The following is a 110,145-nucleotide window of genomic DNA, read 5'->3' on the forward strand; positions in this document are numbered from 1 at the left end:
CGTAAGGCCGTCTGCGCGGTTCATCCGCGCCCCATAAGCAAGCCGGGCGGCACGCATAAGCCCTTGATGCAAAATGCGCGCGCCCTGCGGCTTTCGGGTTACGGTGGACGGGCGGCGTTACGAACTGGCCGCAGACGCCGGCGCGGGCCCGCGGGTTAGGTCGATCCGCCGCAACTTGGGCGGGCCGGCGGCATCCGGGATGTGTGATCCGGTCGCCTGCGCTGCATCGACGACGATCATGATCCGCTCGCGACGCCACAGACCCGCGGCATCGTTCGGCACCGCCAGCGGCAGGTAGCGGCGGTTCTCGATCGCGCGCCGGACAGCGTCCACCCAGGGGCCCCGTGCCTTCGGCCCCTGGCGCATTTCGACGTCGGCAACTTTCCCTTCGGGCGTGATCCGATAGCCGACGTCGATCCATTGACTTTGCGCGATCGAAGGCGTCACCGTGTCGGGCAAAAGCTTCCGCATGTCGATCGTCGGCTCCACCACCAGCATCGGCTCGACCGTGCGGATGCCGCGCATCTTCTTCAGCACCGCATCGACGTTGCTGTTCTTGTCGTTCAGCAGCCGCAGCCGCGCCTCCAGCAGGTACGTCGCGTCGCGGGTCGGCTGCAGCACCGGCTGTGTCGTTCCGCGAAGCGCGGCGTACCGGCGTCGGGCCTGTCCCTTGTATCCGGAGTTGTGCTGGGCGAGCGTGGCATAGACCATCAGCGACCGGAACATCGCCATGCCCTGGATCTCTGCCCAGCCGGCTTCCTCCGCCCGTTCCGCCACCGCATCGTACATCCGCACCGCAGTGGCGACCCGCCCCTCGCGCAGGAACACGTCGGCGACGCGCAGCCGCTGCGCCGCGATCCGCGGATCGTCGGCCGGGAGGCCCTTCTTAAGTGCAGAAACCGAATCGATGGTGCCGATGCGGGCCGGGTCAGGCAGCCCCAGCAGCGATGCGACATCCGCGTTGAAGGCGTGGAGCGTGCTGACCGGCACCGGCAGGGCCGCGGCATGGCGGCTGTTACGGCCGCGCGCCTTCAGCAGCACCGAGCGCGCATCCTGAAGCTCGCCGGCGATCACCAGATTTTCGGCATGGGCAAGGGAGGCCGCAATGTCTTCCTGCGGCGGGCAGGCACGGGCAAGGCAGTGTTCGAGTGCGTCGCCGGTCGCCTTCAGGCTGGGTGCGGTGACCGTCACCAGCTCGGCGGACTGCTCCTCAAGCGTCTGGCTGAGCACATCTTTCTGGGGAGCGGGCGTCGTCCCCGCCTGGGCCAGCAGCAACAGCGACAAGAAGATCACCGACACCTCCCCTGCTCAATATCTGACCTCCGGTGGGTCTGCGCCCCTGGAAGTCCGGTGATGATACGGATCGGCGCGCACCCGGCAAGGGTCGGTGCGTTGCGCGGCGTACAGAAGGCGGGGCGGACCCATCCGCCAGGCAGAGCCCGGGCGGCGGTGTCGGGTCCGATCCCCGCCAGCGCTTAGTGCGCCGCGCCCCAGCTTGGGCCGACGCCGATCTCGACCGCGAGCGGCACGGTGAGGATGACCGCCGGCTCGGCGGCCGTGGCCATCACCCGCTCGATCACGGCGCGCGCCGCCTCCGCATCGGCTTCGGGCAGTTCGAACACCAGTTCGTCGTGCACCTGCATCAGCATGCGGACGTTCGGCAGCCCGGCGTCGGCGAGCGCTGGCTCCATCCGCGCCATCGCCCGCTTGATGATGTCGGCGCTCGTCCCCTGGATCGGCGCGTTAATCGCCGCCCGCTCCGAACCCGCACGCTCGGCCTGGTTCTTGGACTTGATGCGCGGGAAATGCGTCTTGCGCCCGAACAGCGTGGTGGTGAAGCCGCGTTCCTTCACCCCCTCCAGCGTCTCGGCGATGTAGCGGTTGATGCCGGGGAAGCGCTCGAAATAGCGGTCGATCATCGCCTGCGCCTCGTCCGCCGACACGTCGAGCCGCCCGGCCAGGCCCCAGCGCGAGATGCCATAGAGGATCGCGAAGTTGATCGTCTTGGCGCGCGCGCGGGTGTCGCGGTTGACCTCGCCGAACAGCTCGGTCGCGGTCAGCGAGTGGATGTCGTCGCCGCGTTCGAACGCCTCGCGCAGCTGCGGCACGTCCGCGATGTGCGCCGCCAGCCGCAGTTCGATCTGCGAATAGTCGGCCGCCAGGATGACGTTGCCCGGCTCCGCCACGAACGCGTCGCGGATCTGGCGTCCGGTTTCGGTGCGGATCGGGATGTTCTGGAGGTTCGGGTCGGTCGAGGACAGTCGCCCCGTCTGCGCACCCGTCAGCGAGTAGCTGGTGTGGACGCGCCCCGTCGCGGGGTTGATCTGCGCCTGCAACGCATCGGTATAGGTGTTCTTGAGCTTGGTGAGCTGCCGCCACTCGAGCACCTTGCCCGCGATCTCGGCACCCTGCGGCTGGTCCTTGTCGGCGGCCAGCCGCTCCATCTCGTTGACGTCGGTCGAATAGACCCCCGACTTGCCCTTGCGCCCGCCCTTCAGGCCGAGGCGATCGAACAGCACGTCGCCGAGTTGCTTGGGACTGCCGATGGTGAAGGGTCCGCCGGCCAGCGCGTGGATCTCGGTCTCCAGCCCCGCGATCTGGCCGGAGAACTCCTCCGACAGCTTGGCCAGCGCCCCCGCGTCGACCTTGACCCCGCGACACTCCATGTCGGCGAGCACCTGCACCAGCGGCCGATCCACCATCTCGTACACGCGCGTCGCCGACTCATACGGCAGCCGCGGCTTGAACCGCCGCCACAGCCGCAGCGTCACGTCGGCGTCCTCCGCCGCGTAGCGGGTCGCGGTCTTCAGATCGATCTCGTGGAAACCGCGCTGGTTCTTGCCGGTACCGACCACCTCCTTGTACGCGATGCAGCTGTGCGACAGGTGCGTCGCCGCCAGCTCGTCCATGCCGTGGCCGTGGCGGCCCGCATCCAGGTCGAAGCTCATGACGATGGTGTCATCGTAGGGCGCGACGCGGATGCCGCCCTCGCCGCAGCGGGCGAGCACGATCATGTCGTACTTCAGGTTATGGCCGATCTTGAGGACCGTCGAATCCTCCAGCAGCGGCTTGAGCTTGGCGAGCGCCACCGCGCGGTCGAGTTGCTGCGGCACCTCGGCGAGCAGATCCTGCCCGCCGTGGCCCAGCGGAATGTAGCACGCGAGGTTCGGGTGCAGCGCCAGGCTGATGCCCACCAGCTCGGCGCGGGTCGCGTCCAGCCCGGTCGTCTCGGTGTCGATCGCGACCCAGCCCTGGTGGCGCGCCACCTGGATCCAGCGGTCGAGCGCGTCCTCGTCCACCACCGTCTCGTACGCGTCGTGATCGCACGGCGCGTCCGCATCGTCGTCGACCGGCGCGACCGGTGCTTCCGCGGGCGGATCGGCTACCGCCGACAGGCGGTTGAGCAGCGTGCGAAACCCGTGATGCTCCAAAAACGCGCGCAGCGGCGCGTCCGGGATGCCCTGCAGCTCCAGCCCGTCGAGCGGCTCCGGCAGCGGCACGTCGCACGCCAGCGTCACCAGCTTGCGCGACAGGCGCGCCGCCTCGGCATGCTCGACCAGATTGTCGCGCATCTTCGACTTCTTCATCGAATCGGTCGCGGCGAGCACCGATTCGACGTCGCCATATTCGGTGATGAGCTCGGCCGCGCGCTTGGGGCCGATGCCCGGCACGCCGGGCACGTTGTCGACGCTGTCGCCCATCAGCGCCAGCACCTCGCCCAGCTGCGAAGGCGGCACGCCGAACTTCTCCACCACATGGCTGGCGTCCAGGCGGCGGTTGTTCATGGTGTCGAGCATGTCGAGGCCCGGCTCGATCAGCTGCATCAGGTCCTTGTCGGAACTGACGATCGTCACCTGCCACCCTTGCGCCAGCGCCGCCTTGGCATAGCTGGCGATCAGGTCGTCGGCCTCCCAGCCCTCCTCCTCGATGCACGGCAGCGAAAAGGCCCGCGTCGCGTCGCGGATCATCGGGAACTGCGGCTTCAAATCCTCCGGCGGCGGCGGACGATGGGCCTTGTACTGGTCGTACATCGCGTTGCGGAAGGTGCTCGATGACTTGTCGAGGATCACCGCCATGTGGGTCGGCCCCTCCGCCTTGTGGAGCTCGTCCGCCAGCTTCCACAGCATGGTGGTATAGCCATAGACGGCCCCCACCGGCTCGCCATGCTTGTTGGTGAGCGGCGGCAGCCGGTGATAGGCGCGGAAGATGTAGCCGGAGCCGTCGACGAGGTAGAGATGGGGCATGGCCGCCGAGATAGCAGCGCGGCCGGCCGGTTACGAGGGGGGCATGGCGGCCGGCGGGGCGCACCCCGGGCACGGCACGTCGGGCTGGATCAGCTGCGGTTGGCGACCAGCGCGTGGACGACCTGCTGGATCAGCTGCTGGCGGTCGCGCATCGGCGCCCGCGTGTCGCCGATCAGTACTGCCACCGCATAGCTGCGGCCGTCGGGTGCCGTCAGGATGCCGACGTCGTTGAAGCCGGCGTTGCGCGACATCAGGTCCTGGCCGGTGCCAGTCTTGTGCGCCAGCGTCCAGCCGGGGGGCAGTGCCGCGTGCAGGCGCGCGCGCCCGGTCCGCGACGCCGCCATGGTGTCGAGCAGATAGCGGGTGGAGTTGGCCGAGAGCAGCTTGCCCTGCTTCAGCCGCATCAGCGCCTCGGCGATCGCGGTCGCGCCGGCACCATCGGGCGGATTGGCGACATAGGCGTTGAAGGCGGCGATCCGGACGCTCTGCGGCAAGGCGCTGCGCGCCTGGTTGAAGCCGCCGCCGAGCGAATATTCCTGCCGCCAGGTGAGCCCGGCGGTCTTGCTCTGCAGCAGCCGCTCGCCCGGGCCGAAGCGGATGTTCTGGATGCCGCGCCGCGCCAGGAACGCGCGCACCGCATTCGGCCCGCCGACATAGGTCAGCAGCCGGTCGTTGGCGGTGTTGTCGCTCATGGTGAGCGCGCGGCGCATCAGCTCGCGGACGGTGGTATGATAGCCGTCGCCCTTCACCAGCGACGCGATCGGCTGGTGGAACAGGGTCAGGTCCTCGCGCCGGACGACCACCGGGTCGTCGAGCGTCAGCTTGCCCTGGTCGAGCAGGTCGAGCGCGGTCATCGCGACCCACAGCTTGCTCACGCTCTGCTGCGGCATCGGGCGGTTGCCGTTGTAGGCGACCGTCCAGCCCTGATCGATGCTGGTGACGGCGGCGGCCGCGGTGCCGTTGAAATTGGCGAGCAGCGTCGTGATCGCGCGCGTCAGGTCGGCCGGCGCCTGCGGAAGCGGCGGCGGCGGCGGCGGGACGGGCACTGCGACCCGGTAGCTGGAGGTGGCGGAGCCCGGTGGGAGCAGCAGCGATACCGGCTGCTGCCGGGCTTCATGAACGGCGCAGCCCATCAGCACGAACGGCGCCGATCCCAGCAGGATCAGGGCCCGTTGCGTAGCGGTGAACTGCTGTCCGGACGTCACGTTTCTCTGGGCCCCTCGCACCCTTCTACCATGCTGTCACAACCCACGGGGTCGCAAGCGCTGCCGCGGAGGCCTTGCGGCGAACGACCCCTCAGCAGCGATGAATGGTGAAGATTTGCGAAAGGGCGCCGGATTCCAAGAGCTTCGGTAGCGCCGGGGTTCAGGGCACCAGCACCGTGTCGACGGCCTCCGGCAGCGTCTCGGGATAGTCGAGCGTATAGTGCAGCCCACGGCTCTCCTTGCGATGGAGCGCACAGCGCACGATCAGCTCGGCCGACTGAAGCAGGTTGCGAAGCTCGATCAGGTCCGGTGTCACCCGGAAATGGCCGTAATAGTCGTTCACTTCCTCGGTCAGCATCGCGATGCGGTGCTGCGCGCGCTCCAGCCGCTTGGTGGTCCGCACGATGCCGACGTAGTTCCACATGAACCGGCGGATCTCGGTCCAGTTCTGCTTGATGACGACTTCCTCGTCCGAATCCGCGACCCGGCTTTCGTCCCAGGGGCGGATCGGCGGCGGCGGCGCGAGTTCGTCCCAATGGGTCGCGATGTGCTGCGCCGCCGCCTCGCCGAACACGAAGCATTCGAGCAGCGAGTTCGACGCCAGCCGGTTGGCGCCGTGCAGCCCGCTCTCGGTGCATTCGCCCGCCGCATAGAGGCCCGGCAGGTCGGTACGCCCGTCCAGGTCCACGACGATCCCGCCGCAGGTATAATGCTGCGCCGGCACCACCGGGATCGGCTGGCGCGTCATGTCGATGCCCAGCCCCAGCAGCTTGTCGTGGATGTTGGGGAAGTGCCCGCGCACGAAGTCCGCCGGCATGTGGCTGATGTCGAGATGGACGTAGTCGAGCCCGAAGCGCTTGATCTCCGCATCGATCGCCCGCGCCACCACGTCGCGCGGGGCGAGTTCCGCACGCGGGTCGATGTCGGGCATGAAGCGGTGGCCGGTGCGCGGGTTGAGCAGCCGCCCGCCCTCGCCGCGCACGGCTTCCGTAATCAGGAAGTTCTTGACCTCCAGATTGTAGAGGCAGGTCGGGTGGAACTGCATCATCTCCATGTTGGAGACGCGGCATCCCGCGCGCCACGCCATGGCGATGCCATCGCCGGTGGCCCCGCCGGGCGCGGTGGAGAAGAGATAGGTCCGCCCCGCACCGCCGGTCGCCAGGACCGTCGCACGGGCGGTGAACAGCGCCACGCGCCCCGTGCCCCGGTCGAGCGCATAGGCGCCCCACACCCGGCCCGCGCCCGAATAGCGCAGCTCATGGCGGCTCGTGGCGAGGTCGACGGCGACCATGTCGGGCACCAGCGTGATGTTGGGGTGCGCCTGGGCGGCGGCGATCAGCGCCTCCTGCACCGCCCGGCCGGTGGCGTCGTCGACATGGACGATGCGGCGGTGCGAATGGCCGCCCTCGCGCGTCAGGTGCCAGCGTTCGTCGCCGTCGCCGACGTTGAACGGCACGCCGAGTTCGGCCAGCCGCTCGATCGCCGCCGGTGCGTTCTCGACAACAAACTCCACCGTGGCGCGGTCGTTGAGCCCCGCGCCCGCCACCATCGTATCCTCTATGTGGTTCTCGAAGGTATCGCCCGGCTCCAGCACCGCGGCGATCCCGCCCTGCGCCCAGGCGGTCGAGCCTTCGTCCAGCCGCCCCTTGGCAAGCACCGTCACCTGGAACCGCTCCGCCAGGTTGAGCGCGGCGGTCAGCCCGGCCGCGCCCGACCCGACGATCAGGACGTCGCTTTGGCGGGGATCGCTCACCCGTGGGCGCGCGTCAGGTTGAGGAACACGTCCTCCAGGTCGGCTTCCTTGGTGGAGACGTCGACGATGCCATAGCCGTCGCGCGTCACCGCGGCGAGCACTTCGCCCGCATTGGCCACGTCCTTGCGATAGGTGATCGCCAGCACCCGGTCGCTCTTGCGCTCGATCTTGCTGAAGCAGCTCGCCTCCGGCAGCGCGGCGAGATCACGGTCGACCGTCACCTCGACCAGCTTCTCCTGCGCCATCCCCACCAGCGCGCGGGTCGGCTCGTTGGCGATGAGGCGGCCGTGGTTGATGATCGCGATGCGATCGCACAGCTCCTCGGCCTCCTCGAGATAGTGGGTGGTCAGCACCACCGTCACCCCGGCGTCGTTGAGCTGCCGGACATAGGCCCACAGCTGCTGGCGAAGCTCGATGTCGACGCCCGCGGTCGGCTCGTCGAGCACCAGCACGGGCGGCGAGTGCACCATCGCCTTGGCGACCATCAGCCGCCGCTTCATGCCGCCCGAAAGGCTGCGGGCATAGGCGTCGGCCTTGTCCTCCAGGTGCACCGCGCGCAGCAGCTCCATCGTCCGGCGCTTCGTCTTGGGAATGCCGTAGAGGCCCGCCTGGTTTTCCAGTGTTTCGGAGGGCGTGAAAAAGGGATCGAAGGTGATCTCCTGGTTCACGATGCCGATCGATGCCTTCGCGTTGCGCGGGTGCCGGTCGATGTCGAAACCCCAGATCTCCGCCGTGCCGCTGGTCTTGCGCACGAGCCCGGCCAGCGTGTTGATCAGCGTCGACTTGCCCGCGCCATTCGGCCCCAGCAGCCCGAAGATCTCCCCGCGCGGCACGTCGAAGGTGACGCCGTCGAGCGCGCGCTTGCCGCCCGCATAGGTTTTGCAAAGGTCTCGGATGCTGATCGCGGCCTGGGTCATGGCGCAAGCGGATAGGCCCCGCGGCACGAATCGCCAATCCCCGGCGTTGCGAAACGCTGCGATCGGTCACGCTCCAGCATTGTCGAGCGCCGGGCGCCTTGCTATCGCCTCTTCCATGATTCCGCCGTCCGAAGTCCTCCGCGTCACCACCCCCCGCGTCGCTTGCGATGGTGCCGGGGAGATCGCCCCTGCGCTCGGCCACCCGCGCGTGTGGCTGCAGATCGACGAGCATGGCTATGTCGACTGCGGCTATTGCGACCGCCGCTTCGTGCTGGTCGGTGGCCCCGCGGACGGCGTCGACCAGTCGACGTTGCCCGACATCGCGTCTGGCGCCAGCCTCTAGGTCTCCTATATCGGAGGGCATGACCGCCTCCGATCCCCGCGCTTTCCTCTACCGCGACGGCTTCGACCCCGCCGCTGCCACCCGTCTCGCCGCGCGCACGCTCGCGCAGGCCGATGATGGGGAGCTCTACCTGCAATATCGCCGGGCAGAGGCATTCGGCTTCGACGACGGCCGGCTGAAGACGGCGAGCTACGACACCGCCTCCGGCTTCGGCCTGCGCGGCGTGTCGGGCGAAACCACCGCCTTCGCCCACGCCAACGAGATCAGCGAGGCCGCGATCCTGCGCGCTGGCGAGACCATGGCGCTGATCGATCCGAGCAAGGGTGCCAAGGCGCCGCCGCCGCGCGGCAACAACCGCCACCTCTATACCGAGGCAGACCCGCTCGATCTGGTGCCGTTCGCCGACAAGGTGAACCTGTGCCAGACGATCGACGCCGCCGCGCGCGCCCGCGATCCGCGGGTCGTCCAGGCGAGCGTCAGCCTCAGCGGCTCGTGGAGCGTGGTCGAAATCGTCCGCCCGGACGGCTTCGTCGCCACCGACGTGCGTCCGCTGGTACGCCTCAACGTCTCGCTGGTGGTCGAGCAGAACGGCCGGCGCGAGACCGGCAGCTTCGGCATCGGCGGCCGCTATCTCTACGACGACCTGTTCCTGCCCGAGACGTGGAACCGCGCGATCGACACCGCGCTCGCCCAGGCGCTGGTCAACCTCGACGCGGTCGATGCACCGGCCGGCGAGATGACCGTGCTGCTCGGGCCGGGCTGGCCCGGCGTGCTGCTGCACGAGGCGATCGGCCACGGCCTGGAAGGCGACTTCAACCGCAAGGGCACCAGCGCCTTTTCCGGCCGCATCGGCGAGCGCGTGGCAGCCCCCGGCGTGACGGTGGTCGACGACGGCTCGATCGCCAGCCGCCGCGGCTCGCTGTCGATCGACGACGAGGGCACGCCGACCCAGGAGAACATCCTGATCGAGGACGGCATCCTCAAGGGCTATATCCACGATCGCCTGAATGCCCGGCTGATGGGCGTCGCCCCGACCGGCAACGGGCGGCGCGAGAGCTTCGCCCATGCCCCCATGCCCCGCATGACCAACACGTTCATGCGCGGCGGGCGCGACGATCCGGCCGAGCTGCTGTCGCGGGTGAAGAAGGGGATCTTCGCCAAGTCGTTCGGCGGCGGCCAGGTCGACATCGTCTCGGGCAAGTTCGTCTTCTCCTGCACCGAGGCCTACCGGATCGAAAACGGCAAGCTCGGCGCCCCGATCAAGGGCGCGACGCTGATCGGCGACGGCCCGACCGTGCTCACCAAAGTGACCGGCATCGGCAACGACTTCGCGCTCGACGAGGGCGTCGGCATGTGCGGCAAGGGCGGACAGAGCGTGCCCGCCGGCGTCGGCCAGCCCACCCTGCTGGTCGAGGGGCTGACGGTCGGCGGCACCGCCGCCTGATGGCTCTTGTCGAACTCGGCCGCTTCGCCCGGATCGAGGCGCAGATCCTGGTCGGGCGGCTGGAGAGCGAAGGCATTCCCGCCGTCGCCTTCGACGGCGAGGCGAGCATCGCCGACGGCAGCTGGCTGCTGATCCCGACGCGGGTGATGGTCGACGACGAAGATCTCGCCGAAGCCCGCGCGATCGTCGAACGTCCGGAATGACGCGCCCCACTGCCTGATTTTTGGGCAGCTGCCTAAAGCTGCGTCGCACTTGCCTCGCATCTCAGCCCGGCGTGGGCCACATCCCCCCCGAGGCCTAATCCCGCTTCCCACCCCGTTTGTCTCGAGTAGGGATCGAGCTTGTCGAGAGCCCGTATCGAGAGAGCCACCGCAACCGCCTCTCGATACGCCGTCTCGACAAGCTCTACGGCTACTCGAGGCAAACGGGGAGGAGTGAGATGTCGATCCGCTCCTGACCGCTCGCGCCCCCTGCCCCAACCACAACTGGCACGCTGCTTGCTACGTCTCCCCTCGGGACCATAGCGAGGGGGCGCGATATGAAACTCGTCATCGCCATCATCAAGCCGTTCAAGCTCGATGACGTGCGGGAGGCGCTGACCGAAGTCGGAGTGGCGGGCATGACCGTCACCGAGGTCAAGGGCTTCGGCCGCCAGAAAGGCCAGACCGAAATCTACCGGGGCGCCGAGTACAGCACCAACATGGTGCCCAAGATCAAGATCGAGATCGTGTGCGCGTCCGACGTCGCGCCGCGGGTCGTCGAGGCGGTGCAGGCCTCGGCCAACACCGGCGCGATCGGCGACGGCAAGATCTTCGTACTCGACGTCGGCCAGGCGGTCCGCATCCGCACCGGCGAGACCGACGAGACTGCGCTGTGATGAAGGGGGACATCATGAAGCTTCCGACTGGCCTGGCGATCGCCGCGGGCACGACTCTGTTTGCCGCGCTGCCCGCCTGGGCGCAGGACGCGGCCCTGCAGGCACCGGCGGCCGCCGCGCCTGCCGCCACCGTCGACAAGGGCGACACCGCCTGGATGATGATCTCGACCGTGCTGGTGCTGGCGATGATCCTGCCCGGCCTGGCGCTGTTCTACGGCGGCCTCGCCCGCGCCAAGAACATGCTGTCGGTGATGACGCAGATCGGCGCCGTCGCCTGCCTGGCGATGCTGATCTGGGTGATCTACGGCTACAGCCTCGCCTTCGGGCCGGAGAGCGCGCTGCCGAGCAAGTTCATCGCCGGCTTCGGCAAGGCCTTCCTGGCCGGGGTCACGCCCGCGTCGCAGGCGGCGACCTTCACGGCCGGCGTCGAGATCCCCGAATATGTGTTCATCTGCTTCCAGATGACCTTTGCCGCGATCACCATCGCGCTGGTGCTGGGTTCGGTGGTCGAGCGGATCAAGTTCTCCGCCGTCATGCTGTTCGCGCTGGTGTGGCTCACCATCGTCTATCTGCCGATCGCGCACATGGTGTGGGCGGCAGGCGGCTGGTTCTTCGACATGGGCGCGCTGGACTTCGCGGGCGGCACTGTGGTGCACATCAACGCCGGCGTCTCGGCGCTGGTGCTGGCGATCCTGCTCGGCAAGCGCATCGGCTATCCGACCGAGCGCATGGCCCCGCATAGCCTGACGCTGACGATGGTCGGCACCGGCCTCCTCTGGGTGGGCTGGTTCGGCTTCAACGCCGGCTCGGCGCTGGAGGCAAATGGCTCGGCGGCTCTTGCGATGATCAACACCTTCGTCGCCACCGCCTCGGCCGGCCTGTTCTGGATGCTGGCGGAGCGCTTCTCGGGGCACAAGGGATCGGCGCTGGGCTTCTGCTCGGGCATCATCGCCGGCCTGGTCGCGGTGACGCCGGCGGCGGGCAACTCGGGCCCGTTCGGCGCCATCGTGCTGGGCGCGGTCGCCTCGATCGTCTGCTACTTCGCGGTGACCTTCCTGAAGCCCAAGCTCGGCTACGACGACTCGCTAGACGCCTTCGGCATTCACGGGGTGGGCGGCATGGTCGGCGCGATCGGCACCGCCATCGTCTACGCGCCGTCGCTCGGCGGCCCGGGTGCTGCCGACTATGACATGGGCGCCAAGCTCGGCGTGCAGCTGCTCGCGGTGGTCGTCACCATCGCCTGGGCCGCGATCGGCACCACCATCGCCTTCTTCATCGCCAAGGCAGTGACCGGCGGCCGCGTCAGCCCCGAAGTCGAGATCGAGGGCCTCGACCTCGGCGAGCATGGCGAGCGCGCCTACAACTACTGAGATCGGCGGCGGGCACGGCCCCGCCGCCCCCGACGTTCCTCCTGCGGACGACCTCGGGCCGGTACGGAAACGTACCGGCCTTTTTTTGCGCGCGGTGGGCGCAGGGAGAACGCGTGCTCCTGCGCAGGCAGGAGCCCAGGGTGACGGGCGCTGCCCCTCCTGGCTCTAGGCTCCTGCCTGCGCAGGAGCACATGCCGCAGGAGCTGCGGGAGGACGCACCCCTCTTCCGCGCAAAAAGAAAGGGCGGCCCCAGCGGAGCCGCCCTTCTTCAGGCCTTCGACGTGGAGGGATCAGCCCTCGTAGTCGCCGCCGACGTTCTGGTTGCGCGGCGGAGCGGCCGCGGTGAGACGCAGCGCCTCGGCCGATGCCGACAGCGAACCGATCTCGTCGGGCGCTTCCTCGTCGTCGATCTGCACCTTCTGCATGCTGGTGATGACCGCTTCCTTGAGGTGGTCCGGCCGAACCGTCTCCTCGGCGATCTCGCGCAGGGCGACCACCGGGTTCTTGTCGCGGTCGCGCTCGAGCGTCAGCTCGGCACCGCCGGAAATCTGGCGCGCACGCTGGGCTGCCATCAGCACCAGGTCGAACCGGTTGGGGATCTTGTCGACGCAATCCTCGACGGTGACGCGCGCCATGGTCGCTTCCTCAAATAATGCACGGAGCAGGAAAGGCGTGGCGCCTATCCCAAACCCGCGCAATTGTCAATTTTTTTCAGGCGCTCCGCCGGGGGAGCGCCCCCCGGCGTACCCGCCCTACTCCACCGCCCCGACATTGTCGTCGCTGTTGCGGTCGATGTACTTGTTGTACGGGTCGACCCCGGCGAACGCCGGTCGCTTCGCCGTCACCAGCCGCAGCTGCTGCACGCCGCTGCGGACCGGCCGCCGCTCCATCACCAGCACGTCGCCGCGATCGAACGATCCCAGCCCCGGACGCGCGGTGAACAGCCCCACGTCGATCTGGTCGTCCAGCGCCGCCTGCGTCTCCTTGCCTCGGCCATCGGCATAGGCCTTGCCGCCCTCGATCGTCAGCACCGTCTCATAGCGTCCATCGGGCAGCTTGCGGGTCTTGGCCTCCTTGAGCTTGAGGTCATAGAGGGTGATGCGGTCGAACAGGTCGTCCACCAGCTGCCGCTCGCCCGCATTGCGCGCCAGTCCGCGGAAGCCGTCGACCAGCTCCATCGAGTTGGCATAGGGCGCACCCTTGAACCGGTGGCGGTCGAGCAGCGTGCGCAGCATCGCGTTCACCCGCTCCTCGCCCAGCCGGTCCTGCAACAGGTACAGCACCACCGCGCCCTTGCGGTAATGGATGTACCCCTGGTTCTCGACCCGATCGAGCGGCAGTTCCTCGATCGCCTCGCTGCCGCGCGAGCGCAGATAATTGTCGAGCTCGTACTTCAGGAAGCGGCGGATCTTATCCTCGCCGTACAGGTGCTTCATCACCATCAGGGCCGAATATTGCGCCATGGTCTCCACCAGCACGGTGCCGCCCTGCTGGTCCGCGCTGATCAGCTGGTGCGCCCAATATTGGTGGCCCAGCTCGTGCGCGGTGACATAGGTGACATAGTCGATCTCGTCCGGATCACGAGTATCGGCGATGAAGCCGATCTTCTCCGAATAAGGCACCGTCCCCGCGAACGCCTGGGCGAAGCTGTCATAGCCCGGGAACTCGATGATGCGGGCATAGGTGAACTGATAGGGCCCGAACGCCTTGTCGTAATAGCCGAGCGACAGCTTCATCGCCTGGAGCATCCGGTCGACGTTGAAGCCGTGGTTCGGCTGGTAATAGACCTCCAGCTGCACCGGCCCCTGCCGGTCCCGCCGCACCGCATAGTCGGCGGACTGGACCGAGAAGAAGGCCAGGATCGGCGCCGTCGAGACGAAGTGCGCGGTCCGCCGCCCGCCCTTTGTCACGTCGGATACCCGCCGGCCGGGTGCGATCGGCACCTGGGGCGCATCGGTGGTGACGGTGATGTCCGAATTCACCCAATCGGCATTGGCCAGATAGTTGCGCTGGCGGGCGGACACGTCCTCCAGCTTGGCCATGCGCAGCTCCGACGGCAGGCCGTAGCGGCGGCGGGTCACCCGATCGGTCAACAGCCCTGCCCGGTTCATCCCCAGCTGCGGCGCGAAGTCGAAGTTGTTGAGGAAGCTGCCATTGGCCACCAGCCGCGTATCCTCGCCGGTGGCGCGGAAGCCCCGCTGCGATCGTTCCGTGCGGAACTGCAGCGTGCCGGTGGCGCCCGGCGCGAGTGGCCGGTCGAAGTGGTAGAGCCGGTACTGGAACTCCGCGTCGTTGCTGGCGAGTTTGGCGCCTGGAACCGTTACTGAGGCAAGCTTGGTGTCCGCGTCGGGCAGCCGCACGTGCAGCGTATCCAGCGGGAGGCCGGTGTCGTTGACGAAGCGATAGACGCCGTCGACCGTCATCCGCCGCTCGGACGGGTGCAGGTCGATCGCCAGCCGAACGTCGGTAAGCGAAGGCTGCACGACGTTCTCGTAGCGCAGGTACTTCTTCTCATACTCCGCCATCCGCTGCTCGTTGGCATCGCGGGTGCGGTATGGGTTGAGGACGTTGGTGTTGTAGAAGATGAAGGCACCGACCCCCACGAACGCCACCAGCGCAACGCCGATGATGACTCCCGGCACGCCGCGCAGGCGCGCAGGCACCCGCCGCAACCGCGGCAGCAGCCGGGTTTCGGTCCCGCGCCGCCACAGCAGATGGGCAAGCGTCGCCAGGATCACCGCCGCGGCCCCCCAATAGAGGCGCACCCACCATGCGGCGGCACCGCCGATCTGGTCGCCATTCATGTCGGACAGCTGCGGCGTCGGCCCGCCGCCATAGAGATAGAGCGGATGCTCGTAGCCCAGATTGCTGAGCGTCAGCGTGGCCACGATGTAGACGACCATGATCGCCCAGCCGACGTATTTGTTCGGGCTGAGCGCCTGGACGAACACCGACAGGATCGCCAGCAGCACCATGTCCACCGTCTGCGGCAGCAGGTACCAGCGCCAATATTCGCCGAGCGACACCTCGCCGCCGCCGCGGATCAGCTGCACCAGGATCGCCGCCACCGCCGCCGCCAGCAGGGTGGTGAACAGCACCCCCGTCACCGCCAGCGCCTTGGGCACCATATAGGCCCAGTTGGGCAGCGGGGTCGCGTCGATGATCTCGTGGATCTTGCGGTCGCGGTCGCGCCAGACCAGCTCGCCCGCATAATAGATGGCGATGATGATCGGGATCAGCCCGAAGCCGCCGGTCAGCGTCTCGATCAGCGCGAAGGTGAGCGGTCGCGCCGGCGTGCCGTAGATCTCGCCCGCGAACAGCAGCGCGCCGACCGTGTTGAAAAGGCCGACGACCAGCAGCACCAGGAATGCGGGGCTGCGGAACACCTGCGCCATCTCGAAGCGACAACGGGTGAGGAGGCGCGCCCAGGTCGCCCCGTCCGGCTGGGGCGCGGGCAGCCGATCGACCAGCCGCGGCGCAGTCTGGCCCAGCTTCGCCTCGCGGCGTGCCTGCTTGCGCAGGCGGCGCTTGGAGATGCCGCGCTCGGCAAAGCGGAACCGCCCCACGGCGAAGCCCAGCGCCGCCAGCGCGACGCCGATCCAGATCAGCCGGTTGGCAAGCAGCGCACCGTCCAGCGGCGGCAGGATCGCATTCCGCTCCGCCGCGGTGAAATAGCGGGTCGCGTTGCTGATCGCGGCGACGCCGAAGGGCTCGACATAGGCCGCGACCTGCCGCCACTCGGGCTGCTGCCCGATCATGGTGCTCATCACGGCATAGAGCACCAGGAAGACGATCACGCCGACATAGCTGCCCATCATCGATCGCGTGACCGTCGCCACCGCAAAGAAGATCGCCGCGGTGAGGAACAGGTTCGGCAGCGCCACCACGAAATAAGCCCAGGCGAAGGCGCCGGGGATCGTCGGCCCCAGTCGCTCCGGATCGATCCAGGGCATCAGCGATCCGACCCAGATCGCCAGCGGAATCGCCAGGAACGCCACCGCTGCGGCCAGGAAGGCGCCGGTGAAGCGCCCCATCAGATACTGGAACCGGGTGACGCGCGTCGTGCGCACCATCGGGCCGAAGCCCGACTCATCGTCGCGCACCACCACGTTCGCGACGAACGCGGTCGTCACGAACATGAAGAACAGCGAAAAGATCGCGTGGACCTGGACGATGGCAAAGGGGCTGTTGGCGTGGACGTTGCCGCCCGCGCCGATCTGGATGTTCTCGCTCGCGACCGACCCGAAGGTCAGCAGAAAGAAGAGTGCCGCGACGACCCAGAACACCGGGCTGCCGAACTGGTAGCGGAGTTCGAACCCCGCGATCTTCCGAAACATGGGCGCCCTCCCCTCAGGCCGCGACAGCGGCGGCGGTGTCGACGGGACGGCGGGTGCGCGCCAGGGTCGCGAAATACACGTCCTCCAGTCCGCCGCGCACCGGCTCGAAGCCGTTGCCGGGATCGACCTCGGACAGGATGTGGACGATGGTCCGCCCGGCGAACAGGCGGGTGGAGATGAGTTCGTAGCGCTCCCGAACCTCTGCCAGCTCCTCGCGCCGGATCGCCTTGGCCCAGACGGTGCCACGCGCCTGCTCGATCAATTCGAGGGGCGCGCCTTCCAGCCGGATCTTGCCGCCCGCCAGCACCGCCATGCGCGGGCAGAGATCCGCCACGTCCTCGACGATGTGGGTGGAGAGGATCACCACGACGTTCTCGCCGATCTCGGCAAGCAGGTTGAGGAAGCGGTTGCGCTCCTCCGGGTCGAGGCCGGCGGTCGGCTCGTCGACGATGATGAGGCGGGGGTTGCCGATCAGCGCCTGGGCGATGCCGAAGCGCTGGCGCATGCCGCCCGAAAAGCCCGCAATCGCCTTCTTGCGGACGTTCCAGAGATTCACCTGGTTGAGCAGCGTCTCGACCGTCGCCTTCCGGTCCGCGGCCGACGCAATGCCCTTCAGCACCGCCATATGGTCGAGCATGTCGTAAGCCGACACGCGCGGATAGACGCCGAAGTCCTGCGGCAGATAGCCCAGCGTCTCGCGCAGCCGCTCCGGCTCGGCGATCACGTCGATGTCGCCAAAGGTGATGCTGCCGCTGGTCGGCGTCTGGAGCGTGGCGACGGTCCGCATCAGCGTCGACTTGCCAGCACCATTCGGCCCCAGCAGCCCGAACATGCCGGTCGGTACCGACAGGCTCACGTCATCCAGCGCGCGCGTCCCGTTGCCATAGACGTGGCTGACGTTGCGTAGCTCCAGCATTCTCATTCCCCTCACCCCGAGGAGAGGATGCTAGCGCGGTGTCCTACTTCACTAAAGCAGTTTTTTGAGCAGCCGTGTCAGGCAAAGACGGACTTCGGGATATGCGTGATTCGACACGCCAGATCCGCCTCTCCGGACGCGACCACATAGACGTCGCCGTGCTCCGCGATGCCGGTGGTGAACACCACATCGCGCACGTACATCTGGTCCTCCAGCGGCCGGGTGAGCGCCGGGTTCGCCTCCAGCAGCGGCGGGTGCTGGGTGGCGACGGTGCGGCTCGGATCGTCGGCGTCCAGGATCGTCCAATAGGTGCGATAGATGCCGACGATCTCGTGCGGCTCCACCCCGTGCCACAGGCTCAGCCAGCCGCGCTCGGTGCGGATCGGCGGGGTGCCGCCGCCCATGCGCGCGGTGGCGACCGTCGCGGCATGCGGGCGGATTCCCGGTTTGCGGCACGGCTTCCAGTGCAGCAGGTCGGGCGAGGTGGCGAGATTGATCGACGGCCCAGCGCGCCACTCGCTATCCGGCGGATAGGCGAAATACAGATCGCCCAGCGGCCGGGTCTGCGCCCAGTAGCGGCCGCCGACCTGCCCTTCGAAGATCAGCATGTCCTTGTTCTGGTGGTCGAGCACCATGTCCTCGAACCGCCAGTCGAGCCCGTTGTCCGAGCTGTACAGCGTGGTCGAATGCCGCTCCGGGCTGACCGAGCAGGTCGTCATCCAGTAGCGATCATCGACGCGGCTGATCCGCGCATCCTCCACGCCATAGCATTGCCAGCTGCCCTGCGGCGCCACCGCCCGGTCGTAATGCACGGCGACCACCTCCAGCCCGTCGGGCGAGAGTTCGACCGGCAACAGCCACGACAGCGAGGTCAGCGCCATCACCCGCCACTTGTTGCCCTGGAGCAGGAACTTGCGCGGATCGGCGGTGTCCGCATGCTCGAGCGGCCAGCCGTCGAGCACATAGCGGCCGGCGCTCCCCTCCTCGCCTTCCCAGCGGATCGCATGGACCTTGCCCCCGCGGATCGGCTTGCGCAGCGCCTCGGCCACCCGAACCATCATCAGCAGGTTGCCGCCCGGCAGCCGGGTCAGCCCCGGATTGAACGCACCCAGCACATAGGTTTCGGCGTCGAGATGCCCCGCGAGCGGCGACCGCGAAAGGTCGACGTCGTCGGGGGTGAAGACCAGCCGGTCGACGTCGAAGTTCATTCGGCCGCCTGCGCCCGCGGTGTGATCACCACCTGCTGCACCACGGTGCGGCGCGGCTGGGTGAGCATATAGTGGACGCCCACCGCGATGTCCTCCGCCCGCAGCATCGTCTCCTCGCGGATCTGCTCGCGCTGCTTTTCGACCGGCACGTCGGGCAGCTGCATGTCGGACCCGGTCTTACCCGGCTCCACCAGCCCGACCCGGATCCCCTTCGGTCCCAGCTCGCGCCGCAGCGCCTCGGAAAAGCCGGCGATGCCCGCCTTGATCCCGGCGTAGATGGTCGAGCCCGGGCCGAGCACATGCGCGCTCATCGACCCTACCAGTACCAGGTCGCCCTCGCCTTCCAGGAGTTCGGCCGCGGCGTGAGAGCCCAGCAGATAGGCGGTGAAGTTGAGCGCGATCGCGTGCCGCAGCTCCGCCTCGCTCGTCTCCGATATGCCGGACGCGGCGACGGCGGCGTTCAGCACCACGGCGTCCAGCCCGCCCAGCCGCTCGCGCGCGATCTCCAGGAAGCCGCGGGCATGGTCCGGCTCCGCCAAGTCGAGCACCGCGCCGTCGCCCTCGCCCACCTCGCGGATGCGGGCGAGCGCATCGGCCAGATGGTCCGAATCATGCCCGCACACGAACACCTGCGCGCCTTCCGAGGCGAGCAGCACCGCGATCGCACGGCCGATGCCGGTGGTGCCACCGGTGATCGCCACCCGCCTGCCGGCAAGCGATAGGACCTCGGTGTGGGCGTCTCGAATGTCGGTCATGCGGGGCTCCTTGGCGCGTTGCCCGCAAACAAAGGATCGCGCCGCGCGAAGTTCCCGCGGCCGCGTCAGCCGATCCGGCGCACCGTCTCCGGATCGCGCTGGCCCGAGAAGAAGGCGTCCAGCACCGCCGCGAACACCAGCTCCTCCGGCGCCACCGCTGCGAACAGCGTCATCGACGACCGCAGCTTCACGGCATCGATCCCGCCCAGCATCGCCTCGGCCGATCGCCCGCGATGCGCGAGCAGCGCCGCCGCCGCTTCGCGCAGCCGGGCTCCCAGCAGCGGATGCGCGAGATAGGCTCGCACCTCGGTCACATCCGAAATCGCATAGAAGCGCGCAGTCTCGCTGCGGCCGAGCCCGGCGATCTGCGGGAACACGAACCACATCCAGTGGCTGGTCTTGCGCCCCGCCTTCAGCTCGGCGAGCGCCTGCGCCCACACGCCCCCCTGCGCGTCGACGAAGCGGTCGAGCGCCGCCACCGCCTCAGCCCCTCCAGGCTGTCACGAGATAATCGAGCCGCGTGTCGTCGGAGATGGTGAACCCGCGCGACGCCGAGAAGGAAAGCCCGCGCACCTCGCCCACCGTCAGCCCTTCGGCCCGGAGCAGCGCGGTGAGCTCGTCCGGGGTCAGGAACTTGTCCCAGTCGTGCGTCCCGCGCGGGATCGCGCCGACGCCCTCGGCCAAAGTGATCATCGCCAGCCGCGACAACGGCGTGCGGTTAGGGGTGGAGACCACCATCAGGCCGCCCGGCGCCAGTGCCCTCGCGAGGCCAGCCACAAAGGCAGCGGGATCGGCGACGTGCTCGATCACCTCCAGCGAGGTGACCAAGTCGAACTGCCGCCCGGCCACCGCTTCCACGCCGCCCGCGACATAGTCGATGGCGAGCCCCTGCGCCTCGGCATGCGCCCGCGCCGCGCCGATGTTCTCCGGCGCCGCATCGACGCCGGTCACCGCCGCGCCCAGCCGCGCGAGCGGCTCGGCGAGCAGCCCCGCGCCGCACCCCACGTCCAACGCGGTGCGGCCAGCGAGCGGCGTGAAGCCCTGCCCGTCGCCATCCCAATGCGCGTCGATCGCCTGGCGCAGGAAGCCCAGTCGCGCGGGGTTCAGCCGGTGGAGCATCGCCGAGGATCCGTGCGGGTTCCACCAGTCCGCAGCCAGCTTGCCGAAATGCGCGGCCTCCGCCGCCACCACGCTGCCGTTCGCTGCCCGCGCTTCGGGCGCCGCGTCGCTTGCCATAACCATGACGCCTCCCTATCAGCGCAACCCGACGTTCCCAAGGGGGTGAGGCGCTCGGTACATGGCACGCATCGTGATGAAGTTCGGCGGCACCTCCATGGCCGGGATCGAGCGCATCCGCAGCGTCGCCCAGCGCGTGAAACGCGAGTGGGAAGCCGGCAACCAGGTCGCCGTCGTCGTCTCCGCCATGGCCGGCGAGACCGACCGGCTCGTCAATTTCTGCCGCGAAGCCTCGTCGCTCTACGACCCGCGCGAGTATGACGTGGTGGTCGCCTCGGGCGAGCAGGTGACGAGCGGGCTGCTCGCCATCGCCCTCCAGGCGATCGGCGTGCCGGCGCGCAGCTGGCTCGGCTGGCAGCTGCCGATCCACACCTCAGACGCCCATGCCTCCGCCCGCATCGGCGAGATCGACACCCAGGCGCTGCTCGCCGCCACGGCCGGTGGCGAGGTCGCGGTGATCCCGGGCTTCCAGGGGCTGGCCGACAATGGCCGCGTGACGACGCTCGGCCGGGGCGGATCGGACACCTCGGCGGTCGCGGTGGCGGCCGCGATGAAGGCGGACCGCTGCGACATCTACACCGACGTCGACGGCGTCTACACCACCGATCCGCGCATCGTGCCCCGGGCACGCAAATTGAAGCGGGTGACGTACGAAGAAATGCTGGAGCTCGCCAGCGTCGGCGCCAAGGTGCTGCAGACGCGCTCGGTCGGGCTCGCGATGAAGGAAGGGGTCCGCGTCCAGGTGCTGTCGTCCTTCGCCGATGCGGATGCGGCGGCGGAACCGGGCACGATGATCGTGGGCGAAGAGGAAGTGGACGAGATGGAACGCCAACTCATTACCGGCATCGCGCACGACAAGAACGAGGCCAAGATCACGCTCACCGAGGTGCCCGATCGCCCGGGCGCGGTGGCGGCCATCTTCGGCCCGCTCGCCGACACCGGCATCAACGTCGACATGATCGTGCAGAACGTGGCGCATTCGACGGGCTCGACCGACGTCACCTTCACGATTAACCAGGCCGAGCTTCCCCGCGTGCTCGATGTACTGGACCGCGAAAAGGGCAAGATCGGCTACGACCGGCTGGTCCACGACACCCGCGTTGCCAAGATCTCGGTCGTCGGCGTCGGCATGCGCAGCCATGCAGGCGTTGCCTCCACCATGTTCAAGACGCTGGGCGACCGCGGCATCAACGTGCAGGCGATCACCACCTCGGAGATCAAGGTCAGCGTGCTGATCGAGGAAGACTATACCGAGCTGGCGGTGCGCGTGCTCCACACCGCCTATGGCCTCGACGCGGAGGATACCGCCGCCTGATCGGGCGGCGGCGCTACTCCCCCAGCAGGTGCAGCGCGATCCGCCGCCGGTGGGGCGCGCGGCGGTGCTCGAACAGATAGATCCCCTGCCAGGTGCCGAGCACCGGACGGCCATTCGCCACGGGAATCGACAGCTGCACTCCCGTCAGCGCCGTCCGCAGATGCGCGGGCATGTCGTCCGGCCCCTCGTCGTCGTGCACATAGGCGGTGCGATCCTCCGGCGCGATGCGGCTGAAATAGGCCAGGAGATCGTCGCGTACCTCCGGCGCCGCATTCTCCTGCACCAGCAGCGACGCCGAGGTGTGGCGACAGAACAGCGTCAAGAGCCCGGTCGTGATCGCGTGTTCGGTCACCCAGGCGCATACGTCGCGCGTCACCTCCACCAGCCCCGGCCCCCGCGTGGGCACCTCTATCTCGCCGATCGCCTGCCGCATCGTCTCGTCTCCTTTGCTCAACCTCGCGCGCTACGCTAGGGGCGCGAAATGACTACCACTTCCTCCGTCGGCGCCGAGCGCCTTGCCCGCCGCATGGCCCGCGGCGCCGCCTTCCTCGGCACCGAGACCGCGATCCTGTGCGGCGCCATGTCCTGGGTGTCCGAGCGCAACCTCGTTGCCGCCATCTCCAACGCCGGCGGCTTCGGCGTGATCGCGTGCGGCGCGATGACCCCCGAGCTGCTCGACGCCGAGATCGCCGCCACCAAGGCGCTGACGGCCAAGCCGTTCGGCGTCAACCTCATCACCATGCACCCGCAGCTGATGGAGCTGATCGCGGTGTGCGCAAAGCACCAGGTCGGCCATGTCGTGCTCGCGGGCGGGCTTCCGCCGGCTGGCAGCCTCGACGCGATCAGGGCGTCGGGCGCCAAGGTGATCTGCTTTGCGCCCGCACTCGCGCTTGCGAAAAAGCTGATCCGCTCCGGCGTCGACGCGCTGGTGATCGAGGGGATGGAGGCCGGCGGCCACATCGGCCCGGTCTCCACCAGCGTGCTCGCGCAGGAAATGCTACCCGAGATCGCCGAACAGGTCCCGGTATTCGTCGCCGGCGGCATCGGCCGCGGCGAGGCGATCGCCGGCTATCTCGACATGGGCGCCGCCGGCGTCCAGCTTGGCACGCGCTTCGCCTGCGCGACCGAGTCGATCGCGCACCCCAATTTCAAGAAGGCGTTCTTCCGCGCCTCGGCCCGTGACGCGGTCGCCAGCGTCCAGATCGACCCGCGCCTGCCGGTGATCCCGGTGCGCGCGCTCAAGAACGCCGGCTCGGAGCTGTTCACAGCCAAGCAGCGCGAAGTCGCCCAGTCGCTCGACGAGGGCGCGTTGGCAATGGCCGAGGCGCAGCTCCAGATCGAGCATTACTGGGCGGGCGCGCTGCGTCGTGCGGTGATCGACGGCGACGTCGAGCATGGCAGCGTGATGGCCGGCCAGTCGGTCGGCATGGTCAAGACCGAGGAACCGGTCGCCGAGATCATCGCCACGCTGATGGAAGAAGCCGCGGCGGCGCTGGAGAAGCGGGCGGCGTAAGGGCCGCTTCCTCCCCCCTCCGAACCGTACCCCGGCGGAGGCCGGGTTCCGGTTGAGAAGGCTCGGCGGATGAAGCGCCTGCATCGGCCGCTATCCCACCTGGGCCCCGGCCTCCGCCGGGGTACAAGTTAGTACGCCCGGGCGACCGCAAACTCGACGGCCTCGACCATCGTGTCCTTGGCAGCACCGTCGGCGAACGGCGCCAGCGACTCGATCGCCCGCTGCCCATAGTGCCGCGCCCGCGCCATGGTGTCCTCCACCGCCCGGCTGCTGCGCACCAGCTCCACCGCATGGGCGAAGTCGGCGTCGGTCGCGCGCCTGCCCGACACCGCATCCCGCCAGAAGCCGCGCGCCGCCTCGTCCCCGCGCGCATAGGCCAGGATCACCGGCAGCGTCATCTTGCCCTCGCGGAAGTCGTCCCCCGCGTCCTTGCCCATGGTCGACGCGTCCGAGACATAGTCGATCGCATCATCCACCAGCTGGAAGGCGATGCCCAGGTTGCGGCCATAGGCGTCGAGCGCCAGTTCCTCCGCCTGCGGCCGGTCCGCGACCACGCCCGCGATGCGGCAAGCCGCGGCAAACAGCGCGGCGGTCTTCGCGCCGATGATGTCGAGGTAGCGGTCCTCGTGCAGGTCGACGCGGCGCACGGCGGTCAGCTGGTTGACCTCGCCCTCCGCGATCACCGCCGAGGCGTTCGACAGGATCTTGAGCGCGGCGAGGCTGTCCGCCTCGACCATCAGCTCGAACGAGCGGCTGAACAGGAAGTCGCCAACCAGCACGCTCGCCGGATTACCCCAGATGATGTTGGCGGTGCGCTTGCCCCGACGCAGGTCCGATCCGTCGACCACGTCGTCGTGGAGCAGCGTCGCGGTGTGGATGAACTCCACCGCCGCTGCGAGCAGGTGGTGGCGCGTGCCGTGATAGCCCAGCAGCTGCGCGCTCGCGAGCGTCAGCATCGGGCGCATCCGCTTGCCGCCGCCCGAGATCAGGTGGCCGGCCAGTTCCGGGATCAGCGGAATCTTGGAATGCATGCGATCGACGATCACCGCGTTGACGGCCGCCATGTCCTCGGCGACGAGCGTCATCATCGGATCGAGCGACGGGTCCTTCACGCGACCGGTCGGGGTGAGGCGGTGTACGGTGGCACTCATGCCACGCCGATGTGGCTGCAACGCGGGGCGAACGCAAGGCCGGCGGGCTTGCGTAACCCGGAAAGCGACGCGAAAAGCGCCCGCACGCGCCCGAGGGAAGGACTGGGATGACCGACGACACGCTGGCCCGCTATCGCCAGAGCATCGACAACATCGACGCCGCCCTGGTGTTCATGCTGGCGGAGCGCTTCAAGGTCACCCAGGCGGTCGGCCGCTACAAGGCGGAAAAGGACCTTCCCCCCGCCGATCCCGGCCGCGAGGAACGCCAGATCGCCCGGCTGCGCGCGCTTGCCCGCGATGCCGACCTCGATCCCGAATTCTCCGAGAAGTTCCTGCGCTTCATCATCGAGGAAGTGATCCGCCACCACACCCGGTTCCAGGCGAGCTGAACCATGGCGGACGACCGGATCGTCTTCGCCCCCGACGACGTCGACCTTTCCCGCTCGCCCCTTCGCCGCGGCATCGCCGAGCCGACGTTCGTGCTCGGCGCCTTCAACCCCGGCCTCACCCGCCTCGCCAACGGCAATCTGCTGCTGATGGTGCGGGTGGCCGAGGCGCTGGCCGAGCCGATCCGCGACGGCCACGTCCGCTCGATCCGCTGGACGCCCGCCGGCTACCGGCTCGACGCCTTTGACGCCGCGGGTGCCGACGTGGCCGACCCGCGCTTCTTCGTGCTGTCGGGCGGTGCCTATCCCTTCCTGGGGCTGACATCGCTGTCGTGGCTGCTGCCCGTCGAGCTCGACCCGGAAGGAGAGCGCATCGTCGCCGTCCACTACGACCGCGCGATCGAGCCCGACGCGCGCCACGGCGAATATGGCATCGAGGACCCGCGCATCGTCCGCATCGGGGACCGCTGGTGGATGACGGTGTGTGCGGTGTCGGGCGGGCGGCTCTGCACCGCCATGTATGATTCCGCCGACGGGCTCGACTGGCGCTCCTGCGGAATGGTGCTCGACCACGGCAACAAGGACATGATCCCGTTCGAGGGGACGGTCGGCGATCGCCACCTCGCCCTCACCCGCCCGCTGTCGGACGCCTGGTTCGCGATGCCGCCCGACGACGCCGATGCCGGCGGCCCGTCGATCAACCTCGCCACCTCGCCCGACATGCTGCACTGGCGCCCGGTCGCCGACTTTGCGATCCGGCCGCTGAAGGCCGCCGCGGCCTCCAAGCTCGGCGGCGGCACCCCGCCGGTGCGCACGGCCCGCGGCTGGATGCTGCTCTACCACGGCGTCGAGAAGCAGGGCGCAGTCGGCGTCTACCGTACCTATCGCGCGCTGCTCGACGGCGACGATCCCACCCGCATCCTGGAGCGCGACGAAGCAGTGCCGGTGCTGGAAGCCGCGCCCGACCTCATCGCCCCCTTCGCGCACCAGGCCTATCTGCCCCAGCCGGTGGTGTTCACGACCGGCATCGTCGACGCCGGGGACGCCTGGCTCGTCGCGTCGGGCGAAGCCGACCTCGCCTGCCGCATGACACGGATAGCCAAGGCGCGGCTGGACTGATCCTCTTGGAGTGCCGTGCTCCTGCGCACGCAGGAGCGCATAAACCGTAGCGACTTCTGATTAAGCCGTTCGTCCTGAGTAGCCATTGAGCGCAGTCGAAATGGCGTATCGAAGGACCGCCACCGGTGCTTCGATACCGGCCTACGCCAAGCTCAGCCCCTACTCAGCACGAACGGATCGGCTGCGGGCCGCCCAACCCTACACCCCCGCCTTCCGATACGCCCCGCGCAGATTCTCCGTCGGCACCAGCGCGCCGTCCTTCTCGATCCGCAGTTGCATCCGCGCAAAGATCGACTCCATCCCGTCCTCCGCCAGCATGCCCGGGTCGGCCACCAACGTCAGCGTATCGCCCGACCGCGTCCAGCTGCCCTCCACCGCCAGGTCGAGCGCGCCATAGGCCATGAACCACCGGTAGCGGCCGTCGCCGCGCAGCAGCAGCTCCGATCCGACCTCCGTCATCCCCGAAAGATAATAATGCCCGGGCAGCCCCTGCGGTGCGGCCACGACCGCGGCCGGGACCATCAGCAATCCAGGGAACGCCCAGCGTGTCATGCCGCTACTCCGCCGCCAGCAACGTCTCGGCCCCGCGCAGGTCGACCGACACCAGCCGGCTCACACCCTGCTCGACCATGGTCACCCCGAACAGCCGGTGCATCCGGCTCATCGTCGCGGCGTTGTGGGTGACGATCAGGTAGCGCGTCTCGGTCTCTTGCGTCATCCGCTCGAGCAGGTCGCAGAACCGGTCGATGTTCGCATCGTCCAGCGGTGCGTCGACCTCGTCCAGCACGCAAATCGGCGCCGGGCTCGTCAGGAACAGTCCGAAGATCAGCGCCACCGCCGTCAACGCCTGCTCGCCGCCCGACAGCAGCGTCAGCGACTGGAGCCGCTTGCCCGGCGGCTGCGCGAGGATCTCCAGCCCCGCCTCCAGCGGATCGTCCGAATCGACCAGCGCGAGATGCGCCTGGCCGCCGTTGAACAGTGTGCCGAACAGCCGCTGGAAATGCTCGTTGACCGCATGAAAGGCCGCGAGCAGCCGCTGCCGCCCCTCGCGATTGAGGATGCCGATCGACCCGCGCAGGCGATTCACCGCCAGCTCCAGCTCGGCCCGCTCGCGGTCGCCGCTCGCCCGCGCCGCGTCCAGCTCCGCCAGCTCGCGATCCGCGACCAGGTTCACCGGCCCGATGCGCTCGCGCTCCGCGGTCAGCCGGTCGTGCGCCGCCGCTTCGGCCTCGGGCGTTGCCACGTCGGCGCTCTCGAACTCCAGTCGCTCCGGTAGCAACGGCGGCGGGCATTCGAAGCGTTCGCCCGACAGCCGTGCCGTCTCCACCCGCCGCTGGTCGTAATTCTCCGCGCGCGCCGCCGCCCCGGCGCGTGCCTCGCGCGCCGCAGCCAAGGCCTCGCCGATCGCCCGCAGCGCCGTCTCCGCCGCGCGCAGCGCCTGTTCGGCGGCGTGTTCCTCGCGCTGGGCGGCATCCACCGCCTCGCGCGCGCCCAGCAAGGCCGCCGTTACGGCATCGATCTCGACCGACAGCGCATCCGGCCGCCCGGCAATCGCGTCGCGCTCGCGCGCGCTGTCGGCGGCGCGCTTGTCGAGGTCGGCGATGCGTCGCACCGCCTCGCCTGCGCGCTGCTTCCAGCCCTTGGCCTCGACCGCCGCCGCCGTGATCCGCGCCCGTGCCGCCGTGGCCGCCCGCTCGCGTTCCGCGGCCGCGGCGCGCGCATCGACCACCGCTCCGCGCCGCCCCTCCGCCTCGGCCGACAGGCGAGCGACCTCCGTCTGGGTTCCGCTGCCGTCCGGCAGCGCCGCCACCGCCGCTTCCGCCCGCGTCGCTTCGCCCGCCGCCTCTTCCAGGTCGAGCGCCGCCCGGCGCTGGCGCGCGGCAAGGTCGGCGCGCTGCGACTCGGCGCGCTCGATCGCTGCGGCCGCCCGGTCCTCCGCGCGCGCCGCCTCGCGCGCCGCCGCTTCGTGCGACTCGACGCTGCGCCGGGCGTCGGCCGCCTGCGCCTTCGCCGCGCGTATCGCTGCTTCCGCGTCGGTGAGCGCCGCCGCCGCCTCTTCCACCGCCGCTGCAGCCTGCGGACGCGCCGCCGCGATCACCCGCAGGCGGTTCGCGCGCTCCAGCCGCTCCGCCGCAGCCGCGCCGCCGCCCGCCACCGCACGGAATCCGTCCCAGCGCCGGAGCGCCCCGTCGAGCGTCACCAGTCGCTGGCCCACCGCCAGTGCGGTGCCGGTGTCGGCCTCGCACACGAACACTTGGCCGAGCCTCCGCGCCAGCACGTCAGGCGCCCCGACCTGCCCCGACAGCCGGGACACGCCCGGCGGCGGCGGCGGGTCGTCCCGTGTCGCCTCGGCCCCGCCCCAATAGCGCTCGTCCGCCGCATCGAGCCCAGCCTCGACATCGTCGCCCAGCGCCGCCGCCAGCGCGCGCTCATAGCCCGGTGCCACCTCCAGCCGGTCGAGCAGCCGCTCGCGCCCGCCGCGCCGCTGCGCGCGCTCCAGCGCCGCCGCTTCGCCATCGAGCGCCGCCAGCTCTGCCGACGCCGTCGCGCGCGCCGCCTGTGCGGCCTCGCGCCGGCCGGCCTGCGCCCGCTCTTCCGCGTCCGCCGCCGCCAGCGCCGCCCGCGCCTGCTCGATCCCGCCTAGCGCCTTGTCCCGCGCCTCGGCTGCCGCCGCGCGCGCGGCATGGAGCGGCGCCGCATCGGCAAGCACCGCCAGTTCGGCCGCGATGCGCCGCTCGTCGCGAGTCGCGCGCTCCAGCCGCGCCTGCGCCGCCTGCAGCGCCGCGCGCGCGACGCGTACGTCGGCCAGCTCGCTCGCCTGCCGCGCCAGCGCCTGGGCAAGCGCCACCTCGGCATCGCGACTCGCCTGCTCCGCGCCCGCCAGTGCCACGGCCAGCTCCGGCAGCGCCGCATCGGCTGCCGCGGCCTCGGCCTCCAGCGCCTTGCTCTCGGCCGCAAGTCGCGCCAGCGCCTCGGCCGCATCGCTGGCCAGCGCACCCTCGCGCCCGCGATCCTCGGCGATGCGCGCGATCGCCGCCTCCAGTTCACCCAACCGGCGTTCGGCAGCCCCGCGCTGCGCCACCAGCGCCTCGCGCCGGTGCGTCGCCTCCGACAGCGCGTCGCGCGCCGCCTGGGCACTGCTGCGGTGGGTGGCGAGCGCCGCCACGGCCGCGGCCTGCGCAGCCTCTGCCGCCGCCTGTTCGGCCGTACGGCTCACCACCAGCGCGTCCGCGTCTTTCGACTCGGCCCGCGCCGCATCCGCGGCCGCCGCCGCATCGCGCCAGCGCGCAAAGATCAGCCGCGCCTCCGCCACCCGGATCCGGCCCGACAATTCGCGATAGCGTTCCGCCTGCCGCGCCTGCCGCCTGAGCTGCGCGATTCGCCCGTCCTGGTCGGCCAGCACCTCGGCCAGCCGCGTCAGGTTCGTCTCGGTCGCGCGCAGGCGGTTCTCGGCATCGCGTCGGCGCACATGCAGCCCGGCGATCCCCGCCGCTTCTTCCAGCATCGCCCGCCGCTCGGCGGGCTTGGCGGAGATGACGGCGCTGATCCGGTTCTGGCTGACCAGTGCGGGCGAATGCGCGCCGGTCGCGGCGTCCGCGAACAGCAGCGCCACATCCTTGGCGCGCACGTCGCGCCCGTTGATACGATAGGCGGAGCCGGCGCCGCGCTCGATCCGGCGCACCACCTCCACCTCTTCGCCCTCGGGCCCGACCTCGTCGGCGAGGATCGACACTTCGGCGAAGTCGCGCGGCGGGCGGGTGGCGGTGCCGGCGAAGATCACGTCCTCCATCGCCGCACCGCGCATCGACCGGGCGCTATTCTCGCCCATGGTCCAGCGCAGTGCTTCCAGGAGGTTCGATTTGCCGCAGCCGTTGGGGCCGACCACGCCGGTCAGCCCCGCCTCGATCACCAGGTCGGACGCGTCGACGAAGCTCTTGAAGCCGGACAGGCGCAGCCGCCGGATCCGCATCGCCGCACGCGCCCGGTCAGACGGGGATTAGGCGCCAGCGTCGCGCAGCGCCGCCTCGACCTGCGTCCAGTTCACCGCGTCCAGCTTGTTGTCGTTCAGGAAGAAGCTGGGCGTGCCCGTCACCTTGTCGGCGGCTTCCTCGGTGATCTTGACGAGCGCCTCCAGCCCCTTCTGGTCGGCCAGGCACTGGCGCGCCTTCGCCTCGGGGATGCCGCGCTGCTTGACGAAGTCGATGTAGCCCAGTTGCTGCGCCCACAGCGACACCGCCTGCGCCGGCGGCATCTGCTGCACCTGCGCCTGGAAGCTTTCCGGCAGCGCCTGGAGCTTGTCCAGCACCGCATTCTGATTGGCGTACATCTGGTCGAGGATCGGGAAGAACGGCCCCGTCCCGCCGCAGCGGCCGAGCAGCCCGGCGGCAAGATCCGGTGCGCCGTGGACCGCAAAGTCGCGGAACTCGTAGGAGACCTTGCCGCTCGCGACATAGGTGTCCGCCAGCGCCGGCACCGAGTCGCGCCCGAACTGGCCGCAGGTCGGGCAGGTGCGCGAGCCATATTCGACCAGCTTGATCGGCGCATCCGGGTTGCCCATGCGATAGCCGCCCTCCGGCGTCACCGACACCGTCTCGGCCCAGTTGGTGCCGGCCGGCGCCGCCACCGCCGCGACCTTCTGCGCGGGCGCGCCGCTGTTGCCGGAGCCCGCGTCCCCGCCACCGCAACCGGCGAGCAGGAGAAGGGGCAGCAGGGGAAGAGCGATCCGCATGATATTGGCTCCGTGAAGAGAAAGGGGGTTAGCGCTGCAGCGCCTGGCGCAGCGGGGGCTCGACCTCGGCCCAGCTGTTGGCAGCGAGCAGATTGCCGTCGATCTCGAAGCTCGGCGTGCCCTGGACGCGGCCCTGGACCTTCTCGGTCGCCGCGACCAGTTCGCCGCGCGCGACCGGATCGACCAGGCAGCGGTCCGCCTGCTGCGCGGAAAGCCCGCTGCGCGTCATCAGCGCGGTCAACCCCGAACCCGCGGCGATGCGCCGCAGCCGTGCCTCGAGCGTCGTCGCGCCCTTGAACGAATCGGGCTTGGCCTGGAACGCCATCGCCTTGTCGAGCAGCGCCTTCTGGTTGGCGAAGATCAGCGCGTGCTGGCGCGCGAACCGCGCCGTCCCGCCGCAGCGCGCAAGCAAGGCGCTCGCAAGGTCCAGCGGATCGCGCACGAAGTTGCGGATCTCCACCCGGACCTGGCCGTTGCGGACCAGCCCGTCATGGAGCGGTGCCTTCGATTCCTCGACGAAATGGCCGCAGTGCGGGCAGGTGTAGCTGACATATTCGACCAGCGTGACGCGCGCCTTGGGGTTTCCGATCTGGAAACCGCCGCTCGCCGCCTTCACCGTCACCGTGCGCCAGTCGCGTGCCGGCTGCGCCTCTGCGCCACCCGTCATCACCAGTCCCGCGAGCACACCCGCGAGCACCCCCAGCAACCGCATCAACGAACCTTTCCCAGAACCGGTATCGAAAGCGGCGTCGGCGGCGCAGCGACGCCGGCCGCCAGTGCCGAAAGCACTGCCTTCAGCTCAGGATCGGCGATGGTGCGCAGGCTCTCGCCCAACTCGGCGGGCACGTGCGTCGGCTGCGGCCGCGGCGGCGCGACCCGCTGCGCGCGGCGAACGTCGCCCTGCCGGAATGCGATGCGGCCGACCGCGGCATAGCCGAAGAAGCGGTTCACCCGCTCGACGATCTCGGGGCCGATGTGCTGCATCATGGTGACGTGCGCGCCGTGCACCACCAGGGTCAGCACCCCGTCGGTGCGCTGCCCCTGCGGGAAGCGGATCGATTCGGGTGCGGACACGCGCGCATAACGCTCGCCGACGATCTCGGGCCAGCGGCTCACCACCGCGCTCTGGATGAAGCCGAACTTGCGGAATGCCGCCCGGCCGATGTCCGGCAACAGGTCCGCCACCGCGCGCGCATAGCCGTGGCGCTTCGGCTCCTCCTTGGGAGGCCGGACCTTGGTGGCAGTGGGGGCTTTGGGGGGCGTCGTCATCGCGGCTTCCCCATGCCATAGGCGCGGCGTGCCCGCCAACCTTTCTGCAATCGCTCCCGCCCTGCTCGACTGGTACGACGCCAACGCGCGCAGCCTGCCCTGGCGTGCGCCGCCCAACACCCCCGCGCCCGATCCGTATCGCGTCTGGCTGTCGGAGGTGATGCTCCAGCAGACCCAGGTCGCGACCGTGCGCCCGTATTTCGAAAAGTTCGTCGCGCGCTGGCCCGATTTCGCGAGTCTCGCCGCCGCCGAGGATGCCGAGCTGATGGCCGCCTGGGCAGGGCTCGGCTACTACGCCCGCGCCCGCAACCTGCTCGCCTGCGCCCGCGCGGTCGCGAACGACCATCGCGGCGTGCTGCCGGACACCGAGGAGGGCCTGCGCGCCCTCCCCGGCCTCGGCGCCTATACCGCAGCCGCCATCGCCGCGATCGCCTTCGGTCGGCGCGCGGTGGTGGTCGACGCCAATGTCGAGCGGGTGGTCGCGCGGCTGTTCGCCCTCCCCCAGCCGCTGCCCGCCGGCCGTCCGGCGATCCGTGTCGCAACCGATTCGATCACGCCGGAGATGCGCGCCGGCGACTTCGCGCAGGCGATGATGGATCTCGGCTCGGGCATCTGCACCCCGCGCGCGCCACGCTGCCTGCTCTGCCCCTTGCGCACCCAGTGCGACGCCTTCGCCACCGGCGATCCGGAAGCCTTTCCGCTGAAGGCGCCCAAGCGCGAGAAGCCGCACCGTCACGGCACCATCTTCTGGCTCGAACACGAAGGCCAGGTGCTGCTCGTCCGCCGCCCGGCCAAGGGCCTGCTCGGCGGCATGCGCGCGCTGCCGACCGGCCCGTGGGCGGAGACGCCGCCCGGCCTGGCCGAGGCGCCGGTCGACGCCGACTGGCAGGCAATGGGCGGCGTCGCCCACGGCTTCACCCATTTCCGCCTGAGCTGCACGGTTGCGGCGGCCACGCTGCCGGCCCACATGGCCGTGCCGGATGGCGAATGGTGGCCGATCGACTCGCTCGACGAAGCGGGCATGCCGACGGTGTTCGTCCGCGCACAGCGGCTGATGGAGGGATTGCGATGAGGGCACGGACGTGGATGGCAGGCATCGCGGCGCTGGCGCTGGTCGCCCCGCCGATCGCAACCGCGCAGGTCGCCCCCGCCCGCCAGCCCTCCGCCCCGGCACTCCCGAGCGTCGAATCGGCCGCCGACCGCTATGTCGCCGCCGGCCGCGCACCCGGAATCGCCGTCGCGATCGGCGGCCCGGGCGATACCCGCTTCGTCGCCAGGGGAAGGCTTTCGGACGGCGGCGCGCCCGTCACCCCGGACTCGCTGTGGCGGGTCTATTCGATGACCAAGCCGATCACCGCGATGGCGGCGATGATGCTGATCGAGGACGGCAAGATGCGGCTCGACCAGCCGGTGTCCGATTTCCTTCCCGCCTTCGCCAAGATGCGCGTGCTCACCGATCCCGAGCGCAGCCTCGCCAGCCGCCCCGCCGCGCGCCCGATCACCATCCGCCACCTGCTCACCCACACGGCGGGTCTCGGCTATTCCATCGTCACCAAGGGGCCGCTGCTCCACGAATATGAGCGGCTCGGCATCGTCCCCGCCGCGATCAATGCCAAGGTCGAGACCGAGATGCTGCGCGTGCGGCCGAAATCGCTCGCCGAGTTCGCCGATCGTCTCGCCACCCTGCCGCTGATCGCCGATCCGGGCAGCACGTGGAGCTATTCGGTCAGCCTCGACCTGATGGGCCGCGTCATCGAGGTCGCGAGCGGCATGTCGTTCGAACGCTTCCTTGAGACCCGCATGTTCGGCCCGCTCGGCATGACCTCCACCTACTGGCAGGTGCCCGCCGACCAGGCCGGAAGGCTCGCGACCAACTATGTCTTCGTCGGCGATCGCGCGGTGCCGCTGGATCCGGCGACGACCTCGATCTTCCTGAAGGCCCCGAGCTTCCCCTATGGCGGCGCCGGCCTCGTCGCGTCGGCGCGCGACTATGACCGCTTCCTCCACATGCTCCAGAACCGCGGCACGCTGGACGGCAAGCGCGTGATGAAGCCGGAGACGGTCTCGCTAGCCATGTCGAACCTGCTCCCGGCCGGCGTCTCCTTCGGCGGCGTCGACGCGAGCACCGGCGGCACCAATGCGCCCAAGATGGGCTTCGGGGCGGGCGGCTCGGTGTATCTGGAGGACGTGCCCGGCGGCCTCGGCAAGGGCACCTATGGCTGGGGCGGTGCCGCCGGCACGATCGCCTTCGTCGATCCCGCCCGCCAGCTGCGCGGCACGGTGATGGTCAACTATTTCCCCGCCGATCGCTGGCCGCTGCGTGCCGACCTGACGCGCGCGCTGCTCGCAGACCTCCAGCGATGATCGGCTTCACCGGGGGCACCCTCGACCGCGCGGATCGCGAGCGCGACGATCCGGAGGCGCTCGCCGCCGCGCTTGCCGATCCGCGCGCCCAGCTGCTGCGCCTGCGCGCGCTGGAACCGGAAGTGGACGCCGACGGCCGCATGGTCTGGGACGCGCTCGGCACGCTTCCGGCCGGCGTAACGCCGCTGTTCCTGGGCTATGACGCCGGCGTCCCGCGGTTCGTCGCCGCCGTCGATGGGGAAGGATCGCCGGTCAGCCGCTCGCCGAACCTGATGGGGGTGCTCGCCGCCATGCCGGCCGCCGACGCCGCCACCTATGCGGCCGCGCGCAGCCTCGCCGACTGGCACCGCCGCCACCGTTTCTGTGCCAATTGCGGCACTCCGACGGACCTGTTCCGCGCCGGCTGGGCGCGCCGCTGCCCGGCCTGTGCTGCGCAGCATTTCCCGCGCACCGACCCGGTCGTCATCATGCTGGCCGAACATGACGGTCGCGTTCTTCTAGGCCGCCAAGCCTCCTGGGCACCCGGCCGCTATTCGGCACTCGCCGGCTTCGTGGAGGTGGGCGAATCGCTGGAAGAAGCCGTCCGCCGCGAAGTGCTGGAGGAAGCGGGCGTGCCCGTGGGCGCCGTCCGCTACGTCGCCAGCCAGCCCTGGCCCTTCCCCTCGCAGTTGATGCTCGCCTGCATCGGCGAAGCGCTCGAAGACACCATCCGCCTGGATACCAACGAGCTGGAGGACGCCTTCTGGGCGACTCGCGACGAGGTGGCCGGTGCGCTCGCCCGGGCCGAGGGCGCGCGGTTCGACGCCCCGCCGGACTATGCCATCGCCTACAGCCTGCTCGCCCATTGGCTGGACGCGCAGGGCTAGCCGGTCAGCCGCGCTCGCGGGCGCGAGGATAGCTGCCGAGCAGCCGAACCCATTTGCTGTGATAGCGCAGCTCGTCGAGTGCACGGTCGACGGCGACGTCGCCCGGCTGCCCCTCGATATCGGCGAAGAACTCCGACGCGGTGAAGCTCGCGTCGCGCTGATAGCTCTCCAGCTTGGTCATGTTGACGCCGTTGGTCGCAAAGCCGCCCAGCGCCTTGAACAGCGCCGCCGGCACGTTCTTCACCTCAAATACCAGGCTGGTCATCGCCGGCCCCTCGACCCGCCCGCCATTGGCCTCGCGCGCCAGGATCACGAATCGGGTCGTATTGTGCGCAGCATCGGCGATATCGCTGGCGAGCACGTTGAGCCCGTAGAGCTCGGCCGCTCCCGGCGGCGCCAGCGCGGCCAGGCTCGGGTCCCCGGTTTCCGCCACCAGCGCCGCCGCACCGGCCGTGTCGGCATAGGCGACCGGCGCGATCCCGCGCTCGGCCAGCCAGCGGCGGCACTGGCCGAGCGCCTGCTCGTGGCTGGTCGCCTGGGTCACCTGCTCCAGCCGGCCCAACCCCATCAGCGTGTGGCGGATCGGCAGGAAATGCTCGCCCACGATCACCAGGCCCGATTCGGGCAGCAGGAAATGCATGTCGGCGACACGGCCGTGCAGCGAATTTTCGATCGGGATGATGCCGCATCCGGCCGCCCCGCTCAGCACCGCCTCCACCGCATCGGCAAAGCTGAAGCATGGCAGCGGCAGCCCGTCCGGAAGCGCCTGGTTGGCGGCGACATGGGAGTTCGCGCCCGGTGCGCCCTGATAGGCGACGGCACGTTCGGGGGCTGCGCGCGCCGCTTCGGTCATGCGCGCGACCAGGGCCCGCGCCGGTGCGGCATAGCTCTGCATGAGGGCAGGCGATTAGTTGCGCGATGTCAACGACGCAAGGCCTGCTTGCGACGCAAGGGCAGACCGACGTAAAGCGTAACAATCTTCCCTTGTTTAGCGAGAAATCGGCGGCGGCATGGACAATCGGATGAACACGATCGCTGGCTGGACTTTGGCTGGTCTGGCCGCTGCTTTGGGCCTGACCGTCGCCAGCGGCATGATTTTCGAAGGCGGACGCCCCGAAAAAATGGGCTATCCGATCGAGGGGGTGGAAGGCGAAGGCGCCGGTGGCGCTTCGGCGGTCCCGTTCGCGACGCTGCTCGCCTCGGCCGATCCGGCCAAGGGCGCCGAGGTGTTCAAGAAGTGCACCGCCTGCCACACCGTCAATCAGGGCGGCGCCAACGGCATCGGCCCGAACCTCTACGGTGTCATCGGCAAGCCCCACGGCCACCTGCCGAACTTCGCCTATTCCGACGCGCTGAAGTCGGTCCCCGGCAACTGGGACTTCGACGCGATGGACGCCTGGCTGACCTCGCCGCGGAAGTACGCGCCGGGCACGAAGATGACCTTTGCGGGCCTCGGCAATGCCCAGGATCGCGCAAACGTCGTCGCCTATCTCAATTCCCAGGGCTCGAACCTGCCGCTCCCGGCAGCACCCGCCGCAGGCGAGGCGCCGGCCACCCAGGCGGAGGCCAATGTGGCCGAGGGGGCGCCGACCGCCGACCTCGAAAACGCCGCCACCCCGGCGTCGGGTGCGCCGTCGGTGGACCCGGCTGCCGCCGTCCAGGCTGCCAAGAAGGGCGACTGATCCCGGGCTCCGGCACGGCGCCGGAGCCGGTCAGTAGTTCGGCCAGAGACCCGGCGTGGCGAGTTCCAGGACGTGCCCATCGGGGTCCTCGAAATAGAGGCTGCACCCGCCGCGCGGCCACGCCACTTCGCTGCGCAGCGCCACATCGTGCGCTGCCAGGTGCGCGCGCCACGCATCCTCGCTGCCGGCGGGAATTGCGAACGCCATGTGCACCGGGCCGCTGCCGTCATGGCCGGGGACCACGCCGCCGGCACCCGGCATGTCCTCCGTCGATGCGCCTGCCAGGAACAGCAGGAGCACGCCCGAGCCGCCGGCATCGAACGCGGTCAGCCGCTCGCCCGTGAGCATCGGGCGCAATCCTAGCACCTCGCGAAAGAAGACCGCCGCGCGCGCCATGTCGGCGACATAGAGCGCGGTTTCGAGCAGGCCGGAGATGGGCGGCACTTCCGGCACCGCGTCAGAAGCCTTCTTCGCGCAGCGGACGGGTCAGCAGCGCCTCGACCACCCGGCCCACGTCCGCCCCGTCCAGCAGCTGGCACACCGCTTCGGTGACCGGCATGTCCACGCCGGCGGCAGCCGCCGCCTGCGCCAGCACCGGCGCGGTATGCGCGCCCTCGGCCACCGTCCGGCGATCGGAAAGCAGCTCCTCCGCGGGGCGCCCCTGCCCCAGCCCCACGCCCAGCGAGAAGTTGCGCGAGCTCGTCGACGAACAGGTCAGCACCAGGTCGCCCAGCCCCGACAGCCCCGACAGCGTCTCCGCCCGCGCGCCGCGCGCCAGGCCGAAGCGCGTCATCTCGGCAAAGCCGCGCGCGATCACCGCCGCCCGCGCATTCTGTCCCAGCCCCGCGCCCTCGACCACGCCGCACGCGATCGCCAGCACGTTCTTCACCGCGCCGCCCACCTCCGCGCCGACCACGTCGGTCGAGACGTAGGGGCGCAGCGTCGGCTGGGCGATGGTCGCCGCCAATTGATGGGCAAGGGCGGCATCCTCGGCCGCCAGCGTCACCGCCGTCGGCAGCCCGGCCGCCACCTCGTGCGCAAAGGTCGGCCCAGACAGCACCGCCACCGGCGATCCGTCGACGGCCTCGCCCGCCACCTCGTGCAGGAACTTGAGGCTCCCTGCCTCGATCCCCTTGGAGCACAGGATCAGCGGCTGGCCGTGGCGCGGCAGGTCGGCGAGCACCGATCGCATGTGCTGCGCCGGCGTCACCACCAGCACGGCCGCCGCCTCCGCGACCCAGGTGATGTCGCCGGTCGCCTCGATGCGGTCGGACAGCGTCCGGCCGGGAAGGAACAGCGGGTTCTCATGGGTCCCGTTGATCGCCTCGATCACCTCCGGCTCGCGCACCCACAGCCGCACGTCGTGGCCACCGCTCGCCAGCACCTGCGCCAGCGCCGTGCCCCAGGCACCGCCTCCGAGAACACCCAGCACGCTCATGCCTTCACCCCCGCGCCGCGCACCCGCTCGCCTTCAGGATCGAGCGGCCAGCGCGCCCGCGCCGGTACGTCGAGCGGATCGGTCAGCCCCGCCTCCAAGCGCTCGGCGCCGGCCCAGGCGATCATCGCGGCATTGTCGGTGCACAGCCACAAGGGCGGCGCCACGAAGCGCAGGCCATGCTCGGCCGCCACCTGCTCCAGCGCACCCCGCACCGCGCGGTTGGCGGCGACTCCGCCGGCCACCACCAGCGCGGTCGGCGGGGCGATCCGCCCCAGCGCCCGCCGGGTGCGATCGACCAGGCAGTCGACCACCGCCTGCTGGAACGAGGCAGCGATATCCGGCGTCGCATGGATGCCGGCGTCGCGCGCCCGCAGCACGGCGCTCTTGAGGCCTGCGAACGAAAAGTGCGGCTCGCCCGATCCCACCAGCGGCCGCGGCAGCGGCACCGCACGAGGATCGCCATCCGCCGCCGCCCGCTCCACCGCCGGCCCGCCGGGGAAGCCCAGCCCGAGCAGCTTGGCGGTCTTGTCGAACGCCTCGCCCGCGGCATCGTCGATCGTGGTCGCCAACCGGCGATAGGCGCCGACGCCCTCCACCAGCAGCAGCTGGCAATGGCCGCCCGACACCAGCAGCAGCAGATAGGGAAACTGGAGATCCGGATCGGCGAGCCTGGGGCTCAGCGCATGCCCCTCCAGATGATTGACCGCGATCAGCGGCTTGCCCGCCGACAGCGCCAGCGCCTTGCCAGTCACAAGCCCCACCATGACCCCGCCGATCAACCCCGGCCCCGCCGTCGCCGCGATCGCGTCGACGCCGGCCAGCGTCACGCCCGCATCGGCCAGCGCCGCCTCCACCAGCGGCCCCAGCACCTCGACGTGCGCGCGCGCGGCAATCTCCGGCACGACCCCGCCGAAGGGGGCGTGATGCGCCTCCTGCCCGGCAAGCTTGTGCGACAAAATGGTGCGGTCGCCGCGGACCAGCGCGGCAGCGGTCTCGTCGCAGCTCGATTCGAGCCCGAGGATCAGGGGGGCGGACATGGCCCCGCTTCTATCCGCTCGGGGCTTGCTTGTCGAAGGGGCGGCTTGTCGAAGCGCGACCGCTTGCCTACGCCAACCTCCATGGACACCGCTCCCCTCTTCCGTCTCGGAACGCGCGGATCGCCGCTGGCGATGGCGCAGGCGCACATGACCCGCGACACGCTCGCCGCCGCCCACGGCTGGTCGCCCGACCGGATCGCGATCGTGCCGATCCGCACCACCGGAGACCGCGTGCAGGACCGCGCACTCGCCGAGATCGGCGGCAAGGCGCTGTGGACCAAGGAACTCGACCGCGCGCTGCTGGAAGAGGAGATCGACGCCGCCGTCCATTCGATGAAGGATGTCGAGACGATCCGCCCGACCCGCATCGCCATCGCCGCGATGCTGCCCCGCGCCGATGTCCGCGACCGCATCCTCGGCGTCGCCGCGCTCGCGGACCTGCCGCAGGGGGCAGTCGTCGGCACCAGCTCGCCGCGCCGTGCCGCCCAGGTGCTCCGCCATCGACCCGACGCGAAGATCGTGCTGTTCCGCGGCAACGTCGAGACGCGCCTCGCCAAGCTCGCCGCCGGAGAAGTGGACGCCACGCTGCTCGCCTCGGCCGGACTGGTGCGGCTCGGCCGCGAAGACGTGGGCGCCCCGGTGCCGCTCGACGTGATGCTGCCCGCCCCGTCGCAGGGCGCGGTCGGCATCGAGGTGCGGGCCGAGGATGCGCGCGCCCGCGAACTCGTCGGCGCCATCAGCCACGCCGATACCCGCGCAGCGGTGTCGGCCGAACGCGCGCTGCTGGAGGCGCTCGGCGCCGACTGCCACTCCCCCGTCGCGGCGCTCGCCACGATCGAGGGCAACCGCCTGACGCTGCGCGCGGAACTCTATGCGCAGGATGGCAGCGCCCATGTGACCGGATCGACGGAAGGCTCGGTCGGCGACGTCGCGCTGGCACCGGCCCTCGCGCAAGACCTGCTCGCACGCGCCCCCGACAGCGTGCGGCGGCTGTTCGCCGGCGAATGAGCCGCCCCCTCGCGGTGCTGCGCCCGGAACCCGGCGCGTCGGCCACCGTCGAGCGGATCACCGCTGCGGGCTACCAGCCACTGCGCACGCCATTGTTTCACGTGGAGCAACGGGGATGGCCGCTGGTTGCCGCATCGGACCACGACGCGCTCGTCCTGACCAGCGCGAACACGGTTCGGCACTTGGGGCCTCAGCTCGCCGAGTTGGCCACGCTCCCGGTCTGGGCAGTTGGAGAAGCGACCGCCCGAACTGCCGCAGACGTCGGCTTGAGCGTCGTTCGGGTCGGGACGGGGGGGGCCAAGACGCTCCTCGAAACCGCCTGGGCGGCCGGCGTCCGTCGCGCCTTGTGGCTGGGCGGCGAGTCCCTTCGCCTCTCGGAGCATCCCGCCGTCTCCCGCATGGTCGCGGTCTATGCCAGCACGCCGCTGGCCCCGTCATTGGACGCCGTTCGCCGCCTCGCCGGCAGCGTCGCCCTGGTCCACTCCCCTCGCGCCGCCGAGCGGTTCCGGCATGTGCTTGCCGAAGCCGGAGTAGCGCCTTCCACCCTCCGCCTCGCCGCGATCAGCCCTGCGGCTGCCGAGGCGGCCGGAGACGGCTGGGACGCCCTCGCCGTCGCCGCGGTTCCCACCGATCCGGCGCTGGTTACGGCTGCAATCCGCCTCGCCGATTGACCGCACGCACCGCCGCGAGGATAAGGACGGCATGACGATGGAAACGGCGTCCTCCGCCACGGGGGCTCCCCGCAAGCCGCGCGGGAACACCATGCTGTGGATCGCGCTCCTCGCCTTTGTGCTCGGACTGGCGGCCATGGCCGGGCTGGTCCACCGCTTCGGCGCCTGGATCGGCCTCGGCCCTGCAGCCACGCCAGCCGTGGTCCAGAGCGCACCGCTGCCTGCCACCCCGCAGAACGCCGCCCCGCCGGCGCAGCGCCCGGCCGACATCGCCACGTTGTCGCAGCGTGAGCAGGTGCTCGCCGCGCATATCGCCGAGCTCGAGGCGCGGCTCGCCAATGTCGACACCAGCTCGCGGGTCGCTTCCGGCTTCGCAACCCGCGCCGAAGGGCTGCTGGTCGCCTTTGCCGCCCGCCGCGCACTCGATCGCGGCCTGGCGCTCGGCTATATCGAGGACCAGCTGCGCCAGCGTTTCGCCGCGGCCGAGCCGCAAGCGGTGGCAACCGTCATCGCCGCCGCGCGCCAGCCGGTGACGCTGGAGGACCTCCGCCTCGCGCTCGACACGATCGCGCCCAAGCTTTCGGGCGGCGGTCCGGACGAAAGCTGGTGGCAGGGCATCCGCCGCGAATTGTCGCAGCTCATCATCATCCGCCAGGATGCCAGCCCCAGCATGCTGCCGGCAGACAGGCTCGCCCGTGCGCGCCGGCGACTGGACGCCGCCCAGGTCGAAGGTGCGCTGGCCGAAATCGCGCGCATGCCCGGTGCCGCCAATGCGCAGAGCTGGATGGACGCGGCCCGCCGCTACATCGCCGCGCGCCAGGCGCTGAATGCGATCGAGACGGTGGCGATTCAGGGCGGGGGTACCCTGTCCGTGCCGTCGGCGCCGCTTCCGGTGCCGCCCGCCACCCAGCCAGCAGCGGACGAAGCGGCGCCGGCCGCTTCCGAACCCGTCCAGGACGACGAAGCCGGCTTGAACCAGACCGGCGCCTGAAGAAGGAAGCGGCAATGGCCGACATGGGCCGGTTCGACTGGGCAGACCCGTTCGGGCTCGACGCGCAGCTGACCGACGAGGAACGCCTCGTCCGCGACACCGCCCAAGCCTATGCCCAGGAAAAGCTGCTGCCGCGGGTCACCCAGGCCTATCTGAACGAAGACTTCGACCGCGACATCCTGCACGAGATGGGGGCTCTCGGTCTGCTCGGCGCGACCATTTCGCCCGAATATGGCGGCGCCGGCCTCGGCTATGTCTCCTATGGCCTGATCGCACGCGCGGTGGAGGCGGTGGATTCCGGCTATCGCTCTGCGATGAGCGTGCAGTCCAGCCTCGTGATGCACCCGATCCACGCCTATGGCTCGGAAGCGCAGCGGCGCAAGTACCTGCCGAAGCTCGCCAGCGGCGACTGGGTCGGCTGCTTCGGCCTGACCGAGCCCGATGCCGGCTCAGACCCCGGTGGCATGCGCACCCGCGCAGAGGCGATCGACGGCGGCTATCGCCTGTCGGGCACCAAGACCTGGATCACCAACGCGCCGATCGCGGACGTGTTCGTGATCTGGGCGAAGTCCGACGCGCACGGCGGCAAGATCCGCGGCTTCCTGCTCGACAAGGGGCTTGAGGGCCTGTCCGCGCCCAGGATCGAGGGCAAGCTGTCGCTGCGCGCCTCCGTCACCGGTGAGGTCGTCATGGACGGTGTCGAAGTCGGCGGGGACGCGCTGCTCCCCGGCGTCGAGGGGCTGAAAGGGCCCTTCGGCTGCCTCAACCGCGCCCGCTACGGCATCGGCTGGGGCGCGATGGGCGCGGCCGAGGCATGTTTCCACGCCGCGCGCCGCTACACCCTCGACCGGCACCAGTTCGGCGTCCCCCTCGCCTCCAAGCAGCTGGTGCAGATCAAGCTCGCCGACATGGAGACGGAGATCGCGCTCGGCCTGCAGGCGGCGCTGCGCTGCGGCCGCATGTTCGACGACGGCACCCTCGCGCCCGAGGCGATCTCGCTGCTCAAGCGCAACAACTGCGGCAAGGCGCTGGCCATCGCCCGGGTCGCCCGCGACATGCACGGCGGCAACGGCATCTCCGCCGGATTTCACGTGCTGCGCCACGCGATCAACCTGGAGACCGTGAACACCTATGAAGGGACGCACGACGTCCACGGGCTGATCCTGGGCCGCGCGATCACGGGGATCGCGGCGTTCTAGGCCGTCCGGCAATCACCACGGCCGCCCATTCCGTTCCCCAATCCCGTTCATCTCGAGTAGGGATCGAGCTTGTCGAGAGCCCGTATCGAGAGAGCCGCGAGCGCTGACCTCTCGATACGCCATCTCGACAAGCTCGATGGCTACTCGAGGCGAACGGTAAGAGGGGAAGATCGAGAGGCCCACCCCGACGGTTGATCCGTCACCACGTTCTACCCTGTCCTACTCGGCTCCGCGCTGGCACACCGAGTCGCGTGGTCAGGAAAGGGCAGGTCAAAGATGCGTTCGAGCCTCAACTTCCTCAACTTCGTGCCAGAACGGGACGCTCAGTCGATTCGCGTCAGCCCCTGCGCGTATCGCCGCTGGCGCTCCGCATAGCCGTCGGCGGAGCGGCGCAGGCCGGCGATCGCCACTTCGTCCAGGCTCCGTATCGCCCGCGCGGGGCTGCCCATGATCAGGCTGCCCGGCGGGAAGACCTTGTCTTCGGTCACCAGCGCCCCCGCCCCCACGAGCGATCCGGTGCCGATCACCGCGCGATTGAGCACGATCGCCCCCATGCCGATCAGCACATCGTCCTCGATCGTACAGCCGTGAAGGGTCGCATGATGGCCGACGGTCACCCCCGCCCCTACCGTCAGTGGGCTGCCCGGATCGGAATGGAGCATCGCCCCTTCCTGGATGTTGGTGCGGTCGCCGATCAGGATCGGCGTGTTGTCGGCACGGATGACGGCGCCGAACCACACGCCCACCTCGCGCCCCAGTCGGGCGTCGCCGATCACATCGGCCGAGGGCGCGACCCAGCTCGATCCGTCCTCGGGCAGCTGCGGCGCCAGCCCGTCGATTGCGTAGAGCGGCATGCGTCCCCCTCAGCCCAGCCGCGCGATCAGCGCCTGCGCCGCCGCAGGCGCACGCACCTTGGCGCCATTGATGCAGAAGACGAACGTCTCGCGCGGCCCCACCGGCGGCGGCGCGGCGCCGACATAAGGCAGCCCCTCCGGCACCCCACCCGCCGCCCAGGTCCGGGCGGCCTTGGCCCAGCGGTCGAGTTCGGCGGGTGCATAGCCCTCCGGCTCCGCTTCTTCGGCGGCTTCCAGCCGCGCATAGACGAAGTCTGCCGTGACGTCGGCGATCGCGGGATAGCTCGCCGAATCAGCGAAGACGATCGCCACCCCCGCCTTGCGCGCCATTGCCACGAAATCCGGTGCCGCGAAGCTTGCATGACGGACCTGCACCGCATGCCGCAGCGGCACGCCCTCGTGCTTCTCGGGCAGCAGCCGCAGGAACGCAGTGAAATCTTCTGCATCGAACTGCTTGGTGGCCATGAACTTCCACAGGATCGGCCCGAGCTTGTCCCCGAGTTCGAGAATCCCCTGGTTCAGGAACCGCTGGATCGATTCGCCCGCTTCCGCGAGCACCTTGCGATTCGTGACATAGCGCGATCCCTTGACCGCGAAGACGAAGCCGTCGGGTGCCGTGTTCGCCCAGTTGGCGAAGCTCGCCGGCTTCTGGCTGCCATGATAGGTCGCGTTGATCTCGATCGCGGTCAGCGCGCGCGACGCGAACTCCAGCTCGCGCTTCTGCGCCAGCCCCTCCGGATAGAAGGTGCCGCGCCAGGGCGGAAAGCTCCATCCGCCGATCCCGACCCGCACCGGGGCGCTGCTGTTCGTCATGCCGCTCTCCTGCACCGCTGGAATGCGGAGCTAGGACGCGGCAAGAGGACGGCGCAAGCCGTTCCGGCTAATGCCGGTATCGCATCGATGCTGGTGAATGGGTCCACCTCTTGGTGGACGACTGGAGCGGGCGAAGGGATTCGAACCCTCGACCCCAACCTTGGCAAGGTTGTGCTCTACCCCTGAGCTACGCCCGCTCTCTGGCGTTTCGCCGGTGTGCCCCGGCGAGGTGGGGCAACTAGCAGCGACTTTTAGACCCGACAACCCCCTTCTTGCACTTTTTCGAAAAGACTTGGCCTGCCGCATCCCAGCGCCCACATAGGCGACCGAAACTGACCGCAATCGCAACAGGAGCACGCCTTGGCCACGCTTGGACTGTCCGCCGCCGAGAAGGAGGCCGTGGAAGCCTTCCGCCGCGACGTCGTCGAACCGTCGATGACCAAGCTGGTGATCATCGATTTCTGGGCGGAATGGTGCGGGCCGTGCAAGGCGCTCGGCCCCGTGCTCGAAAAGGTCGCCGCCGCCTATGCCGACAAGGGCGTGGTGCTGGCCAAGATCGACACCGACAAGAACCAGTTCATTGCCTCGCAATTCCAGGTGCGGTCGATCCCCACCGTCTATGCGATGTTCCAAGGCCAGCTGGTCGCCGACCTGACCCAGGCCCGCACCGAGAGCCAGCTCAAGGGCATGCTCGACCAAATCCTGCGCCAGCTGCCGGTGGAACCCGGCGCCGCGGGCGAAGATGCCGATATCGAGCCCCTCGTCCAGATGGGCGAGGAGGTGCTTGCCGGCGGCGATGCCGAGCGCGCGCTGTCGATCTTCGACCAGGTTGCCGAGATCGCGCCCGAGCATGCCGGCGTCGCCATCGGTCGCGTCCGTGCGCTGATGGTGCTCGGCCGCAACGAGGAGGCAGAGGCCGCGATCGCCGCCCTCCCCGCCGAGGCCGCGAAGAACCCGGAGGTCGAGCGCGCCCGTGCCGCCCTTGCGCTGGCGCGGGAAGCGCAGCCGGTGGACGATCTCGCCGGCCTCGCCGCCGAGGTGGCCGCCAATCCGGAGGACCTGGACGCGCGCTTCCGGCTCGCCGGCGGGCAGATGGCGGCAGGCGACCGCGATTCGGCCGCAGCCACGCTGCTGTCGATCATCGCTGCCGACCGCGAATGGAACGAGGGCGCTGCCCGCCAGCAGCTGCTCAAGCTCTTCGAAGCCGTCGGCCTGGAAGACCCGTGGGTATCGGCACAGCGCCGCAAGCTCTCCGCCGTCCTGTTCGGCTGAGCGAATGGCGACCCGCGTCTCGATCTTCCCGCTTTCGGGCGCGCTGCTGTTTCCAGGCATGCACCTGCCGCTGCACATCTTTGAGCCGCGCTACCGGGCGATGGTGTCCGACGCCCTCGCCCGCGATCGGCGGATCGGCATGATCCAGCCGCGCGGCGACGGCGAGCGCCCGGCGTTGTTCGGCATGGGCTGCGTCGGCCAGATCATCGACGTGGAGGCGCTGCCCGACGGCCGCTTCGACATCGTCCTGGAAGGCCTCGCGCGCTTCCGCGTGCTTCAGGAGCTCGATGTGGCGACCCCGTTCCGGCAGGTCGAGGCGGAACTGCTCCCGAACCAGCCCAGCGGCACGCTCGCGATTGCAGAGCGCGCCTCGCTGGAGATGGAGTCCCGCCGCTTCGCCGAGGTGCAGGGCTATGCGGTCGACTGGGAATCGGTGTCGCGCCTCGACGACGAGACGCTGGTGAACGGCATCGCCCAAATTGCGCCGTTCGATCCCGCGTCCAAGCAGGCGCTGCTGGAGGCGGACACGCTGTCGGGCCGCGCAGAACTGATCGTGCAGCTGATGCAGTTCTTCGGCCGGCACGGCGACGAAGAAGGCAGGACCCTGCAATGACGAAGACGCTCGACCCCTGGCTGCTCTCGATCCTGGTGTGCCCGGTGACGCGCACGCCGCTGCGCTGGGACGAGGATGCGCAGGAACTCATCTCGGAGGCGGCAGGGCTCGCCTATCCCGTCCGTGACGGCGTGCCCGTCATGCTGGTCGAGGAAGCCCGCCCGCTCGACGCATGAGCGACGCGGACCTGAGCGGCGTCTGGCTGGGCATCTTCAACTATCCCGAGGATCTGCCAGCCACCAGCTTCCGCGCGACTCTCACGGACACGGGCGGGCGGCTCGGCGGCGCCATCGAGGAGATCGACGCGGTGATCCTGGTCGGGCGCCACCTCACCTCCGCAGTCGACGGCACCCGCGATGGCCGGGCGGTGCGCTTCACCAAATTCTACGCGCCCGTGAGCGAGGACTATGACGTCGTTGAATATCGCGGAACGGTGAACGCGGACGGCGACGAGATCACCGGCCATTGGCAGGTGCACGGCGCCTGGGGCGGAAGCTTCATCATGACGCGGCCGCAAGCGGCACCGGCACAGGCCGAGCAGAGCGACGCGGCGGAACGGTAGCCGCTCCTTTGAACCAACCGTGCTCCTGCGCAGGCAGGAGCCCAGGGTTACTGATCGCTGCGTTCGTGGCTTTGGGCTCCTGCCTGCGCAGGAGCACGAAGTGCGCTCAGGCCAGCTCGCCCTGCAACAGCTTCGGCAGCTGCCCCGTCTCGCCGCGCGCCTCGGCCATGAAGCGCGCCTTGAGCGGCGGGATGCGATCGACCGCGGAGAGCCCGAACCGGCGCACCGCGCTCGCGGTCTTGCCGGGAATACCGAACAGCCGCGTGAGCCCATCCGTCGCCGTCGCCACCGCCAGCGTGTCGAGCCCGCGCCAATGGCCATAGCGCTTGAGCAGGTGCGGGTCGCCCAGGTCCATGCCCAGCCGCTTGCCCTCGACCAGCACCTCCACCAGCGCGGCTACGTCGCGCAGCCCCAGGTTGAGCCCCTGCCCCGCGATCGGGTGGATGCCGTGGGCAGCGTCCCCCACCAGCGCCAGCCGGTCGGCGGTGATCGTCGCGGCATGGTGGAAACCGAGCGGGTAGCTCGATCGCGGCGACAGCGGCCCCAGATGCCCCAGGAACCCGCCCATCCGCTTGGATGCCTCGGCCAGCCAGCCGCGGTCCGACAGCTTGAGCAGCCCCGGCGCGTCCTTGGCCTCGACCGTCCAGACGATCGCGGAGCGATGGCCGTTGGCGTCGTCGTTCATCGGCAAGATCGCGAACGGGCCCGCGGGATAGAAGATCTCGTAGGCGACGTTCTCGTGGCTGTGCTCGTGGTTGAGCGTCGCGATCATCGCGACATGGTCATAGCTCCAGCGCGCCGTCCGGATCCGCGCCGCCTCGCGCGTCGGGGAATTGCGCCCCTCGGCCGCAATCAGCAGGGGGGCGGTTAGGGTATCGCCCTTGTCGGTCACCACCGTCACCCCGTTGGGGCCGCGATCGACCGACACCGCACGCGTGCGCATCCGGAGGTCCACGCCCGGTGCGGCCTCGGCAGCTTCGAGCAGCGCGCGGCGGATCGCCTTGTTCTCGTACATGACGCCGAGCGGCGGCGCATCGGAATCGGGGACGAAGTCGAGCGCGCCGGGTGCCAGGCCGTCGGTTGCGCGGATCGCCCGGATCGGGCAGCCCTTGCCCTCCAGCTGTTGCGCGATGCCCAGCGCCTCGAACATGCGATGGCTGGCGCTTGCGATCGCCGAGGCGCGGCCGTCGAAGCCGGGCGCCAGGATCACCGCCGGGTCGGCGGGATCGATCACGATCGCGGTGAGGCCATGGGCGGCGAGTGCGACGGCGAGCGTGCTGCCCACCAGTCCGCCGCCGAGGATAAGGACGTCCGCTTGCTGCATGGCCGCCGGTGTAGTGCGGAAACCCGCCCGCGCAAAGGGCCGGGCCGATTGCCGCCGCCTTGACGGCGGAGTCGGCGCGCGCGATGCATCTTGCCGGTTTTTCTAAGATATTCGAGCGGGAAGAAGGTCATGGCCAGCCAGGCGCAACCGATGGTGTGGCGCGACGCGATGCGCGCGGGGGCCGTTCGCAGCGGTGCGATGATCGGCGCAGCGGCGCTGTTCGTGCTGATGCTGCTCGTCGCGGTGGCGCTGGTCACCTATCACCCGAGCGACCCGTCGCTGAACACCGCCGCCGGTGCCATCATCGGCAATCGCGTGGGCGCGCCCGGTGCCTATGTCGCGGACCTGCTGCTGACGGTGTTCGGCGTGGCCGTCGGGCTGCTGATTCCGCTCGGCATCATCATCGCGATCCGGCTGTGGCGCGACGTGCCCGTCGGCCGCTGGGGCGCGATGCTGCGCGATTGCGTGCTGGGCATCGCGCTGATGGGCACCGCCCTCTCCTTCGTCTCGCACGAGGCGGTGACGGCGCTCCCGGGCGGCTGGGGCGGCGTGGTCGGCTGGTCGCTCGCCTCGCTCCTCCAGGGGCTGATCCGCCTCATTCCCGATGCCACGGCAGTGTTGTGGACCCAGCGGGTCGTAGGCCTTCTGGTCGGCATCGCAGGGGTGGTGCTGTGGGGCCGCGGCATGACGATCGAGCTGCCCGCCGGCGCGCTCCGCCTGCCCCGCCGCAGCGCCGCCGCCGACCTGGTCGACGGCGAGGACGACGACGAGGCGATGCCGCTCGCCAGCAGCCGCCGCATCGCGCTCGATCCCGAAGACGAGGATCTTCCGTTCGAACCCAAGCCGCGCAAGCTCGCGGAGCCTGAGCGCCGCCCGCCGCCGACGATCGAGGACCGCGTCGCCGCGCCCTCGCCGGCCGCACAGCCCAAGTCCACGCAGCAGTCGCTCGACCTGCGCGACAATTTCGAGCTGCCCTCGATCGAGCTGCTCGCCCCACCCCCGCCCAACAGCGGCCCCTCGGTGGACAAGGCGGCACTGGAGCGCAACGCACGCCTGCTCGAGAGCGTGCTCGACGACTTCAACGTCAAGGGCTCGATCGTGAAGGTCTCGCCCGGCCCCGTCGTCACCATGTACGAGCTGGAACCGGCGCCGGGCATCAAGGCGAGCCGCGTGATCCAGCTCGCTGACGACATCGCCCGCAACATGTCGGCGATCTCGGCACGCGTCGCCACCATCCCCGGCCGCACCGTGATCGGCATCGAGCTGCCGAACGCGCGCCGCGAGACGGTGAACCTGCACGAGCTGATGGCGAGCCAGAGCTTCGCCGACCAGAATGCGCAGCTGCCGATCGTGCTGGGCAAGAACATCGCCGGCGACCCCGTCGTCGCCGATCTCGCGCCGATGCCGCACCTGCTGGTCGCCGGCACCACCGGCTCGGGCAAGTCCGTCGGCCTGAACTGCATGATCCTGTCGCTGCTCTACCGGCTGACGCCCAATCAGTGCCGCATGATCATGATCGACCCGAAGATGCTGGAACTCAGCATGTACAAGGGCATCCCCCACCTGCTCGCCGACGTGGTGACCGATCCGCCCAAGGCGGTGCGCGCGCTCAAATGGGCGGTCGAGACGATGGAGGACCGCTATCGCATGATGGCGTCGGTCAACGTCCGTTCGCTGGGCAGCTTCAACGAAAAGGTCCGCGCCGCCAAGGCCAAGGGGCAGAAGCTCGGCCGCAAGGTGCAGACCGGCTATCACCCCGAAACCGGTCAGCCGATGTACGAGGAAGAGACGCTCGACCTGCAGCCGCTGCCGCAGATCGTCGTGATCGTCGACGAGCTCGCCGACCTGATGATGACGGCCGGCAAGGAGGTCGAGTTCCTCATCCAGCGGCTCGCGCAAAAGGCCCGCGCGGCCGGCATCCACCTGATCATGGCGACGCAGCGCCCCTCGGTCGACGTCATCACCGGCGTCATCAAGGCGAACCTGCCGACCCGAATCTCCTTCCACGTCACCTCGAAGATCGACTCGCGTACCATCCTGGGCGAACAGGGCGCCGAGCAGCTGCTGGGCCGCGGCGACATGCTCTACATGCCGGGCGGCAAGCAGCTGGCGCGCGTCCACGGCCCGTTCGTGTCGGACGACGAGGTGCAGGCCGTGGCCGACTTCTGGCGCTCGCAGGGCGAGCCCGATTACATTGACGCAGTCACCAACGATCCCGGCGAGGACGGCGGCTTCAGCCTCGATGGTGCCCCCACCGGCGACGACAGCCCCGAGGATCAGCTCTATCGCAAAGCCTGCCAGCTCGTAGCCGAGAGCCAGAAGGCCTCGACCTCCTGGCTGCAGCGCCAGTTGCGCGTCGGCTACAACTCGGCCGCCCGCCTCATCGAGCGGATGGAGAAGGAAGGGCTCGTCTCGCGTCCGGACCATGTCGGCCGGCGCGAGGTGCTGATGGATCCGGACGGCAGGCCGCTGGCCTGAGGTGGCGGTTGTCCGGCTGAACGCCAGGAAACCGACGAGTTCACGACGCGTTCAATCCCCCACGCCTAATCCTGGCCCCATGATCTGGAGACGACCCATTCGCTTTCTCGCCCCCGCCGCCGCGATCGCGCTTGCCGCGCCCGTCGCCGTGCACGCGCAGGCCCCTGTCACGCTCGCGACCGTGCAGCAGCATCTGGCGCAGACCAACTCGATGACGGCCGCGTTCACCCAGACCGACCGCGCGGGCAAGGTGCTGACCGGAACGCTGACGCTCAAGAAGCCCGGCAAGATCCGCTTCCAATATGAAAAGGGCGTGCCGATCCTGGTGGTTTCGGATGGCAAGTCCCTCTATTTCCTGGATTATCAGGTCGGACAGAAGCAGCGTTGGCCGATCGGGAACTCGCCGCTCGGCATCCTGCTCGATCCGTCCCGTGATGCGTCGCGCTATGCCCGCGTGCTTCCGGAGAGCGACTCGCGGGTCGTGAGCGTCGAGGCCTATGATCCCAAGCATCCGGAATATGGTCGAATTACCCTGATCTTCGCGCGCAACGCCTCGGCACCCGCCGGGCTGATGCTCCAGGGCTGGGTGACGCTCGACGCGCAGAACAACCGCACGACGATCCGCCTTTCCGACCAGCGGTTCAACGTGCCGGTCGCGGACAGCGCCTTCCGCTTCAACGAACCGCGCCGCGGCACCAACCGCCGCTGAACGGATTCTTTCGATCCATTCATTCTGGCGACAGCTTTCACCCTTTAGAGGGTGTCTTGCGGAGTTGAGGCGCGTCCGGGATTTTCCCCCCTGTTGCCCGGGTTCTCAATTCCTGCCTGCGTGACGAACGCTAGGTCGGCCCTCGTTCCATGCCCCCGGAACGAGGGCCTTTCCATTTCCACGACAAACGCGCCGCGCTCTGGCGCCTTCCGGTCCCCATCGCTACATCGCGGGCGATGACTGCGCCTCTTTCGATCGCCTCCTGGAACATCAACTCGGTTCGTTTCCGGATGGAGATCGTCGAGCGGTTCCTGCGGGAAATCTCGCCCGACATCCTGTGCCTTCAGGAAACCAAGGTGGTGAACGAGGACTTCCCGCACGCGCCGTTCCGGGCGCTCGGCTACACCCATATCGCGATCAACGGCCAGCGGATGCACCATGGCGTCGCGATCCTCAGCCGCGTGCCGCTGGTGGAGGACGACCGGCTCGACTGGCAGGCCAATGGTGAGGCGCGGCACATCGGCGTGCGCCTGGAAAACGGTCTCCGGCTCGAGAACGTCTACATCCCCGCCGGCGGTGACGTGCCGGACCGCGCGGTGAACCCCAAGTTCGGCCAGAAGCTCGACTTCCTGGAGCGGATGACGCGCTGGTCGGAAGGCCTGTCGGGCATTCCCACGCTGCTGGTCGGCGACTTCAACGTCGCCCCGCTCGAAAGCGACGTCTGGAGCCACAAGGCGCTCCTCGACGTGGTGAGCCATACGCCGATCGAGATCGAGGCGCTGGCCCGCTTACAGGCGGCAAACGACTGGGTGGATCTCGGTCGCCACTTCGCACCGGCCCCTGAGCGGCTGTTCACCTGGTGGAGCTATCGCGCAAAGGATTGGGCAGCTTCCGATCGCGGCCGCCGGCTCGATCACATGTGGGCGAGCCGCGACGTCGCCGCCAAGGCAACCGGCCACAAGGTCTTCGAGCATTGCCGCAGCTGGCTGAAGCCCAGCGACCATATCCCGATCCTCACCGAGTTCGCGCTTTGACCGACCCCCGCGCCGTTGCCCGCGCGATCGATGCCCTGCGTCGGGGCTGGCCCGTGGCGGTCCTCGGCGCGGATGCTGCCGTCACCGTGCTCGCGATCGAGACCGCCGACCCGTTGCGGCTCGCCGCCTTCGATCCGGACGAAACGGCGTCGGTGCTGCTTTCCGCCGGTCGTGCCGCCACGCTGAAGCTCGCCAACCAGCGCGACGCCGCCGTTCCGGATGCGCCGGTGCTGGTCGAGCGCGCACCGTGGCTCGACTTCGCGGCCGCGACCGCGCTTGCCGATCCGCAGCTCGACCTTGCAACACCCCTCAAGGGGCCTTTTCGCGCGATCCCGCTCCCTTCACCTGATGCGGCGCAGACCGCGTTGCAGCTCGCGCGGCTGGCGGGGGTGCTGCCCGCCTTCTTCCTTCGTTTAGGCCAGGAGACCGGCGCGGAAGCCGTGACGCCCGCGGACGTCGCGGCGCATGAGGACCCCGCCCGGCTCGCCATCGCGACCCGCGCGCGCCTGCCGGTCGCCGGTGCGGAGATGGCCGAGATCGTCGCCTTCCGGACGCCGGAATCCCCCGGCGAGCATATCGCGCTGCTGATCGGCACGCCCAATGGTCAGCCGCCGCTGGTGCGGCTGCACAGCGAATGCCTGACCGGGGATGCGCTCGGCAGCCTCAAGTGCGACTGCGGCCCCCAGCTGGACGCGGCGATCGCCGCCATTGCGGAGAGTGGCTGGGGAATCCTGCTGTATCTGCGCCAGGAAGGACGCGGCATCGGCCTGGTCAACAAGCTGCGTGCCTATGCACTTCAGGACCAGGGGTTCGACACGGTGGACGCCAACACGCGGCTTGGCTTTGCCATCGACGCCCGGGATTTCCGCACCGCCGGACGCATGCTCCAGTTGCTCGGCCAGCGGCAGATCCGCCTGCTGACCAACAATCCGGCCAAGGTTGCCGCGCTCGAGGCCGCCGGCGTCACGGTCACCGAGCGCGTACGCCATGCGCTCCCGCCCAATCCCCACAACGAACGCTATCTCGCCACCAAACGCGACCGCACCGGTCACCAGCTCTAGGCTCGGCCGAGGCGAACCGCCTCAGATCACGTCGCCGCTCAGCCGCTGGCAGACCATGTCGAGCTGGTCGAGGGTCGAATAGCTGATCGTCAGCGTGCCGCCCTTCTCCCCATGCGCGATGCGCACGTTGAGGCCGAGCGCGTCGCCCAGCTGCTGCTCGAGCGCCAGGATGTCCGCGTCCCCGTCCGTTGCGTTGCCGCCGCCCCGGCTGCCCCGCGGCTGCGCGCCGCCGAGCGGCTGTGGCTTGGCTTCACGGGCGAGCCGTTCGGTTTCGCGCACCGACAGGCCCTTGGCGATCACGCGATCGGCTAGCGCTTCCGGATCGGGCGCACCGATGATCGCGCGCGCGTGGCCCATGCTCAGCTGCTGGGTCACCACCAGCTGCTGCACCGGTGCCGGCAAATCGAGCAGCCGCAGCAGGTTCGCAATGTGGCTGCGCGACTTGTGCACCAGCTTCGCCAGCGCATCCTGGGTATGGCCGAACTCGCCGATCAGCTTGCGATAGGCGTCCGCCTCTTCGATTGCGTTGAGATCCTGCCGCTGGATGTTCTCGACGAGAGCGATTTCCATCGTCTCTGCGTCGCTCAGTTCCCGCACCAGCACCGGAACCTCATGGAGCCGGGCTCGCTGCGCCGCGCGCCAGCGGCGCTCGCCGGCGACGATCTGATATTCCTTGCCGTGCGGTCGCACGACGATGGGCTGGATCAGGCCTCGCAACGCAATCGAGGCGGCCAGATCATCAAGGGCCGCTTCGTCGAAGTGCCGCCGCGGCTGATCGGGATGCGGGACCATCGCCGTTACGGAAAGCAGCCGAACGCCGCTCGGCTGACGCTCCACGCCGGAGACCGGTGCCTCACGCGTGCTGTCTCCCAGCAGCGAACTCAGCCCGCGGCCAAGCCCCGGGCGCGGCTTGCGGGCGGGTGCAGTGTTGTCGGTCATGCGGCCTCCGCGAGCTTGGGCAAGCGACCGATCACTTCGCGTGCCAGGGCGATATAGGCTTCGGAGCCGGCGCAGCGATGATCGTAGATCAGCGCCGGCATGCCGTGGCTGGGTGCTTCCGACAGGCGGACGTTGCGCGGGATCACCGTGTCGAACACGACCTTGCCGAGCACCGAGCGAACGTCGTCCGATACCTGGTCGGTAAGGCGGTTGCGGCGATCGTACATCGTCAGCACCACGCCCAGAATCGACAGGCCCGGATTGAAGCGGCCCCGGATCTGCTCGACGGTGGTGAGCAGCTGGCTGAGCCCTTCGAGCGCAAAGAACTCGCATTGCAGCGGCACCAAGAGGGCGTGCGCAGCGACCATCGCGTTGACGGTGAGCAGTCCCAGGGAAGGCGGGCAATCGACGAGGATCACGTCCCAGCGCTCGCCACCGCGTTGCAGCGCGCGATCGAGACGGTGCGTGCGTGCGTCGAATTCGATCAGTTCGATCTCCGCACCCGACAGATCGACCGTCGCCGGAACGATGTCGAGGAGCGGAACCTGGGTCGGGATCGCCGCTTCCTGAAGGCTCGTATCGCCGAGCAGCAGGTCGTAGGTCGATCGCTCACGATCGTTGCGCCCGATGCCGAGCCCGGTCGAGGCGTTGCCCTGCGGGTCAAGGTCGAGCAGCAGGACCCGGAGTCCCGTGGCGGCGAGCGCCGTTCCGACGTTGATGGCAGTCGTCGTCTTGCCGACGCCGCCCTTCTGGTTGGCGATGGTGATGCAGATCATGCTGGGGTAATCCCGCGTGCAATCACGATGAGCGATTCCGGATCGGTGAGGCTGTGTTCCACGTGAAACAGACCTTGCCATGAACCGGTTAAGGCTTCCACCTCGGATCGTGCTGATCGCCCTTTCGGCAGCAGCCACAACGTTTCTCGATTGGTCAGGTGCGCCGCACCACCGAACAACGCCGGCAGTGCTGCGACCGCACGCGCGCTGACGATCGCTGCCGGTGGCTGCGGCGCGACGCTCTCTGCCCGCTTCTGTTCGACCCGAACATTCGACAGGCCCAGCGCATCGGCAGCGTCCCGCAGGAAGCTCGCGCGCTTCTGCCGCGGCTCGACGAGCAGCGTCGGCGAGTCCCGCAGGATCGCCACCACCATGCCGGGGAAACCGCCCCCCGTGCCGATGTCGATCCAGAGCCCTTCCCTGCGTTCGGCCAGTTCGACCAGCTGCGCGGAGTCCAAGCCGTGGCGGAACCACAGTTTCGGAAGCGTGGATGCGGCCACCAAATTCTGCCGCCCGCTCTCCTCGCGCACGATCTCCAGAAAGCGTGCGACGCGCTCCACGCGCGCGGCGTCATAGCGGTCGGCGAACCAGCTGCGGGCTTCGTCTTCGGTCATCACGCAACCACCTTCCGGGCATGGACCAGCACCGCAGCAAGCGCCGCGGGCGTCACCCCGCGCACGCGCGACGCGGCACCCAGAGTCGTGGGTCGGGCGGTCGACAGACGTTGCACCATTTCGGCCGACAACCCGGGCACCGCCGCATAGCTGAAGTCTTCGGGCAGATGGATGTGGTCATTGGCCCGCATCTCCGCGAGCTCCGCCTGCTGCCGCTCGATGTACGGGGCATAGCGCGCGTCTTCGACGGCTTCCGCGAGCAACGCGTCGGGAGTTGCCTCAAGTCCCTCCGGCAGCAGTTGCTCGAGCGCAACGCCGGGGAAGCGCAGCCATTCACGAACGCTGCGCACGGCGCCGTCCTGGCTCACCTGCCCGCCATTCGCTGCAACCATGCTCGCTGAGAGCCGAATGTCGAAGCGCTGCTCCAGCTCCGCGCGTGCCCCGACACGGGCACGTACCCAGGCGAGCCGTTCCGGTCCCAACAGACCCGCCTCCTCCGCGGTTGCTGAGAGGCGCGTCGGGGCGTTGTCGGCGCGCAGGGTCAGCCGATACTCGGCGCGCGCCGTGAGCATACGATAGGGTTCGCTCACGCCCTGGAGCACCAGGTCATCCACCATCACGCCGATGTAGCTGGACGCGCGATCGAGCAGCAGCGGCACCAAATCGCAAGCATAGGCAGCCGCGTTGGCGCCGGCTACCAGCCCCTGCCCCGCAGCCTCCTCATAGCCGGTGGTGCCATTGATCTGCCCGGCACAGAAGAGCCCCGGCATCGCTCCGAGAGCCAGCCGTGGATCGAGGGCGCGTGGATCGACATAGTCATATTCGACCGCATAGCCGGGGGTGACGATGCGGGTATGCGACAGCCCCGGAATGCTCCGGATCATCGCCTCCTGCACATCGACCGGCAGCGACGTCGAAATGCCGTTCGGATACACCAGGGGGGTGTCGAGCCCTTCCGGCTCCAGGAAGATCTGGTGCCCGTCCCGATCGCCGAAGCGATGCACCTTGTCCTCGATCGAGGGGCAGTAGCGCGGACCTGGCGCCCCGATCGCGCCACTGAACAGCGGCGATCGATCCAGACCGCTCCGAATGATCGCATGTGTCTCTTCGGTCGTGCGGCTGACCGCACAGAACAGCTGCGGCAGCACCCGGCCGGACTGCATCGGCGACATGGTCCAAGGCTCGGCATCCGACGGCTGTTCGTCGAGCGCCGCCCAGTCGATCGTACGGCCATCGAGCCGTGGCGGGGTGCCGGTCTTCAACCGTTCCATCGGTAAACCGAGGTCGCGCAGCTGCACGCCCATGACGGTCGCCGCACGTTCCCCGACGCGGCCGCCCTCCTCGCGCTCTTCCCCGCGAAAGATCCGCCCGCCCAGGAACGTCCCCGTCGCGAGCACCACCGCGCGCGCACTCAGCCGCGTGCCATCGGCAAGCAACAGGCCGGCAACGTGCCCCTGCTGTACGAGCAACTCTTGAGCCTCGCCCTCGACCAAGGTCAGGTTCGGCTGCGCACGAAGCATCGCCTGAATCGCCGCCGCGTAGCGAATACGGTCGGCTTGGACGCGCGGACCCTGCACGGCAGCACCCTTGCTGCGGTTGAGCATCCGGTAGTGAATTGCCGCCTGATCGGCCGCGCGCGCGATCAGCCCGTCGAACGCGTCGACCTCCCGGACGATGTGGCCCTTGCCCAACCCGCCGATTGCCGGGTTGCATGACATGGCCCCAAGCTTGGCGAGGTTGAAGCTCAGCAGCGCCGTGCGCGCGCCACGACGGGCGGCCGCGGCTGCGGCCTCGGTGCCGGCGTGCCCGCCGCCCACCACGATCACATCGAATGGAGACATGCTTGTGCGCTACTGCGCCGCCGCCCGGCCGTCAAAGCGTTCCACGTGGAACACTCACTTGCCGATGCAGAACCGTCCGAACAGTGCGTCGAGCACGCCCTCGACATCCGCCCGGCCTGTCACGCGATCAAACGCCGCGCGTGCCCGGCGCATCTCCTCGGCAAGCAGCAGCGGATCATGGTGCGCAGCAGCATCGCCGAGCGCATCTGCAGCATCGCGGAGCAGATCCCGCTGCCGCCGATTGAGCGCCAGCATGTCCTCGCGCGGCAGCAGCCCGCGGACCCTACGCTCCATCTCCGACCAGAGCTCGGCGATGCCCCAACCCTGCGCAACCGAAAGGCCGATGCGGCCCGGGGGTACCTCCGCTCGCCCGGGCACGTCGGCACGCGGATGGAGTGCCAGTACCTCGACCCCTTCGATCGCTGGCGCCGGCTCGTCGGCAAGCCACAGCAGCAGATCGGCGCTGCGCATCGCCTCCTCCGCCCGCGCGATGCCGATCCGCTCGATCGGATCGTCCGTCCGCTCTGCCAGCCCGGCCGTATCGGTCAGCAGCCAAGCGACCCCGTTGCGCACCACCGCCGCTTCGATACGGTCCCGCGTGGTGCCCGCGATTGGGGAAACGATCGCCGCCTCGCGATCGACAAGTGCGTTCAGCAGCGTCGACTTGCCACTGTTGGGCGGCCCCGCGAGCACGACCCGGATGCCGTCGCGCAGGCGCTCCACCGGGGGGGCTGCGAGCACCTCGGCCAGCTCGGCACCCAGCGCCTCGACCCCTGAGCGGACATCCTGAAGGGCACCGAGATCGTCGGCAACGTCGTCTTCATCGGCATGATCGAGCATCGCTTCGACCTGCGCAGCGAGCATCAGCAGGCGTGCCTGCCAACTCTCCACCTGCCGCCGTACCGCGCCTTCCGCAGTGGCAAGCGCGGCGCGGCGCTGCGCCTCCGTCTCGGCCATCAGCAGGTCGCCCAGCCCCTCGGCCTCGCTCAGATCCAAGCGGCCGTTGGCAAGCGCACGACGCGTGAACTCCCCCGCCTCCGCCGGTCGCAGTCCGGGCTGGCGGGCAAGGCAGGCTTGGACGGCCTGCACCACTGCGCGCCCGCCGTGCAGGTGCAGCTCCACCAGGTCCTCGCCGGTCGCGGTGTGCGGTCCCGGGAACCACAGCAGCAGCGCACGATCCAGCAACCCGCCATCGGCCGGGTCGCGCAACGCCCGCAGCCCTGCGCGGCGCGGTGGCGGCAGCGTGCCTGCCAGCGCCTCCGCCGCAGCGACGGCATTCGGCCCGCTTATCCGAAGCAGCGCGATCGCGGCCGGAGGCTGGCCGCTGGAAACCGCAAAAATCGTATCCATCGGCTCAGCCGGATCGGCTCGCCGTTTCGAACATCTTGCGCCAGAAGCTCATGCCGGCCTCCCCCATCGGTGCCCAATGGCGCATCAGCGTGTCCAGCATTTCCGGACTCGCGCCCTTTTCGAGCGACTCGCTCAGCATCGCGACATAGCGCTCGTGCACCGGTGTGAAGTCCGGCAAGCCCATGGCCCGCCGCGCCTCTTCCGGCGTGCAATCCACCTCGACGTTGATCTTCACTGGCTGTCTCCGCTTGAGGGCCCCGGCGCCATTGCCTAGCGTCTTGCTGCTATGCGCCGGACGCAGGCTGTCCTGCAAACGCCGCATCCTTTCGAACCAAAGGAGCCTCCATGGCAACGATCACCATCGACACGCTCGACGGTACCAACCAATTCACCGCCTACCGCGCCGATCCGGCAGAAACGCCGCGTGCAGCGATCGTCGTGATCCAGGAGATCTTCGGCGTGAACGCCGGCATCCGTGCGAAATGCGACCGGTTGGCGGAACAGGGTTATCTGGCGGTCGCACCGGATCTGTTCTGGCGGATCGCGCCGGGCGTGGACCTCAATCCCGATGTGCCGGAGGAGATGCAGCATGCGCTCGATCTGATGGGGCAGTTCGATCAGGACACCGCCATTGCCGACATCGAAGCAACGGTCCGGTTGGCGCGAACGCTGGTTTCCGGCGGCAAGGTGGGCGCGATCGGCTTCTGCCTGGGCGGTCGGCTCGCCTATATGACCGCTGCCCGCACGGACGTGGATGCGAGCGTCGGCTATTATCCCGTCGGCATCGACGGACTGCTTGGGGAGAAGCACGCCATCGCCAGGCCGCTGATGCTGCACATTGCCGGAGCCGATCACTTCGTTCCTGCGGAAGTGCAGGCGGCGATGCACGCCGGCCTCGACGATCACCCCAAGGTCACGCTGCACGACTATCCCGGCGAGGATCACGGCTTTGCGACCGAGCTGGGGGATCGACGTTCCGACGCCGCCGCGCGCCTCGCAGACGGTCGGACCGCCGCGTTCCTTTCCGAAGCGCTCGCCTGAAACGAAAAGGGGCGGCCACCACGGCCGCCCCTCTCCTTCTTTTCCGGTCTCGGCCGCTCAACCGAACAGTTGGAGCAGGCCGATATGGTGATCGGTGATGCCCTCGTAGATCATCTTCACCGCGACGTAGAGGATCACCGCCAACCCCACATAGGCGATCCAGCGATAGCGCTCGATGTACTTGGCGATGAGGTTGGCAGCGATGCCCATTAGCGCGACCGACAGCAGCAGGCCGATGATCAGGATGCCCGGATGGTCCCGCGCCGCACCGGCCACCGCGAGCACGTTGTCGAGGCTCATCGAGACGTCGGCGACTGCCACCGCCCAGGCCGCTGCCGCAAAGCTCTTCGCCGGACGGATGCTCTCCGTCTCGTCGCCATAGACTTCAGGGGAGCCCGGGCCGCCGGCCGGCCGCAGCTCGCGCCACATCTTCCAGGCCACCCACAGCAGCAGCACGCCGCCTGCGAAGATCAGGCCGATGATGCCGAGCAGCCAGCTGACCACCAGCGCAAAGGCGATCCGCAGCACCAGCGCGGCAATGATGCCGATCAGGATGACCTTCTTGCGCTGTGCGACCGGCAGCCCGGCCGCCAGTGCACCCACGACGATCGCGTTGTCGCCAGCGAGCACCACGTCGATCATCAGGACCTGTAGGAACGCCGACAGCGCCGACGGCGAGCCGATGTTGCTGAAGTCCGAGATGATGTGGTTCCAGATCTCGGCCGGGGAGCCCGGCCCCGCTGGAACCGCCGTGGCGGCCACACTGAGGTGCGAAAGAAGGTCTAGCATTGCGAAATCCTAGTCTGCGGCTCTGCTAGCGCCTAGTCCGAACGACGGGCGCCGGCTTTTCCAGCAATGGTTCGTAACAATTCATCGTCGCCAGGCGCCTGCGTGCACCAAAAACGCGATCGGCCCGCGAGCCGACCGAACCCATCGGGTGACGGTCGGCCGGCGGACCGGTCCGTTTGTCAAAAAAGAAGCGCTTACTGGTTCATCGAGTCGAAGAAGTCCTCGTTGGTCTTCGAGTCCTTCATCTTGTCGAGCAGGAACTCCATCGCATCGATGGTGCCCATCTGCATGAGGATGCGGCGCAGCACCCACATCTTCGACAGCTTGGCCTTGTCGACCAGCAGCTCTTCCTTGCGGGTGCCGGACTTGCCGACGTCCAGCGCCGGGAAGATGCGCTTGTCCGCCACCTTGCGGTCGAGCACGATCTCGGAGTTGCCGGTGCCCTTGAACTCTTCGAAGATCACCTCGTCCATGCGGCTGCCGGTGTCGATCAGCGCGGTCGCGATGATCGAGAGCGAACCGCCTTCCTCAATGTTGCGTGCCGCACCGAAGAAGCGCTTCGGCCGCTGCAGCGCATTGGCATCGACACCGCCGGTCAGCACCTTGCCCGACGACGGCACGACCGTGTTGTAGGCGCGGCCCAGGCGCGTGATCGAGTCGAGCAGGATCACCACGTCCTTCTTGTGCTCGACCAGGCGCTTGGCCTTTTCGATCACCATCTCGGCCACCTGGACGTGGCGGGTCGCCGGCTCGTCGAAGGTCGAGGAGATGACTTCGCCGCGCACCGAGCGCTGCATGTCGGTCACTTCCTCGGGCCGCTCGTCGATCAGCAGCACGATCAGGAAGACTTCGGGGTGATTGTCGGTGATCGCCTTGGCGATGTTCTGCAGCAGCACCGTCTTACCGACGCGCGGCGGCGCCACGATCAGCGAGCGCTGCCCCTTGCCCTGCGGTGCGACGATGTCGATCACGCGCGCCGACTTGTCCTTGGACGTCGGGTCGAGCTGGTCGAGCGTCAGCTTCTGCTCGGGATACAGCGGCGTGAGGTTGTCGAAGTTGACGCGGTGACGGACCGCATCGGGATCGTCGAAGTTGACCGACACCAGCTTGGTCAGCGCGAAATAGCGCTCGCCGTCCTTGGGGGCGCGAATCTCGCCTTCCACGGTGTCGCCGGTGCGCAGGCCGTGCTTGCGGACCTGATTGGGCGACACATAGATGTCGTCCGGACCTGCGAGATAGTTCGCCTCGGGCGAGCGCAGGAAGCCGAAGCCATCGGGCAGCACCTCGATCGTGCCCAAGCCCATGATCTGGTCGCCATTCTCGGCCTGCGCCTTCAGGATCGCGAACATCAGGTCCTGCTTGCGCATCGTCGACGCGCCTTCGACACCTAGTGCCTCCGCCATCGTGACGAGGTCTGCGGGCGCGTGCTTCTTGAGGTCCTTGAGGTGCATGGAGCTGATCCGAGTGGCGTTGATGCGGATAAGGGAGGAGCGTCGATCGGCGAGAAGGGAAGGCGCGAAACGATGCTGGAGGAGGACGCGCGAGTGCCGGAGGGCAACCGCTCGTTGTCGCGAGTTAGGTGCGCCCTGTGCCCAAGTCAAGCAAGGACGGAGGCGCGCTGCGATCGGCAGCGCGGCCTGTCCGCCGAAACGATCTCAGGAGGATCAGAAGGGCTTCACGACCGCCAGCGCGACGATCACCGCCAGCAGCAGCGCCGGCACTTCGTTGAGCATGCGCAGGCGCGAGGACGCGAGCGTGGGCCGCCCCGCCGCCAGCTTCTTGGTGTAGCCGACCGCCCAACCGTGGTAACCGGTCAGGAGCAGCACGAAGAGCAGCTTCGCGTGCAGCCAGCCCAGGCCCGGCTGACCGTCGAAAAGTCCAGCGTTGGCGGCCAGCGCCAGGCCCAGCAGCCACACCGCGACCAGCGCGGGCGTCAGGATCATCGCCCGCAGCTTCGCTTCGCGAGCAACCCAGCGCGGCCGCTCGGCAGCATCGTCGAGCCCTTCCTGGTGATGCACCAGGTAGCGCGGCAGGATGAACAGGCCCGCCATCCAGAACACCATGAAGATGACGTGCGCGGCCTTCACCCAGAGATAGGCGGCGCCGAGGAAGTTGGTCATGCTTGGCTCCTGCGAACCCGTGCCACGAGCTGCTCGACATGGGCGATCGGCGTGTCCTGCTGGATGCCATGGCCCAGGTTGAAGATGTGCGGACGATCGGCGAAGGCGGCCAGGATGCGATCGACCGCCCGGTCCAGCGTCTCGCCGCCGGCAATCAGGGCGAGCGGATCCAGGTTGCCCTGCACCGGAAGATCGCGCGGTAATGCGGCATTCGCCCAGACCGGATCGACGGTTTCGTCCAGCCCGACGGCATCGACGCCGGTAGCTTCGGCATAGGCGACCAGCTTGCCCCCCGCGCCCTTGGGAAAGCCGATGATCGGCGTGTCCGGATGGCGCGCCTTCACGGCTTCGACGATGCGGGTGGTCGGGGCGATCACCCAACGCTCGAACTGCTCGGGCGACAAGCTTCCCGCCCAGCTGTCGAACAGCTGCACGGCATCGACCCCGGCCTCGATCTGCGCGCAAAGATAGTCGGTGGTGAGCGCGATGATCCGCTCCACCAGCGCCGTCATCAGCTCGGGATCGAGATAGGCAAGCCGCCGGGCCTCCGCCTGCTCCCGGCTGCCCTGCCCGGCGATCATGTAGGTCGCGACCGTCCATGGAGCTCCTGCAAAGCCCAGGAAGGTCACCGCCGGGTCGAGCGCTGCCTTTACGCGCCGCACCGTCCCATAGACCGGCTCCAGCCGCTCAGGTGCCGGTTGCAGGGACGAAAGCGTCGCCCGGTCGATCCTGGGAGCCAGTCGCGGCCCCTCCCCGGTCTCGAACCACAGGTCCTGCCCCAGCGCGTTCGGCACCACCAGGATGTCGGAAAACAGGATCGAACCGTCGAATCCGAAGCGACGCAGCGGCTGCAGAGTCACTTCCGCGGCTGCTTCGCTGTCGTTCACCAGGTCGAGGAAGCCGCCCTTTTCCGCACGCAGCGTGCGATATTCGGGAAGGTACCGCCCGGCCTGCCGCATGAGCCACAGCGGGGGAATGGCCTGGCGGGTGCCGCGCAGGGTCTCGAGCAGCGGCTTGGGCGTCGGAATCTGAGTCAGCGTCGTGCCTCTACAGAAAAGAAGATTCAAAGAATGAAGGAGGTGGAGGTTGTTGGCGTGGGGATGCTGGGGTTTATGCCTCTGTCCCCAAATTGCCAACAGCTTGACGTGGGCAGACTCACGCAGGCCCTCAGATTCGGATTCACCTATCCACGTTATCCACAGGCTGGTGATGGAACCGGTGGCTGTCGATGCAGCTGTGGACGAATCCGGGGGAATGTGGACGGATCGCGCCGCTTGGCCGCGTGTTCGGGTTGCGCTAGCGCTTATCCCCATGTTGTCCACAGCCTTGTCCCGCTGAGCCATGCGGCTGCACCTGCACCTCCTGTCGGACTCGACGGGCGAGACGCTTGAGAACATCGCCAAGGCGGCGCTGGCGCAGTTCGACGGGGTCGAGACGCTCCGGCACTTCTGGCCGATGGTGCGCAGCCAGACGCACCTCGAGCGCATCCTGCAGGAGATCGCCCACAATCCGGGGATCGTCCTGTTCACGCTGGTCAATGCGGAGATTCGCAAGACGCTGGAGGCGCGCTGCCGGGTGATGGGCCTACCGGCGGTGGCGCCGCTCGATGGCGTCAGCCATGCCTTGTCCAGTCTGCTGGGGCAGGAGGCGAAAGCGCGTCCGGGGCGGCAACATATCCTCGACGCGGCCTATTTCGCGCGCGTCGACGCGATTCAGTTCACCATCGCCCATGACGATGGCGTGCTGTGGGAGGAATGGGAGGAGGCCGACATCCTGCTGGCAGGCGTGTCGCGATCCTCCAAGACGCCGACCTCCATCTATCTCGCCAATCGCGGCTACAAGACCGCGAACATCCCGATCGTAGTGGAATCGCCGCCGCCGCCGGCGCTCTATTCGCTCAAGCATCCGATGATCGTGGGGCTCACCACCAGTGCCGATCGGCTGATCCAGATTCGGCGCAACCGGCTGCTGTCGCTCAACCAGGCCGCGAACACCGACTATGTCGAACAGGACTCGGTCGCGCGCGAAATCGCGTTCGCCAGGCGCATGTTCGCCGACAACGGGTGGCCCGTGATCGACGTCACCCGGCGTTCGATCGAGGAAACGGCGGCGGCGATCATCACCCTCTATCAGGAACGGAAAGGGGAGCGGCAATGACGGACGCTCCACGCCTGGTGCTCGCGTCGCAAAGCGCGTCGCGCCGGGCGATGCTCGCTGCGGCCGGGATCGCCCACGATGCCGTGGCCAATGGTCTCGACGAGGAGGCGGCCAAGGCGGCGCTCGCGGCCGAGAGGCTCGGGGCGCGCGACTTCGCCGATGCGCTTGCCGAGCTGAAGGCGATGCGCGCGGCGACCCGCGTCTCCGGCGGGCTGGTGCTCGGTGCGGACTCGGTCGTCGCCGCGCCGGACGGCGGGTTGCTCGACAAGCCTGCCGATCGGGACGACGCGGCCGCGCAATTGCGGCGACTCTCCGGCGCCCAGCATGATCTCTACAGCGCGGCGGTGATCGTCGAGGGCGGGCGCCCGATCTGGCGTCACATCGGTCACGCGCGCCTGCACGTGCGGGCGCTGAGCGATGCCTTCATCGATGCATATCTGGACGCGGAGTGGCCGGCGATCTCGGGCTGCGTCGGCTGCTATCGCGTCGAGGGCATGGGCGCGCAGCTGTTCCATCGCATCGACGGGGATCACTGGACCATCCTGGGCCTGCCGCTGCTGCCGCTCACCGCCTATCTGCGGGACAGAGGAGTCTTGTTGTCGTGACGCAACCCTATGCCGAGGTGATCGGCGACCCGATCACCCATTCCAAGTCGCCCCGCATCCACCGCTTCTGGCTCGACGCGCTCGGCATGGAAGGCGACTATCGCGCGACCCGCGTGGAGGCGGAGGGGCTGAAGGCCTATTTCGATGCGCGCCGTGCCGATCCTGCCTGGCGCGGCTGCAACATCACCCTGCCCCACAAGACCGCCGCCCTCGACCATGTCGAGGACCGGGGCGGCGTTCGCCAGTCGATCGGCGCGATCAACACGGTGTTTCGCGACGGAGACGGTCACCTCGTCGGCACCAACACCGACGCAGGTGGCTTTTACGCGCCCATCGCTGGGCTGCCGCTCGAAGGCGCTCCCGTCTGCGTCGTCGGTGCAGGCGGCGCGGCGCGGGCGATCCTGTTCGCGCTGTCGAAGCTGAATGTCGGCCGCGTCACGTTGCTCAACCGCAACCCGCTCAAGGGCGCCGCCCTGCTCGCCAGCTTCGGCTTGAAGGGCGACGCGCTTCCGCTTTCGGCTCCGGTGCCGGCTGCCAAGCTGCTGGTGAACGCCAGTGCCCTGGGCATGACGGGACAGCCGCCGCTCGACCTCGATCTCGCGTCCCTGCGCGAAGACGCGGTGGTCTACGACATCGTCTATGCGCCGCTCGAAACCCCGTTGCTCACCGCCGCGCACGCACGCGGGCTGGAAACAGTCGACGGGCTAGAGATGCTGGTGGGACAGGCGGCACTCGCATTCGAGATCCTGTTCGATGCCCAGCCGCCGCGCGACCGCGACGAGGAGTTGCGCGCGCTGCTGCTGGCATGATCCGCCTCGGCCTCACCGGTTCGATCGGCATGGGCAAGTCGACCGTGGCGGCGATGTTCGCCGAGGCCGGTGTTCCCGTGTTCGACGCCGATGCCGCCGTGCACCGGCTGCAGGGGCCGGCCGGGCGCCTGGTCGCGGCCATCGAGGCAGCGTTCCCCGACACGACCGGAGCGGAAGGCGTCGACCGCAGGGCCTTGGGGGAAGCGGTACTCGCCGACCCGGAAGCGCTCTGCCGGCTGGAGGCGATCGTCCACCCCGCGGTCGCCGAGGAACGAGCCGCCTTTGTCCGCGATCATGGATCGGCGCCCATTCTGCTGTTCGATGTCCCCCTGCTCTACGAGACTGGGGGCGAAGCCTATGTCGACAAGGTGGCGGTGGTGAGCGCGAGCGCCGAGGTGCAGCGGGAGCGAGTGTTGGCGCGCGCCGGAATGACGCCCGCGCGACTTGAGGCGATCCTCGCACGCCAGTTGCCTGATGCCGAGAAGCGCGCCCGCGCCGATTTCGTCATTCCGACGGACCTTCCGCTCGCCGAGACCCGGGCTGCGGTTCACCGCGTGATCGCTTGCCTGTCCGGTTCTTACGGGGAATAGCGGTCGGATGCGCGAGATCGTCTTTGATACCGAAACCACGGGCCTCAGCTTCTCAGGCGGCGATCGGCTGGTCGAGATCGGCTGTGTCGAGCTGTTCAACCGGGTCGAGACCGGCCGGGTGTTCCACGCCTATTTCAACCCCGGCCGCCCCATGCCGGCGGAGGCGCAGGCGGTGCACGGCCTCTCCGACGCCTTTCTGGCGGACAAGCCGGCGTTTCACGCGGGCGTGGACGCGCTGCTCGAGTTCCTGGGCGACAGTCCGCTGATCGCGCACAACGCCTCGTTCGATTTCGGCTTCCTCAATGGGGAGCTCGGCCTCTGCAAACGCTCGGCGATCTTGATGGACCGCATGGTCGACACGCTGCTGATCGCGCGCAGCCGCCATCCCGGTGCCAAGCATACGCTCGACGCCCTGTGCGTCCGCTTCGGGATCGATCGCAGCCGCCGGGTGCTGCACGGCGCACTCCTGGACGCGCAGCTTCTGGCGCAGGTCTATGTCGAGCTGATGGGGGGGCGCCAGATCGGGCTCGGGCTCGCCTCGGCAGCGCCGCAGGTGGAGGAAACCATCGTCGTTGCAGCGCCGAAGGTGCGCCCGCCACGGGTTTTCGCCGCGAGCGATGCGGAACTGGCGGCCCATGCAGCGTTTCTAGAGACGGTCAAACAGCCGTTGTGGCTTGCCGGGGCGGCTGGTTGACGGGTCTGGGCACTGTGCCTAGGCCGGTTCAATAAGTGGAGAGAAGTATGGACATCCGGGTTTCAGGGCATCAGGTCGACACGGGCGACGCGCTGAAGCAGCTGGTCCAGGAGCGCCTCCAGGGCATCGCCGACAAATATTTCGCGCGCGCGATCTCCGCGACGGCGACCTTCGGCAAGGGGCCCCACGACAACGGCTTCACCTGCGACATCGTCGCGCACGTCACCCAGGGTCTGGTGCTCAAGGGGCATAACTCGGGTCAGGATGCGCAGGGTGCCTTCGTCGGCGCCGCCGACAAGATCGAAAAGCAGCTGCGCCGCTACAGCCGCCGTCTGAAGGACCGCAACGCGGTGGAGGCCACCGCCCTCGCCCAGGCGGGTGCCTATGACGACTTCGACAACGCCGGCTATACCGTCTTCGGCGGCAACCAGGCCGAGGAAGAGGCAGAGGCCGACGCACCGCTGATCATCGCCGAAACCCGGGTCGACGTGCCGGATGCCAGCGTTTCCGACGCGGTGATGATGCTCGACCTGCGCAACACCAACGCGCTGCTGTTCAAGAACAGCGGCACCGGCGCGTTCAACATGGTCTATCGGCGCCATGACGGCACGATCGGCTGGGTCGAGCCCAACCGCGCGGCCTGAGGGCTGCCGGAGATTCCAGTCGCCTGATGATCGACTTCAGTGATCTCTTGACGCCCGATCGCGTGCTGGCCGGCGTGCCAGCCGTGAACCGGAAGGCGTTGTTCCAGCAGTTGGGCACGGTCGCTGCGACCGTGCCCGGCGTGGACGCGCGCGCGGCCTGCGATCTTCTGACGCATCGCGAGCGGCTGGGATCTACGGGGTTCGGCAACGGTACTGCGACCCCCCATGCCCGCATCCCCGGCCTTGGCTCGGTGGTTGGCGTGTTCGTGCGGATGGCCAAGCCGATCGATTTCGCAGCGGTCGATGACCTGCCGGTCGACCTCGTCTTTGCGCTGTTCTCGCCCAGCGAAGGTGCCGAGCATCTGAAGGCGCTCGCGCGCGTGTCGCGGGCGTTGCGGGACGCGGACTTCCGCGCGAAGCTGCGCGGCGCCGGGTCCTCCGACGCGCTGTACGCGCTGCTGACGGGAGTGGAGGCGCGTGACGCCGCCTGATCCGACCGGTGCGGAAGCCCATTTTCGTGCGCTCGAGTCGCTTTACGCGGCCGCGCCGATCAACCGGCTGTTCGAGTCCCGCCTAGAGATTCCGGAGAGCGGCCTGGCCCGCATCCATTTCGAGATTCAGGAAACCCATTATCACGCCGCCGGCGCCGCGCACGGCACGAGCTATTTCAAGATGCTCGACGATGCGGCCTTCTATGCTGCGAACAGCCTGGTCACCGATCGCTTCCTGCTCACGACCGCGTTCAACCTGCTGCTCACCCGCCCCTTGCGCGCGGGGCCGGTGGTGGCCGAGGGACGCTGGATCAGCGGCCAGCGTCGCGTGTTCGTTGCCGATGCCCGGCTGATCGGCCCTGATGGCGAGGAGGCGGCGCGGGGTACGGGCACCTTCATGCGCTCGCAGATCCCGCTCGCGGGCCTGCCGGGCTATCGCGCCGCGTGAGCGACCGCTTTCCCACCGCCCTTGCGGTCAACGCCCTGGTGCGGCTGGTCGACCAGGCGGGCGGAAGCGCCATGGTGCTGGCACGCGGCGACCGCGACTCGGGAATCGTGCTGCTGCTGGTCGAGCAGCGCGGCGGCCCCTCCCAACTGTTCGAGCGCGGCTACGGCCCGGACGGCCGTCGTGCGATCGTCCCGGTGGGCCCCCAGGACGGAGATCCAGGGGCGGTGATCGACTATTGGCAGCGGCGTCGGCGCAGCGATCCTGACCTCTGGGTGGTCGAGGTGAATGTCGCAGATGCACAACGTCTCGCCGCTGAGACGATCTTCGCTGATTGACTCGATCTCCTGCCGCGGCGATGGGAGTTCCACTGTTTCGTGGCGTTGTGCCGCGCCGGGGTGCGATACCGGTCGGTGACGCAGTCGGGGGGAAAGCCCGGGCGATCGGCATGCCGATCGGTCGCGCACCAACCGCATAGCAATGATGATCCATGTCGTCCAAGAAGCGGACCGCGTGCACCGCGGCCCTCTATCTCTGTGTCGCGCTGCTGGGCGCGATCACCACTCCGGGTTTTGCGTTCGAAGCAGAACGTGCATCCGTCGAGACTGTTAACGTGGAGAGCGCGGCAAAGGTTCCCGCAGCCCCCGTTACCCAGCTGGCCACCGTCGCAACGACGGTCGCCCCCGCCGCTTCCCCGCTGAAGCCGCAGACCGTTACCTTCGCTGCCTCCACCCCGATCGTTCAGGCGGTGGGTACGGCCAGCGTCACCGCCACCTTTGGCTCGCTTGCTGCGGCGGTTGCCGCGCAGCCGTCGAATGTAGGCGAAGACGAGCAGATCAACTGCCTCGCCACCGGCATCTATTATGAGGCAAAGGGTGAGCCGCTTTCCGGCCAGCTCGCCGTTGCCGAAGTCATCCTGAACCGTACCCAGTCGGGCCGCTTCCCCGACACTGCGTGCGGCGTGCTCAAGCAGCCGGGCCAGTTCTCGTTCGTGCGTGGCGGCAAGCTGCCCGAGCCGAACGCGGGCAGCACCGCATGGCGCACTGCGGTCGCCGTGGCGCATGTCGCAAAGCGCGCGCTCTGGGACAGCCCTGCTGACGGCGCGCTGTTCTTCCACGCCCGTCGCCTTGCGCCGCGCTGGGGCAAGGCCCGCGTCGCCTCTGTCGGCAATCACGTCTTCTACCGCTGATCGTCGCGGCGCGGGGCTTCCCCGCGTTCGTGAATTGTTCTAACAAGCGCGGCATGGGTTCCGTGCTTGTTCCGAACGCCGCGTCTGCGTTGTCCACGGTCGATGCTGGTGCGCTGGTGGCGGCGGATGTCGCCCGCGGGGTGACCCGCCTGCTGCTGCGGCATGACTGCACCGCCATGGCGGAAGTGCCGCTGGACGGTGGACGCCGCGCCGACCTGATGGCGCTCAATGCGCGCGGCCGCATCGTCATCGTCGAGATCAAGGTTTCGCGCAGCGACCTGCTCGGGGATGGCAAGTGGACCGACTACCTCGGCCACTGCGATCGCTATTTCTGGGCAGTGCCGGCCGGCTTCGACACCGCGATTCTCGAAACCGAGGCATTCCTGCCCGAACGTTGCGGCATCTTGGTCGCCGATCGCTACGATGCCGCGGTGTTGCGGGAGGCGACGACAGTGCCGCTGGCCGCGGCCACCCGCAAGCGCTGCACCCTCGCCTTCGCGCGCCGTGCTGCGCGTCGGCTGATCGGCGTCACCGATCCCGACGCGGTGCAGGGCTGGTAGCCCGCCGCGCGCGTTTCCCGCGCCTAGAGGCGCGGACCGGCGACGACGGGCTTCTTGGCCTTGGGCGCTTCGTCCATCAGCTTGAGCAGCGCAGGAGTGCGCGTGTCGCGCCGGGCATAGTCCCGCGCCGACATGCCGGCCATGACGTCCGCCTGATCCGGGTTGGCCCGGCCTTCGATCAGGGTACGCACCAGATCGATGCGGCGCAGCTGCACCGCCCGGATCAGCGGGGTCTCGCCCCGGGAATTCGCAAGGTTCAGATTGGCCTTGTAGCGGATCAGCGTGTCCAGTCCGTCGGTAAAGCCTTTCTCGACCGCCAGCATCGCCGGCGTGTTGCCGTCGGCATCCTGAATGTTGGGATCCGCACCCTTCGAAAGCAGGAAGCGAAGATACACGCTGTCGCTACGGCTCGCCACGATGTGCAATGCCGCGTCACCGGTGGTCCGGTCCTTGCTGTTGATCAGCAGCTGGCCAGGCTGGTTCAGGAAGTTGGTGACCTTGTCCCCGTCTCCCTTCCGCACCGCTTCGAGGAACTCGTAGCTTTGCGAGCGCTGCTGGGCGGAGGCGATGGAGGGAGACGCCACGAGAGCGGCGGCGAGACACAGGTTCAGGACGCGGGACATGGGGCGAAATCTACTCATCCGCTGGGGCTGCTTGCAAGCGCAAGCCTATCAGATCATGGCTGATCACACCATGAAACGCTTCGCTCGCCTCGCCACCGTCCCGATGTTGTCGCTCGCGCTGCTTCTCGCCGGATGCGGGGGGGCGACGAACGGCCCGTCTCAGGAGCCGCCGCTTGCCGGCGCGCGCATCGGCGGCGCGTTTGCGCTCACCGATGGGGCAGGCAAGACGGTTCGCGATACTGACTTCGCCGGCCGCTACCGCATCGTCTACTTCGGCTACACCTTCTGCCCGGATGTCTGCCCGGTCGATCTCCAGAAGATCGCCGCCGGGCTCAAGGCGTTCGAGGGCGCGCATGCGGATCTGGCTCCCAAGGTCGTGCCGATCTTCATCACCGTCGATCCGGAGCGGGATACGCCCGAGGTCGTGGGACGCTATGTCGCTGCGTTCCATCCGCGGATGGTTGGCCTCACCGGCACGCCACAGGCGATCGCGCAGGTTGCGCGTGCCTATGCGGTCCCGTTCGCGAAGCGCCGGGAGGCGGGCGCGACCGAATATCTGATGGATCATGGGACCCAGGCCTATCTGATGGGCCCGGATGGCCAGCCGATCGCGTTGCTGCCCACGGACCAGGGCCCCGAGGCGATCGCCCGTGAACTCGAACGGTGGGTGCGATGAGCGATCGTTTCTGGGAAGATACCCCCCTCTCCAAGCTCGATCGCGCGCAGTGGGAGGCTCTGTGCGACGGCTGCGGCAAGTGCTGCGTGCACAAGCTGGAGGACGAGGAAACGGGTGAGCTGATGGCGACCAACGTGTCCTGCAGGCTGCTCGATCGCCGCTCCGGGCAGTGCAGCGATTACCGCCATCGCCACGCCTATGTCTCCGAATGCGTGCGGCTGACCGCACGATCGGTCCCCCACATCGAGTGGCTTCCTTCGACCTGCGCCTACCGGCTGCGCGCCAACGACGAGCCGCTGCCCGATTGGCATTATCTCGTCTGCGGAGATCGGGAAGCCGTGCATGCCGCCGGGGAGTCGACCCGCGGGTGGACCATCTCCGAGGACGATGCCGGCGATCTCGAGCATCATCTGGTCGATCGCCCGCTGTGAACGAAGCGCCAGGCGCGCCGATCGAGGTCGTCCGCCATCCAAGGGCACGCCGCGCGCGTCTGTCGGTGGATCCGGCGACGGGACGCGTGCGGCTCACCCTCCCCGCTCGTGCGGCGCTCCGCCCGGCGCTTGCCTGGGCGGAGAGCAAGCGGGCCTGGATCGACGCGCAACAGGCACGGCTTCCGGAAGCGCGGCCCTTCGCCCCTTGCGAAACCATCCCCTTCGGCGATGCCGAATTGCGAATCCTTTGGGAAGAGAAAGCCGGCCGCAGCCCCGTGCGCGAAGGCGATCTGCTTCGCTGCGGAGGGCCGATCGAGCGGGTGCCCGCGCGCGTGGAGCGCTGGCTAAGAAGCGAGGCGCTGGCGCTGCTGTCCAAGGAGACACAGCACTACGCCATGCGGGCGGGGGTGACCGTCACTCAGGTGGCCATCGGCGACCCGCGCGGTCGGTGGGGCAGCTGCACGGGGTCCGGGGCGATCCGCTACAGCTGGCGGCTGATCCTGGCGCCTGCGTTCGTGCTGCGCGCGACCGTGGCGCATGAGGTCGCGCATAGACTGCACATGGACCACAGCCCGGCCTTCCATGCCGCCGTGGCACGATTGCTGGAAGCCGATCCGGCACCGGCGCGCGCATGGCTCCGCGCGCACGGTGCGTCCCTTCACTGGTACGGGCGCGCGTCCGGGTCATAGCCCGGGCGTTCGACCGATCGTCTGGGATCGCCCGGTGCGGGCCGGCGCGGTGGCGGTGCGGACTCCCGCGGCGGCCCGGTCCGGCCGATCGCCCGATCCAGCCACTCCTGGTCCAACGTCTCGCGCGGCGCCGGCTCTTCGTAGGGCGTGCGCGTGGGCTGCTGCTGAACTTGTGCCGGCGGCAACGCCTCCGGCTCGGACGGCCCTTCGATCGGATAGCCGTTCTCGTCGACGAACACGCCGTTGTCGGGTTCGCCATAGTAGGACTCGGCGTCCGGTTCTTCCTGCCACTCGGGCAGTGTCACCTGAGTCTCGAAATTTTCGATCGGGCGACTGGCGACCGCCTTTTGCATGAAGCTCGCAAAGGCACGCGCGGGCGCAGTGCCGCCCTGCAGGCCGCCGACCGCACGGGCATCGTCGCGACCCATCCAGACCCCCGTCGTCAGCCCGCTCGAGAAGCCCAGGAACCAGCCATCCTTGTTGGACGAGGTCGTGCCGGTCTTCCCCGCTACCGGACGGCCGATCTGCGCGGCCCGGCCGGTGCCGGTCGCGACAGCGGTCTGGAGCAGGTCCGTCATCTGCGCGGCGACATAAGGCGCGACCAGCACGCGCGAGGTGTCGACCTGGTGCTGGTAGATCACCGATCCACCGGCGGTCACACGGGTGATGCCATAGGGAGTCACCGCAACGCCCTTCTGCGACACGGATGCGAAGGCGCGGGTCATGTCGATCAGCCGCACGTCGGAGGTGCCCAGCACCATTGCCGGACGCGTGTCGATCGGCGTGGTGATGCCGAAGCGGCGGGCCATGTCGGCGACGGTGGTGTAGCCGACGTCGCGCCCCAGCTTCGCAGCCACGGTGTTGATCGAATAGGCGAACGCCGATCGCAGGCTCATCGAGCCGTTGAAGCGGCCGGAGCTGTTGCGGGGGCTCCACCCGTTGATCGTCACCGGCTCGTCGACCACCTGGTCCTCAGGCTTGTAGCCCGCTTCCAGCGCAGCCAGATAGACGAACAGCTTGAACGCCGAACCGGGCTGGCGGGTCGCCTGGGTCGCACGGTTGTAGATCGAGGACACATAGTCCTTGCCGCCAACCATCGCCCGCACGGCGCCGTCGCGATCGAGCGACAGCAACGCGCCTTGTACCCCGGCGGGCGCGTTGGCGCGAATCGCCTGGTCCGCCGCCCGCTGCATCGACAGGTCCAGCGTGGTCCAGACGTCCAGCGGCGCGTCTGTTTCGTCAATCAGCGTCTCGAGCTGCGGCAATGCCCAGTCGGTGAAATAGCGGACGCTGTTCTGCTTGGGCTCCGGGGCGAGCTTCACCGCATGCGGATCGGCCGATGCGGCCTCGCTCGCACTAATTGCGCCCGTCTCCTGCATCAGCTCCAGCACGACGCCGGCGCGGCCGACGGCCGCCTCGGCATCGGCGGTCGGCGAATAGCGCGAGGGTGCCTTCACCAGCCCGGCGATGACTGCCGCTTCCGACAAGTCCAGCGAGGTGCCAGGATGGCCGAAGAAGCGGCGGGAGGCCGCGTCGATCCCATAGGCGCCGCCGCCGAAATAGACCTTGTTGAGGTACAGCTCGAGGATCTGGTCCTTGGTGAACTTGCGTTCCAGCGCCAGCGCCAGCACGACCTCGCGCAGCTTCCGGCTCACCGTGTAGCTGTTAGAGAGGAAGATGGTGCGCGCCACCTGCTGGGTGATGGTCGACGCGCCCTGCAGGCGCCGGCCGTTGCCGTGGTTGTCGATCGCGAACTTGATGATGCGCGCGATGGCGACCGGGTCCACGCCCCAATGCGAGCGGAAGCGCCGGTCCTCCACGGCGACCATCGCCTCGCGCATCACTGGCGGAATTTCGTCGTACGGGATCCACTCGCCGTAGCTGGGACCCAGCGACACGAGGATGGTGCCATCGGCGGCGCGTACCCGGATCATCTGCCCGTTCGGGGAGGACTTGAGTTCCCCAAAGCTCGGCAGATTGGCCCGCGCGTTCATCACCGCGACGGTGAGGCCGAGGGCGGCGAGCAATAGAAGGGCAAGCCCCGAACCCAGGGTCCAGAGCAGGATGCGGCGCCACCGGGGCGCGGGCGGGCGTTTACGGGTGCGGGTGGCCATGGAAGCCGTGCCGGATTACGCGCTGCGGGCGCCGCCCACAAGCGCGCAACGCCGTTCTTGCGATCAGCCGCCGCTTTGCGCGCGTGGGCGGAAGTCGAGCGCGACCGAGTTCATGCAATAGCGCAGACCAGTGGGCGGCGGGCCGTCCGGAAAGACATGGCCCAGATGCCCGTCGCAGCGCGCGCAGCGCGTTTCCACGCGACGCATACCGTGGCTGGTATCGCTGTGGTTGGTCACCCGATCCTCGGCGATCGGCTGCGTGAAGCTCGGCCAACCGGACCCGGAATCATATTTGTCGAGGCTGTCGAACAGCTCGTTGCTGCATCCGGCGCAGCGATAGATGCCGTCGGCCTTGTTGTCGTTGTAATGGCCGGCAAAGGCGCGCTCGGTCCCCGCCTCCCGCAGCACATGATAGGCTTGGGGCGACAGTCGCTTGCGCCACTCGGATTCCGACAGGTTCAGATAGTCCATGAACCTAGATGTGTTGTGCCCCTGGCCCCGCGTCAACCAGTGGAATTGACGAGGGGCCGCGTGGCTGTGCACGCGGCCCCTCGGGAACCTCAGCGCGGGAAGGGCAGCGCTCTGAAGGCTCAGTCCTTCCAGGCCCAATACAGCTGCGCCGGCGGCACGTTCCACCACTCCATGTCATGGTCGATCCGCTCGAAATTGGGCGAGAGGAAGTCGCGGACCTTGGGGCTGAACTGATAGACCAGGAACGCACCGCCCGGCCGCAACACCTCTGCGGTGGCAGTGGCGATCTTGTCGCCGATGCCCGGCGGCAGGGTCGAAAACGGCAGGCCGGACAGCACATAGTCCGCATGGGCATGCCCGTGGTCGGCGACGATCTGGACCACGTCGGCCGCAGAGGCGTGCACCGCCGAGAAGCGCGAGTCGAGGATCGTACCGTTCAGGTAGTCGATGAACTCGGGGTTGGTATCGATCGCGATCAGCTGCGCGTCCGGTGCCATCCGTTCCAGGATCGGGCGGCAGAAGGTGCCCACGCCCGGGCCATATTCGACAAACACCTTGGTGTTGGCCCAGTCGACCGGTGCCAGCATCTTGCGGATCAGCTTGCCCGAAGAGGGGATCACCGACCCCACCATCACCGGATGCTTGACGAATCCGCGCAGGAACATGCCCGCCGGGGAAGGAACGCGCTTGGGGCTCCGTCGGCTGGCGGTGGTGGAACTGGTGTTCATGGAAATCCTTGGGCGGGGCGGCCGCAGCCGCGTCGAAGTTGTCGTCGCAAAACCGAAACGAAGATGCAAGCCGAACGGTTTCGTCGTGACGCGATGCGGTATCACAGCGCGGCGAACGACGCCCTTCCAAGGAAGGCGCGCGCCGCTTCCGTGCAGGAGGCGGCGCGCGGTCCCATTACTGCTTCTCGCCGCGCGGCTGTACCATTCCGGGAGCGATGAAGCCGATCGGCTGAATCGCGACCGCGTCCTGCTTCAGCTTGGCGGACATCTGCCGATACTCCTGCTCCATTTCCGCGGTGACCGAGGCGCGCGACTCGCCGAGCGCCTGGCGGAAATGGGACATGCCCACGGAGGTGTTGGAGAGTGACTCGCGCAGCGCCATCAGGCCCGCGCGCCGCACCACATCCTCCAGGTCCGCACCGGTGAAGCGCTCGGTCTCGGCCGCGATCGCATCCAGGTCGACATCCTCGCCGATCGGCATCTTCTCGGTCTGGATCGACAGGATCCGCCGCCGCCCAGCCTGATCCGGCACCCCGACATAGACCAGTTCGTCGAAGCGGCCGGGGCGCAGCAGCGCCGGGTCGACCAGGTTCGGCCGGTTGGTCGCCCCGATCACCACCACCGACTGGAGCTCTTCGAGTCCGTCCATCTCGGCCAGGATGGTGTTCACCACCCGCTCCGTGACCTGCGGCTCGCCCATGCCGCCGCCCCGTGCAGGCACCAGGCTGTCGAGCTCGTCGATGAAGATCACGCACGGCGCGACCTGGCGGGCACGGGCGAACAGCCGCGCGATCTGCTGCTCGCTTTCGCCATACCATTTCGACAGCAGGTCGCTCGACTTGGTGGCGATGAAGTTCGCCTCCGCCTCGCGTGCGACCGCCTTGGCGAGCAGCGTCTTGCCGGTGCCCGGCGGGCCATAGAGCAGGAAGCCCTTGGCCGGACGGATGCCCAGCCGGCGGAACGCGTCAGGCGACTTGAGCGGCAGCTCGACGCCTTCCTTCAGGCGCATCTGCGCCTCGTCCAGCCCGCCGACATCCTCCCAGCGTACCTGGGGTGCCTGCACCATCACCTCGCGCATCGCCGAGGGCTGGACGCGCTTCAGCGCCTCCAGAAAGTCGTCGCGGCCGACCGACAGCGTGTCGAGTACCTCTGCCGGAATCGTCTGCTCCGACAGGTTGAGCTTCGGCATGATCCGCCGCACCGCCTCGATCGCCGCCTCGCGGGTGAGCGCCGCCAGGTCCGCGCCGACGAAGCCATAGGTGGTCCGCGCCAGTTCGGTGAGGTCGACCCCCTCGCCCAACGGCATGCCGCGGGTGTGGATGCCCAGGATCTCGCGACGGCCGCGCTCGTCGGGCACGCCGACCACGATCTCGCGGTCGAAGCGGCCTGGGCGCCGCAGCGCCTCGTCGATCGCCTCCGGCCGGTTGGTCGCGGCGATCACCACGACATTCGCGCGCGCTTCCAGCCCGTCCATCAGCGTCAGCAACTGCGCCACGAGCCGCTTCTCGGCCTCGCCCGACACCTGCCCGCGCTTGGGCGCGATCGAGTCGATCTCGTCGATGAACACGATCGAGGGTGCGTTCTGGCTCGCTTCCTCGAACACCTCGCGCAGCCGCTTTTCCGACTCGCCATAGGCCGAGCCCATGATCTCGGGCCCGTTGATCAGGAAGAAGTCGGCATCGCTCTCGTTGGCGACCGCGCGCGCCAGGCGCGTCTTGCCGGTGCCGGGCGGCCCATGGAGCAACACGCCCTTGGGCGGATCGACGCCCAGGCGCTGGAACAGCTCCGGATAGCGCAGCGGCAGTTCGACCATTTCCCGCAGCTGGTCGATGGTGCCGGCCATGCCGCCGATGTCGTCATAGGTGACGTCGGCGCGGCGCACCTCGCGCGGCTCCTCATATTCGGGCCGCAGCTCGATTTCGGTGTTCTCGTCGATGTGCACGACGCCCTTGGGAGTCGAGGACACAACGGCGAGGCGGATTTCCTGCAGCGCATAGGCGGGGGCGTTGACGAAGCGCTGGATGGCAGGGTCCGTCACGCGCTGGTGTCCGGCGGTCGCCACCACGTCGCCCTGGCAGATGGGCCTTCCGAAAAAGGTGCGCTTCAGCGCATTGCTGGACCCCTGAAGGCGCAGGTTCTGCTGGGCGGGCGCGAACACCACCCGCGTGGCCGGCTTCGATTCGACACGCCGCACCTCGACGAAGTCGCCCGCGCCCACGCCGGCGTTCGCCCGCTGCAGGCCGTCCAGCCGGACCAGATCGAGGCCCTCGTCCTCGCCATAGGGGCCGACCGCGCGGGCGGGTGTCGTCCGCTTGCCGACGATCTCGACCACGTCTCCCTCGGCAAGGCCGAGCGAGGTCATCAGGGCACGGGGAAGGTGCGCAATGCCGCGACCGCTGTCCTCAGGCCGCGAATTCGCCACCTGTATCCGGCGCGCTTGCGAGTCGTCGTCGGCCATCGGCATCCTTTCACCTTCTCGAAACGAGTGCGGGAGATAGGATCGAGGGTTCGCCGGGCAAGGCGCAAAAAAAAGGCCGATCGCAAGGACCGGCCGTGAAAGGTTTAGGAGAGGATGCCTGAAAGGCCTGTTCCGTATGCGGTGCAGAGCTTTTTTGTGCAAATGCGAAAGAAAATATCGCGGTTGCAGAATCTGCAATCGAAGAGCTAATTCCCTTCGTGCGCGGCGGTGGTAGCGCCATCGCGCGGTACGGTTATGATGCGGTGCAACAACAAGGCAGGAGCAGATGCGGCGGCTTCCTCCTCTCACGGCGATCGAAGCATTCGTGCACGTCGCCCGACTTGGATCGATCAAGGCAGCGGCCGAGGAGCTTGCCTTGTCGAGTCCCGCGCTCAGCCGGCGGGTTCAGGCGCTTGAGCGCTTCATCGGCAAGCCGCTGTTCGAGCGGCGGCACCAGGCACTCCGCCTCAACCACGACGGCGAGCGGTTGCTGGGAATGATCTCGCATGCGCTCGATACGCTCTCGGACGCCGTGGAGCGGATGTCGGCGGGGTCGGACCTGCTGCGCCTTCGACTGGGCGTCCTGCCGCTGTTCGCGACTCAGAAGCTGATGCCGCGCCTTGGTGATCTCAAGCGGCGCCATCCGGAGCTCCATCTCGACGTCGATACGGCGGGGCACAGCCTTGCTCGGCTCGGTGACGGCATCGACGTCGGCATCGTGCTTGGCCACACCATCGACCCGGCGCTCTACTCGCGGCGCCTGGACCGGAACCGCGTCTATGCGATCGCGTCGCGCGCTCTGGTGGAGGAAATGCCGCTGACCGATCCCAAGCAGCTGTCCAAGCTCACCGCGCTGATCCATCGCGACATGCCGGACACCTTCACCGACTGGCGGCAAGCGGCCGGACTTCCCTATCTGGAGCCGGCGGCGACGGACTTCTTCGATTCCGGTGCGTTGATGCTGGAGGCGGCGGCGCAGGGGCTGGGCGTCGCCTTCATGCTCGAATCGCATTTCGAGGAGGCACGCGATGCGCGGCTCGTCCGGCTATTCGATATGTCGGTGGAGAGCACCTACAGCCACTGGTTCGTGTGCCGCCCCCGCATGATGCAGCAGGAGCCGGCGCGGCTGTTCCACGACTGGCTGATCGAAGCGCTGGGCGCGCAGAATATCTAGCGAGAGCTCGCGGCCGTGCCCCTGACGTGGGCAGGGGCCACCGGACGGCTTCCCGACTTCGCGGGGACAATACCCACGACCTGGAGGCCAAGAAAAAGCCGGCCGCCCCCCGGGCGACCGGCCTTCTGGATCAGGCCTCGCTGCGGGCCTTGAGGATCTTGCCGGGCTGGCGCGGCGGCTCGCCCTTGGGCAGCGCGTCGACGGCATCCATGCCTTCGATCACTTCACCCCAGACGGTGTACTGGCCGTCCAGGAAGCGGGCGTCGTCGAAGCAGATGAAGAACTGGCTATTGGCCGAGTTCGGATCCATCGTGCGCGCCATCGAGCAGGTGCCGCGGACGTGCGGCTCGCGGCTGAACTCGGCCGGCAGGTTCGGCTCCTTGGAGCCGCTGGTGCCGGTGCCGGTCGGATCGCCGCCCTGCGCCATGAAGCCCGCGATCACGCGATGGAACACGACGTTGTCGTAGAAGCCGCTGTCGGCGAGCTTGGTGATGCGCTCGACGTGCTTGGGGGCCAGGTCCGGACGCAGCCGGATACGCACTTCGCCCGTGTCGAGCGTCATCACGAGCGTGCTGGGAAGATCGGACATAAACGCTCCGGAAATCAGGAAAAATAGGGAATGCCGTCCGTAGAGCCGCGGCCTGGAGGTTGCAACCGCGGCCACCGCCGCTAGAGCGGGCGCGCAACGCCAGCGAGGGGAGCCGAGCCATGAGCGAGACCGAGCTTCCCGCCCACGACATCGCCGAAAGTGAACTCGACGCCGACGACCGGCTGAAGCCCGAGTTCGTCTCCGCGGTGCTCGATGCGGTCGAAGCGGACGATGTCGAAACGGTGCGCGCGTTGGTCGAGCCGCTGCACCCGGCCGACCTGGCCGACCTGTTCGAGCTGGTGCCGGGCGAACAACGCCCGGCGCTCGCCTCCGCCGTGGCCGATCGCCTGGACGGCGACGTGCTGGCCGAGATGAACGACTGGGTCCGCGATGCGCTGATCGAGTCGCTCGAACCGCACCAGGTCGCGGATCTCGCCGCCGAACTCGATACCGACGACGCGGTCGCGATCATCGAGGACCTGGACGAGACGGACCAGCGCGCGGTGCTGCGCGCGCTCGACCCGGACGATCGCGCGGCAATCGAGGAGGCGCTGAGCTACCCCGAGGAATCGGCCGGCCGCCTAATGCAGCGCGAGCTGATCGCGGTGCCCGAGCATTGGAGCGTCGGCGACGTGCTCGACTTCCTGCGTGGCAGCGAGTCGCTGGCCACCGATTTCTGGGAGATTTTCGTCGTCGATCCGGCGCATCGCCCGGTCGGTACCTGCCAGCTGTCCTGGATCCTGCGCTCGCCGCGTTCGGTCTCGGTCAGCGACGTGATGAAGCGCGAGCAGACGCTGATCCCCGTCGACATGGACCAGGAAGAGGTGGCGCTACGCTTCCAGAAATACGCGCTGATTTCGGCCGCCGTCGTCGATGGCAGCGGTCGTTTGGTCGGCGTCATCACCGTCGATGACATCGTCCACATCATCCAGGAAGAAGCCGGCGAGGACGCGTTGTTGCTGTCGGGTGCGGGCGAGGGCGACATCAACCAGCCGGTGCTGGAAAGCTATCGCACCCGCGTACGCTGGCTGGTCACCAACCTGTTTACCGCGCTGGTCGCCTCCACCATCATCGCGCTGTTCGAGGATACGATCGCGCGGATGGTCGCTCTGGCGACGCTGATGCCGATCGTGGCGGGCGTTGGCGGCAACGCTGGCACCCAGACCATGGCGGTGACGGTGCGCGCGCTTGCGACCAACCAACTCACCCAGTCGAACACGGTGCGATCGATCCTGCGCGAGATCCAGGTGGCGCTGATGAACGGCGCCACCATCGCCCTGCTGATCGGCATTGGCGTGAGCCTGGTGTTCGGCAATCCCTGGCTGGGTGCCGTGATCGGCGCAGCGATGATGACGAACATCCTGATCGCGGGCCTGGCCGGGGTTCTGGTGCCGCTGACCCTCGAGCGCTTCGGTGCCGATCCGGCCGTGGCCTCGTCCGTGTTCGTGACCATGACCACCGACTCGATGGGCTTCCTGGCCTTCCTCGGCCTGGCGACGGTGGCCGGGCTCACCGGCTGACTTGAGCGCCATCGCTTCAATCCCCAGATCCACGGCGTGCCACTTCATCTCACCAAGGTCGCGTTCGCGATCGAAAGCGTCGATCACCTCGCCGAACGGCTGCGCCTGCGCGCGGCCGAGGGTGGGGCGCTGACGACGCGCTACCTGCCCAAGCGCGCCGCCGAGATCGAAGGCGGATCGCTGTTCTGGATCCTCAAGCACCAGCTGGTCGCGCGGTCGCCGATCCTGGGTTTCGGCGAGGCGGAGGGAGGACGGGTGGCGATTCATCTCGCGGCCGACCTTGTGCTGGTCCAGGCGCGCCCCAAGCGCGCGCACCAAGGCTGGCGCTATCTGGAGGCAGCCGATGCGCCGCCGGATCTTGGCCAGGGCAGCGCAGGCATTGCCGAGCTGCCGCCGCGGCTCATCGGCGAACTGTCGGCGCTCGCGCTGATCTGAGCCTCAGCGCGCGAGAGTAGGAAAGGCGGCGCGAAAGGCCGCTACCTTGGGTGCATCCCAGCGCACGATGTACGGATAGCGCGGATTGCGGCGGGCGAAATCCTGGTGATAGCCCTCCGCCGGGAAGAACCTACCTGTTTCGATGCGGGTGGCGATCGGTCCGGGAAAGCGCTTCGCGGCGTCCAGCTGCCGGATGTAGCGGATGGCCGTCGCACGCTGCCCGGCGTCTTGGGGAAAGATGGCGGAACGATAGCTGGGGCCGCGGTCGGGGCCCTGGCGATCGCGCTGCGTGGGATCGTGCGCAACCGAGAAGAAGACGCGCAGCAGCGTCCCGTAGCTGACGACGCGCGGATCATAGGTGATGCGAACCGCCTCGGCATGGCCGGTGCGCTCGGTCGAGACCTGCGCGTAGGTGGCGGTCGCCCGCGTGCCGCCGGCATAGCCGTTGATTACGGAAGAAACGCCCTTCACCTGCTCGAACACCGCCTCCAGTCCCCAGAAGCAGCCTCCTGCGAACACGGCGACCGCACGGCTGCCGCTGGAGGGGCTCTCATGTTCGACGGCCGGTATCGGGACTGCGCGTTCGGCGTGGGCGGGACCACCGAGCCCGAGGGCTGCAGGGAGGATCAGGGCAGAGATGCGGCGCATGCCGCGAATATGGGGGCGTCCTTGCCGATCAACAGGGGCAAGGGCGCCACCTGGAGATCAGTTCGTGGCTTCGACCGGCGCGTCCCAGGAGGATGCCTGCGCCGGCTGCGCGACCTGCACGCTCACCAGCGCTACGGCGCCAAGCGCGAAGCCGCTGAGGAAAAGCCGGAAGAAACCGGGGCGGGGCTTGTTCTGCGTCATCAGAGTCGTTCCATTGCCGTGTCGCGAGCAGCTGCGGACTGCAGTTGCTTGCGACTCCGTGTCGTTCGCTGTTCGGGGATAGGCCGCCGGGGCTGAACCGGGGCTGGCCGTGCCGTTCATCGCCAGTTGGCATCGGCGACGCGGCTTCGCAAGCCACGCGCGCGAAACGCTGCGGTGCAAAGAAGTTCCGCCGCGTCGGGACGCGGCGGAAAAAAGCTGGAGCGAGCGCCTCTTAGCGCAGCGCCGCGCAGGCCGCCTGGATGCGCGAGCACGCCTCGCGCAGCACGTCTTCCGAGGTCGCGTAGCTGATCCGCATCGCAGGCGAGAGGCCGAAGGCCGCGCCGTGCACCACCGCGACCTTGGCGTCCGACAGCAGATAGCCGGCGAAATCCTCGTCGGTAGCGATTACCTGGCCATTGGGTGCGGTCTTGCCGATCAGCCCCGACACTTCGGGATAGACGTAGAAGGCGCCTTCGGGGGTAGGGCAGGTCACGCCGTCGATCGCGTTCAGCATGCCCACGACCAGGTCACGGCGCTTCTGGAACGCCGCGGCGCGATCCTTCAAGAAGCCCCGGTCGCCGTTGAGCGCGGCCACCGCCGCCGCCTGTGCGATCGAGCAGGGGTTCGAGGTCGATTGCGACTGCAGCTTCGACATCGCCTTGATGAGCCAGGGTGCGCCGGCGGCGAAGCCGATCCGCCAGCCGGTCATCGCATAGGCCTTGGAACAGCCGTTCACGGTCAGCACGCGCTCGTAGAGCGACGGGCACACCTGCGCGATCGTGGCGAACTGGAAATCGTCGTAGAGGATGTGCTCGTACATGTCGTCGGCGAACACCCAGACATGCGGATGGCGCTCGAGCACCTGGCCGAGCGCGCGTAGTTCCTCGACCGTATAGGCCGCACCCGTCGGGTTGGACGGCGAGTTGAGGATCACCCACTTGGTGCGCTGGGTGATCGCCGCCTCCAGCTGCTCGGGACGCAGCTTGTAGCCCTGGTCGGCACCCGCCTGCACCACCACCGGCGTGCCGCCGGCGAACTGCACCACGTCGGGATAGCTCACCCAATAGGGGGCCGGCACGATCACCTCGTCGCCCGGGTTCACCGTCGCCACCATCGCGTTGAACAGCGTGTGCTTGCCGCCCACGTTCACGCTGATCTGGCTGACGGCATAGTCGAGGCCGTTGTCGCGCTTGAACTTGGCGACGATCGCCTCCTTCAGCTCGGCCGTGCCGTCGACGTTGGTGTATTTCGTCTTGCCCGCGCGGATCGCCTCGATCGCCGCTTCCTTGACGAAGTCGGGCGTGTCGAAGTCGGGCTCGCCTGCGCCCAGCCCGATCACATCGACGCCCTGGCGCTTGAGCTCGAGCACCTTGGAGGTGATGGCGAGCGTGGGCGAGGGGCTGATACGGTCGAGCGCGGCAGAGGTCTTCATCGGAATTCCCGCTGGAGAAAAGGCGCTGGCGCCTTAGCGGGGGGAGGGGGGCTCCGCAACCAACCGCGCACGAATAAGTCCGCGAACGGCATTGCCGACGTAAAAACCTTGCGCGAGGTGGGCGGGCCGCACGACCGCCTCGACCGCCCGGCCCGTGCCAAGCAACTCCGCCCGCAACGCCCCCGGCAGCAGCCCGGCGGAGAGCGGCGGCGTATGAAGCAGGCCGTCGCGCTCGACGAAGATCGAGGTGAAGCTGCCTTCCGTGACCTGTCCGTCGGGGGCGACGAACGCCACGTCGAAGCAGCCGGACCCTTGGCGCGCGGCGTCATAGAAACGGCGGTCGCTCGTCTTGTGGCGCAGGCGAAAATCGGCCGGCGACGCCGGCAGCGGTACCAATGCGATGGAAACCGGCTCGGAGGGCGCCGGCGGCAGCGGTCCTGCCTCGACGGCGATCGCGCCGCTCGGCGACAGCAGCAGCCGTACGCGCGACGGTTGCTCCAGCCGGAAGGTGGCCGCTTGCAGTTCGTTGCGCGCGGCATGGCGATCAAAGGCGAAGCCCAGGCGTCGTGCGCTTGCCTTCAGGCGCTCCAGGTGTCGCTCGAGCAGCGGGATGCCCCGGTGCGGGTCGAACGCCATGGTCTCGATCAGATCGAATCGCCGCTGGCCGTTGACCAGGAACCGCGCCTTGTCGTGGCACTCGCGCCATTCGGATGCAGGCGTCGAATCGGCGACCACACCAGAGCCGAGCCCCAGCGTCGCGGCCTCTGCATCGGGTTTCAGGTGGAGGGTCCGAATGGCGACGTTGAACGCAGCGTCGCCATTCGCGTCGATGCGGCCGATCGCGCCGGTGTAGACACCGCGCGGCGATCGCTCCACCGCCTCGATCACCTCCATCGCCCGGCGCTTCGGTGCGCCGGTCACGGAGCCGCAGGGGAACAGCGCCGCCAGCGCCTGGGCCGGGCTGCTGCCGGGAGCCAGGATGCCGCGCACGCTGGAGACCATCTGGTGCACCGTCGGGTAGCGCTCGACCACAAAGCGTTCGGGAACTTCCACGCTGCCGGCGACCGCCACACGGGCGATGTCGTTGCGCAACAGGTCGAGAATCATCAGATTCTCGGCGCGCTGTTTGGGATCCTCGGCAAGGGCCGCTGCGGCGGCTGCGTCGCGGACCGGATCCGGGTCCCGGCGGGCGGTTCCCTTCATCGGCCGGGCGGAAACGGTGGTGCCCTCGATCCGGAAGAACAGTTCCGGAGAGAAGGAGAGCAGCCAGTCGGCACCCGTCCACACCAGCGCGCCATGCCCTGCCGCTGCGCGCGGCCGGATCGCGGCATAGAGCGCGCGCGGGTCCCCCAGAACGGGAGCGGTCGCGCGGAAGGTCAGGTTGGCCTGATAGATGTCGCCTGCTTCGATCCACCCCCGGACGCGATCGAACGCCTCGGCATAGCCGGCATAGTCGAGTTCGGGCTCGGGCGTGCCGATCCAGGCGCCGGCGGGGTCCGGAAGCAGGGCAGCGAGCGCATCGGCATCCAGCTGCTCGTGCGCGTCGAAGATGCCGAACCAGCCAAGCGGCAGCGCGCCGGCAGGGGCGGCTGCCATGCCCTCGATGACCCGCCCGGCTTCGTAGCTCAGGAAGCCCGCAACTGCCCGACCCTCTTCCTGGGCACCATCCAGCGCCTGCAGCAGCGGCGCCACGTCCGCGGGAGTATCCGCCTGCACGACGGCACGCGGGTTCCGGTACAGCCGGGCAGTCCCGCCGGGGCGGGCATCGTCCAGGAGGACGAAGGGCGTGGCGTCGTGCAAGAGCATCCCCTCGCGGATTGCAGCGGCGCGGCGCTTGCCGCAAGCCCGCATGCGCGCCTATCCCGTCCGGATGACGCCTTCTCCCATCCGTGCGGCGATCGTGCCGGTGACGCCGCTCCAGCAGAACTGCACGCTGCTGTGGTGTACCAGGACGATGCGGGGCGCCTTTGTCGATCCCGGCGGCGACCTCGACCGGCTTCGCCAGGCTGCCGAGCAGAACGGCGTCACGATCGAGAAGATACTGCTGACCCACGGCCACATCGACCATTGTGGCGAGGCAAAGCCACTGGCCGATGCGCTGGGCGTGCCCATCGAGGGGCCCCATGAGGCGGATCGGTTCTGGATCGCGCGCCTGGATGAAGACGGCAAGCGATGGGGCCTGCGCGGGGTGCCGTTCGAACCCGATCGCTGGCTGGTCGAAGGCGACCAGGTGACGGTGGGGGAGGTTGCGTTCGACGTGTACGAGACGCCCGGACACACCCCGGGTCACGTCGTCTTCCACCATCCCGGCACCAAGTTCGCGCTGGTGGGCGATGTGCTGTTCGCGGGCTCGGTCGGCCGGACGGACTTCCCGCTTTCGAATCACGAGGCGCTGATCGACTCGATCGTCACCAAGCTGTGGCCGATGGGCGATGATACGAGCTTCATCCCCGGTCACGGGCAGCCCGGGCGCTTCGAGCAGGAGCGGCAGACCAATCCCTTTGTCGCCGATTCGGTGCTGGCCGGCAGGGGAGTTGCGGACGGCCGCTGAGGCGCGTTCCCGCCACAAGCTTGCAACCACTGCCAAAAACGCTATAGGCGCGGCTCGCTTCGTGACATGGCCCATGCTGCCGGTCCGGCGAGCGGCCGGTCGCCCGGCACTGCTTGCCCGATCGAAACTTGGGTATTTCACGGCCAACGATCCTTAGATTTCCGGTAAAGGTGCCGACATGGCAGTTCCCAAGAGAAAGACCTCGCCCTCCCGCCGGGGCATGCGGCGCGCGCACGACTCGCTCTCGATCGAGTCGTTCCAGGAGTGCCCGAACTGCGGCGAGCTGAAGCGCCCGCACAACCTGTGCACGGGTTGCGGTCACTATAACGGCCGCGAGATCATCTCGGTCGAAGGCTGAGCCTGACCGCAAACGGAGGCGCTGGCGTGGTGGCCGAGGACTCGTGGATCGCCGTCGATGCGATGGGCGGTGACGAGGGCCTTGCGGTGATGCTTGCCGGCGTCGCCCAGGCGCGTCGCCGCAATCCCGGGTTGCGGTTCCTGCTGGTGGGCGACGAGACGGCGATTCGCGCCGGTCTCCAGTCGCACCCCAATCTCACCGCTGCGTCGGAGGTCGTCCACGCGCCGGAACTGGTCGGGTCTTCGGACAAGCCGAGCCAGGCGATCCGTCGCGCCCGCACCACGTCGATGGGAATCGCCATCGATCTGGTGAAGAAGGGCCGGGCAGCCGCCGCCGTTTCGTCCGGGAATACCGGCGCGTTGATGGCGATGGCCAAGCTCGCGCTGCGGACCATGCCGGGCATCGATCGTCCGGCGCTGGCAGCGCTGCTGCCGAGCCTGGGCGAGAACGACCTGGTGATGCTCGACCTCGGCGCCAATGCCGAGTGCGATGCGCGCAACCTCGTCCAGTTCGCGGTGATGGGGGCTGCCTATGCCCGCGCCGTGCTCGACCTGGAGAGCCCGCGCGTCGCGCTGCTCAACATCGGCACCGAGGACATGAAGGGCATCGACAGCGTCCGCGATGCGGCTGCGGCGATCCGTGCCTCCACCCACCTGCCGCTCACCTTCACGGGCTACATCGAGGGCGACCGCCTCTCGCGTGGCGAAGTGGACGTGGTGGTGTGCGACGGCTTCTCGGGCAACATCGCGCTCAAGACTGCCGAGGGTACCGCCCGCTTCGTGGCGGACCTGCTCAAGCGCGCCTTCCGCAGTTCGGTCCGCTCCAAGGTCGGTTTCCTGATCTCCAAGCCCGCGACCGACCTGCTGCGGCATCACCTCGACCCGAACAATCACAATGGCGCGATCTTCCTGGGCTTGAACGGCTTGGTGGTGAAGAGCCATGGCGGTGCGAACGCCACCGGCGTCTCGAACGCGATCGAGGTCGCGGCCAAGCTGGTGCGCAACAACCTAACCCATCGGATCGCTGAGGACCTGGCAGCGATCGAAGCGAAGGCCGCATGATTCGTCGCTCCGTGATCGCCGGCACCGGCTCCGCCCTTCCCAAGCGCCGCGTCTCCAACGCCGAGCTTGCGGAGCGGGTCGAGACGACGGACGAATGGATCGTCGAACGGACCGGCATCCGTTTCCGCCACATCGCCGAGGAAGGCGAGACGACCTCGTCGCTCGCGATCGAGGCGGCAAGCAAGGCGATCGCGGCAGCCGGTCTCGAGCCGAACGCGATCGACCTGATCGTCCTTGCGACCGCCACGCCCGACCAGACCTTCCCCGCGACCGCAACGACGGTCCAAGCAGCGCTCGGCGTCAACGACTGCGTCGCCTTCGATGTGGCGGCGGTGTGCTCCGGCTTTCTCTATGCGGTGCAGGTCGCGGACAGCATGATCCGCGCCGGTGCACATCAGCGCGCGCTGGTTATCGGCGCGGAGACGTTCAGCCGCATCCTGGATTGGGAAGATCGCGCGACCTGCGTGCTGTTCGGCGACGGTGCCGGCGCCGTGGTGCTCGAAGCCCGCGAATCCGAGGATGCGGACGCGCCGGGTATCCTCGCGACCAAGCTTCACGCCGACGGCCGCCACAACGGTCTGCTCTATGTCGACGGAGGCCCCTCCACCACGGGTACGGTCGGCAAGCTGCGGATGAAGGGGCGGGAGGTCTTCCGCCACGCGGTGGTCAACCTGGCGCAGGTAATGGAGGAGTCGCTCGGAACGGCTGGGCTCACCTCCGCAGATGTGGATTGGGTGGTGCCGCACCAGGCGAACGCCCGCATCCTGGAAGCGACCGCGCGCAAGCTCGGCCTCGCACCGGAGAAGGTCGTCGTCACCGTCGACCAGCACGCCAATACCTCGGCGGCTTCCGTCCCGCTGGCGCTCGATACGGCGGTCCGCGATGGCCGCATCCGGCGCGGCGACCTGATCGTCCTCGAGGCGATGGGCGGCGGCTTCACCTGGGGCGCGGCGGTGGTTCGCTTCTGATCGGCTTGGCTGGCCGGACGCACGGCCGGCAGCCGGTGGTTTGACCAAGGGCAACCTTGTGGTACGCGGCTTGGCGCATTCACTGGGTAGGGGGTTTGCCATGACTGCGGGCGGGACGTTGACACGCGCGGACCTCGCAGAGGCACTGCACAAGGAAGTCGGGCTTTCACGCGCCGATTCAGCCAAGCTGGTGGAGGATATCCTCGGCCACATGTGCGAGGCTCTGCATAAGGGCGAGAACGTCAAGATCTCGGGCTTCGGCAGCTTCGTGCTGCGCGACAAGGGCGAGCGCGTGGGCCGCAATCCCAAGACCGGGGTAGAGGTGCCGATCGCGCCGCGCCGGGTGCTGACCTTCCGTGCCAGCCAGATGATGCGCGACCGCATCGTCGCTGCCAGCTGAGGATTTCATCCGTGTCCGAGAAATCGGCGACGGCCTTTCGCACGATCGGCGAGGTCGCGGCCGAGCTGGGCCTGCCGCAGCACCGGCTGCGCTACTGGGAAAGCCGCTTTTCCGAGCTGCGGCCGGTCACCCGCGCCGGGCAGCGCCGCTACTATCGCCCCGAGGACGTCACGCTGGTGCGGCGCATCCACCAGCTGCTGAGCGAAGAGGGCTATACGATCCGCGGGGTGCAGAACCTGCTGGCGGCCGAGCGCGGCAAGCCGATGGCGCAGGATCCGCTGCTTCGCATCCGGACGATGCTGGCAGACGCGCTCGCCGCGAACGCCCGCTGAGCGTCAGCCGACGTCGGGGCCAAGGCTGGGATCGACATCGCGGGGCCGGATGAAGCGCAGGAGCGTCGCGCCGCCGTCGCACGTCTCGCTCCAGTGCGCGCCCACCTCCAACACCGCCACGCTCGCGGTCGGGAATTTCTCTGCCACGTCCTGCCGCAGTGCACCGGTCTCAGCGAGCAGCAGGACCAGTTCCTCAAGACCGGGATTGTGGCCGACCAGCAGCACCTGATCGGCGGCGTCGGGAAGAGCCCGCACCACGTCGAGCAGTGTCGCCTCCGACGCCAGATAGAGCCGGCGGTCCCACTCGGGCGCCAGCGTCTCTCCAAGGCCGGACGCGAAATGGTCAAGCGTCTCCTGCACCCGCACCGCAGGAGAGGCGACGACCAAGTCGAAGGCCAGTCCCAGGCTGCGCAGGTGGCGGCCCATGGTCTCGGCCGCGCGGGCGCCCTTCGCATTGAGCGGGCGATCGAAGTCCCGCGCGACGGGATCGTCCCAGCCGGACTTGGCGTGGCGAAGCAGCGTCAGGGTCTTCATGGCAATTCCGTCGGGCGAGGCGTCAGGCGGTCGCCGCCTCATGCCCCAAGGGACGGGCGAGGGAAAGCCGCGATGCACGTTCGACCGCCTCGTCGAGCGTGGTGCGCAACACCGGTGTCCCTTCCGGGAAGGCGGTGAGCAGGCGCGACGGCATGGCGGCGGAGAGGAGCACGAACATGCCGCGGTCGTCGGCACGGCGGATCAGCCGGCCGAACGCCTGGGCCAGGCGTGCGCGCACGATCCGGTCGTCGTAGGCGCTGCCGCCGCCTGCCAGCCGGCGGGCAGCGTGGAGCACGGTCGGCTTGGGCCAGGGCACGCCCTCCATCGCGACCAGCCGCAGCGAGTCGCCGGGCACGTCGACGCCGTCCCGCAGCGCGTCGGTGCCGATCAGCGAGGCGCGGGAATCGTCGCGAAAAATGTCGACCAGCGTGCCCGTGTCGATCGGGTCGACATGCTGGGCGAGCAGCGGCAGGCCGTCGCGCGCCAGCCGGTCGGCGATGCGCGCATGCACGGCCCGCAGGCGGCGAATGGCGGTGAAGAGCCCAAGCGTACCGCCGCCCGCGGCGGCGATCAGCCGGGCATAGGCGTTGGCGAGCGCCGCCAGGTCGCCGCGCTTCACGTCGGTGACGATCACCACCTCCGCCTGGCCGGCATAGTCGAAGGGGCTTGCCGCTTCGAACCGGGCCGGTGCCCGCTCCAGATGGGGCGCGCCGGCGCGCGCTTCCGCCACCGACCAGTCGCCGCCGGCCTTCAGGGTGGCCGAGGTGACGAGCGCGCCATGGGCCGGCTTCAGCACGGTGTCGGCAAAGGGCCGGCTCGGATCGAGCCAATGGCGATGGAGCCCGACATCGTACTCGCGCCCCTCCACCCGATCGACGGCGAGCCAGTCGACGTAATCGGGATCGTTCGGGCCACCGATTCGCGCGATCAGCGCCAGCCAGGCGCCGACCGTCTCGGCACGCCAGCCGAGCGAGGCGATGGCGCCTTCGATGCGTGCCCGCGCCGGCGCGTCCATCCAGTCGGGCGCCTCTGCAAGCACCGACTCGAGTCGGCGGCCGAGCGCCAGCAGCGGACGCAGCAAAGCCTCCAGCGCGGCGCTCGCCGGACCGGCGGCATCGACAAGCCCGGGGTCTGGTTCGGCCAGTTCCGTCTCAAGCCCATAGCCCGCCTCGCCCGCATCGGGCGCGCGCGCATAGACGAGCCCCCGGACCGCAGCGAGCAGTGTCTCGACCGGCCCGAACGGCGCGCCTTCGTTGATGCGGCCGAGCCAGCCGTCGGAAGGCAGCGCCTGCGCGGCGTTGACCGCGGCTGCGATCGCTTCCGCCCCGCCGTCGTCGTAGCTGGCGACGTCGGACAGGCGCGCGGCGAGCCCCCGCCTGCGGCCCCGCGCCTTCGCCTCCGGCCCCAGCACCCAGCGGCGCAATTCGATCGCCTCCGCGCCGGTCAGCGCTGCCGAGAACATCGCGTCGGCCGCATCGAACAGGTGATGCCCCTCGTCGAAGACGTAGCGCGTGGGCCGAGTCGCCGATTCGCGGCCGCGGGCGGCGTTGACCATCACCAGTGCGTGGTTCGCGATCACCAGGTCGGCGTCCGCGGACGCACGCGCCGCGCGCTCGATGAAGCACTTCCGGTAATGCGGGCAGCCCGCGTAGATGCACTCGCCGCGGCGGTCGGTGAGCGCGGTCGAACCGTTGCGGCGGAACAGCGTCGGCAGCCAGCCGGGCAGATCGCCGCCGACCATGTCGCCGTCGGCGGTATAGGCGGCCCAGCGCGCGACCAGCTGCGCCAGGATCGCCGCGCGCCCCGCGAAACCGCCCTGCAACGCATCCTCCAGGTTCAGCAGGCAGACGTAATTCTCGCGCCCCTTACGGGTGACGATCCGCCGCTTGCGCTCCTCCTCGTCGGGGAACAGTCGCTCCCCTTCGCGTGCGAGCTGGCGCTGGAGCGCCTTGGTATAGGTCGATACCCAGACGGCGCCGCCGGCCCGTTCGGACCAGAGCGACGCGGGCGCCAGATAGCCCAGCGTCTTGCCGATGCCGGTGCCCGCCTCCGCCAGCACCAGATTGGGCGAGTCGCGCACGACGCGCGGGGCAAAGGCATCGGCGGCGGCGGCAGCATAGGTGCGCTGGCCGTGCCGGCGTTCGGCCCCGGCGCCGGTGAGGGCATCGAGCCGCGCGACCACGTCGGCGCCATCGACGGCGATGGTACGCGGGGCGGGGCGGGGTGCGCGCTCCTCCCACTCCGGAAGCTTGGAAAAGAGCCAGCGCTCGGCGCGCTCCGGCTTTGCCAGCCGCTGGGTGACGGCAGGTGCCCAGGTCCAGCGCAGCCGGAACAGCGACTGCGCGGCGTGCCAGGCCCCCTCGCGTTCCGGCCACTCGCCTTCCATGACCGCCAGGAGCGCGGCGGCGGCATCGCGGAGGAAGGGGGCGACGGCCGCATCACTCTCCGGCACCGGCAGGCCGGTCACGGCGGCGAGCCCCTTGGGCGTGGGGACCATGAAGCGCGCCGGGCGCAGGAAGGCGAAGAGCTCCAGAAGGTCGAGGCCCGACAATTCCGCATAGCCGAGCCGCTGCGCCACCAGCGGCGCGTTCAGCACCAGCGTCGGCGTGTCCGCGGCGAGCCGGATCGCCTCGCCCCGGCTGATCCCGCGCACTTCCCCATCGGGCGTGGCGACCCAGATGCCGCCGTGGCTTGCGTGCAGCGCGGGATAGGGGAGCATGGCTTCCTCTATAGCCGGCTTCCCGGTGAACGGAAGCGGAACGGCGTCACCACAGCACGCCCTTTTCCGGCTGCAGCGGCGGCGGTGCCGCATCGCCGATCGCCTGGAGCAGGTCGATCTCGATCGTGCGGCACATGGCCGTCATGGGCACGTCGTGGATGGTGTCGGCAAAGGGATCGACCAGGTCGTCGCCGATGTGCAGCACCGTCAGGAACATGAGGCCAGCCAGGCTGGAGCCGATCGGGGTCGCCCAGCCCAGCGATTCGACCAGGCCGATCGGCAGCAGGATACAGAACAGCCGCGCGAACAGCGTCGGGAGGAAGCGGTACTGGTTGGGCAGTGGCGTGTTCTTGATCCGCTCCATGCCGCCCTGGGCATTGGCGATGTCGACCAGGATGCTTTCGAGCTGGGTCTGCTGGATGGTGTCGATCCAGCCCTCGCGCATCGCCCGTGCGATGCGGCGGCCGGTGCCGTCGAGCAGGCCATTGGCCACGTTGGTGCGGCTGAGCGGATCGGCGGCCTCGGTCGGCGACAGGAAGCGCAGCACCTCCGGCGCAGGATCCTGGCGCCGGAGCTGGCAACGCAGGCCGTGCACATAGGCGATGTGCCGCAGCACGATGCTGCGCTTCAGCTCCCGCGCGGGCCCGATGTCGTCGATCGGCAGGAACGCCATGGAACCGCGCGCAAGGCTGCGCGAAGCGTTGATCATCGCGCCCCACAGCACCCGGCCTTCCCACCAGCGCTGGTAGGCGGAATTGACGCGAAAGCCGAGGAACAGCGCCAGGGCGGTGCCGAACAGGGTGAGCGGCAGTGCCGGCGCGCGGAACGGCGAGATGAAATAGAAGACGGTCACCGCCACGTCCCACAGGAACAGGATGAAAAGCGGCTGCCACACGTCCAGGAGGATGTTGCGGAATCGAGGAGTTGCACTGACGATCACGAGACTTCGGTACCTTGGTGAAAGCGTGAACGGAGGAGACGCCTGGAACGCGGACTTTGTTGCAGTGCGAAAGCGCGCCGCGCAATCCGGCTTGGCCAAGCCGGCGCCGAGGCGTTACAGGGCCGGGATGATCGATCCCGCGCTCCGTACCGCCGCCCTCGTGTCCAAGGCCTGGCCCTATGAGGAGGCGCGCAAGCTCCTCAAGCGCTATCCCGACGGCAAGCCCGGCGGCGCGCCGGTGATCTTCGAAACCGGCTATGGTCCGTCGGGCCTGCCGCACATCGGCACGTTCAACGAAGTGCTGCGCACCACCATGGTGCGCCAGGCCTTTGCCGAGCTGTCGGACACGCCCACCCGCCTGATCGCGTTCAGCGACGACATGGACGGCCTGCGCAAGGTACCGGACAATGTGCCCAACCGCGAGATGCTCGCCGAGCACCTCGGCAAGCCGCTGACGCAGGTGCCCGATCCGTTCGGGACGCACGAGAGCTTCGCGCACCACAACAATGCGCTGCTGCGCGAATTCCTCGACCGCTTCGGCTTCGACTATGAGTTCGCGTCCTCGACCGAATATTACACCTCGGGCCGCTTCGACGAGGCGCTGCGGGGCGTGCTGCGCCATTACCAGGGCATTATGGACGTGATGCTGCCGACGCTGCGCAAGGAGCGGCAGGCGACCTATTCGCCCGTGCTGCCGGTGAGCCCCAAGTCGGGCGTGGTGCTGCAGGTGCCCGTCGAGGTGGTGGATGCCGAGGCCGGGCTGATCGCGTTCGACGACGAGGGCGAGCGGATCGTCCAGTCGGCGCTCGGCGGCCTGTCGAAGCTGCAGTGGAAGGTCGACTGGGCGATGCGCTGGGTCGCCTTGGGCGTCGATTACGAGATGGCGGGCAAGGACCTGATCGACTCGGTCGTGCAGTCGTCCAAGATCGCGCGCGTGCTCGGCGGCCGGCCCCCGGAGGGCTTCAACTACGAGATGTTCCTGGACGAGAAGGGGGAGAAGATCTCCAAGTCCAAGGGCAATGGCCTCAGCCTCGAGCAGTGGCTGACCTATGGCCCGGAAGAGAGCCTCGCCTTCTACGCCTATCGCGAGCCCAAAAAGGCCAAGCAGCTGCACCTGGGCGTGATCCCGCGGGCGATCGACGAATATTGGCAGTTCCGGGGCAACTACCCCAGCCAGCCGGTCGAGCAGCAGCTGGGCAACCCGGTCCACCACATCCACGGCGGCCCGCCGCCCGCAGAGACGCTGCCGGTCACCTTCGGCCTCTTGCTGAACCTGGTCGGCGTGATGGGCGAGGCGACCAAGGAGCAGGTGTGGGGCTATCTGGCGAATTATGTCGCCGATGCCTCGCCCGAGGCGTACCCGGCGCTCGACCGGCTGATCGACCATGCGCTCGCCTATGTCCGCGATGTCGCCGACAAGCCCGAGCGGCGCGCACCGCAGGGTGTCGAGGTGGCGGCGCTGGAGCGGCTGGACGCGGAACTGGAGGCCATGCCGGCGGACGCGAGCGCCGAGACGATCCAGGACGCGGTCTATGAGATCGGCAAAACCGGCGGCTTCGAGTCGCTGCGCGACTGGTTCAAGGCGCTGTACGAGACGCTGCTCGGCACCAGCCAGGGGCCGCGCATGGGCAGCTTCATCGCGCTCTATGGCATCGACAACAGCCGCAAGCTGATCGCGGAGGCGCTCGCCCGCGCCTGAGGCGTGCGGCGGACAGGAGTGACCATGCCAGACAGCCCCCACCACCCCCGTTCCGCGCTTCGCGAGTTCCTGAAAAGCGAGGCGGGCGGCGGTGTGCTGCTGATCGCGGCCGCCGCGCTGGCGATGGTGGTGGCGAACCTGCCGGGGCTGTCGGAGCCCTATTTCCACCTGCTTCATTGGACCACCGGCCCGGTGCTCAGCCCCAAATACGGGCCGATGACGGTGCATCTTTGGATCAACGACGGGCTGATGGCGATCTTCTTCCTGCTCGTCGGGCTGGAGATCAAGCGCGAGTTCGTCGACGGGCGGCTCGCCACCTGGCAGCACCGGCGGCTGCCGGTGGTCGCGGCCGCGGCCGGCATGGTGGTGCCGGCGCTGGTGTACCTGGCGGTGACCGGCGGCCGACCCGAGCTGCAGGGGGGCTGGGCGGTGCCGGCGGCGACGGACATCGCCTTTGCCATCGGCGTCTTGGCGCTGCTCGGATCGCGGGCGCCGGCCTCGCTCAAGCTGTTCCTGACCACGGTCGCCATCGTCGACGACATGGGGGCGGTGGCGATCATCGCGCTCGCCTATACCGACGGTATCGCCAGCCTGGCGCTGGCCGCGGCCGGGCTGGTGCTGGCGGCGATGTACGTGCTCAACCAGTCGAAGGTGCGGTCGCTCACCCCCTATCTCCTCCTCGGGCTGGCGCTCTGGTACTTCGTCTTCCTGTCGGGCGTGCATGCGACCATCGCCGGGGTCGCGACCGCGCTGATGATCCCGGTGAAGCCCACTCCGGCCGCTCCGGACGCCGTCGACTCGCCGCTCCACCGGCTGGAGCATGCGCTGCATCCCTGGGTTGCCTATGCGATCGTTCCCCTGTTCGGCTTCGCCAATGCGGGCGTGTCGCTCGCCGGGACCTCGGCCGGCGTGCTGCTCGATCCGCTGCCGCTTGGCGTTGCGCTCGGCCTCTTGCTGGGCAAGCAGATCGGCATCTTCGGAAGCATCTGGATCGCCAACCGCACCGGCTTTGCCCCCCGGCCGGGCGGGGCGAGCTGGGTGCAGATCTGGGGCCTGTCGCTGCTGGCGGGCATCGGCTTCACCATGAGCCTGTTCATCGGCGGCCTCGCATTTCCGAACGACCCGCTGCTGGTGGACGAGGTCAAGATCGGGGTGCTCGCGGGATCGGTGCTGTCGGCACTAGCGGGCTATGCGGTGCTGCGGCTGGCGCCGCGCAAGCCCCTCCGGGCAAGCCGTCCCAGCATGTGAAAGGTTAGGCGAAAGTTAGTCCAAGACGCGCCGACGCACGACGGGCGCCGGCGGCGGGATACCGAAGCGGAAGGGTGCGCGGTTCATGGCCGCACCGAAGCAGCTTGGCGGCGTGTAGGACAGCCCGCGGCGGGGGATCAGACGGTCGGATGCTTGGCGAAACCGGGATGCACCGCCGCCGGGGTGTCGGTGACGATGACCGCGGTCACGCGCGCGCCGGGCGGGCCGCGATGGGTGCGAGCGACCAGTGCGTCCACCTGCTCGGCGGGGCCTGAGACCACCGCCTCGACGCTGCCGTCCGCGCGATTGCGCACCCAGCCGGTGATGCCGAGCGACTCGGCCTGCTCGATCATCCATGCGCGGTAGGACACGCCCTGGACGCGCCCGGTGATCGAGAGATGGCGGTGAATCATGGCAGACGTCCGTTTCTAGGTCTGCGGAGACTAGGGCATGATCGGGCTTGCCTGAAAAGGGGGGCGGCAGCGCTGCTGAACCGTGCCCCGCCTCCGCGCATGCCGGGTGATTGGCGGTGAGCCTTCGTGCCGGCGCTAGAGCCCGAGCCAGCGCAGGCCGCCGGGGAGGGGCGCTGCGGCATAGTCGACCTGGAGCACGCGGCGGCGCGAGCCGTTACCGGCGGCGGAGGCGTGGAGGATCGGAGCGGCATAGCGCCACACGTCCCCCCGCTCGGCGAGGCAGGGGGCGGTGCCGCACTGGGTGACCACCGCCTCGATGCGATCCTCGGCGATGCGGCCCCACCGGTGCGAGCCGGGTGCGACCAGAAGGGGCGCATTGTCGGCCGGGACCGGATCAAGGTGGATGCGCAACGTGATCATCGATTCGAGCAAGGCGAAGGGCGGGGTGACGTGCTGGAGTCCGGACTTGGCCGTCCACGGCCCGAAGCCGGGAACGTCGATCCGCTTCTGGATCACGATCGTGCGGTCCTGATGCCAGCCAAGCGCCCAGTTGGTGGCCGCAGTCTTGTCGAACAGCAGCGCGCGGACCGGACGCGTCCCCGCGCCGAGTGTCTGCGCGGCGAGTGCACCGATGGGAAGGTTGGGGCTCAGCAACGCGGCAAGCGATGGGATGCCGTGGAGGCGGATGCCGGCCTGCTCGTCGGGCAATCCCGCAAGCGCAGCTTCAAGGGCGGGGAGGAGGGAGGCCGCGGCGCCGGCATGAAGCTCGGCGCCGTCGGCAGCGAAGCTAAGGGCGGGATCACCGGCCATGTTCCCGCCCCTGTGGCTTACAGCTTTTCGGTCAATTCGGGTACGATCTGGAAAAGGTCTCCGACCAGGCCGACGTCGGCGACCTGGAAGATGGGGGCGTCCTCGTCCTTGTTGATGGCGATGATGGTCTTCGAATCCTTCATGCCGGCCAAGTGCTGGATGGCGCCCGAGATGCCGACCGCGACGTACACGTCCGGGGCGACGATCTTGCCGGTCTGGCCGACCTGATAGTCGTTGGGTGCGAAGCCCGCGTCGACGGCGGCGCGGCTGGCGCCGATTGCGGCGCCGAGCTTGTCGGCGAGCGGCTCGATGAGCGCGTGGAACTGCTCTTCCGAACCGAGCGCACGGCCGCCGGAGACGATCACCGCGGCGCTGGTGAGCTCGGGACGCGCCGACTCCTGGGTCTCGGCACCGACGAAGCGCGACCTGCCCTGGTCGCCGGCTGCGGTGACGGGTTCGACCGAGGCGTTGCCGCCCTCGGTCGCGGCTTTCTCGAAGCCGGTCGCGCGTACGGTGATGACCTTCTTGGCATCGCTCGACTGGACGGTGGCGACCGCGTTGCCGGCGTAGATCGGGCGCGTGAAGGTGTCGGGGGTCTCGACCGAGACGATGTCGCTGATCTGCATCACGTCGAGCAGCGCGGCGACGCGCGGCGCGACGTTCTTGCCGATCGAGGTGGCGTTGGCGAGAAAGGCGTCGTGGTCGGCCATCAGCGGCACCACCAGCGCGGCGACATTCTCGGCCAGCATGTTGGCGTATGCCGGATCGTTCGCCAGCAGCACCTTCGTGACGCCCGCGACCTTGGCTACGGCGTCGGCGGCCTGCGCGGCGGCATCGTCGCTGCCGGCGACCAGCGCGACCACGTCACCCAGCTTGGCGGCGGCGGTGAGGGTGGCGAGCGTCGCGTCCTTCACGCGGCCGTCGAGCTGTTCGACCAGTACCAGCACGCTCATGCGATCACTCCCAGGCTCTTGATCTTGTCGACCAGCGCGTCGACGCTGTCGACCTTGATGCCGGCGGCGCGCTTGGCGGGTTCCTCGACCTTGAGGATCGTGATGCGCGGGGTGAGGTCGACGCCGTAATCGGTCGGCGTCTTCTGCGCCAAGGGCTTCGATTTCGCCTTCATGATGTTAGGCAGCGACGCATAGCGCGGCTCGTTCAGGCGCAGGTCGGTGGTGACGATCGCGGGCAGCGGCAGCGCCACCGTCTCCAGGCCGCCGTCGACTTCGCGCGTCACGTTGGCGGTGTCGCCCTCGACCTCGACCTTGGACGCGAACGTGCCCTGGCCCCAGCCGAGCAGGGCGGCGAGCATCTGGCCGGTCTGGTTGTTGTCGTCGTCGATCGCCTGCTTGCCGAGAATCACGAGCTGCGGCTGCTCTTCCTCGACCACCTTGGCGAGGAGCTTGGCGACGCCGAGCGGCTCGGGACGCACGTCCGCGGTGATGAGGATGGCGCGGTCGGCGCCCATCGCAAGCGCGGTGCGCAGCGTGTCCTGCGCCTTGGGCTCGCCGATCGAGACCACCACGACCTCGGTCGCGACGCCCTTTTCCTTGAGGCGGATCGCCTCTTCGACGGCGATCTCGTCGAACGGGTTCATGCTCATCTTGACGTTGGCGAGATCGACGCCCGACCCGTCCGCCTTCACCCGCGGCTTCACATTATAGTCAAGCACCCGCTTGACCGGCACCAACAGCTTCATGTGCTTTCTCTCCGTGAACGGAAATGCCGGGGACCCTATAGCAAGGGGCCCGCCGCGGCCATGGTTCGAGGCGGCGCCCCGATGCCTGGCCGGGGCGGGCCCCGAGAGGTTTGTTCGTCCGCGCCGGGCGGAACCAGTATCCCCGCGCAGGCGGGGATCCAGAGTTCGGTAGAGCAACCACTGGAGGCTCTTGGAACCCTGGGCTCCCGCTTTCGCGGGAGCACTAAAGGGAGCGAGAGGGGCGTGGTGCCCCATTCTGGCCGTTCCCAACTGGGCCCCGGCCTTCGCCAGGGTACAGTCACTTGGGGCGACCGGGGTCCCTCAGGTCAACAAGGTTCGGTGCCCCCGCGCTAAGCGGGAGCGCCTAATGGATCAGGCAGCGACCTTCTTCACCTCTGCCACGATCTTCTTGGCGGCGTCGCCCAGGTCGTTGGCGGGGACGATGGCGAGGCCGGAGTTGGCGAGGATTTCCTTGCCCTTCTCGACGTTGGTGCCTTCGAGGCGGACGACGAGCGGAACCTGCAGGTTCACTTCCTTCGCCGCCGCGACGATGCCGTCCGCGATGATGTCGCAGCGCATGATGCCGCCGAAGATGTTGACCAGGATACCCTTCACCGACGGATCGGACAGGATGATCTTGAACGCGGCCGTCACCTTCTCCTTGTTGGCGCCGCCGCCGACGTCGAGGAAGTTGGCCGGGAACATGCCGTTGAGCTTGATGATGTCCATCGTGGCCATCGCCAGGCCCGCGCCGTTCACCATGCAGCCGATGTCGCCGTCGAGCTTGATGTAGGCGAGGTCGTACTTCGACGCCTCGAGCTCCATCGGATCCTCTTCGGTCTCGTCGCGCAGCTCGGCGATGTCCTTGTGGCGGAACATCGCGTTCGAATCGAAGCCGACCTTGGCGTCGAGCACCAGGATGTTGCCCTGCTCGGTGAGTGCGAGCGGGTTGATCTCGATCTGCGAGGCGTCGGTCGTCTCGAACGCCTCGTAGAGCGCGGCTGCGACTTTGGCGGCCTGCTTGGCCTGGTCGCCGCTCAGCTCGAGCGCGGCTGCGACCGAACGGCCGTGGTGCGGCATGAAGCCGGTCGCGGGATCGACGTCAAAGGTGTGGATCTTCTCGGGGGTCGAGTGGGCGACCTCCTCGATGTCCATGCCGCCCTCGGTCGAGACGACGAAGGCGATGCGGCCGGTCGCGCGGTCGACGAGCAGCGCCAGGTAGAATTCCTTGGCGATGTCGGCACCGTCGGTGATGTACAGGCGGTTGACCTGCTTGCCGGCGTCGCCGGTCTGGATCGTCACCAGCGTGTTGCCGAGCATGTCGGCCGCATGCGCGCGGACCTCGTCCAGGCTGAAGGCGAGGCGGACGCCGCCCTTCGCATCAGGGCCGAGTTCCTTGAACTTGCCCTTGCCGCGGCCACCGGCGTGGATCTGCGACTTGACGACATAGAGCGGCCCGGGGAGGCGGCCTGCGGCCTCGACGGCCTCGTCCACGGTGAAGGCGGCATAGCCGGCGGCGATCGGCGCGCCGAACTTCGCGAGGAGTTCCTTGGCCTGATATTCGTGAATGTTCATGGAGAAGTTCCTGCCTCGCATGGTTCGAGAAACGGAAAAATTCCGCCAGCCTTAAGCACAGCGCGTGCGGTAAATCCACCCCTGAACGCCGGTGATGCGATTGCGAAGCGATCGCAATAAAGATCAGCCCGCCAGGCCCGTCGCACAGAGCGCGGCGGAACTGGTTGTGACGCCCAGGATTTCCAGATCACCTAGGGCGCGAACCTCGCGCAGGAAGTCCGGCAGCGACCGGGCGTCGCGGGCGTGCGGCAGGTCGCCGAGGCGGCGGAGCTGGGCGAGGCTGAGGCGATCGACCATCCGCTCGGCCATGCAGGCGGAGACACGCGGCGACAGGCCGGCACGTTCCAAACCGGTGCGCACCCGCGCTTCGGGCAGGGCGCAGCCGGCGAGCGCCGCCGAGGCGGCGACCAGCGTCCATCCAAGTCTCGCACTCATCATGGTGCATCGCTATATCGCGGCCATGCACTGGGCAATCGGCATCGCGCTGTTCATCGGCACCGTGGCTGGCATGGAGCTGTTCGCCTATGCCGCGCACCGCTGGCTGATGCACGGGCCGGGCTGGTTCCTGCATGCGAGCCACCATCGCCCGCGCACCGGCGCGTTCGAGTGGAACGACCTCTATGCCGCGATCTTCGCGGTGCCGTCGTTCGTGCTGATCCTGGGCGGGGTGCAGCTGGGCTGGTGGCCGGGCTGGGCGTGGATCGGCGCGGGGATCGCCGCCTATGGCGCGATCTATTTCGGCTTCCACGACGTGATCGTGCACAAGCGGGTACCGCACCGCTACCTGCCGCGTTCGGCCTATATGAAGCGGATCATGCAGGCGCATCGGCTCCACCATGCGGTGGGCACCAAGGAGGGTACGGTGAGCTTCGGCTTCCTGTGGGCACCCAAGCCCGAGGCGCTGAAGGCGGAGCTGCGCCGGCGCGGCAATGCGGGGGCGCGCCAGCCGGGCGATCCGCGCGACGCGCCGCTGACCGAGGATACGCCCGCATGAGCATGGCCGACCGGCTCGGCCGCTTTGCGATGCTGGTGCTGAGCGGGCTTTCGACGCTGGCGCTGATCGGGGCGCTGGCGACGCTGTCGCGCGGGCCGACCTTGCCGCCGGGTTCCCTCGTGAGCCGGCCGGTGCCGCCCGACGGCATCCCGCCGGTCGATCCGCGGCAGGACAGCTTTGCCGGCGTGGAGCCGACGCCAATGGGCAAGGTGACGCCGGACGTCGCGCAGGCGATCGCGCAGCGCGAGTCGGCGGCGGCCGACAGCCGCATCGCCGACTCGCTGGAGACGCTGGCCTATGCGGTGCTGGCGCTGGCGGGCTTTGCCGCCGCGGGGCTGCTGGTGCTGCTGCGGATCACGACGCTGATGGCGCGGATCGCCGAGCGGGAGCGGTAGGCGGCCGCCGAGCGGATTTCCTGGCGGTACTCTGGCGAAGGCCGGGGCCCAGTTGGGAAGGTGGAAGCGAGGGGGCGAAACCCGACACCCGTTCCGCATCTGGGCCCCGGCCTTCGCCGGGGTACAGGAAGCGTCAACAGGGTTCGCGTCGAACTCGCCCGATCAGTTGAACAGGCTGGAGACTGAGGCTTCCTCGGCGATGCGGCGGATCGCTTCGGCGATCAGCGGGGCGATCGTCATGTGGCGGATCTTGGCGGCCCCGGCGATCAGATCGTGGTTGCCGATCGAGTCGGTGATGACGAGCTCGGTGAGCGCCGAATTCTCGACGCGCGAGACCGCGCCGCCCGACAGCACGCCATGCGTACAATAGGCGACCACGCCCTCGGCCCCCGCCGCCTTCAGCGCGCCGGCGGCGTTGCACAGCGTGCCGGCCGAGTCGACGATGTCGTCCACCAGCACGCAGAAGCGGCCGCGCACGTCGCCGATGATGTTCATGACTTCCGACTCGCCCGGCTTCTCGCGGCGCTTGTCGACGATGGCGAGGGGGGCGTTGCCCAGCCGCTTGGCGAGCGCGCGGGCGCGCACCACGCCGCCGACGTCGGGGGAGACGACCATCAGATTGTGCTCGCCATAGCGGGTGGCGACGTCCGCCGACATGACCGGCGCGGCAAACAGATTGTCGGTCGGGATGTCGAAGAAGCCCTGGATCTGCCCGGCGTGGAGATCGACCGACAGGACGCGGTCGGCACCCGCCACCGTCACCAGGTTCGCGACCAGCTTGGCCGAGATCGGCGTGCGCGGGCCGGGCTTCCGGTCCTGGCGCGCATAGCCGAAATAGGGGAGCACCGCCGTGATCCGCCGTGCCGACGCGCGGCGCAGCGCGTCAATCATGATCAGCAGTTCCATGAGGTTGTCGTTGGCGGGGTAGGAGGTCGACTGGAGGACGAACACGTCCTCGCCGCGGACATTCTCCAGCACCTCGACGAAGATCTCCTCGTCGGCGAAGCGGCGGACGCTCGCGCGGGTGAGGGGGATCTCCAGATAGCCTGCGATCGCCTGCGCGAGAGGAAGATTGGAGTTGCCCGCGAGGAGTTTCATGTCCGACTTTCGTTGCCCACCGATGCGGCCGTCCTTAGGCACCGTGACGGTTTAGTGAAAGAGGGATGCGGGCGCGAGGGGACCAATCTGGTGCCAGCCGTGCCCTAAAATCGACACCGGACGGCGGCACGGCAGCGGTGCCGAGGATCATCGGGAGTGGCGTTGCGCATGAGATTCCAGCGGTTCGGAGCGTTTCTGGCGGCGGCGGCGATGGTGCTGCCGGCCGCGGTGCAGGCCGAAAGCCAGCAGTTCGACCTGCCCGGCCCGGCCCTGCGCATGTCGGTGACCCGCGGCGGCGCGACCCTGCCGATCGCCAAGGTGCCGAGCATCGCCGCGGGCGACCGCATCCGGATCGCCGCCGAGCTGCCCGAGAGCCAGGGCGTGCGCTACCTGCTGGTCGCGGCCTTCCTGCGCGGCGCCACCAACCCGCCGCCCAAGCGCTGGTTCTCCAAGGCGGAAAGCTGGGAGCGCAAGAAGGGCAGCCTGGACCTGGAGGTGCCCAAGGGCGCGGAGCAGCTGGTGCTGTTCGTGGTGCCGGAGACGGGCGGCGGCTTCGACGCGGTGGTGGACACGGTGCAGCGCCAGCCCGGCGCCTTTGTGCGCGCCTCGATCGAGCTTGCCCAGGCCTCGCGCGACCGGGCGCGGCTGGACCTGTTCCTGGACGGAATCCAGGATGCCGAGCGCAACCGCCCGGCCGAAATCCCGGCCCGCACCGAGCAGCTGACCCGTGCGCTTTCCATCAAGGTGCGCGACGAGTGCCTGCAGCAGCCGATCGAGCAGCGCGCCGCCTGCATGGGGCAGAGCGAGAACACGCTGCTGCTGACCGACGGCACCCGCACTTCGCTGGCCGAGACGCTGGTGGGGGCGCCGACGGACCTCGCGCTCCAGATCGCCGCCACGCCCGAGGGCGGATATGGCTATTACAGCCCGTATATCGGCGTGGTGCGCGACGTGGCGCGGCTGTTCGGCGCGTTCCAGACGACGCGCTTCACCTATATCCCGGCGCTGGCGCAGCTCGACGGCGAGCGTGCCGGGCTGCTGCTCAACACCGCGCCCTCCTTTGCCAGCCCCAAGTCGGTGATGGTCGTCGGCCTGCCGCCGGTGCGCCCGGTCGATCCGCCGCTGCTGCGTGCCGGTGCCGACCAGGTGCTGTGCGCGCCGTCGGGCGAGCTGGTGCTGCCGGTGACGGGCGCGCCGCTGGTCTATGCGACCGACTATGCCCACGCCATGGCGCTGCGGGTAAAGGGCCCCAACGGCGCCACCGTGGACCTGCCGGCGCGCGCGGATGCGCTGCGCGGCGGCTATGTGGTCGCGGCCAATCTGCTGGCGGGGCAGAAGGAGCCGGTCGAGGCGCAGCTGCACGGCAACTGGGGCTTTGCGCCGATGGACGGGCCGAGCTTTCGCCTGCAGCCGCCGAAGGGCGGCTGGCGCATCGCGGGCGAAGGCGCGGGCGTGGTCGTCGGCCGCGACAATGCGCTGACGCTGGAGGGCGGTGCCGCCGCCTGCGTCTCCCGCCTGTCCCTGCGCGATGCGTCGGGGGCGGTGCAGGAGGTGGCGTGGAAGGCCGCGGGCGACGGCAGCATCGCCGCCACCCTGCCGCTCGCCAAGGCCAGGCCCGGCAAGATGACGCTGCTGGTCGAGCAGCAGGGCGTCGCCCAGCCGGAGAGCATCGCGATCGCGGCGCTGGCCGAGGCGAGCCGAATCGACCGCCTGCGCTTCCACGCCGGCGATGCCGAGGCGACGCTCTATGGCGCGCGGCTGGAGAAGGTGACGCGCCTGACCATCGGCGATGCGGTGTTCGAGCCCGCCGACCTTGGCCGCGAGGGCAAGGCCGACCGGCTGGTGCTGCGCGCGGCGGCCCCGGTGGCGGCGCCGGCGGCGGGCCAGCCGTTCCAGGCAAAGGCGGTGCTGGCGGATGGGCGCAGCCTGTCGATCGACGGCACGGTGGAGGCGCAGCGGCCGATGGCGGCGGTGGTGAGCCGCACCGTCGCGCGCGGCGCCGGCGAGGGGCTGGCGATCCGCATCGAGGGCGACACGGTGCTCCCCAACGACGCGCGGCTGACCTTTGCGCTGAAGGGGCAGGGCTCGACCCGCTTTGCCGGCACCGAGCGGGTGGAGGTCGCGACCGAGGACGGCCGCGCGACCACGCTGCTGCCCGTGAAGCTCCAGGACGCGACGATCGCGATCGCGAGCATCGCCCCGGCCGAGGCGCTGGGCGGCTCCGCCTATGGCCCGCTGCGCTATCGCGTGGTGCAGGGCGATGCGGCCGGCCCGTGGGCATCGCTCGGCACGCTGGTGCGGCTGCCGCGGATCGCGGGCGTGGCCTGCGCCGACGGGCAGGAGCGCTGCACCCTGACCGGCAGCGACCTGTTCCTGCTGGACGCCGTGGCGAGCGACCGCGGCTTCGCCCAGCCGGTGCGCGTGCCGGAAGGGTTCACCGGCACGAGCCTGGCGGTGCCCAAGGGCACGCCGCTGTACCTGCGCCTGCGGGATGACCGCGCGGCGGTGGGGAGTGTGGGGTGAGGGGGCGGGCTTAAGGGTGTGATCGACGGCTATGCGCCCCTTTTGGTCATAAGGGTGCACCTGGCGATCTCCTGAAAGCGCACAAGATCGCTCATGGGAATCGGAATGGGGACGATGACACTCCGTGGACTAGGGGCGGCTTCGAGTTTACAATTATTGAGATGGCTAATGACGGCACTAAGACTCAAGCTGAACTTAAGGTCATCTCGCTAGACGACCTCAAGGCGCTTGATGTAAACGCCTTACTCGCAGGAAATGAGGGCAGCGATCCCTTCGCTCTGACCAAGCCGCTACGCGAAGCGCGGGCAGATGCCGAGGAAGCGGGCGATGAAGCGCGGCGCAGAACTCTGAGCCTGCTCCATGATATTCTCGATATCCACTTGAGGGTGCATGACCGCGCCGAGCCGTTTGGGCCAATGTTCCAGGGGCCGGGAGGGCGTACCTGCACTGCGAGCGATTTTCGCGGCGAGCAAAGCACGATACTTGCCGAATTTGCGGCCACCGTCGATCATCCGGTGCTGAGGGCGCGTCTTGCAGACCTTGCCTGGTACAATGATCGCAAGCGCGGTGATGTTGGTAAGCTGGCGGTTGAGGCCTATTGCGAAATAATAAAGCGTCGGATTGCCGGTGAGCTGCATCGCACACATGGCGATGACACCCACCTTCTCGACATGGCCGACATCGCCACACGCATGATGAGTGTGGCAGCGCGAGTCCACAAGATCAGCGCCCTACCTTCCTCCATAATCGAACTTCTCGACACACTCTTTTGCGCGTGCGTTGAGGCGCACTCCTATGTTGCCTTCTGCCATGTCGCCGACATTGCACTGGGCTACGATATTTTCGGGTGGGAGAAGATACTGCAGGGTGCGGAAGCGATCGTCTCCGATACTGGAGATCGAGACTATCCGATGGCCGTTCAAGGCGTTTGGAAGCTCGCCGAGCGCGGCTATGCGAAGCTTGATGACAAGGGCAATCAGAAGCGCGCGCAGGATGCCATTGTCGAGCAAGATCTTAAAATGCGCTCTCAGGTCGCACAAGCCTCGGCTGAAGCGCATTGGGTGCGGGTGGCGATCGATAAGCTACGGCGGTTTGGCGGCAACAAGGAGCGCATTGCAGAGCTGCGGAAAGAGTTGCGCGAGCTTGAGGATGCCTCGCTCGATGACTTTGCCGGCATTCCATATCAGTCGGACATATCCGAGCTGGCAAGCGGCACTGTCGCGCTGTTCAAGACCCTCACTCTACCCGATATTCTGATGCAGTTCGCTTTGTTGAGCCGGCCCCAATCCAAGGAATCGCTCGAACGCGACGCAGACGAATCTTCCGAGAAATTTATAATGAGTTCGATGTTCGGAGGAAGTCACGCCGATCGCGAGGGCAAAGTCTATGCACAAACCGAGGCCAAGCCCGATGCTGATGCTGACAAGACCGACTGGTACAAGGCGCAATCGTTACTAGCTTGCGAGATACACCGTCAGCAGGTCGTCGGTGGCTTGATCGATCCCGCGCGACGATTTGTCATGAGTACCTTCCCGCTAGTCACCTGAATCTAAAGTTCGCCGCATAACGTACGGTCTGCGGCTTGGCAGAAGCGCTTTACGGAGGCGAGTATCTCGTCGGCGGACTTGGTCCATCGGTAGGGCTTCGGGTTCTCGTTGTGGCGCTCGATGAAGGCACGGATGTCCTGCTCGAGCTGATTGGTGGAGGTATGGACGCCGCGGCGCAGTTGCTTGCGGGTAAGTTCGGCAAACCAGCGCTCGACCTGGTTGATCCACGAAGCCGAAGTCGGCGTGAAATGCACATGATAGTGCGGCCTGCGGGCGAGCCAGGCCCGGACGAGCGCGGTTTTGTGGGTCGCGTAATTGTCCATGATGATGTGGACATCGAGATCGGGCGGCACCTGGGCGTCGATCTGCTTAAGG

General features: G+C 68.8%; 113 protein-coding genes and 1 tRNA gene (2 of these 114 running past the window's edge). 55 read left to right on the top strand and 59 right to left on the bottom strand.

Annotated elements, in window-relative coordinates; all coding sequences use genetic code 11:
* The 6 genes from EDF69_RS02145 to EDF69_RS02170 all read right to left on the bottom strand — a co-directional run.
* A protein-coding gene (locus EDF69_RS02145; protein WP_132882915.1) for a lipopolysaccharide biosynthesis protein crosses the window boundary here: on the bottom strand, positions 1–24 show its 5' portion. The gene continues 1,509 nt to the left of window position 1, outside the view; the window shows 24 of its 1,533 coding nt (coding positions 1–24); its start codon is at positions 22–24; its stop codon lies off the left edge, out of view.
* A 93-nt stretch (positions 25–117) separates the two neighbouring features.
* Complete coding sequence (locus EDF69_RS02150; protein WP_132882916.1) at positions 118–1,293, bottom strand: hypothetical protein; 1,176 nt, start codon at positions 1,291–1,293, stop codon at positions 118–120.
* Between the two features lie 182 nt (positions 1,294–1,475).
* Positions 1,476–4,244, bottom strand: coding sequence for a DNA polymerase I (gene polA, locus EDF69_RS02155; protein ID WP_132882917.1), 2,769 nt, complete (start codon positions 4,242–4,244; stop codon positions 1,476–1,478).
* Positions 4,245–4,333: 89 nt separating this feature from the next.
* Positions 4,334–5,377: a serine hydrolase gene (locus EDF69_RS02160; protein WP_132883003.1), complete on the bottom strand. Its 1,044-nt coding sequence runs from the start codon at positions 5,375–5,377 to the stop codon at positions 4,334–4,336.
* A gap of 232 nt (positions 5,378–5,609) precedes the next feature.
* Positions 5,610–7,202 (bottom strand): L-aspartate oxidase, encoded by a 1,593-nt coding sequence (gene nadB, locus EDF69_RS02165; RefSeq protein WP_132882918.1) that lies wholly within the window; start codon positions 7,200–7,202, stop codon positions 5,610–5,612.
* Complete coding sequence (locus EDF69_RS02170) at positions 7,199–8,119, bottom strand: ABC transporter ATP-binding protein (protein WP_132882919.1); 921 nt, start codon at positions 8,117–8,119, stop codon at positions 7,199–7,201. The genes nadB and EDF69_RS02170 overlap by 4 nt, the downstream gene beginning before the upstream one ends.
* A gap of 115 nt (positions 8,120–8,234) precedes the next feature.
* Here EDF69_RS02170 and EDF69_RS02175 point away from each other — a divergent pair, with 115 nt between their 5' ends.
* The 5 genes from EDF69_RS02175 to EDF69_RS02195 all read left to right on the top strand — a co-directional run bounded on the left by EDF69_RS02175 (position 8,235) and on the right by EDF69_RS02195 (position 12,153).
* Positions 8,235–8,462, top strand: a complete 228-nt coding sequence (locus EDF69_RS02175) for a zinc-finger domain-containing protein (protein ID WP_132882920.1) — start codon at positions 8,235–8,237, stop codon at positions 8,460–8,462.
* A gap of 19 nt (positions 8,463–8,481) precedes the next feature.
* Complete coding sequence (gene tldD, locus EDF69_RS02180) at positions 8,482–9,906, top strand: metalloprotease TldD (RefSeq protein ID WP_132882921.1); 1,425 nt, start codon at positions 8,482–8,484, stop codon at positions 9,904–9,906.
* Complete coding sequence (locus EDF69_RS02185; protein WP_132882922.1) at positions 9,906–10,109, top strand: putative signal transducing protein; 204 nt, start codon at positions 9,906–9,908, stop codon at positions 10,107–10,109. The genes tldD and EDF69_RS02185 overlap by 1 nt, the downstream gene beginning before the upstream one ends.
* Positions 10,110–10,444: 335 nt before the next feature.
* Positions 10,445–10,783 (top strand): P-II family nitrogen regulator, encoded by a 339-nt coding sequence (locus EDF69_RS02190; RefSeq protein WP_125960242.1) that lies wholly within the window; start codon positions 10,445–10,447, stop codon positions 10,781–10,783.
* 14 nt (positions 10,784–10,797) lie between these two features.
* The gene (locus tag EDF69_RS02195; RefSeq protein ID WP_132882923.1) at positions 10,798–12,153 is read left to right on the top strand and encodes an ammonium transporter; all 1,356 of its coding nucleotides are present in this window, start codon (positions 10,798–10,800) and stop codon (positions 12,151–12,153) included.
* 290 nt (positions 12,154–12,443) lie between these two features.
* On the opposite strand, the gene rpoZ is transcribed toward EDF69_RS02195, so the two are convergent.
* The 7 genes from rpoZ to ubiG all read right to left on the bottom strand — a co-directional run bounded on the left by rpoZ (position 12,444) and on the right by ubiG (position 20,605).
* Positions 12,444–12,788 (bottom strand): DNA-directed RNA polymerase subunit omega, encoded by a 345-nt coding sequence (gene rpoZ / locus EDF69_RS02200; RefSeq protein WP_132882924.1) that lies wholly within the window; start codon positions 12,786–12,788, stop codon positions 12,444–12,446.
* A gap of 117 nt (positions 12,789–12,905) precedes the next feature.
* Positions 12,906–16,490, bottom strand: a complete 3,585-nt coding sequence (locus tag EDF69_RS02205; RefSeq protein WP_132882925.1) for an ABC transporter permease/M1 family aminopeptidase — start codon at positions 16,488–16,490, stop codon at positions 12,906–12,908.
* A 13-nt stretch (positions 16,491–16,503) separates the two neighbouring features.
* Entirely contained in the window at positions 16,504–17,406 is a 903-nt protein-coding gene (locus EDF69_RS02210; RefSeq protein ID WP_132882926.1) for an ABC transporter ATP-binding protein, read from the bottom strand.
* Positions 17,407–17,483: 77 nt separating this feature from the next.
* On the bottom strand, positions 17,484–18,614 hold the full coding sequence (locus EDF69_RS02215; RefSeq protein ID WP_132882927.1) for a glycoside hydrolase family 130 protein: 1,131 nt from the start codon (positions 18,612–18,614) through the stop codon (positions 17,484–17,486).
* Positions 18,611–19,369: an SDR family oxidoreductase gene (locus EDF69_RS02220; protein WP_132882928.1), complete on the bottom strand. Its 759-nt coding sequence runs from the start codon at positions 19,367–19,369 to the stop codon at positions 18,611–18,613. Before EDF69_RS02220 ends, EDF69_RS02215 begins: the two co-directional genes overlap by 4 nt.
* Before the next feature lie 65 nt (positions 19,370–19,434).
* Positions 19,435–19,848: a DUF1810 family protein gene (locus tag EDF69_RS02225; protein ID WP_132882929.1), complete on the bottom strand. Its 414-nt coding sequence runs from the start codon at positions 19,846–19,848 to the stop codon at positions 19,435–19,437.
* Positions 19,849–19,852: 4 nt separating this feature from the next.
* Complete coding sequence (gene ubiG, locus EDF69_RS02230; protein WP_132883004.1) at positions 19,853–20,605, bottom strand: bifunctional 2-polyprenyl-6-hydroxyphenol methylase/3-demethylubiquinol 3-O-methyltransferase UbiG; 753 nt, start codon at positions 20,603–20,605, stop codon at positions 19,853–19,855.
* 61 nt (positions 20,606–20,666) lie between these two features.
* Here ubiG and EDF69_RS02235 point away from each other — a divergent pair, with 61 nt between their 5' ends.
* Complete coding sequence (locus EDF69_RS02235; RefSeq protein WP_125960234.1) at positions 20,667–21,920, top strand: aspartate kinase; 1,254 nt, start codon at positions 20,667–20,669, stop codon at positions 21,918–21,920.
* Between the two features lie 13 nt (positions 21,921–21,933).
* On the opposite strand, the gene EDF69_RS02240 is transcribed toward EDF69_RS02235, so the two are convergent.
* Positions 21,934–22,353 carry a secondary thiamine-phosphate synthase enzyme YjbQ gene (locus tag EDF69_RS02240; RefSeq protein WP_132882930.1) on the bottom strand — a complete coding sequence of 140 codons (420 nt, stop codon included), beginning with the start codon at positions 22,351–22,353 and terminating at the stop codon, positions 21,934–21,936.
* A 48-nt stretch (positions 22,354–22,401) separates the two neighbouring features.
* Between EDF69_RS02240 and EDF69_RS02245 the strand changes: the two genes are divergently transcribed.
* On the top strand, positions 22,402–23,433 hold the full coding sequence (locus tag EDF69_RS02245) for an NAD(P)H-dependent flavin oxidoreductase (RefSeq protein ID WP_204991290.1): 1,032 nt from the start codon (positions 22,402–22,404) through the stop codon (positions 23,431–23,433).
* A gap of 128 nt (positions 23,434–23,561) precedes the next feature.
* Here the strand turns inward: EDF69_RS02245 and EDF69_RS02250 are convergent, their stop codons facing one another.
* Entirely contained in the window at positions 23,562–24,584 is a 1,023-nt protein-coding gene (locus EDF69_RS02250) for a polyprenyl synthetase family protein (RefSeq protein WP_132882931.1), read from the bottom strand.
* A 107-nt stretch (positions 24,585–24,691) separates the two neighbouring features.
* Here EDF69_RS02250 and EDF69_RS02255 point away from each other — a divergent pair, with 107 nt between their 5' ends.
* Together EDF69_RS02255 and EDF69_RS02260 are read left to right on the top strand one after the other, a co-directional pair.
* Positions 24,692–24,973, top strand: coding sequence for a chorismate mutase (locus EDF69_RS02255; RefSeq protein ID WP_125960230.1), 282 nt, complete (start codon positions 24,692–24,694; stop codon positions 24,971–24,973).
* A 3-nt stretch (positions 24,974–24,976) separates the two neighbouring features.
* A complete protein-coding gene (locus EDF69_RS02260; protein ID WP_132882932.1) occupies positions 24,977–26,089 on the top strand; it encodes a glycoside hydrolase family 130 protein in 1,113 nt (370 codons plus the stop codon).
* A gap of 198 nt (positions 26,090–26,287) precedes the next feature.
* Here EDF69_RS02260 and EDF69_RS02265 read toward each other — a convergent pair whose 3' ends face one another.
* From EDF69_RS02265 to EDF69_RS02285, 5 genes are read right to left on the bottom strand one after another with little or no spacing between them, the layout of a single operon-like run.
* Positions 26,288–26,641 (bottom strand): hypothetical protein, encoded by a 354-nt coding sequence (locus tag EDF69_RS02265; protein ID WP_132882933.1) that lies wholly within the window; start codon positions 26,639–26,641, stop codon positions 26,288–26,290.
* A gap of 4 nt (positions 26,642–26,645) precedes the next feature.
* Positions 26,646–30,059: a chromosome segregation SMC family protein gene (locus tag EDF69_RS02270; protein ID WP_132882934.1), complete on the bottom strand. Its 3,414-nt coding sequence runs from the start codon at positions 30,057–30,059 to the stop codon at positions 26,646–26,648.
* Between the two features lie 27 nt (positions 30,060–30,086).
* On the bottom strand, positions 30,087–30,818 hold the full coding sequence (locus EDF69_RS02275) for a thioredoxin domain-containing protein (RefSeq protein ID WP_132882935.1): 732 nt from the start codon (positions 30,816–30,818) through the stop codon (positions 30,087–30,089).
* Positions 30,819–30,846: 28 nt separating this feature from the next.
* Positions 30,847–31,530 (bottom strand): DsbA family protein, encoded by a 684-nt coding sequence (locus EDF69_RS02280; RefSeq protein WP_132882936.1) that lies wholly within the window; start codon positions 31,528–31,530, stop codon positions 30,847–30,849.
* The gene (locus tag EDF69_RS02285; protein ID WP_132882937.1) at positions 31,530–32,087 is read right to left on the bottom strand and encodes a DUF721 domain-containing protein; all 558 of its coding nucleotides are present in this window, start codon (positions 32,085–32,087) and stop codon (positions 31,530–31,532) included. The genes EDF69_RS02280 and EDF69_RS02285 overlap by 1 nt, the downstream gene beginning before the upstream one ends.
* A gap of 28 nt (positions 32,088–32,115) precedes the next feature.
* Between EDF69_RS02285 and EDF69_RS02290 the strand changes: the two genes are divergently transcribed.
* From EDF69_RS02290 to nudC, 3 genes are read left to right on the top strand one after another with little or no spacing between them, the layout of a single operon-like run.
* Positions 32,116–33,159 carry an NUDIX domain-containing protein gene (locus EDF69_RS02290; protein ID WP_132882938.1) on the top strand — a complete coding sequence of 348 codons (1,044 nt, stop codon included), beginning with the start codon at positions 32,116–32,118 and terminating at the stop codon, positions 33,157–33,159.
* Positions 33,156–34,451, top strand: coding sequence for a serine hydrolase domain-containing protein (locus EDF69_RS02295; protein ID WP_132882939.1), 1,296 nt, complete (start codon positions 33,156–33,158; stop codon positions 34,449–34,451). Before EDF69_RS02290 ends, EDF69_RS02295 begins: the two co-directional genes overlap by 4 nt.
* On the top strand, positions 34,448–35,317 hold the full coding sequence (gene nudC / locus EDF69_RS02300; protein WP_132882940.1) for an NAD(+) diphosphatase: 870 nt from the start codon (positions 34,448–34,450) through the stop codon (positions 35,315–35,317). The genes EDF69_RS02295 and nudC overlap by 4 nt, the downstream gene beginning before the upstream one ends.
* A gap of 4 nt (positions 35,318–35,321) precedes the next feature.
* On the opposite strand, the gene EDF69_RS02305 is transcribed toward nudC, so the two are convergent.
* On the bottom strand, positions 35,322–36,212 hold the full coding sequence (locus EDF69_RS02305) for a prephenate dehydratase (RefSeq protein ID WP_132882941.1): 891 nt from the start codon (positions 36,210–36,212) through the stop codon (positions 35,322–35,324).
* Positions 36,213–36,327: 115 nt separating this feature from the next.
* Between EDF69_RS02305 and EDF69_RS02310 the strand changes: the two genes are divergently transcribed.
* Positions 36,328–36,999: a c-type cytochrome gene (locus tag EDF69_RS02310; protein ID WP_132882942.1), complete on the top strand. Its 672-nt coding sequence runs from the start codon at positions 36,328–36,330 to the stop codon at positions 36,997–36,999.
* Between the two features lie 30 nt (positions 37,000–37,029).
* Here EDF69_RS02310 and EDF69_RS02315 read toward each other — a convergent pair whose 3' ends face one another.
* Genes EDF69_RS02315 through tsaD form a run of 3 tightly spaced genes read right to left on the bottom strand, consistent with a single transcriptional unit; the run spans position 37,030 to position 39,474 of the window.
* Positions 37,030–37,452 carry a VOC family protein gene (locus tag EDF69_RS02315; RefSeq protein WP_204991291.1) on the bottom strand — a complete coding sequence of 141 codons (423 nt, stop codon included), beginning with the start codon at positions 37,450–37,452 and terminating at the stop codon, positions 37,030–37,032.
* 4 nt (positions 37,453–37,456) lie between these two features.
* A complete protein-coding gene (locus tag EDF69_RS02320) occupies positions 37,457–38,437 on the bottom strand; it encodes an NAD(P)H-dependent glycerol-3-phosphate dehydrogenase (RefSeq protein WP_132882944.1) in 981 nt (326 codons plus the stop codon).
* On the bottom strand, positions 38,434–39,474 hold the full coding sequence (gene tsaD / locus EDF69_RS02325) for a tRNA (adenosine(37)-N6)-threonylcarbamoyltransferase complex transferase subunit TsaD (protein ID WP_132882945.1): 1,041 nt from the start codon (positions 39,472–39,474) through the stop codon (positions 38,434–38,436). The genes EDF69_RS02320 and tsaD overlap by 4 nt, the downstream gene beginning before the upstream one ends.
* 81 nt (positions 39,475–39,555) lie before the next feature.
* On the opposite strand from tsaD, the gene hemC reads away from it, so the two are divergent.
* From hemC to EDF69_RS02345, 4 genes are read left to right on the top strand one after another with little or no spacing between them, the layout of a single operon-like run.
* Positions 39,556–40,482: a hydroxymethylbilane synthase gene (hemC, locus tag EDF69_RS02330; RefSeq protein WP_132882946.1), complete on the top strand. Its 927-nt coding sequence runs from the start codon at positions 39,556–39,558 to the stop codon at positions 40,480–40,482.
* Positions 40,479–41,153, top strand: a complete 675-nt coding sequence (locus EDF69_RS02335) for a uroporphyrinogen-III synthase (RefSeq protein ID WP_132882947.1) — start codon at positions 40,479–40,481, stop codon at positions 41,151–41,153. Before hemC ends, EDF69_RS02335 begins: the two co-directional genes overlap by 4 nt.
* 31 nt (positions 41,154–41,184) lie before the next feature.
* Entirely contained in the window at positions 41,185–42,144 is a 960-nt protein-coding gene (locus EDF69_RS02340; protein WP_132882948.1) for a hypothetical protein, read from the top strand.
* 14 nt (positions 42,145–42,158) lie between these two features.
* Positions 42,159–43,343: an acyl-CoA dehydrogenase gene (locus EDF69_RS02345; RefSeq protein WP_132882949.1), complete on the top strand. Its 1,185-nt coding sequence runs from the start codon at positions 42,159–42,161 to the stop codon at positions 43,341–43,343.
* 323 nt (positions 43,344–43,666) lie between these two features.
* Here EDF69_RS02345 and EDF69_RS02350 read toward each other — a convergent pair whose 3' ends face one another.
* The 3 genes from EDF69_RS02350 to EDF69_RS02360 form a co-directional block, all read right to left on the bottom strand.
* Positions 43,667–44,197: a gamma carbonic anhydrase family protein gene (locus EDF69_RS02350; RefSeq protein ID WP_132882950.1), complete on the bottom strand. Its 531-nt coding sequence runs from the start codon at positions 44,195–44,197 to the stop codon at positions 43,667–43,669.
* 9 nt (positions 44,198–44,206) lie between these two features.
* Positions 44,207–45,010: a DUF72 domain-containing protein gene (locus EDF69_RS02355; protein WP_132882951.1), complete on the bottom strand. Its 804-nt coding sequence runs from the start codon at positions 45,008–45,010 to the stop codon at positions 44,207–44,209.
* A gap of 122 nt (positions 45,011–45,132) precedes the next feature.
* Positions 45,133–45,207, bottom strand: a tRNA-Gly gene (locus EDF69_RS02360).
* 178 nt (positions 45,208–45,385) lie between these two features.
* Here EDF69_RS02360 and EDF69_RS02365 point away from each other — a divergent pair.
* The 4 genes from EDF69_RS02365 to EDF69_RS02380 are packed head-to-tail and all read left to right on the top strand — an operon-like array spanning position 45,386 to position 47,457.
* Complete coding sequence (locus EDF69_RS02365; protein ID WP_132883006.1) at positions 45,386–46,282, top strand: tetratricopeptide repeat protein; 897 nt, start codon at positions 45,386–45,388, stop codon at positions 46,280–46,282.
* Between the two features lie 4 nt (positions 46,283–46,286).
* Entirely contained in the window at positions 46,287–46,895 is a 609-nt protein-coding gene (locus EDF69_RS02370) for an LON peptidase substrate-binding domain-containing protein (RefSeq protein WP_132882952.1), read from the top strand.
* Positions 46,892–47,071 carry a Trm112 family protein gene (locus tag EDF69_RS02375; protein ID WP_125960210.1) on the top strand — a complete coding sequence of 60 codons (180 nt, stop codon included), beginning with the start codon at positions 46,892–46,894 and terminating at the stop codon, positions 47,069–47,071. The genes EDF69_RS02370 and EDF69_RS02375 overlap by 4 nt, the downstream gene beginning before the upstream one ends.
* Entirely contained in the window at positions 47,068–47,457 is a 390-nt protein-coding gene (locus tag EDF69_RS02380) for a hypothetical protein (protein ID WP_132882953.1), read from the top strand. The genes EDF69_RS02375 and EDF69_RS02380 overlap by 4 nt, the downstream gene beginning before the upstream one ends.
* A gap of 106 nt (positions 47,458–47,563) precedes the next feature.
* Here EDF69_RS02380 and EDF69_RS02385 read toward each other — a convergent pair whose 3' ends face one another.
* A complete protein-coding gene (locus EDF69_RS02385; protein WP_132882954.1) occupies positions 47,564–48,781 on the bottom strand; it encodes a UbiH/UbiF/VisC/COQ6 family ubiquinone biosynthesis hydroxylase in 1,218 nt (405 codons plus the stop codon).
* A gap of 129 nt (positions 48,782–48,910) precedes the next feature.
* Here EDF69_RS02385 and EDF69_RS02390 point away from each other — a divergent pair, with 129 nt between their 5' ends.
* The 4 genes from EDF69_RS02390 to ribA all read left to right on the top strand — a co-directional run bounded on the left by EDF69_RS02390 (position 48,911) and on the right by ribA (position 54,063).
* Positions 48,911–51,259: an FtsK/SpoIIIE family DNA translocase gene (locus EDF69_RS02390; RefSeq protein ID WP_132882955.1), complete on the top strand. Its 2,349-nt coding sequence runs from the start codon at positions 48,911–48,913 to the stop codon at positions 51,257–51,259.
* A gap of 79 nt (positions 51,260–51,338) precedes the next feature.
* Positions 51,339–51,968: a LolA family protein gene (locus EDF69_RS02395; RefSeq protein WP_132882956.1), complete on the top strand. Its 630-nt coding sequence runs from the start codon at positions 51,339–51,341 to the stop codon at positions 51,966–51,968.
* Positions 51,969–52,204: 236 nt separating this feature from the next.
* Positions 52,205–53,002, top strand: a complete 798-nt coding sequence (locus tag EDF69_RS02400; RefSeq protein ID WP_132882957.1) for an exodeoxyribonuclease III — start codon at positions 52,205–52,207, stop codon at positions 53,000–53,002.
* The gene (ribA, locus tag EDF69_RS02405; protein WP_132882958.1) at positions 52,999–54,063 is read left to right on the top strand and encodes a GTP cyclohydrolase II; all 1,065 of its coding nucleotides are present in this window, start codon (positions 52,999–53,001) and stop codon (positions 54,061–54,063) included. Before EDF69_RS02400 ends, ribA begins: the two co-directional genes overlap by 4 nt.
* 21 nt (positions 54,064–54,084) lie before the next feature.
* Here the strand turns inward: ribA and EDF69_RS02410 are convergent, their stop codons facing one another.
* From EDF69_RS02410 to EDF69_RS19770, 6 genes are read right to left on the bottom strand one after another with little or no spacing between them, the layout of a single operon-like run.
* A complete protein-coding gene (locus tag EDF69_RS02410) occupies positions 54,085–55,002 on the bottom strand; it encodes a ParB/RepB/Spo0J family partition protein (RefSeq protein WP_132882959.1) in 918 nt (305 codons plus the stop codon).
* Entirely contained in the window at positions 54,999–55,778 is a 780-nt protein-coding gene (locus EDF69_RS02415; protein WP_132882960.1) for a ParA family protein, read from the bottom strand. Before EDF69_RS02415 ends, EDF69_RS02410 begins: the two co-directional genes overlap by 4 nt.
* On the bottom strand, positions 55,775–56,392 hold the full coding sequence (gene rsmG / locus EDF69_RS02420; RefSeq protein ID WP_132882961.1) for a 16S rRNA (guanine(527)-N(7))-methyltransferase RsmG: 618 nt from the start codon (positions 56,390–56,392) through the stop codon (positions 55,775–55,777). Before rsmG ends, EDF69_RS02415 begins: the two co-directional genes overlap by 4 nt.
* A complete protein-coding gene (gene mnmG, locus EDF69_RS02425; protein WP_132882962.1) occupies positions 56,392–58,233 on the bottom strand; it encodes a tRNA uridine-5-carboxymethylaminomethyl(34) synthesis enzyme MnmG in 1,842 nt (613 codons plus the stop codon). Before mnmG ends, rsmG begins: the two co-directional genes overlap by 1 nt.
* Positions 58,234–58,287: 54 nt before the next feature.
* On the bottom strand, positions 58,288–59,583 hold the full coding sequence (gene mnmE / locus EDF69_RS02430; RefSeq protein WP_132882963.1) for a tRNA uridine-5-carboxymethylaminomethyl(34) synthesis GTPase MnmE: 1,296 nt from the start codon (positions 59,581–59,583) through the stop codon (positions 58,288–58,290).
* 4 nt (positions 59,584–59,587) lie between these two features.
* Positions 59,588–59,818, bottom strand: coding sequence for a DUF6489 family protein (locus EDF69_RS19770; protein WP_132882964.1), 231 nt, complete (start codon positions 59,816–59,818; stop codon positions 59,588–59,590).
* Between the two features lie 110 nt (positions 59,819–59,928).
* Between EDF69_RS19770 and EDF69_RS02440 the strand changes: the two genes are divergently transcribed.
* On the top strand, positions 59,929–60,624 hold the full coding sequence (locus EDF69_RS02440) for a dienelactone hydrolase family protein (protein WP_132882965.1): 696 nt from the start codon (positions 59,929–59,931) through the stop codon (positions 60,622–60,624).
* A gap of 57 nt (positions 60,625–60,681) precedes the next feature.
* Here EDF69_RS02440 and EDF69_RS02445 read toward each other — a convergent pair whose 3' ends face one another.
* The 4 genes from EDF69_RS02445 to hemE all read right to left on the bottom strand — a co-directional run bounded on the left by EDF69_RS02445 (position 60,682) and on the right by hemE (position 64,570).
* Positions 60,682–61,413, bottom strand: coding sequence for a TerC family protein (locus tag EDF69_RS02445; RefSeq protein ID WP_125960197.1), 732 nt, complete (start codon positions 61,411–61,413; stop codon positions 60,682–60,684).
* A gap of 194 nt (positions 61,414–61,607) precedes the next feature.
* Positions 61,608–62,864 carry a transcription termination factor Rho gene (gene rho, locus EDF69_RS02450; RefSeq protein ID WP_125960196.1) on the bottom strand — a complete coding sequence of 419 codons (1,257 nt, stop codon included), beginning with the start codon at positions 62,862–62,864 and terminating at the stop codon, positions 61,608–61,610.
* A 213-nt stretch (positions 62,865–63,077) separates the two neighbouring features.
* Entirely contained in the window at positions 63,078–63,533 is a 456-nt protein-coding gene (locus EDF69_RS02455) for a CopD family protein (RefSeq protein WP_125960195.1), read from the bottom strand.
* Positions 63,530–64,570: a uroporphyrinogen decarboxylase gene (gene hemE, locus EDF69_RS02460; protein WP_239555612.1), complete on the bottom strand. Its 1,041-nt coding sequence runs from the start codon at positions 64,568–64,570 to the stop codon at positions 63,530–63,532. Before hemE ends, EDF69_RS02455 begins: the two co-directional genes overlap by 4 nt.
* A gap of 304 nt (positions 64,571–64,874) precedes the next feature.
* Between hemE and EDF69_RS02465 the strand changes: the two genes are divergently transcribed.
* The 11 genes from EDF69_RS02465 (at position 64,875) to EDF69_RS02515 (ending at position 71,717) form a co-directional block, all read left to right on the top strand.
* The gene (locus EDF69_RS02465; RefSeq protein WP_129342755.1) at positions 64,875–65,690 is read left to right on the top strand and encodes a pyruvate, water dikinase regulatory protein; all 816 of its coding nucleotides are present in this window, start codon (positions 64,875–64,877) and stop codon (positions 65,688–65,690) included.
* The gene (locus EDF69_RS02470) at positions 65,687–66,295 is read left to right on the top strand and encodes a Maf family protein (RefSeq protein ID WP_132882966.1); all 609 of its coding nucleotides are present in this window, start codon (positions 65,687–65,689) and stop codon (positions 66,293–66,295) included. Before EDF69_RS02465 ends, EDF69_RS02470 begins: the two co-directional genes overlap by 4 nt.
* Positions 66,292–67,104 (top strand): shikimate dehydrogenase, encoded by an 813-nt coding sequence (locus EDF69_RS02475; RefSeq protein WP_132882967.1) that lies wholly within the window; start codon positions 66,292–66,294, stop codon positions 67,102–67,104. The genes EDF69_RS02470 and EDF69_RS02475 overlap by 4 nt, the downstream gene beginning before the upstream one ends.
* Complete coding sequence (gene coaE / locus EDF69_RS02480) at positions 67,101–67,694, top strand: dephospho-CoA kinase (RefSeq protein ID WP_132882968.1); 594 nt, start codon at positions 67,101–67,103, stop codon at positions 67,692–67,694. Before EDF69_RS02475 ends, coaE begins: the two co-directional genes overlap by 4 nt.
* A gap of 7 nt (positions 67,695–67,701) precedes the next feature.
* Positions 67,702–68,388 carry a DNA polymerase III subunit epsilon gene (gene dnaQ / locus EDF69_RS02485; RefSeq protein WP_125960190.1) on the top strand — a complete coding sequence of 229 codons (687 nt, stop codon included), beginning with the start codon at positions 67,702–67,704 and terminating at the stop codon, positions 68,386–68,388.
* 47 nt (positions 68,389–68,435) lie between these two features.
* Positions 68,436–69,032 carry a ribosome hibernation-promoting factor, HPF/YfiA family gene (gene hpf / locus EDF69_RS02490; protein ID WP_125960189.1) on the top strand — a complete coding sequence of 199 codons (597 nt, stop codon included), beginning with the start codon at positions 68,436–68,438 and terminating at the stop codon, positions 69,030–69,032.
* A gap of 26 nt (positions 69,033–69,058) precedes the next feature.
* A complete protein-coding gene (locus EDF69_RS02495; protein ID WP_132882969.1) occupies positions 69,059–69,523 on the top strand; it encodes a PTS sugar transporter subunit IIA in 465 nt (154 codons plus the stop codon).
* Positions 69,510–69,971 (top strand): PaaI family thioesterase, encoded by a 462-nt coding sequence (locus EDF69_RS02500; RefSeq protein WP_125960187.1) that lies wholly within the window; start codon positions 69,510–69,512, stop codon positions 69,969–69,971. The genes EDF69_RS02495 and EDF69_RS02500 overlap by 14 nt, the downstream gene beginning before the upstream one ends.
* Positions 69,968–70,306 carry a DUF1491 family protein gene (locus EDF69_RS02505; RefSeq protein WP_132882970.1) on the top strand — a complete coding sequence of 113 codons (339 nt, stop codon included), beginning with the start codon at positions 69,968–69,970 and terminating at the stop codon, positions 70,304–70,306. The genes EDF69_RS02500 and EDF69_RS02505 overlap by 4 nt, the downstream gene beginning before the upstream one ends.
* A 152-nt stretch (positions 70,307–70,458) precedes the next feature.
* Positions 70,459–71,157 (top strand): cell wall hydrolase, encoded by a 699-nt coding sequence (locus EDF69_RS02510; protein ID WP_132882971.1) that lies wholly within the window; start codon positions 70,459–70,461, stop codon positions 71,155–71,157.
* A gap of 53 nt (positions 71,158–71,210) precedes the next feature.
* Positions 71,211–71,717 carry an MmcB family DNA repair protein gene (locus EDF69_RS02515; RefSeq protein ID WP_132882972.1) on the top strand — a complete coding sequence of 169 codons (507 nt, stop codon included), beginning with the start codon at positions 71,211–71,213 and terminating at the stop codon, positions 71,715–71,717.
* Between the two features lie 23 nt (positions 71,718–71,740).
* On the opposite strand, the gene EDF69_RS02520 is transcribed toward EDF69_RS02515, so the two are convergent.
* Complete coding sequence (locus EDF69_RS02520) at positions 71,741–72,340, bottom strand: ankyrin repeat domain-containing protein (protein ID WP_239555256.1); 600 nt, start codon at positions 72,338–72,340, stop codon at positions 71,741–71,743.
* Between the two features lie 55 nt (positions 72,341–72,395).
* Between EDF69_RS02520 and EDF69_RS02525 the strand changes: the two genes are divergently transcribed.
* The 3 genes from EDF69_RS02525 to EDF69_RS02535 are packed head-to-tail and all read left to right on the top strand — an operon-like array spanning position 72,396 to position 74,136.
* Positions 72,396–73,016 (top strand): SCO family protein, encoded by a 621-nt coding sequence (locus tag EDF69_RS02525; RefSeq protein ID WP_132882974.1) that lies wholly within the window; start codon positions 72,396–72,398, stop codon positions 73,014–73,016.
* Positions 73,013–73,447 (top strand): YcgN family cysteine cluster protein, encoded by a 435-nt coding sequence (locus EDF69_RS02530; protein ID WP_129342729.1) that lies wholly within the window; start codon positions 73,013–73,015, stop codon positions 73,445–73,447. The genes EDF69_RS02525 and EDF69_RS02530 overlap by 4 nt, the downstream gene beginning before the upstream one ends.
* Positions 73,444–74,136 carry a YgjP-like metallopeptidase domain-containing protein gene (locus EDF69_RS02535; protein ID WP_132882976.1) on the top strand — a complete coding sequence of 231 codons (693 nt, stop codon included), beginning with the start codon at positions 73,444–73,446 and terminating at the stop codon, positions 74,134–74,136. The genes EDF69_RS02530 and EDF69_RS02535 overlap by 4 nt, the downstream gene beginning before the upstream one ends.
* Here the strand turns inward: EDF69_RS02535 and EDF69_RS02540 are convergent.
* The 4 genes from EDF69_RS02540 to EDF69_RS02555 form a co-directional block, all read right to left on the bottom strand.
* The gene (locus EDF69_RS02540) at positions 74,106–76,250 is read right to left on the bottom strand and encodes a transglycosylase domain-containing protein (protein ID WP_132882977.1); all 2,145 of its coding nucleotides are present in this window, start codon (positions 76,248–76,250) and stop codon (positions 74,106–74,108) included. The two genes, EDF69_RS02535 and EDF69_RS02540, sit on opposite strands and share 31 nt — an antisense overlap.
* 63 nt (positions 76,251–76,313) lie before the next feature.
* Positions 76,314–76,721, bottom strand: a complete 408-nt coding sequence (gene msrB / locus EDF69_RS02545; protein WP_125960179.1) for a peptide-methionine (R)-S-oxide reductase MsrB — start codon at positions 76,719–76,721, stop codon at positions 76,314–76,316.
* Positions 76,722–76,840: 119 nt separating this feature from the next.
* Positions 76,841–77,449, bottom strand: a complete 609-nt coding sequence (locus EDF69_RS02550; protein ID WP_239555258.1) for a class I SAM-dependent methyltransferase — start codon at positions 77,447–77,449, stop codon at positions 76,841–76,843.
* Positions 77,450–77,624: 175 nt separating this feature from the next.
* A complete protein-coding gene (locus EDF69_RS02555; protein ID WP_132882978.1) occupies positions 77,625–79,907 on the bottom strand; it encodes a CDC48 family AAA ATPase in 2,283 nt (760 codons plus the stop codon).
* 286 nt (positions 79,908–80,193) lie between these two features.
* On the opposite strand from EDF69_RS02555, the gene EDF69_RS02560 reads away from it, so the two are divergent.
* A complete protein-coding gene (locus EDF69_RS02560) occupies positions 80,194–81,081 on the top strand; it encodes a LysR substrate-binding domain-containing protein (RefSeq protein ID WP_125960177.1) in 888 nt (295 codons plus the stop codon).
* Between the two features lie 130 nt (positions 81,082–81,211).
* Here EDF69_RS02560 and EDF69_RS02565 read toward each other — a convergent pair whose 3' ends face one another.
* Positions 81,212–81,670, bottom strand: coding sequence for a peptidylprolyl isomerase (locus EDF69_RS02565; RefSeq protein ID WP_129342715.1), 459 nt, complete (start codon positions 81,668–81,670; stop codon positions 81,212–81,214).
* Positions 81,671–81,789: 119 nt separating this feature from the next.
* On the opposite strand from EDF69_RS02565, the gene mgtE reads away from it, so the two are divergent.
* Both mgtE and EDF69_RS02575 read left to right on the top strand, forming a co-directional pair.
* A complete protein-coding gene (mgtE, locus tag EDF69_RS02570; RefSeq protein WP_132882979.1) occupies positions 81,790–83,190 on the top strand; it encodes a magnesium transporter in 1,401 nt (466 codons plus the stop codon).
* A 36-nt stretch (positions 83,191–83,226) separates the two neighbouring features.
* On the top strand, positions 83,227–83,625 hold the full coding sequence (locus EDF69_RS02575) for a DUF1489 family protein (RefSeq protein WP_125960174.1): 399 nt from the start codon (positions 83,227–83,229) through the stop codon (positions 83,623–83,625).
* A 3-nt stretch (positions 83,626–83,628) separates the two neighbouring features.
* Here EDF69_RS02575 and msrA read toward each other — a convergent pair whose 3' ends face one another.
* The 4 genes from msrA to pabB all read right to left on the bottom strand — a co-directional run bounded on the left by msrA (position 83,629) and on the right by pabB (position 87,712).
* Positions 83,629–84,273: a peptide-methionine (S)-S-oxide reductase MsrA gene (msrA, locus tag EDF69_RS02580; RefSeq protein ID WP_132882980.1), complete on the bottom strand. Its 645-nt coding sequence runs from the start codon at positions 84,271–84,273 to the stop codon at positions 83,629–83,631.
* A 57-nt stretch (positions 84,274–84,330) separates the two neighbouring features.
* A complete protein-coding gene (locus tag EDF69_RS02585) occupies positions 84,331–84,474 on the bottom strand; it encodes a hypothetical protein (RefSeq protein ID WP_164521222.1) in 144 nt (47 codons plus the stop codon).
* Positions 84,475–84,706: 232 nt separating this feature from the next.
* Positions 84,707–85,906: a pyridoxal phosphate-dependent aminotransferase gene (locus tag EDF69_RS02590; protein WP_132882981.1), complete on the bottom strand. Its 1,200-nt coding sequence runs from the start codon at positions 85,904–85,906 to the stop codon at positions 84,707–84,709.
* A 33-nt stretch (positions 85,907–85,939) separates the two neighbouring features.
* Complete coding sequence (gene pabB / locus EDF69_RS02595; RefSeq protein WP_132882982.1) at positions 85,940–87,712, bottom strand: aminodeoxychorismate synthase component I; 1,773 nt, start codon at positions 87,710–87,712, stop codon at positions 85,940–85,942.
* Between the two features lie 64 nt (positions 87,713–87,776).
* Here pabB and EDF69_RS02600 point away from each other — a divergent pair, with 64 nt between their 5' ends.
* The 6 genes from EDF69_RS02600 to EDF69_RS02625 all read left to right on the top strand — a co-directional run bounded on the left by EDF69_RS02600 (position 87,777) and on the right by EDF69_RS02625 (position 91,576).
* A complete protein-coding gene (locus EDF69_RS02600) occupies positions 87,777–88,457 on the top strand; it encodes an MBL fold metallo-hydrolase (protein WP_132882983.1) in 681 nt (226 codons plus the stop codon).
* Positions 88,458–88,635: 178 nt separating this feature from the next.
* Positions 88,636–88,815: a 50S ribosomal protein L32 gene (gene rpmF, locus EDF69_RS02605; protein WP_132882984.1), complete on the top strand. Its 180-nt coding sequence runs from the start codon at positions 88,636–88,638 to the stop codon at positions 88,813–88,815.
* A 29-nt stretch (positions 88,816–88,844) separates the two neighbouring features.
* Entirely contained in the window at positions 88,845–89,876 is a 1,032-nt protein-coding gene (gene plsX / locus EDF69_RS02610; protein WP_132882985.1) for a phosphate acyltransferase PlsX, read from the top strand.
* A complete protein-coding gene (locus EDF69_RS02615) occupies positions 89,873–90,844 on the top strand; it encodes a beta-ketoacyl-ACP synthase III (protein ID WP_204991292.1) in 972 nt (323 codons plus the stop codon). The genes plsX and EDF69_RS02615 overlap by 4 nt, the downstream gene beginning before the upstream one ends.
* A gap of 100 nt (positions 90,845–90,944) precedes the next feature.
* A complete protein-coding gene (locus EDF69_RS02620; protein WP_125960166.1) occupies positions 90,945–91,244 on the top strand; it encodes an integration host factor subunit alpha in 300 nt (99 codons plus the stop codon).
* Positions 91,245–91,246: 2 nt separating this feature from the next.
* Positions 91,247–91,576 (top strand): MerR family transcriptional regulator, encoded by a 330-nt coding sequence (locus tag EDF69_RS02625; protein ID WP_132882986.1) that lies wholly within the window; start codon positions 91,247–91,249, stop codon positions 91,574–91,576.
* Between the two features lie 3 nt (positions 91,577–91,579).
* Here the strand turns inward: EDF69_RS02625 and EDF69_RS02630 are convergent, their stop codons facing one another.
* Genes EDF69_RS02630 through EDF69_RS02640 form a run of 3 tightly spaced genes read right to left on the bottom strand, consistent with a single transcriptional unit; the run spans position 91,580 to position 95,769 of the window.
* Positions 91,580–92,110 (bottom strand): SixA phosphatase family protein, encoded by a 531-nt coding sequence (locus EDF69_RS02630; protein WP_132882987.1) that lies wholly within the window; start codon positions 92,108–92,110, stop codon positions 91,580–91,582.
* A 22-nt stretch (positions 92,111–92,132) separates the two neighbouring features.
* The gene (locus EDF69_RS02635; RefSeq protein WP_132882988.1) at positions 92,133–94,829 is read right to left on the bottom strand and encodes an ATP-dependent DNA helicase; all 2,697 of its coding nucleotides are present in this window, start codon (positions 94,827–94,829) and stop codon (positions 92,133–92,135) included.
* A gap of 46 nt (positions 94,830–94,875) precedes the next feature.
* Positions 94,876–95,769 (bottom strand): bestrophin family ion channel, encoded by an 894-nt coding sequence (locus EDF69_RS02640; RefSeq protein WP_132882989.1) that lies wholly within the window; start codon positions 95,767–95,769, stop codon positions 94,876–94,878.
* Between the two features lie 127 nt (positions 95,770–95,896).
* Here EDF69_RS02640 and EDF69_RS02645 point away from each other — a divergent pair, with 127 nt between their 5' ends.
* Both EDF69_RS02645 and nhaA read left to right on the top strand, forming a co-directional pair.
* Complete coding sequence (locus EDF69_RS02645; protein ID WP_132882990.1) at positions 95,897–97,468, top strand: lysine--tRNA ligase; 1,572 nt, start codon at positions 95,897–95,899, stop codon at positions 97,466–97,468.
* Positions 97,469–97,492: 24 nt separating this feature from the next.
* Positions 97,493–98,716, top strand: coding sequence for a Na+/H+ antiporter NhaA (gene nhaA / locus EDF69_RS02650; RefSeq protein ID WP_132882991.1), 1,224 nt, complete (start codon positions 97,493–97,495; stop codon positions 98,714–98,716).
* Between the two features lie 137 nt (positions 98,717–98,853).
* On the opposite strand, the gene EDF69_RS02655 is transcribed toward nhaA, so the two are convergent.
* The 6 genes from EDF69_RS02655 to EDF69_RS02680 form a co-directional block, all read right to left on the bottom strand.
* On the bottom strand, positions 98,854–99,129 hold the full coding sequence (locus tag EDF69_RS02655) for an acylphosphatase (protein WP_132882992.1): 276 nt from the start codon (positions 99,127–99,129) through the stop codon (positions 98,854–98,856).
* Positions 99,130–99,264: 135 nt separating this feature from the next.
* Entirely contained in the window at positions 99,265–99,939 is a 675-nt protein-coding gene (locus EDF69_RS02660; RefSeq protein WP_132882993.1) for a phytanoyl-CoA dioxygenase family protein, read from the bottom strand.
* A gap of 17 nt (positions 99,940–99,956) precedes the next feature.
* Positions 99,957–100,892, bottom strand: coding sequence for an electron transfer flavoprotein subunit alpha/FixB family protein (locus EDF69_RS02665; protein ID WP_132882994.1), 936 nt, complete (start codon positions 100,890–100,892; stop codon positions 99,957–99,959).
* The gene (locus EDF69_RS02670; RefSeq protein ID WP_204991293.1) at positions 100,889–101,638 is read right to left on the bottom strand and encodes an electron transfer flavoprotein subunit beta/FixA family protein; all 750 of its coding nucleotides are present in this window, start codon (positions 101,636–101,638) and stop codon (positions 100,889–100,891) included. Before EDF69_RS02670 ends, EDF69_RS02665 begins: the two co-directional genes overlap by 4 nt.
* A 372-nt stretch (positions 101,639–102,010) precedes the next feature.
* A complete protein-coding gene (sucC, locus tag EDF69_RS02675; protein WP_132884606.1) occupies positions 102,011–103,213 on the bottom strand; it encodes an ADP-forming succinate--CoA ligase subunit beta in 1,203 nt (400 codons plus the stop codon).
* Between the two features lie 123 nt (positions 103,214–103,336).
* Positions 103,337–103,651, bottom strand: coding sequence for a hypothetical protein (locus tag EDF69_RS02680; protein WP_132884607.1), 315 nt, complete (start codon positions 103,649–103,651; stop codon positions 103,337–103,339).
* 22 nt (positions 103,652–103,673) lie between these two features.
* Here EDF69_RS02680 and EDF69_RS02685 point away from each other — a divergent pair, with 22 nt between their 5' ends.
* Together EDF69_RS02685 and EDF69_RS02690 are read left to right on the top strand one after the other, a co-directional pair.
* Positions 103,674–104,207 (top strand): sterol desaturase family protein, encoded by a 534-nt coding sequence (locus EDF69_RS02685; RefSeq protein ID WP_132884611.1) that lies wholly within the window; start codon positions 103,674–103,676, stop codon positions 104,205–104,207.
* Positions 104,204–104,602, top strand: coding sequence for a hypothetical protein (locus EDF69_RS02690; RefSeq protein ID WP_132884608.1), 399 nt, complete (start codon positions 104,204–104,206; stop codon positions 104,600–104,602). The genes EDF69_RS02685 and EDF69_RS02690 overlap by 4 nt, the downstream gene beginning before the upstream one ends.
* 162 nt (positions 104,603–104,764) lie before the next feature.
* On the opposite strand, the gene EDF69_RS02695 is transcribed toward EDF69_RS02690, so the two are convergent.
* Positions 104,765–105,700 carry a ribose-phosphate pyrophosphokinase gene (locus EDF69_RS02695; RefSeq protein WP_129342674.1) on the bottom strand — a complete coding sequence of 312 codons (936 nt, stop codon included), beginning with the start codon at positions 105,698–105,700 and terminating at the stop codon, positions 104,765–104,767.
* A 168-nt stretch (positions 105,701–105,868) separates the two neighbouring features.
* On the opposite strand from EDF69_RS02695, the gene EDF69_RS02700 reads away from it, so the two are divergent.
* Positions 105,869–108,223, top strand: coding sequence for a hypothetical protein (locus EDF69_RS02700; protein ID WP_132884609.1), 2,355 nt, complete (start codon positions 105,869–105,871; stop codon positions 108,221–108,223).
* 161 nt (positions 108,224–108,384) lie between these two features.
* On the top strand, positions 108,385–109,770 hold the full coding sequence (locus EDF69_RS02705; protein WP_132884610.1) for a DUF7380 domain-containing protein: 1,386 nt from the start codon (positions 108,385–108,387) through the stop codon (positions 109,768–109,770).
* Between the two features lie 2 nt (positions 109,771–109,772).
* Here the strand turns inward: EDF69_RS02705 and EDF69_RS02710 are convergent, their stop codons facing one another.
* A protein-coding gene (locus tag EDF69_RS02710) for an IS630 family transposase (protein WP_132884640.1) crosses the window boundary here: on the bottom strand, positions 109,773–110,145 show its 3' portion. Its footprint extends 731 nt past the window's final position; only the last 373 of its 1,104 coding nucleotides appear in the window; its start codon lies off the right edge, out of view; its stop codon occupies positions 109,773–109,775.

The organism is Sphingomonas sp. JUb134 (genome assembly GCF_004341505.2).
Taxonomy (GTDB): domain Bacteria; phylum Pseudomonadota; class Alphaproteobacteria; order Sphingomonadales; family Sphingomonadaceae; genus Sphingomonas.

Bases quoted from the DNA above. Each gene is read 5' to 3' on its own strand.
- polA (WP_132882917.1), bottom strand. From the start codon at position 4,244: ATGCCCCATCTCTACCTCGTCGACGGCTCCGGCTACATCTTCCGCGCC.
- EDF69_RS02160 (WP_132883003.1), bottom strand. From the start codon at position 5,377: ATGGGCTGCGCCGTTCATGAAGCCCGGCAGCAGCCGGTATCGCTGCTG.
- EDF69_RS02170 (WP_132882919.1), bottom strand. From the start codon at position 8,119: ATGACCCAGGCCGCGATCAGCATCCGAGACCTTTGCAAAACCTATGCG.
- EDF69_RS02175 (WP_132882920.1), top strand. From the start codon at position 8,235: ATGATTCCGCCGTCCGAAGTCCTCCGCGTCACCACCCCCCGCGTCGCT.
- tldD (WP_132882921.1), top strand. From the start codon at position 8,482: ATGACCGCCTCCGATCCCCGCGCTTTCCTCTACCGCGACGGCTTCGAC.
- EDF69_RS02185 (WP_132882922.1), top strand. From the start codon at position 9,906: ATGGCTCTTGTCGAACTCGGCCGCTTCGCCCGGATCGAGGCGCAGATC.
- EDF69_RS02190 (WP_125960242.1), top strand. From the start codon at position 10,445: ATGAAACTCGTCATCGCCATCATCAAGCCGTTCAAGCTCGATGACGTG.
- EDF69_RS02195 (WP_132882923.1), top strand. From the start codon at position 10,798: ATGAAGCTTCCGACTGGCCTGGCGATCGCCGCGGGCACGACTCTGTTT.
- rpoZ (WP_132882924.1), bottom strand. From the start codon at position 12,788: ATGGCGCGCGTCACCGTCGAGGATTGCGTCGACAAGATCCCCAACCGG.
- EDF69_RS02205 (WP_132882925.1), bottom strand. From the start codon at position 16,490: ATGTTTCGGAAGATCGCGGGGTTCGAACTCCGCTACCAGTTCGGCAGC.
- EDF69_RS02210 (WP_132882926.1), bottom strand. From the start codon at position 17,406: ATGCTGGAGCTACGCAACGTCAGCCACGTCTATGGCAACGGGACGCGC.
- EDF69_RS02215 (WP_132882927.1), bottom strand. From the start codon at position 18,614: ATGAACTTCGACGTCGACCGGCTGGTCTTCACCCCCGACGACGTCGAC.
- EDF69_RS02220 (WP_132882928.1), bottom strand. From the start codon at position 19,369: ATGACCGACATTCGAGACGCCCACACCGAGGTCCTATCGCTTGCCGGC.
- ubiG (WP_132883004.1), bottom strand. From the start codon at position 20,605: ATGGCAAGCGACGCGGCGCCCGAAGCGCGGGCAGCGAACGGCAGCGTG.
- EDF69_RS02235 (WP_125960234.1), top strand. From the start codon at position 20,667: ATGGCACGCATCGTGATGAAGTTCGGCGGCACCTCCATGGCCGGGATC.
- EDF69_RS02240 (WP_132882930.1), bottom strand. From the start codon at position 22,353: ATGCGGCAGGCGATCGGCGAGATAGAGGTGCCCACGCGGGGGCCGGGG.
- EDF69_RS02245 (WP_204991290.1), top strand. From the start codon at position 22,402: ATGACTACCACTTCCTCCGTCGGCGCCGAGCGCCTTGCCCGCCGCATG.
- EDF69_RS02250 (WP_132882931.1), bottom strand. From the start codon at position 24,584: ATGAGTGCCACCGTACACCGCCTCACCCCGACCGGTCGCGTGAAGGAC.
- EDF69_RS02255 (WP_125960230.1), top strand. From the start codon at position 24,692: ATGACCGACGACACGCTGGCCCGCTATCGCCAGAGCATCGACAACATC.
- EDF69_RS02260 (WP_132882932.1), top strand. From the start codon at position 24,977: ATGGCGGACGACCGGATCGTCTTCGCCCCCGACGACGTCGACCTTTCC.
- EDF69_RS02265 (WP_132882933.1), bottom strand. From the start codon at position 26,641: ATGACACGCTGGGCGTTCCCTGGATTGCTGATGGTCCCGGCCGCGGTC.
- EDF69_RS02270 (WP_132882934.1), bottom strand. From the start codon at position 30,059: ATGCGGATCCGGCGGCTGCGCCTGTCCGGCTTCAAGAGCTTCGTCGAC.
- EDF69_RS02275 (WP_132882935.1), bottom strand. From the start codon at position 30,818: ATGCGGATCGCTCTTCCCCTGCTGCCCCTTCTCCTGCTCGCCGGTTGC.
- EDF69_RS02280 (WP_132882936.1), bottom strand. From the start codon at position 31,530: ATGCGGTTGCTGGGGGTGCTCGCGGGTGTGCTCGCGGGACTGGTGATG.
- EDF69_RS02285 (WP_132882937.1), bottom strand. From the start codon at position 32,087: ATGACGACGCCCCCCAAAGCCCCCACTGCCACCAAGGTCCGGCCTCCC.
- EDF69_RS02295 (WP_132882939.1), top strand. From the start codon at position 33,156: ATGAGGGCACGGACGTGGATGGCAGGCATCGCGGCGCTGGCGCTGGTC.
- nudC (WP_132882940.1), top strand. From the start codon at position 34,448: ATGATCGGCTTCACCGGGGGCACCCTCGACCGCGCGGATCGCGAGCGC.
- EDF69_RS02305 (WP_132882941.1), bottom strand. From the start codon at position 36,212: ATGCAGAGCTATGCCGCACCGGCGCGGGCCCTGGTCGCGCGCATGACC.
- EDF69_RS02310 (WP_132882942.1), top strand. From the start codon at position 36,328: ATGGACAATCGGATGAACACGATCGCTGGCTGGACTTTGGCTGGTCTG.
- EDF69_RS02320 (WP_132882944.1), bottom strand. From the start codon at position 38,437: ATGAGCGTGCTGGGTGTTCTCGGAGGCGGTGCCTGGGGCACGGCGCTG.
- tsaD (WP_132882945.1), bottom strand. From the start codon at position 39,474: ATGTCCGCCCCCCTGATCCTCGGGCTCGAATCGAGCTGCGACGAGACC.
- hemC (WP_132882946.1), top strand. From the start codon at position 39,556: ATGGACACCGCTCCCCTCTTCCGTCTCGGAACGCGCGGATCGCCGCTG.
- EDF69_RS02335 (WP_132882947.1), top strand. From the start codon at position 40,479: ATGAGCCGCCCCCTCGCGGTGCTGCGCCCGGAACCCGGCGCGTCGGCC.
- EDF69_RS02340 (WP_132882948.1), top strand. From the start codon at position 41,185: ATGACGATGGAAACGGCGTCCTCCGCCACGGGGGCTCCCCGCAAGCCG.
- EDF69_RS02345 (WP_132882949.1), top strand. From the start codon at position 42,159: ATGGCCGACATGGGCCGGTTCGACTGGGCAGACCCGTTCGGGCTCGAC.
- EDF69_RS02350 (WP_132882950.1), bottom strand. From the start codon at position 44,197: ATGCCGCTCTACGCAATCGACGGGCTGGCGCCGCAGCTGCCCGAGGAC.
- EDF69_RS02355 (WP_132882951.1), bottom strand. From the start codon at position 45,010: ATGACGAACAGCAGCGCCCCGGTGCGGGTCGGGATCGGCGGATGGAGC.
- EDF69_RS02370 (WP_132882952.1), top strand. From the start codon at position 46,287: ATGGCGACCCGCGTCTCGATCTTCCCGCTTTCGGGCGCGCTGCTGTTT.
- EDF69_RS02375 (WP_125960210.1), top strand. From the start codon at position 46,892: ATGACGAAGACGCTCGACCCCTGGCTGCTCTCGATCCTGGTGTGCCCG.
- EDF69_RS02380 (WP_132882953.1), top strand. From the start codon at position 47,068: ATGAGCGACGCGGACCTGAGCGGCGTCTGGCTGGGCATCTTCAACTAT.
- EDF69_RS02385 (WP_132882954.1), bottom strand. From the start codon at position 48,781: ATGCAGCAAGCGGACGTCCTTATCCTCGGCGGCGGACTGGTGGGCAGC.
- EDF69_RS02390 (WP_132882955.1), top strand. From the start codon at position 48,911: ATGGCCAGCCAGGCGCAACCGATGGTGTGGCGCGACGCGATGCGCGCG.
- EDF69_RS02395 (WP_132882956.1), top strand. From the start codon at position 51,339: ATGATCTGGAGACGACCCATTCGCTTTCTCGCCCCCGCCGCCGCGATC.
- EDF69_RS02400 (WP_132882957.1), top strand. From the start codon at position 52,205: ATGACTGCGCCTCTTTCGATCGCCTCCTGGAACATCAACTCGGTTCGT.
- EDF69_RS02410 (WP_132882959.1), bottom strand. From the start codon at position 55,002: ATGACCGACAACACTGCACCCGCCCGCAAGCCGCGCCCGGGGCTTGGC.
- EDF69_RS02415 (WP_132882960.1), bottom strand. From the start codon at position 55,778: ATGATCTGCATCACCATCGCCAACCAGAAGGGCGGCGTCGGCAAGACG.
- rsmG (WP_132882961.1), bottom strand. From the start codon at position 56,392: ATGACCGAAGACGAAGCCCGCAGCTGGTTCGCCGACCGCTATGACGCC.
- mnmG (WP_132882962.1), bottom strand. From the start codon at position 58,233: ATGTCTCCATTCGATGTGATCGTGGTGGGCGGCGGGCACGCCGGCACC.
- mnmE (WP_132882963.1), bottom strand. From the start codon at position 59,583: ATGGATACGATTTTTGCGGTTTCCAGCGGCCAGCCTCCGGCCGCGATC.
- EDF69_RS02440 (WP_132882965.1), top strand. From the start codon at position 59,929: ATGGCAACGATCACCATCGACACGCTCGACGGTACCAACCAATTCACC.
- EDF69_RS02445 (WP_125960197.1), bottom strand. From the start codon at position 61,413: ATGCTAGACCTTCTTTCGCACCTCAGTGTGGCCGCCACGGCGGTTCCA.
- rho (WP_125960196.1), bottom strand. From the start codon at position 62,864: ATGCACCTCAAGGACCTCAAGAAGCACGCGCCCGCAGACCTCGTCACG.
- EDF69_RS02455 (WP_125960195.1), bottom strand. From the start codon at position 63,533: ATGACCAACTTCCTCGGCGCCGCCTATCTCTGGGTGAAGGCCGCGCAC.
- EDF69_RS02465 (WP_129342755.1), top strand. From the start codon at position 64,875: ATGCGGCTGCACCTGCACCTCCTGTCGGACTCGACGGGCGAGACGCTT.
- EDF69_RS02470 (WP_132882966.1), top strand. From the start codon at position 65,687: ATGACGGACGCTCCACGCCTGGTGCTCGCGTCGCAAAGCGCGTCGCGC.
- coaE (WP_132882968.1), top strand. From the start codon at position 67,101: ATGATCCGCCTCGGCCTCACCGGTTCGATCGGCATGGGCAAGTCGACC.
- dnaQ (WP_125960190.1), top strand. From the start codon at position 67,702: ATGCGCGAGATCGTCTTTGATACCGAAACCACGGGCCTCAGCTTCTCA.
- hpf (WP_125960189.1), top strand. From the start codon at position 68,436: ATGGACATCCGGGTTTCAGGGCATCAGGTCGACACGGGCGACGCGCTG.
- EDF69_RS02495 (WP_132882969.1), top strand. From the start codon at position 69,059: ATGATCGACTTCAGTGATCTCTTGACGCCCGATCGCGTGCTGGCCGGC.
- EDF69_RS02510 (WP_132882971.1), top strand. From the start codon at position 70,459: ATGTCGTCCAAGAAGCGGACCGCGTGCACCGCGGCCCTCTATCTCTGT.
- EDF69_RS02515 (WP_132882972.1), top strand. From the start codon at position 71,211: ATGGGTTCCGTGCTTGTTCCGAACGCCGCGTCTGCGTTGTCCACGGTC.
- EDF69_RS02520 (WP_239555256.1), bottom strand. From the start codon at position 72,340: ATGTCCCGCGTCCTGAACCTGTGTCTCGCCGCCGCTCTCGTGGCGTCT.
- EDF69_RS02525 (WP_132882974.1), top strand. From the start codon at position 72,396: ATGGCTGATCACACCATGAAACGCTTCGCTCGCCTCGCCACCGTCCCG.
- EDF69_RS02530 (WP_129342729.1), top strand. From the start codon at position 73,013: ATGAGCGATCGTTTCTGGGAAGATACCCCCCTCTCCAAGCTCGATCGC.
- EDF69_RS02540 (WP_132882977.1), bottom strand. From the start codon at position 76,250: ATGGCCACCCGCACCCGTAAACGCCCGCCCGCGCCCCGGTGGCGCCGC.
- msrB (WP_125960179.1), bottom strand. From the start codon at position 76,721: ATGGACTATCTGAACCTGTCGGAATCCGAGTGGCGCAAGCGACTGTCG.
- EDF69_RS02550 (WP_239555258.1), bottom strand. From the start codon at position 77,449: ATGAACACCAGTTCCACCACCGCCAGCCGACGGAGCCCCAAGCGCGTT.
- EDF69_RS02555 (WP_132882978.1), bottom strand. From the start codon at position 79,907: ATGGCCGACGACGACTCGCAAGCGCGCCGGATACAGGTGGCGAATTCG.
- EDF69_RS02560 (WP_125960177.1), top strand. From the start codon at position 80,194: ATGCGGCGGCTTCCTCCTCTCACGGCGATCGAAGCATTCGTGCACGTC.
- EDF69_RS02565 (WP_129342715.1), bottom strand. From the start codon at position 81,670: ATGTCCGATCTTCCCAGCACGCTCGTGATGACGCTCGACACGGGCGAA.
- mgtE (WP_132882979.1), top strand. From the start codon at position 81,790: ATGAGCGAGACCGAGCTTCCCGCCCACGACATCGCCGAAAGTGAACTC.
- msrA (WP_132882980.1), bottom strand. From the start codon at position 84,273: ATGCGCCGCATCTCTGCCCTGATCCTCCCTGCAGCCCTCGGGCTCGGT.
- EDF69_RS02585 (WP_164521222.1), bottom strand. From the start codon at position 84,474: ATGACGCAGAACAAGCCCCGCCCCGGTTTCTTCCGGCTTTTCCTCAGC.
- EDF69_RS02590 (WP_132882981.1), bottom strand. From the start codon at position 85,906: ATGAAGACCTCTGCCGCGCTCGACCGTATCAGCCCCTCGCCCACGCTC.
- pabB (WP_132882982.1), bottom strand. From the start codon at position 87,712: ATGCTCTTGCACGACGCCACGCCCTTCGTCCTCCTGGACGATGCCCGC.
- EDF69_RS02600 (WP_132882983.1), top strand. From the start codon at position 87,777: ATGACGCCTTCTCCCATCCGTGCGGCGATCGTGCCGGTGACGCCGCTC.
- rpmF (WP_132882984.1), top strand. From the start codon at position 88,636: ATGGCAGTTCCCAAGAGAAAGACCTCGCCCTCCCGCCGGGGCATGCGG.
- EDF69_RS02615 (WP_204991292.1), top strand. From the start codon at position 89,873: ATGATTCGTCGCTCCGTGATCGCCGGCACCGGCTCCGCCCTTCCCAAG.
- EDF69_RS02620 (WP_125960166.1), top strand. From the start codon at position 90,945: ATGACTGCGGGCGGGACGTTGACACGCGCGGACCTCGCAGAGGCACTG.
- EDF69_RS02630 (WP_132882987.1), bottom strand. From the start codon at position 92,110: ATGAAGACCCTGACGCTGCTTCGCCACGCCAAGTCCGGCTGGGACGAT.
- EDF69_RS02635 (WP_132882988.1), bottom strand. From the start codon at position 94,829: ATGCTCCCCTATCCCGCGCTGCACGCAAGCCACGGCGGCATCTGGGTC.
- EDF69_RS02645 (WP_132882990.1), top strand. From the start codon at position 95,897: ATGATCGATCCCGCGCTCCGTACCGCCGCCCTCGTGTCCAAGGCCTGG.
- nhaA (WP_132882991.1), top strand. From the start codon at position 97,493: ATGCCAGACAGCCCCCACCACCCCCGTTCCGCGCTTCGCGAGTTCCTG.
- EDF69_RS02655 (WP_132882992.1), bottom strand. From the start codon at position 99,129: ATGATTCACCGCCATCTCTCGATCACCGGGCGCGTCCAGGGCGTGTCC.
- EDF69_RS02660 (WP_132882993.1), bottom strand. From the start codon at position 99,939: ATGGCCGGTGATCCCGCCCTTAGCTTCGCTGCCGACGGCGCCGAGCTT.
- EDF69_RS02665 (WP_132882994.1), bottom strand. From the start codon at position 100,892: ATGAGCGTGCTGGTACTGGTCGAACAGCTCGACGGCCGCGTGAAGGAC.
- EDF69_RS02670 (WP_204991293.1), bottom strand. From the start codon at position 101,638: ATGAAGCTGTTGGTGCCGGTCAAGCGGGTGCTTGACTATAATGTGAAG.
- sucC (WP_132884606.1), bottom strand. From the start codon at position 103,213: ATGAACATTCACGAATATCAGGCCAAGGAACTCCTCGCGAAGTTCGGC.
- EDF69_RS02680 (WP_132884607.1), bottom strand. From the start codon at position 103,651: ATGATGAGTGCGAGACTTGGATGGACGCTGGTCGCCGCCTCGGCGGCG.
- EDF69_RS02685 (WP_132884611.1), top strand. From the start codon at position 103,674: ATGCACTGGGCAATCGGCATCGCGCTGTTCATCGGCACCGTGGCTGGC.
- EDF69_RS02690 (WP_132884608.1), top strand. From the start codon at position 104,204: ATGAGCATGGCCGACCGGCTCGGCCGCTTTGCGATGCTGGTGCTGAGC.
- EDF69_RS02695 (WP_129342674.1), bottom strand. From the start codon at position 105,700: ATGAAACTCCTCGCGGGCAACTCCAATCTTCCTCTCGCGCAGGCGATC.
- EDF69_RS02700 (WP_132884609.1), top strand. From the start codon at position 105,869: ATGAGATTCCAGCGGTTCGGAGCGTTTCTGGCGGCGGCGGCGATGGTG.
- EDF69_RS02705 (WP_132884610.1), top strand. From the start codon at position 108,385: ATGGCTAATGACGGCACTAAGACTCAAGCTGAACTTAAGGTCATCTCG.